At 54.5% G+C, this 115,343-nt stretch carries 108 protein-coding genes and 3 pseudogenes (2 of these 111 cut by a window edge); 50 read left to right on the forward strand and 61 right to left on the reverse strand.

Going from position 1 to position 115,343, the window contains the following annotated elements; all coding sequences use genetic code 11:
- Both BFV65_RS10480 and BFV65_RS10485 read right to left on the reverse strand, forming a co-directional pair.
- A protein-coding gene (locus BFV65_RS10480) for a diguanylate phosphodiesterase (protein WP_069596584.1) crosses the window boundary here: on the reverse strand, nt 1-63 show its 5' portion. It extends 1,149 nt beyond the left edge of the window; the window shows 63 of its 1,212 coding nt (coding positions 1-63); it begins with the start codon at nt 61-63; the stop codon falls past the left edge of the window.
- A gap of 66 nt (nt 64-129) precedes the next feature.
- Nucleotides 130-1,626: an alpha/beta hydrolase gene (locus BFV65_RS10485; protein WP_069596585.1), complete on the reverse strand. Its 1,497-nt coding sequence runs from the start codon at nt 1,624-1,626 to the stop codon at nt 130-132.
- 267 nt (nt 1,627-1,893) lie between these two features.
- Here BFV65_RS10485 and BFV65_RS10490 point away from each other — a divergent pair, with 267 nt between their 5' ends.
- Genes BFV65_RS10490 through BFV65_RS10520 form a run of 7 tightly spaced genes read left to right on the forward strand, consistent with a single transcriptional unit; the run spans nt 1,894 to nt 8,722 of the window.
- Nucleotides 1,894-2,748: a MurR/RpiR family transcriptional regulator gene (locus BFV65_RS10490; RefSeq protein WP_023300159.1), complete on the forward strand. Its 855-nt coding sequence runs from the start codon at nt 1,894-1,896 to the stop codon at nt 2,746-2,748.
- Between the two features lie 12 nt (nt 2,749-2,760).
- Nucleotides 2,761-3,333, forward strand: coding sequence for a D-alanyl-D-alanine dipeptidase (gene ddpX, locus BFV65_RS10495; protein ID WP_069596586.1), 573 nt, complete (start codon nt 2,761-2,763; stop codon nt 3,331-3,333).
- 15 nt (nt 3,334-3,348) lie between these two features.
- Nucleotides 3,349-4,881, forward strand: coding sequence for an ABC transporter substrate-binding protein (locus tag BFV65_RS10500; RefSeq protein WP_069596587.1), 1,533 nt, complete (start codon nt 3,349-3,351; stop codon nt 4,879-4,881).
- Nucleotides 4,882-4,904: 23 nt separating this feature from the next.
- On the forward strand, nt 4,905-5,927 hold the full coding sequence (locus BFV65_RS10505; protein WP_069596588.1) for an ABC transporter permease: 1,023 nt from the start codon (nt 4,905-4,907) through the stop codon (nt 5,925-5,927).
- The gene (ddpC, locus tag BFV65_RS10510) at nt 5,924-6,820 is read left to right on the forward strand and encodes a D,D-dipeptide ABC transporter permease (RefSeq protein ID WP_022648185.1); all 897 of its coding nucleotides are present in this window, start codon (nt 5,924-5,926) and stop codon (nt 6,818-6,820) included. Before BFV65_RS10505 ends, ddpC begins: the two co-directional genes overlap by 4 nt.
- Complete coding sequence (locus tag BFV65_RS10515; RefSeq protein WP_023300162.1) at nt 6,817-7,803, forward strand: ABC transporter ATP-binding protein; 987 nt, start codon at nt 6,817-6,819, stop codon at nt 7,801-7,803. The genes ddpC and BFV65_RS10515 overlap by 4 nt, the downstream gene beginning before the upstream one ends.
- Complete coding sequence (locus tag BFV65_RS10520) at nt 7,796-8,722, forward strand: oligopeptide/dipeptide ABC transporter ATP-binding protein (protein ID WP_023306245.1); 927 nt, start codon at nt 7,796-7,798, stop codon at nt 8,720-8,722. The genes BFV65_RS10515 and BFV65_RS10520 overlap by 8 nt, the downstream gene beginning before the upstream one ends.
- Nucleotides 8,723-8,752: 30 nt before the next feature.
- On the opposite strand, the gene BFV65_RS10525 is transcribed toward BFV65_RS10520, so the two are convergent.
- On the reverse strand, nt 8,753-9,181 hold the full coding sequence (locus tag BFV65_RS10525; RefSeq protein ID WP_003857069.1) for an OsmC family protein: 429 nt from the start codon (nt 9,179-9,181) through the stop codon (nt 8,753-8,755).
- 69 nt (nt 9,182-9,250) lie between these two features.
- On the reverse strand, nt 9,251-10,138 hold the full coding sequence (locus BFV65_RS10530) for a LysR family transcriptional regulator (RefSeq protein WP_072202552.1): 888 nt from the start codon (nt 10,136-10,138) through the stop codon (nt 9,251-9,253).
- 111 nt (nt 10,139-10,249) lie between these two features.
- On the opposite strand from BFV65_RS10530, the gene BFV65_RS10535 reads away from it, so the two are divergent.
- The 9 genes from BFV65_RS10535 to adhP all read left to right on the forward strand — a co-directional run bounded on the left by BFV65_RS10535 (nt 10,250) and on the right by adhP (nt 18,876).
- Nucleotides 10,250-11,101 carry a Vmh family MBL fold metallo-hydrolase gene (locus tag BFV65_RS10535; RefSeq protein ID WP_063163113.1) on the forward strand — a complete coding sequence of 284 codons (852 nt, stop codon included), beginning with the start codon at nt 10,250-10,252 and terminating at the stop codon, nt 11,099-11,101.
- Between the two features lie 51 nt (nt 11,102-11,152).
- Nucleotides 11,153-11,674: a VOC family protein gene (locus tag BFV65_RS10540; RefSeq protein ID WP_063163023.1), complete on the forward strand. Its 522-nt coding sequence runs from the start codon at nt 11,153-11,155 to the stop codon at nt 11,672-11,674.
- A gap of 141 nt (nt 11,675-11,815) precedes the next feature.
- Nucleotides 11,816-12,031: a biofilm-dependent modulation protein gene (gene bdm / locus BFV65_RS10545; protein ID WP_022648192.1), complete on the forward strand. Its 216-nt coding sequence runs from the start codon at nt 11,816-11,818 to the stop codon at nt 12,029-12,031.
- 95 nt (nt 12,032-12,126) lie between these two features.
- A complete protein-coding gene (gene sra, locus BFV65_RS10550; RefSeq protein WP_023300167.1) occupies nt 12,127-12,264 on the forward strand; it encodes a stationary-phase-induced ribosome-associated protein in 138 nt (45 codons plus the stop codon).
- Nucleotides 12,265-12,440: 176 nt separating this feature from the next.
- A complete protein-coding gene (locus BFV65_RS10555; protein ID WP_022648194.1) occupies nt 12,441-14,138 on the forward strand; it encodes an NAD-dependent malic enzyme in 1,698 nt (565 codons plus the stop codon).
- Between the two features lie 300 nt (nt 14,139-14,438).
- A complete protein-coding gene (tssD, locus tag BFV65_RS10560) occupies nt 14,439-14,885 on the forward strand; it encodes a type VI secretion system tube protein TssD (RefSeq protein ID WP_069596589.1) in 447 nt (148 codons plus the stop codon).
- A complete protein-coding gene (locus BFV65_RS10565; protein WP_069596590.1) occupies nt 14,882-15,364 on the forward strand; it encodes a DUF2778 domain-containing protein in 483 nt (160 codons plus the stop codon). The genes tssD and BFV65_RS10565 overlap by 4 nt, the downstream gene beginning before the upstream one ends.
- 586 nt (nt 15,365-15,950) lie before the next feature.
- Complete coding sequence (locus BFV65_RS10575) at nt 15,951-17,660, forward strand: ABC-F family ATP-binding cassette domain-containing protein (RefSeq protein WP_069596591.1); 1,710 nt, start codon at nt 15,951-15,953, stop codon at nt 17,658-17,660.
- A gap of 205 nt (nt 17,661-17,865) precedes the next feature.
- A complete protein-coding gene (gene adhP / locus BFV65_RS10580; protein ID WP_022648199.1) occupies nt 17,866-18,876 on the forward strand; it encodes an alcohol dehydrogenase AdhP in 1,011 nt (336 codons plus the stop codon).
- Nucleotides 18,877-18,915: 39 nt separating this feature from the next.
- Here adhP and BFV65_RS10585 read toward each other — a convergent pair whose 3' ends face one another.
- On the reverse strand, nt 18,916-19,425 hold the full coding sequence (locus BFV65_RS10585; protein WP_069596592.1) for an RrF2 family transcriptional regulator: 510 nt from the start codon (nt 19,423-19,425) through the stop codon (nt 18,916-18,918).
- Nucleotides 19,426-19,555: 130 nt separating this feature from the next.
- On the opposite strand from BFV65_RS10585, the gene BFV65_RS10590 reads away from it, so the two are divergent.
- Nucleotides 19,556-20,758: an NAD(P)/FAD-dependent oxidoreductase gene (locus BFV65_RS10590; protein ID WP_069596593.1), complete on the forward strand. Its 1,203-nt coding sequence runs from the start codon at nt 19,556-19,558 to the stop codon at nt 20,756-20,758.
- Between the two features lie 39 nt (nt 20,759-20,797).
- On the opposite strand, the gene araJ is transcribed toward BFV65_RS10590, so the two are convergent.
- Nucleotides 20,798-21,973 (reverse strand): MFS transporter AraJ, encoded by a 1,176-nt coding sequence (gene araJ / locus BFV65_RS10595; protein ID WP_063200179.1) that lies wholly within the window; start codon nt 21,971-21,973, stop codon nt 20,798-20,800.
- Nucleotides 21,974-22,134: 161 nt separating this feature from the next.
- On the opposite strand from araJ, the gene ppk2 reads away from it, so the two are divergent.
- Nucleotides 22,135-22,953 (forward strand): polyphosphate kinase 2, encoded by an 819-nt coding sequence (ppk2, locus tag BFV65_RS10600; protein ID WP_022648203.1) that lies wholly within the window; start codon nt 22,135-22,137, stop codon nt 22,951-22,953.
- 59 nt (nt 22,954-23,012) lie between these two features.
- Here ppk2 and fdnI read toward each other — a convergent pair whose 3' ends face one another.
- From fdnI to fdnG, 3 genes are read right to left on the reverse strand one after another with little or no spacing between them, the layout of a single operon-like run.
- Complete coding sequence (gene fdnI / locus BFV65_RS10605; RefSeq protein WP_023300174.1) at nt 23,013-23,669, reverse strand: formate dehydrogenase-N subunit gamma; 657 nt, start codon at nt 23,667-23,669, stop codon at nt 23,013-23,015.
- On the reverse strand, nt 23,662-24,546 hold the full coding sequence (fdxH, locus tag BFV65_RS10610; protein WP_003857048.1) for a formate dehydrogenase subunit beta: 885 nt from the start codon (nt 24,544-24,546) through the stop codon (nt 23,662-23,664). Before fdxH ends, fdnI begins: the two co-directional genes overlap by 8 nt.
- A gap of 11 nt (nt 24,547-24,557) precedes the next feature.
- The gene (gene fdnG, locus BFV65_RS10615) at nt 24,558-27,605 is read right to left on the reverse strand and encodes a formate dehydrogenase-N subunit alpha (protein ID WP_153063392.1); all 3,048 of its coding nucleotides are present in this window, start codon (nt 27,603-27,605) and stop codon (nt 24,558-24,560) included.
- A 220-nt stretch (nt 27,606-27,825) separates the two neighbouring features.
- Between fdnG and yddG the strand changes: the two genes are divergently transcribed.
- Together yddG and ompC (BFV65_RS10630) are read left to right on the forward strand one after the other, a co-directional pair.
- On the forward strand, nt 27,826-28,704 hold the full coding sequence (gene yddG / locus BFV65_RS10625) for an aromatic amino acid DMT transporter YddG (protein WP_023306259.1): 879 nt from the start codon (nt 27,826-27,828) through the stop codon (nt 28,702-28,704).
- A gap of 624 nt (nt 28,705-29,328) precedes the next feature.
- The gene (gene ompC, locus BFV65_RS10630; protein ID WP_069596595.1) at nt 29,329-30,402 is read left to right on the forward strand and encodes a porin OmpC; all 1,074 of its coding nucleotides are present in this window, start codon (nt 29,329-29,331) and stop codon (nt 30,400-30,402) included.
- 44 nt (nt 30,403-30,446) lie between these two features.
- On the opposite strand, the gene BFV65_RS10635 is transcribed toward ompC (BFV65_RS10630), so the two are convergent.
- On the reverse strand, nt 30,447-31,937 hold the full coding sequence (locus BFV65_RS10635; RefSeq protein ID WP_069596596.1) for an MFS transporter: 1,491 nt from the start codon (nt 31,935-31,937) through the stop codon (nt 30,447-30,449).
- 116 nt (nt 31,938-32,053) lie between these two features.
- Between BFV65_RS10635 and BFV65_RS10640 the strand changes: the two genes are divergently transcribed.
- From BFV65_RS10640 to narI, 6 genes are all read left to right on the forward strand, one after another.
- Nucleotides 32,054-32,629, forward strand: a complete 576-nt coding sequence (locus tag BFV65_RS10640) for a TetR family transcriptional regulator (RefSeq protein WP_015570471.1) — start codon at nt 32,054-32,056, stop codon at nt 32,627-32,629.
- Nucleotides 32,630-32,839: 210 nt separating this feature from the next.
- Nucleotides 32,840-34,225 carry a NarK family nitrate/nitrite MFS transporter gene (locus BFV65_RS10645; RefSeq protein ID WP_058646716.1) on the forward strand — a complete coding sequence of 462 codons (1,386 nt, stop codon included), beginning with the start codon at nt 32,840-32,842 and terminating at the stop codon, nt 34,223-34,225.
- A 67-nt stretch (nt 34,226-34,292) separates the two neighbouring features.
- Nucleotides 34,293-38,033, forward strand: coding sequence for a nitrate reductase subunit alpha (locus tag BFV65_RS10650; protein ID WP_063147284.1), 3,741 nt, complete (start codon nt 34,293-34,295; stop codon nt 38,031-38,033).
- Nucleotides 38,030-39,574, forward strand: coding sequence for a nitrate reductase subunit beta (gene narH, locus BFV65_RS10655; protein WP_022648212.1), 1,545 nt, complete (start codon nt 38,030-38,032; stop codon nt 39,572-39,574). The genes BFV65_RS10650 and narH overlap by 4 nt, the downstream gene beginning before the upstream one ends.
- Nucleotides 39,574-40,269 carry a nitrate reductase molybdenum cofactor assembly chaperone gene (gene narW, locus BFV65_RS10660; protein ID WP_022648213.1) on the forward strand — a complete coding sequence of 232 codons (696 nt, stop codon included), beginning with the start codon at nt 39,574-39,576 and terminating at the stop codon, nt 40,267-40,269. The genes narH and narW overlap by 1 nt, the downstream gene beginning before the upstream one ends.
- Nucleotides 40,266-40,946 (forward strand): respiratory nitrate reductase subunit gamma, encoded by a 681-nt coding sequence (gene narI / locus BFV65_RS10665; protein WP_022648214.1) that lies wholly within the window; start codon nt 40,266-40,268, stop codon nt 40,944-40,946. Before narW ends, narI begins: the two co-directional genes overlap by 4 nt.
- 76 nt (nt 40,947-41,022) lie before the next feature.
- Here narI and nhoA read toward each other — a convergent pair whose 3' ends face one another.
- Nucleotides 41,023-41,868, reverse strand: a complete 846-nt coding sequence (gene nhoA / locus BFV65_RS10670) for an N-hydroxyarylamine O-acetyltransferase (RefSeq protein ID WP_069596597.1) — start codon at nt 41,866-41,868, stop codon at nt 41,023-41,025.
- A 105-nt stretch (nt 41,869-41,973) separates the two neighbouring features.
- On the opposite strand from nhoA, the gene BFV65_RS10675 reads away from it, so the two are divergent.
- From BFV65_RS10675 to BFV65_RS10680, 3 genes are all read left to right on the forward strand, one after another.
- Nucleotides 41,974-42,546: a flavin reductase family protein gene (locus BFV65_RS10675; RefSeq protein ID WP_069596598.1), complete on the forward strand. Its 573-nt coding sequence runs from the start codon at nt 41,974-41,976 to the stop codon at nt 42,544-42,546.
- 125 nt (nt 42,547-42,671) lie between these two features.
- On the forward strand, nt 42,672-42,869 hold the full coding sequence (locus BFV65_RS22415) for a hypothetical protein (protein ID WP_228338681.1): 198 nt from the start codon (nt 42,672-42,674) through the stop codon (nt 42,867-42,869).
- 18 nt (nt 42,870-42,887) lie between these two features.
- Nucleotides 42,888-43,313, forward strand: coding sequence for a DUF3828 domain-containing protein (locus BFV65_RS10680; RefSeq protein WP_069596599.1), 426 nt, complete (start codon nt 42,888-42,890; stop codon nt 43,311-43,313).
- A gap of 67 nt (nt 43,314-43,380) precedes the next feature.
- Here the strand turns inward: BFV65_RS10680 and fusA are convergent, their stop codons facing one another.
- Nucleotides 43,381-45,483: an elongation factor G gene (gene fusA, locus BFV65_RS10685; protein ID WP_023300184.1), complete on the reverse strand. Its 2,103-nt coding sequence runs from the start codon at nt 45,481-45,483 to the stop codon at nt 43,381-43,383.
- Nucleotides 45,484-45,644: 161 nt separating this feature from the next.
- On the opposite strand from fusA, the gene BFV65_RS10690 reads away from it, so the two are divergent.
- The gene (locus tag BFV65_RS10690; protein ID WP_022648218.1) at nt 45,645-45,947 is read left to right on the forward strand and encodes an ArsR/SmtB family transcription factor; all 303 of its coding nucleotides are present in this window, start codon (nt 45,645-45,647) and stop codon (nt 45,945-45,947) included.
- Here BFV65_RS10690 and BFV65_RS10695 read toward each other — a convergent pair.
- Entirely contained in the window at nt 45,942-46,877 is a 936-nt protein-coding gene (locus BFV65_RS10695; protein ID WP_046621430.1) for a LysR family transcriptional regulator, read from the reverse strand. The genes BFV65_RS10690 and BFV65_RS10695 overlap by 6 nt on opposite strands.
- A gap of 85 nt (nt 46,878-46,962) precedes the next feature.
- Here BFV65_RS10695 and BFV65_RS10700 point away from each other — a divergent pair, with 85 nt between their 5' ends.
- Nucleotides 46,963-47,439 (forward strand): GNAT family N-acetyltransferase, encoded by a 477-nt coding sequence (locus tag BFV65_RS10700; protein WP_022648220.1) that lies wholly within the window; start codon nt 46,963-46,965, stop codon nt 47,437-47,439.
- 140 nt (nt 47,440-47,579) lie between these two features.
- Here BFV65_RS10700 and BFV65_RS10705 read toward each other — a convergent pair whose 3' ends face one another.
- From BFV65_RS10705 to BFV65_RS10765, 12 genes and pseudogenes are all read right to left on the reverse strand, one after another.
- Nucleotides 47,580-48,215: an ECs1377 family protein gene (locus BFV65_RS10705; protein WP_022648221.1), complete on the reverse strand. Its 636-nt coding sequence runs from the start codon at nt 48,213-48,215 to the stop codon at nt 47,580-47,582.
- A 90-nt stretch (nt 48,216-48,305) separates the two neighbouring features.
- Nucleotides 48,306-49,307 (reverse strand): Kdo(2)-lipid IV(A) acyltransferase, encoded by a 1,002-nt coding sequence (locus BFV65_RS10710; RefSeq protein ID WP_069596600.1) that lies wholly within the window; start codon nt 49,305-49,307, stop codon nt 48,306-48,308.
- Nucleotides 49,308-49,492: 185 nt separating this feature from the next.
- Nucleotides 49,493-49,723: a tautomerase PptA gene (pptA, locus tag BFV65_RS10715; protein ID WP_022648223.1), complete on the reverse strand. Its 231-nt coding sequence runs from the start codon at nt 49,721-49,723 to the stop codon at nt 49,493-49,495.
- 37 nt (nt 49,724-49,760) lie between these two features.
- Nucleotides 49,761-50,378 carry a glutathione S-transferase family protein gene (locus BFV65_RS10720; protein ID WP_022648224.1) on the reverse strand — a complete coding sequence of 206 codons (618 nt, stop codon included), beginning with the start codon at nt 50,376-50,378 and terminating at the stop codon, nt 49,761-49,763.
- Between the two features lie 166 nt (nt 50,379-50,544).
- Nucleotides 50,545-51,432, reverse strand: coding sequence for a transporter substrate-binding domain-containing protein (locus BFV65_RS10725; protein ID WP_022648225.1), 888 nt, complete (start codon nt 51,430-51,432; stop codon nt 50,545-50,547).
- A gap of 9 nt (nt 51,433-51,441) precedes the next feature.
- Nucleotides 51,442-52,215, reverse strand: coding sequence for an amino acid ABC transporter ATP-binding protein (locus BFV65_RS10730; protein ID WP_022648226.1), 774 nt, complete (start codon nt 52,213-52,215; stop codon nt 51,442-51,444).
- Nucleotides 52,199-53,125: an amino acid ABC transporter permease gene (locus BFV65_RS10735; protein ID WP_045308163.1), complete on the reverse strand. Its 927-nt coding sequence runs from the start codon at nt 53,123-53,125 to the stop codon at nt 52,199-52,201. The genes BFV65_RS10730 and BFV65_RS10735 overlap by 17 nt, the downstream gene beginning before the upstream one ends.
- Nucleotides 53,126-53,134: 9 nt before the next feature.
- The gene (locus BFV65_RS10740; RefSeq protein WP_069596601.1) at nt 53,135-53,644 is read right to left on the reverse strand and encodes a GNAT family N-acetyltransferase; all 510 of its coding nucleotides are present in this window, start codon (nt 53,642-53,644) and stop codon (nt 53,135-53,137) included.
- 9 nt (nt 53,645-53,653) lie between these two features.
- Nucleotides 53,654-55,917 (reverse strand): annotated as a pseudogene (locus BFV65_RS23380) (NtaA/DmoA family FMN-dependent monooxygenase).
- Between the two features lie 16 nt (nt 55,918-55,933).
- Nucleotides 55,934-57,055, reverse strand: coding sequence for an amidohydrolase (locus tag BFV65_RS10755; RefSeq protein ID WP_017382285.1), 1,122 nt, complete (start codon nt 57,053-57,055; stop codon nt 55,934-55,936).
- Nucleotides 57,052-58,053, reverse strand: a complete 1,002-nt coding sequence (locus BFV65_RS10760; RefSeq protein WP_023306275.1) for an MsnO8 family LLM class oxidoreductase — start codon at nt 58,051-58,053, stop codon at nt 57,052-57,054. The genes BFV65_RS10755 and BFV65_RS10760 overlap by 4 nt, the downstream gene beginning before the upstream one ends.
- A 108-nt stretch (nt 58,054-58,161) precedes the next feature.
- Nucleotides 58,162-58,560 (reverse strand): (R)-mandelonitrile lyase, encoded by a 399-nt coding sequence (locus BFV65_RS10765; protein WP_032624190.1) that lies wholly within the window; start codon nt 58,558-58,560, stop codon nt 58,162-58,164.
- A 112-nt stretch (nt 58,561-58,672) separates the two neighbouring features.
- On the opposite strand from BFV65_RS10765, the gene BFV65_RS10770 reads away from it, so the two are divergent.
- Both BFV65_RS10770 and ansP read left to right on the forward strand, forming a co-directional pair.
- Entirely contained in the window at nt 58,673-59,563 is an 891-nt protein-coding gene (locus BFV65_RS10770; RefSeq protein WP_022648234.1) for a LysR family transcriptional regulator, read from the forward strand.
- Between the two features lie 327 nt (nt 59,564-59,890).
- Nucleotides 59,891-61,387: an L-asparagine permease gene (gene ansP / locus BFV65_RS10775; protein WP_022648235.1), complete on the forward strand. Its 1,497-nt coding sequence runs from the start codon at nt 59,891-59,893 to the stop codon at nt 61,385-61,387.
- A gap of 92 nt (nt 61,388-61,479) precedes the next feature.
- Here ansP and yncE read toward each other — a convergent pair whose 3' ends face one another.
- Nucleotides 61,480-62,541, reverse strand: a complete 1,062-nt coding sequence (gene yncE / locus BFV65_RS10780; protein WP_022648236.1) for a 7-bladed beta-propeller protein YncE — start codon at nt 62,539-62,541, stop codon at nt 61,480-61,482.
- A gap of 247 nt (nt 62,542-62,788) precedes the next feature.
- Here yncE and pqqU point away from each other — a divergent pair, with 247 nt between their 5' ends.
- Complete coding sequence (gene pqqU / locus BFV65_RS10785; protein WP_069596602.1) at nt 62,789-64,906, forward strand: TonB-dependent receptor PqqU; 2,118 nt, start codon at nt 62,789-62,791, stop codon at nt 64,904-64,906.
- 132 nt (nt 64,907-65,038) lie between these two features.
- Here the strand turns inward: pqqU and BFV65_RS10790 are convergent, their stop codons facing one another.
- The 3 genes from BFV65_RS10790 to BFV65_RS10800 form a co-directional block, all read right to left on the reverse strand.
- Nucleotides 65,039-65,707, reverse strand: coding sequence for a GntR family transcriptional regulator (locus BFV65_RS10790; RefSeq protein WP_022648238.1), 669 nt, complete (start codon nt 65,705-65,707; stop codon nt 65,039-65,041).
- A gap of 256 nt (nt 65,708-65,963) precedes the next feature.
- Complete coding sequence (locus BFV65_RS10795; RefSeq protein ID WP_069596603.1) at nt 65,964-66,998, reverse strand: NADPH-dependent curcumin/dihydrocurcumin reductase; 1,035 nt, start codon at nt 66,996-66,998, stop codon at nt 65,964-65,966.
- A gap of 66 nt (nt 66,999-67,064) precedes the next feature.
- Nucleotides 67,065-67,640, reverse strand: coding sequence for a helix-turn-helix domain-containing protein (locus tag BFV65_RS10800; protein ID WP_017382277.1), 576 nt, complete (start codon nt 67,638-67,640; stop codon nt 67,065-67,067).
- Between the two features lie 148 nt (nt 67,641-67,788).
- Here BFV65_RS10800 and BFV65_RS10805 point away from each other — a divergent pair, with 148 nt between their 5' ends.
- The gene (locus BFV65_RS10805) at nt 67,789-68,307 is read left to right on the forward strand and encodes a GNAT family N-acetyltransferase (protein ID WP_069596604.1); all 519 of its coding nucleotides are present in this window, start codon (nt 67,789-67,791) and stop codon (nt 68,305-68,307) included.
- Nucleotides 68,304-68,753, forward strand: coding sequence for a DMT family transporter (locus BFV65_RS10810; RefSeq protein ID WP_022648242.1), 450 nt, complete (start codon nt 68,304-68,306; stop codon nt 68,751-68,753). The genes BFV65_RS10805 and BFV65_RS10810 overlap by 4 nt, the downstream gene beginning before the upstream one ends.
- Before the next feature lie 3 nt (nt 68,754-68,756).
- On the opposite strand, the gene BFV65_RS10815 is transcribed toward BFV65_RS10810, so the two are convergent.
- Complete coding sequence (locus BFV65_RS10815) at nt 68,757-68,990, reverse strand: YdcY family protein (protein WP_022648243.1); 234 nt, start codon at nt 68,988-68,990, stop codon at nt 68,757-68,759.
- A gap of 100 nt (nt 68,991-69,090) precedes the next feature.
- On the reverse strand, nt 69,091-70,689 hold the full coding sequence (locus BFV65_RS10820) for an ABC transporter substrate-binding protein (RefSeq protein WP_069596605.1): 1,599 nt from the start codon (nt 70,687-70,689) through the stop codon (nt 69,091-69,093).
- Between the two features lie 282 nt (nt 70,690-70,971).
- Between BFV65_RS10820 and BFV65_RS10825 the strand changes: the two genes are divergently transcribed.
- From BFV65_RS10825 to BFV65_RS10835, 3 genes are read left to right on the forward strand one after another with little or no spacing between them, the layout of a single operon-like run.
- Nucleotides 70,972-72,309 (forward strand): SrfA family protein, encoded by a 1,338-nt coding sequence (locus BFV65_RS10825; RefSeq protein WP_069596606.1) that lies wholly within the window; start codon nt 70,972-70,974, stop codon nt 72,307-72,309.
- Nucleotides 72,310-72,313: 4 nt separating this feature from the next.
- Nucleotides 72,314-75,295: a virulence factor SrfB gene (locus BFV65_RS10830; protein ID WP_069596607.1), complete on the forward strand. Its 2,982-nt coding sequence runs from the start codon at nt 72,314-72,316 to the stop codon at nt 75,293-75,295.
- A complete protein-coding gene (locus BFV65_RS10835; protein WP_069596608.1) occupies nt 75,292-77,466 on the forward strand; it encodes a virulence factor SrfC family protein in 2,175 nt (724 codons plus the stop codon). Before BFV65_RS10830 ends, BFV65_RS10835 begins: the two co-directional genes overlap by 4 nt.
- A gap of 33 nt (nt 77,467-77,499) precedes the next feature.
- Here BFV65_RS10835 and BFV65_RS10840 read toward each other — a convergent pair whose 3' ends face one another.
- Both BFV65_RS10840 and BFV65_RS10845 read right to left on the reverse strand, forming a co-directional pair.
- Nucleotides 77,500-78,258 (reverse strand): alpha/beta fold hydrolase, encoded by a 759-nt coding sequence (locus tag BFV65_RS10840; protein ID WP_039270671.1) that lies wholly within the window; start codon nt 78,256-78,258, stop codon nt 77,500-77,502.
- A gap of 86 nt (nt 78,259-78,344) precedes the next feature.
- Entirely contained in the window at nt 78,345-78,518 is a 174-nt protein-coding gene (locus BFV65_RS10845) for a GhoT/OrtT family toxin (protein ID WP_003856960.1), read from the reverse strand.
- A gap of 243 nt (nt 78,519-78,761) precedes the next feature.
- Here BFV65_RS10845 and BFV65_RS10850 point away from each other — a divergent pair, with 243 nt between their 5' ends.
- The 3 genes from BFV65_RS10850 to BFV65_RS10860 are packed head-to-tail and all read left to right on the forward strand — an operon-like array spanning nt 78,762 to nt 79,655.
- On the forward strand, nt 78,762-79,088 hold the full coding sequence (locus BFV65_RS10850; RefSeq protein WP_022648249.1) for a TehB family protein: 327 nt from the start codon (nt 78,762-78,764) through the stop codon (nt 79,086-79,088).
- 27 nt (nt 79,089-79,115) lie between these two features.
- A complete protein-coding gene (locus BFV65_RS10855) occupies nt 79,116-79,469 on the forward strand; it encodes a TehB family protein (RefSeq protein WP_022648250.1) in 354 nt (117 codons plus the stop codon).
- A 3-nt stretch (nt 79,470-79,472) separates the two neighbouring features.
- A complete protein-coding gene (locus BFV65_RS10860; RefSeq protein WP_069596609.1) occupies nt 79,473-79,655 on the forward strand; it encodes a DUF1869 domain-containing protein in 183 nt (60 codons plus the stop codon).
- A 35-nt stretch (nt 79,656-79,690) separates the two neighbouring features.
- Here the strand turns inward: BFV65_RS10860 and patD are convergent, their stop codons facing one another.
- The 3 genes from patD to ymcF form a co-directional block, all read right to left on the reverse strand.
- Nucleotides 79,691-81,115, reverse strand: coding sequence for an aminobutyraldehyde dehydrogenase (gene patD, locus BFV65_RS10865; RefSeq protein WP_069596610.1), 1,425 nt, complete (start codon nt 81,113-81,115; stop codon nt 79,691-79,693).
- Nucleotides 81,116-81,254: 139 nt separating this feature from the next.
- Entirely contained in the window at nt 81,255-82,679 is a 1,425-nt protein-coding gene (locus tag BFV65_RS10870) for an aminotransferase-like domain-containing protein (RefSeq protein ID WP_069596611.1), read from the reverse strand.
- An 82-nt stretch (nt 82,680-82,761) separates the two neighbouring features.
- The gene (gene ymcF, locus BFV65_RS10875) at nt 82,762-82,950 is read right to left on the reverse strand and encodes a cold shock small protein YmcF (RefSeq protein ID WP_017693360.1); all 189 of its coding nucleotides are present in this window, start codon (nt 82,948-82,950) and stop codon (nt 82,762-82,764) included.
- Nucleotides 82,951-83,343: 393 nt separating this feature from the next.
- Here ymcF and BFV65_RS10880 point away from each other — a divergent pair, with 393 nt between their 5' ends.
- From BFV65_RS10880 to hslJ, 4 genes are all read left to right on the forward strand, one after another.
- On the forward strand, nt 83,344-84,738 hold the full coding sequence (locus BFV65_RS10880) for a cytochrome ubiquinol oxidase subunit I (protein WP_069596612.1): 1,395 nt from the start codon (nt 83,344-83,346) through the stop codon (nt 84,736-84,738).
- 5 nt (nt 84,739-84,743) lie between these two features.
- Nucleotides 84,744-85,754 (forward strand): cytochrome d ubiquinol oxidase subunit II, encoded by a 1,011-nt coding sequence (gene cydB, locus BFV65_RS10885; RefSeq protein ID WP_069596613.1) that lies wholly within the window; start codon nt 84,744-84,746, stop codon nt 85,752-85,754.
- Nucleotides 85,754-85,882, forward strand: a complete 129-nt coding sequence (locus tag BFV65_RS10890) for a DUF2474 domain-containing protein (RefSeq protein WP_017693358.1) — start codon at nt 85,754-85,756, stop codon at nt 85,880-85,882. Before cydB ends, BFV65_RS10890 begins: the two co-directional genes overlap by 1 nt.
- A 124-nt stretch (nt 85,883-86,006) precedes the next feature.
- Nucleotides 86,007-86,444 carry a heat shock protein HslJ gene (gene hslJ, locus BFV65_RS10895; protein WP_069596614.1) on the forward strand — a complete coding sequence of 146 codons (438 nt, stop codon included), beginning with the start codon at nt 86,007-86,009 and terminating at the stop codon, nt 86,442-86,444.
- Between the two features lies 1 nt (nt 86,445).
- Here the strand turns inward: hslJ and BFV65_RS10900 are convergent, their stop codons facing one another.
- On the reverse strand, nt 86,446-86,712 hold the full coding sequence (locus tag BFV65_RS10900; protein WP_003856935.1) for a putative hemolysin: 267 nt from the start codon (nt 86,710-86,712) through the stop codon (nt 86,446-86,448).
- A 271-nt stretch (nt 86,713-86,983) separates the two neighbouring features.
- Between BFV65_RS10900 and nifJ the strand changes: the two genes are divergently transcribed.
- Together nifJ and ompC (BFV65_RS10910) are read left to right on the forward strand one after the other, a co-directional pair.
- Nucleotides 86,984-90,508 carry a pyruvate:ferredoxin (flavodoxin) oxidoreductase gene (nifJ, locus tag BFV65_RS10905; RefSeq protein ID WP_069596615.1) on the forward strand — a complete coding sequence of 1,175 codons (3,525 nt, stop codon included), beginning with the start codon at nt 86,984-86,986 and terminating at the stop codon, nt 90,506-90,508.
- 386 nt (nt 90,509-90,894) lie between these two features.
- Nucleotides 90,895-92,022 carry a porin OmpC gene (gene ompC / locus BFV65_RS10910; RefSeq protein WP_022648258.1) on the forward strand — a complete coding sequence of 376 codons (1,128 nt, stop codon included), beginning with the start codon at nt 90,895-90,897 and terminating at the stop codon, nt 92,020-92,022.
- A gap of 35 nt (nt 92,023-92,057) precedes the next feature.
- Here ompC (BFV65_RS10910) and BFV65_RS10915 read toward each other — a convergent pair whose 3' ends face one another.
- The 3 genes from BFV65_RS10915 to BFV65_RS23490 all read right to left on the reverse strand — a co-directional run bounded on the left by BFV65_RS10915 (nt 92,058) and on the right by BFV65_RS23490 (nt 93,017).
- Nucleotides 92,058-92,480: a GFA family protein gene (locus tag BFV65_RS10915; RefSeq protein WP_045308183.1), complete on the reverse strand. Its 423-nt coding sequence runs from the start codon at nt 92,478-92,480 to the stop codon at nt 92,058-92,060.
- A gap of 3 nt (nt 92,481-92,483) precedes the next feature.
- A complete protein-coding gene (locus tag BFV65_RS10920) occupies nt 92,484-92,681 on the reverse strand; it encodes a hypothetical protein (protein ID WP_022648260.1) in 198 nt (65 codons plus the stop codon).
- A gap of 204 nt (nt 92,682-92,885) precedes the next feature.
- Nucleotides 92,886-93,017, reverse strand: coding sequence for a hypothetical protein (locus BFV65_RS23490; RefSeq protein WP_255409922.1), 132 nt, complete (start codon nt 93,015-93,017; stop codon nt 92,886-92,888).
- 81 nt (nt 93,018-93,098) lie between these two features.
- On the opposite strand from BFV65_RS23490, the pseudogene BFV65_RS23385 reads away from it, so the two are divergent.
- Nucleotides 93,099-93,284, forward strand: a pseudogene (locus BFV65_RS23385) (site-specific integrase); the annotation flags it as partial.
- A gap of 48 nt (nt 93,285-93,332) precedes the next feature.
- On the forward strand, nt 93,333-94,268 hold the full coding sequence (gene ttcA / locus BFV65_RS10925) for a tRNA 2-thiocytidine(32) synthetase TtcA (protein ID WP_001186974.1): 936 nt from the start codon (nt 93,333-93,335) through the stop codon (nt 94,266-94,268).
- A gap of 43 nt (nt 94,269-94,311) precedes the next feature.
- Here the strand turns inward: ttcA and dbpA are convergent, their stop codons facing one another.
- The 21 genes and pseudogenes from dbpA to BFV65_RS22435 form a co-directional block, all read right to left on the reverse strand.
- Nucleotides 94,312-95,685, reverse strand: a complete 1,374-nt coding sequence (gene dbpA, locus BFV65_RS10930) for an ATP-dependent RNA helicase DbpA (protein ID WP_069596616.1) — start codon at nt 95,683-95,685, stop codon at nt 94,312-94,314.
- Nucleotides 95,686-95,742: 57 nt separating this feature from the next.
- Nucleotides 95,743-95,895, reverse strand: a complete 153-nt coding sequence (ynaL, locus tag BFV65_RS23105) for a proline-rich small protein YnaL (protein ID WP_154815129.1) — start codon at nt 95,893-95,895, stop codon at nt 95,743-95,745.
- A gap of 275 nt (nt 95,896-96,170) precedes the next feature.
- Nucleotides 96,171-97,154, reverse strand: a complete 984-nt coding sequence (gene zntB, locus BFV65_RS10935; protein WP_032624170.1) for a zinc transporter ZntB — start codon at nt 97,152-97,154, stop codon at nt 96,171-96,173.
- A 90-nt stretch (nt 97,155-97,244) separates the two neighbouring features.
- On the reverse strand, nt 97,245-98,375 hold the full coding sequence (locus BFV65_RS10940; RefSeq protein WP_022648264.1) for a methyl-accepting chemotaxis protein: 1,131 nt from the start codon (nt 98,373-98,375) through the stop codon (nt 97,245-97,247).
- A gap of 312 nt (nt 98,376-98,687) precedes the next feature.
- Complete coding sequence (locus BFV65_RS10945) at nt 98,688-99,176, reverse strand: hypothetical protein (protein WP_045308187.1); 489 nt, start codon at nt 99,174-99,176, stop codon at nt 98,688-98,690.
- A gap of 25 nt (nt 99,177-99,201) precedes the next feature.
- A complete protein-coding gene (locus BFV65_RS10950; protein ID WP_069596617.1) occupies nt 99,202-100,533 on the reverse strand; it encodes a VasL domain-containing protein in 1,332 nt (443 codons plus the stop codon).
- 23 nt (nt 100,534-100,556) lie between these two features.
- Nucleotides 100,557-101,012: a type VI secretion system baseplate subunit TssE gene (gene tssE / locus BFV65_RS10955; RefSeq protein WP_069596618.1), complete on the reverse strand. Its 456-nt coding sequence runs from the start codon at nt 101,010-101,012 to the stop codon at nt 100,557-100,559.
- Nucleotides 101,012-101,557 (reverse strand): type VI secretion system lipoprotein TssJ, encoded by a 546-nt coding sequence (gene tssJ / locus BFV65_RS10960; RefSeq protein WP_032624166.1) that lies wholly within the window; start codon nt 101,555-101,557, stop codon nt 101,012-101,014. Before tssJ ends, tssE begins: the two co-directional genes overlap by 1 nt.
- The gene (tssG, locus tag BFV65_RS10965; protein ID WP_058646473.1) at nt 101,535-102,620 is read right to left on the reverse strand and encodes a type VI secretion system baseplate subunit TssG; all 1,086 of its coding nucleotides are present in this window, start codon (nt 102,618-102,620) and stop codon (nt 101,535-101,537) included. Before tssG ends, tssJ begins: the two co-directional genes overlap by 23 nt.
- Nucleotides 102,584-104,338: a type VI secretion system baseplate subunit TssF gene (gene tssF / locus BFV65_RS10970; protein ID WP_069596619.1), complete on the reverse strand. Its 1,755-nt coding sequence runs from the start codon at nt 104,336-104,338 to the stop codon at nt 102,584-102,586. The genes tssG and tssF overlap by 37 nt, the downstream gene beginning before the upstream one ends.
- Nucleotides 104,339-104,423: 85 nt before the next feature.
- Nucleotides 104,424-104,675, reverse strand: a complete 252-nt coding sequence (locus BFV65_RS10975; RefSeq protein ID WP_157886688.1) for a hypothetical protein — start codon at nt 104,673-104,675, stop codon at nt 104,424-104,426.
- 85 nt (nt 104,676-104,760) lie between these two features.
- On the reverse strand, nt 104,761-105,234 hold the full coding sequence (locus tag BFV65_RS10980) for a hypothetical protein (protein ID WP_069596621.1): 474 nt from the start codon (nt 105,232-105,234) through the stop codon (nt 104,761-104,763).
- Nucleotides 105,235-105,488: 254 nt separating this feature from the next.
- Complete coding sequence (locus BFV65_RS23495; RefSeq protein ID WP_081330542.1) at nt 105,489-105,608, reverse strand: polymorphic toxin type 44 domain-containing protein; 120 nt, start codon at nt 105,606-105,608, stop codon at nt 105,489-105,491.
- A 107-nt stretch (nt 105,609-105,715) separates the two neighbouring features.
- A pseudogene (locus tag BFV65_RS23560) lies at nt 105,716-105,784 on the reverse strand (hypothetical protein); the annotation flags it as partial.
- Between the two features lie 85 nt (nt 105,785-105,869).
- Entirely contained in the window at nt 105,870-106,340 is a 471-nt protein-coding gene (locus tag BFV65_RS10985; protein WP_069596622.1) for an immunity protein TsiR, read from the reverse strand.
- A 2-nt stretch (nt 106,341-106,342) separates the two neighbouring features.
- Nucleotides 106,343-107,437, reverse strand: coding sequence for a polymorphic toxin type 44 domain-containing protein (locus BFV65_RS10990; protein WP_069596623.1), 1,095 nt, complete (start codon nt 107,435-107,437; stop codon nt 106,343-106,345).
- 32 nt (nt 107,438-107,469) lie between these two features.
- The gene (gene tssA / locus BFV65_RS10995) at nt 107,470-109,071 is read right to left on the reverse strand and encodes a type VI secretion system protein TssA (RefSeq protein WP_069596624.1); all 1,602 of its coding nucleotides are present in this window, start codon (nt 109,069-109,071) and stop codon (nt 107,470-107,472) included.
- On the reverse strand, nt 109,071-112,538 hold the full coding sequence (locus tag BFV65_RS11000) for an ImcF-related family protein (RefSeq protein ID WP_069596625.1): 3,468 nt from the start codon (nt 112,536-112,538) through the stop codon (nt 109,071-109,073). Before BFV65_RS11000 ends, tssA begins: the two co-directional genes overlap by 1 nt.
- Nucleotides 112,535-113,743: a KPHS_23130 family T6SS system protein gene (locus BFV65_RS11005; protein WP_069596626.1), complete on the reverse strand. Its 1,209-nt coding sequence runs from the start codon at nt 113,741-113,743 to the stop codon at nt 112,535-112,537. Before BFV65_RS11005 ends, BFV65_RS11000 begins: the two co-directional genes overlap by 4 nt.
- A gap of 654 nt (nt 113,744-114,397) precedes the next feature.
- A complete protein-coding gene (locus BFV65_RS11010; RefSeq protein ID WP_069596627.1) occupies nt 114,398-114,940 on the reverse strand; it encodes a M949_RS01915 family surface polysaccharide biosynthesis protein in 543 nt (180 codons plus the stop codon).
- Nucleotides 114,937-115,343 carry the end of a C40 family peptidase gene (locus BFV65_RS22435; RefSeq protein WP_071892843.1) on the reverse strand. 544 nt of this gene lie beyond the right edge of the window, so only the last 407 of its 951 coding nucleotides appear in the window; its start codon lies off the right edge, out of view; it ends in the stop codon at nt 114,937-114,939. Before BFV65_RS22435 ends, BFV65_RS11010 begins: the two co-directional genes overlap by 4 nt.

The raw sequence follows: 115,343 nt of genomic DNA on the forward strand, positions 1-115,343 counted from the left end.
GCTTAACGCTGCGGAGGTGCAGGTTAAGCTCAGCTGGCTTCGATAAATGAGAGTTGTCAGCACAGAAACGGGGTCCGGTATGGGGTATACGCCTGAACGGTACTGTTTAACATAGTTCCCTGGGGTGGCCTAGTCTATTCCACTTCGGGGTTGATTCTCCCCGAGACGGCTGTCGATCCGCGTCTGCATATAGTCGTAGAAAGGATTCGACGTTACGCGCATTAACGCATCTTTACCGACGCTCAGAACTGAGGTTTCTCCCCACAGGGCTATCGTCCCGAGACTGATTCCATAGCGGTTTTTCACCTCAGGATGGCGGCCATACAGATCGTCTTCAGGCGGGAACGGAATGGCAATATGCGACAGGGAATAAACTTCCTGCGGATACGAGACCGACAGCGGCGTCACCGTTTCCCGGGTGCTGCCCGCTGGCGTTGTCTTTGCCACCATATCAAACCTGTCGGGGCTGGCATTGGTCACGATTGTGACACTGTAACGTCTTTTCGCCTCGGGCAGCAGGTCAGCCACCGCCGTCCAGGATGATGGCCTGAACAGTGGACGGAAACTCCCGGCCTGATTGATGTCAAATACCACCAGTTCGCTGCCATTTGCCGGAAGCTGGTCAAACAGCCCGCTGACTACGGCGCGGGTACTGACCGTTGAATCCATGACCGACTGAAACGCCAGTACCGGCGGGAGCTGCGCCAGTTTGTGATCATGAACATCGCGGTGTATCTGCTCATGCAGCGCCCGGGTAAGCAGCCAGGACTGACGTGCCGCATTCACCGGGAACGAATTGTATTTATAAGGATTATATTCCGGCGAAATGTTGAGCCACGCGGCTTTGGCAAACGCCGGTAACATAGCCGGTAGCCCGGCGAATCCGGCAAAGCGCGCAAACGCCGTGACGCCAATCATCGGTGAGAGCAACACGATCTGCTGAGGTTTACGCAGTTCAGGCGCATCAAGGGCGTCGAGGGCGTATTTCATCGCCAGCGCACCGCCGTTGGAATAGCCCACCAGGTGCAGGGTGAGATCGTTCCCCGTCAGGCGTGTTGCTTCACGAACCGCAAGGCGCGTAGCTGCCAGCCACGCCTCCCAGTCAACGTCTGTCAACGCGCCCGGCGCCGTGCCGTGTCCGGGCAAACGAGGCACTACGGCCACAAAGCCGTGCTTTTGATAATTCACGGCCAGACGCCTGACGCTGTAGGGCGAATCCGTCAGACCGTGCAACAACACTACCGCCCCGCGCGGCTTTCCGGCAGGCATCAGCACAAACGACCGGTTTGCATCCGGAGTAAAGTGTCCTGGCCACACCAGGCTCTGACGGTAATAGCGGTTCAGCGGCGTGCGCTCTGCGGGGGTGACTTTCGCCGTCACCTCAGCATCAAGAGCGGTGAAGATGGCGTTTTCCCGCGCGACATAGGCTGCGAAGGTCGCGTTATCCATCTCCTGCACGGACATTTCGTCAGCCCGCCAGGTATGCCAGTGATGCAGAGCCGGCCCCTGCTGCGAAAGATAAACCCGCACCGCCAGCAGAACGAGCACAATGATCCCGATGACCATCGCTATTTTTTTTGCGAGAGCCATCAGGCGCACGCTGACCCGCCAGGGCAAATTCGCCATGTAAGGCTCCCTCTCTTATCCACAGAGCTTTCATCATACCAAAAAATGTGAAGAGGCTGTCGTATTCACCAAATAGATATCGCTCAGGCCGGACACTGCACCAAAAGTGAACTACGCTGCACAAATGTTGAGCATCTGTTAAACAAATATTGCATTAACTGTGCTGCACAGCGCGTTTTCGCCGCAATGTGAACATGGCACGCGTCCTGCATTGTTAATCCGATAACAGAAACCCGGCCTTTGACAGCCAGTTAACAGCGAGGCGGTATGACGACCAAACCTGAGGTGTTGAGCCGTATCGAAGCGACCTTCAGCCAGCTCACCCCGAGCGAAAAGCGGGTGGCAAGCTGGATGCTGGCGCACGTCGGGCAGATCCCCTTTGAAACGGCTGAGAGCGTGGCGCTGGCCACGGCCACCAGCGGGATCACCGTCGGACGCTTTCTGCGCAAGCTGGGCTATCGCAACCTTGATGACGCCAAAAAAAGCCTGCGCGATCCCCATCAGCCCTGGGGCATAAACGAGCGTCTGGACTCCTGGAAACAGCAACAGCCGCTGTCGGATCGCCTTCAGCACTCCCTGTCACTGGAGGTGGACGCCATTGCCCATGTCTACCAGCTGGCGCAAAGCGAAACGTTCAGGCAGGTGGTCCAGCAACTTTCCCATGCCGACGCCGTCTTCGTGCTGGGGATCCAGTCCACGCGCGGGATCGCCAATGCGTTCTTCAGCCATCTGGAGTATCTGCGCCCGCGGGTAAGCTATTCCGAAGGGCTCTCCGGTAGCTGGGTGGAGTCGCTTAACTCCGGCTTTGCTAACCCGTATATCGTGCTGACCGATACCCGCGCCTACTCCGCCATTGCCCGCCAGTACTGCCGCGTGGCGAGCGAAAAAGGCCTGGCGATGGCGCTGATCACCGATATCTGGTGCCCGTGGGCGCGGGATTACCCGATTGATTTACTCCAGGTGAAGACCGATACCGGCCATTTCTGGGACTCGCTGGCGCCGGTGAGCTGTCTGTTCAACCTGCTGCTGTCGGGCGTCGTGGAGGCGCTGGGGGAAGCGCTGCCGGAACGTCTGGCAATCAACCGACAACTACAACAAGAATTTGGTCAATTTGAACGCTAAAGGAGCGGAGCTATGCCTGAAGAGAGTCAACTGATTGATGTGGCGAAAACTTTTCCTACGCTGCATATCGATCTGAAATACTCGACCGCCGATAACATTACCGGCCGCCCGATCTATCAGCACGCCGCGTGCCTGCTGCACACTGATGCCGCCACCGCGCTGGCGAAAGCGATCAGTATCGCCGCGCTGGCCGGTCTGAAGCTGGTGGTCTACGACGCCTATCGCCCGCAGCAGGCACAGGCGCAACTCTGGGATGCCTGCCCCAATCCGGAATACGTGGTGGATGTCGCGATTGGCTCGAACCACAGCCGGGGCACTGCCATTGACGTCACGCTGATGGATGAACACGACAACGTGCTGGATATGGGCGCCGGGTTTGACGAAATGCACGACCGTTCTCATGCCTGGCACCCTTCCGTTTCGCCCGAGGCGCAGCGAAATCGTCTGCTCCTGAACGCCGTTATGTACGGCGGCGGTTTTGTGGGCATCAGCAGCGAGTGGTGGCATTTCGAGCTGCCGAACGCCGCCAGCTATCCGCTGTTAGATGACCAGTTCGCCTGTTATCCGACCACACACTCACTGTAATTCTGGAGCCCGGCCATGAAAACAACGCTGCTTACTACCCTGATTGCCGCTACGCTCGCCCTGAGCACCCTTCCCGCGCTGGCGGCGGTGCCAAAAGATATGCTGGTGATAGGGAAAGCTGCCGATCCGCAAACGCTGGATCCGGCGGTCACTATCGATAACAACGACTGGACGGTGACCTACCCCTCGTACCAGCGTCTGGTGAAATACAAGCCTGGCACCACGGAGGTGGAAGGCGATCTGTCGACGGGCTGGAAGGCGTCAGACGACCAGAAAGCGTGGACGTTCACCCTGGCAGATAATGCAAAATTCTCCGACGGCACGCCGGTGACCGCCGAAGCGGTCAAGCTGTCGTTTGAACGTCTGCTTAAAATCAACCAGGGACCTTCCGAAGCGTTCCCGAAAGATTTGAAAGTGGACGTGGTGGATGAGCATACGGTGAAATTCACCCTCAGCCAGCCGTTTGCCCCGTTCCTCTACACGCTGGCCAATGACGGCGCGTCGATCGTCAACCCGGCGGTGCTGAAGGCCAATGCCGCCGACGACGCACGCGGTTTCCTGGCGCAAAACACCGCGGGTTCCGGACCGTTTATGCTGAAAAGCTGGCGGAAAGGTCAACAGCTGGTGATGGTGCCCAACCCACACTGGCCAGGTGAAAAGCCGCACTTTAAGCGCGTCTCGGTGAAGATTATCGGTGAAAGCGCCTCGCGTCGCCTGCAACTTTCCCGTGGCGATCTGGATATCGCCGACGCCCTGCCGGTGGATCAGCTTGCTGCTCTGAAGCAGGAAGGCAAAGTGGCCGTGGCGGAATACCCGTCCCTGCGGGTGACCTACCTCTATCTGAACAACAGTAAGCCTCCGATGAATCAGGTGGATTTGCGCCGCGCGGTCTCCTGGGCGACCGATTACCAGGGGATGGTGGAAGGCATTCTCAGCGGGAACGGCAAGCAGATGCGCGGCCCGATCCCGGAGGGCATGTGGGGCTTCGATACGAACGCCATGCAGTACAGCTTTGACGAGGCCAAAGCCAAAGCGGCGCTGGAGAAAGTCAAAGATAAACCTGCCAGCCTGACTTTCCTCTATTCCGATAACGACCCGAACTGGGAGCCTATCGCCCTCTCCACGCAGGCGAGCCTGGGCAAGCTGGGGATTAACGTCAAGCTCGAGAAACTGGCGAACGCCACCATGCGCGACCGCGTCGGCAAAGGTGATTATGACATTGCGATTGGTAACTGGAGCCCGGACTTCGCTGACCCGTACATGTTCATGAACTACTGGTTCGAATCGGACAAAAAAGGGCTGCCGGGGAACCGCTCATTCTATGAGAACAAAGAGGTCGATGCGCTGTTGCAGGCGGCACTGAAAACCACCGATCAGGCGGAACGCACCAAAGATTACCAGCAGGCGCAGAAAGTGGTGATTGACGAGGCGGCTTACGTTTATCTGTTCCAGAAGAACTACCAGCTGGCGATGAACAAAGAGGTCAAAGGCTTCACCTTTAATCCGATGCTTGAGCAGGTCTTTAACATCGCCACCATGAGTAAGTAACGGCCCACGCCGGGGGGAAGTGTATGACGTTCTGGAGCATTGTGCGCCAGCGCTGCTGGGGATTAATCCTGGTGGTAGCCGGTGTCTGTATTATTACTTTTATTATTTCACACCTGATCCCCGGCGATCCGGCCCGCCTGCTGGCCGGTGATCGCGCCAGCGATGAAATCGTGCAGGGCATCCGCCAGCAACTGGGGCTGGATCAACCACTCTATATTCAGTTTGGCCGCTACGTTGAGGCGCTGGCACATGGCGATCTGGGCACGTCTATTCGCACCGGTCGCCCCGTTGCGGAAGATTTGAAAGCTTTTTTCCCCGCCACGCTGGAGCTTGCCTTTTGCTCCCTGCTGCTGGCGCTGGTGATTGGCGTGCCGCTGGGCATTTTATCGGCGGTGTACCGTAACCGCTGGCTGGATCACCTGGTGCGACTGATGGCGATGACGGGCATCTCGACGCCTGCCTTCTGGCTGGGACTGGGAGTTATCGTTCTGTTCTACGGGCAACTGCAAATTCTGCCCGGCGGCGGCAGGCTGGACGACTGGCTCGATCCGCCCGCCCACGTTACCGGTTTTTATCTGCTGGACGCTCTGCTGGAAGGCAACGGCGAGGTGTTTTTCAACGCCCTGCAGCACCTGATTTTACCCTCCCTGACCCTGGCCTTTGTGCATCTGGGTATTGTGGCGCGTCAGGTACGTTCCGCGATGCTTGAGCAACTGAGCGAGGATTATATTCGTACCGCCCGCGCGAGCGGGTTGCCGGGCTGGTACATCGTCCTGCGCTACGCCTTACCCAACGCCATGATCCCCTCCATTACCGTGCTCGGGCTGGCGCTGGGCGATCTGCTGTACGGGGCCGTCCTTACCGAAACCGTGTTTGCCTGGCCGGGAATGGGAGCCTGGGTGGTGACCTCCATTCAGGCGCTGGATTTCCCTGCCGTCATGGGCTTCGCGGTCGTGGTATCGCTGGCCTATGTCTTAGTTAATCTGGTGGTGGATCTGCTGTATCTGTGGATCGACCCGCGAATTGGGCGCGGAGGTGCCGAATGATGTTAACTCAGGAAACGCCCGTCCCTGTCAGCACCGCTAAACAGCGCATCAACTGGGCAAAGCTGTTCTGGATGTTACGCAAAAGCCCGCTCACGCTGATCGGCGGGGTCATTATGATCGTGATGCTGCTGATGATGGTGGTCTCGCCGTGGATAGTCCCGCACGATCCGAACGCGCTGGATCTGACCGCGCGCTTGCAGGCACCGTCAGCCCAGCACTGGTTTGGCACCGATGAGGTGGGCCGGGATCTGTTCAGCCGCGTGCTGGTGGGCAGCCAGCAGTCCATCACAGCGGGGCTGGCGGTGGTGGTGATTGCGGGCGGCATCGGTTCGCTGCTCGGCTGTTTGTCCGGCGTACTTGGCGGGCGCGGCGACGCCATCATTATGCGCATCATGGACATTATGCTCTCCATCCCCTCGCTGGTGCTGACGATGGCCCTGGCCGCCGCGCTCGGCCCAAGCCTGTTTAACGCGATGCTGGCGATTGCGATTGTACGCATTCCGTTTTACGTGCGGCTGGCACGCGGGCAAACGCTGGTGGTGCGCCAGTTCACCTACGTGCTGGCCGCCCGCACCTTTGGCGCATCGCGCTGGCACCTGATCAGCTGGCATATCCTGCGTAACGCCCTGCCGCCGCTGATCGTACAAGCGTCGCTGGATATCGGCAGCGCCATTCTGATGGCCGCCACGCTGGGCTTTATTGGATTAGGCGCGCAGCAGCCGACCGCCGAATGGGGGGCAATGGTGGCCGTGGGGCGTAACTACGTGCTTGACCAGTGGTGGTACTGCGCGTTTCCGGGGGCGGCAATTTTGATCACGGCGGTTGGCTTTAATCTGTTTGGCGATGGTCTTCGCGACCTGCTGGATCCCAAATCAGGAGGGAAGCAGTCATGAGTGATTCCGTATTATCGATTGAAGATTTGCACCTGAGCTTCCCCATTTTTCGCGGTGACGTCCACGCGCTCAACCACGTCTCGCTGGAGATTGGCCGGGGTGAAATTGTCGGCGTGGTGGGCGAATCCGGCTCGGGAAAATCGGTCACCGCGATGCTGGCGATGCGCCTGCTGCCGGAAGGCAGCTACCATGTTCACCATGGCCGGGTCACGCTGCTCGGGGAAGATGTGCTGAACGCGTCGGAAAAACAGCTTCGTCAGTGGCGCGGCGCCAGGGTGGCGATGATTTTTCAGGAGCCGATGACGGCGCTTAACCCCACGCGCCGGATTGGCAGGCAGATGGTGGAGGTGATCCGCCAGCATCAGTCGCTTTCCCGCCGCGACGCGCAGCAGAAGGCGATCTCCCTGCTGGGTGAGATGCAAATCCCGGATGCGGCGCAGGTAATGGATCGCTATCCGTTTGAGCTTTCCGGCGGTATGCGCCAGCGGGTAATGATCGCCCTTGCCTTCTCCTGCGAGCCGGAGCTGATCATCGCTGATGAACCCACTACCGCGCTGGATGTGACCGTCCAGCTTCAGGTGCTGCGTCTGCTGAAACATAAAGCGCGCGCCAGCGGAACGTCGGTGCTGTTTATCAGTCACGATATGGCGGTGGTGTCGCAGCTTTGTGACCGGATGTACGTTATGTACGCGGGCAGCGTGATCGAAAGCGGCAGCACGCAGACCTTGATCCACCATCCTGTGCACCCCTATTCGATTGGCCTGCTGCGGTGTGCCCCGGAAAATGGTAAACCGCGCGAGATCCTCCCGGCCATTCCCGGCACGGTACCTAACCTCAGCCACCTCCCGCGCGGATGTGCTTTTCGCGAACGCTGTTTTGCTGCCGGGGCGAAATGCAGCGAAACGCCGCGCTTAATTTCCACGGGCGCAGAAGGCCAGCAGGCTGCCTGCTGGTACCCACAACAGGAGAGACGCCATGTCTGAGGTACTGCTGGAACTGGATAGCGTGCATGTGAATTTTCCTGCGCGCAAAAACTGGCTGGGGCGCGTGACGGAACAGGTACACGCCCTTAACGGCATGGATCTCCGGATCCATCGCGGCGAAACGCTGGGCGTTGTGGGGGAATCCGGCTGTGGAAAGAGCACGCTGGCGCAGCTGCTGATGGGCATGCTCAAACCGAGTACCGGGGCCTGTCAGCGCGCGAATGCGGCGGGTGGTATGCAGATGGTATTTCAGGACCCGCTCTCGTCCCTTGATCCACGTTTACCCGTCTGGCGCACCATCACCGAGCCGGTGTGGATACAGCAACGTCGCAGCGAACGGGAGCGTCGTCAGTTGGCTGAAACGCTGGCGCAGCAGGTTGGGATTCGAGCGGAATATCTTGACCGCCTGCCGCATGCGTTTTCGGGCGGACAGCGCCAGCGAATCGCTATTGCCCGGGCGCTCTCTTCGGATCCGGACATCATCGTGCTGGATGAACCCACCAGCGCGCTGGATATTTCCGTCCAGGCACAGATCCTCAATTTGCTGGTTGCCCTGCAACAGCAGCGAAATCTGACCTACGTGCTGATCTCGCACAACGTCTCGGTGGTCCGGCACATGAGCGACCGGGTGGCGGTAATGTATCTGGGGCAAATCGTGGAACTGGGTCCGGCGAACCAGGTGCTGGGTCAGCCGCGCCATCCTTATACGCAGCTGCTACTTGACTCCGTTCCCCGGACCGGAGAACCGCTGGATGAGGATCTGGCGTTGCGAAAAACCGATCTTCCGGGTAATCGCCACCTGCCCGTTGGGTGCTATTTCCGCGACCGCTGTTCGCTGGCGACGCAGGGATGTGAACAGCCGCAACAGCTCCAGCCCTCTTCCGCAAGCCGAAGCGTGCGCTGCTGGCGTAACCGTTAAAAATGAGCCGGGCATGCGCCCGGCCCGATATCAGTTCAGTTTGTAATCCAGCGTGATTTCCGCTTTCAACAGCTGCGAGACCGGGCAACCGGCCTTGGCTTTCTGGATAATGCCGTCGAACTGCTGCGGATCGATACCCGGTACCGTCACCTTGCTTTGCAGCGCGACTTTGCTGATGGCAAAACCGCTGTCGGTTTTATCCAGCGAGACATCCGCCGTGGTATCGATGGAATCGGCGGTATAACCCGCTTCGCCCAGCATTAGCGACAGGGCCATAGAGAAACAGGCCGCGTGCGCTGCGCCAATCAGCTCTTCCGGGTTAGTCCCTTTCTCGCCCTCGAAGCGGGTGTTAAAGCCGTAAGGTTGCTGGTTAAGGACGCCACTTTCGGTCGATACCGTCCCTTTGCCGCGCTTGATGTCGCCAGACCAGTGTGCTGAACCGTGCTTATGAATCGTCATTCTTGCTCTCCTTTTGGCTTACAAAGGGATAAGTATAGGACGCATAATCTATTTTGCAGGGAAGACAGACTAGTCCGATCGCGTGGCAAGGTGGTTTGCCAGCGCGTCGAGGAACACACGCTGCGCCGCAGGCTGATAGTCTCGCGACTGATAAATACCAAAAATGCCGATCGGTTTTGGCGTATAGGCGCTGAGCACCGGCACCAGGCTTCCCTGCCGTAGCGCCGCGTCGGCCTCGCGCTCGGGCAGCATGGCAATACCACAGTGATTTATCGCCGCCTCCATCAGCAGAGATGAGATGCTGGCGCTGAGATTGCCGCTGACCGCCGTCGTGACCGGCTCCCCTGCCGGCGTTAAAAAACGCCACGACTGACCGGCAAAAAAGCTGTAATGCAGGCAGTTGTGCCGGGCTAAGTCTTCCAGCTCCTCTGGAACGCTCCGGCTTGCAAGGTAGTGCGGCGAGGCGCAAAGCACGGACCGACACTCTCCCAATCGGCGAGCGATCATACCCGGTTCGGGGTTATCGGTGATGCGGATCGCCACGTCAATTCGCTCGCCCACCAGGCTCACCGGATGGTTGTTAACATCCAGCTCAATGCGCAGTTGAGGGTAACGCTGCAACAGTTCGGGCAGCACCGGAGCGATAATCTGCATCGCGGTAAAATGCGCGCAGGCGACGCGAAGCGTGCCTGAGGGTAAATCCTTCACTGACTGATCTTCAATTTCCTGAGAAATTTGCGATAGCGTGCGCGTCTTTTGCAGGACCTTCTCCCCCGCTGCCGTCAGCGTCAGCTTGCGGGTGGAGCGGTTAACCAGCCGCGCCCCAGCCCACTTCTCCATCTGCTCCAGATAACGGCTCACCATCGGACGGGAGATCCCCAGCGCCCGAGCCGCCGCGCTTAAACTCCCCAGCTCACAGATGCGGTTGTACACCTGGGCGGCAATAACGCGATCCATTTTGACCTCCATTTGCTCGATCTATGAAACTAAGCATCTCCTGTTTCAGGAATTCTGGCAAATGCAGAGATCCGTACAATAGAGACTTTCCTGAAGAACAGAGATATGACCATGACTATCGCCCGCCTTGCTTTGTTGACAACCCTTTTCACTCCGGCCGTCTTTGCCGCTCCGTTGACCGTTGATACGTATAACCCGCAGGAAAAAGGCATTTTTGCCGTTTCTTCCACGCTGGTATCTGGTCCGAAAGAGGCGGTACTGTTTGACGCCCAGTTCAGCGTGAAAGATGGCGAAGCGCTGGTCGAAAAAATTCGCCACAGCGGTAAAACGCTGAACAAAATCGTGATTACTTCCGGCGATCCGGATTTCTATTTCGGCCTGCAACCGCTGATGAAAGCCTTCCCTAATGCCAAAGTTGTCGCCACGCAACAGGTGGTGGACCATATCAGGGCCACAAAAGACGCGAAGCTCGCCTTCTGGGGGCCACAGATGAAAGATGGCGCGCCGACGCAGCTCTACGTGCCGCAAGTGCTTGCCTCAACCACCTTTATGATTGACGGTGAGAGAGTAAGCATTGAAGAGCCTGAAAGCTATGCGGCGTACGTCTGGATCCCATCCGCCAAAACCATCCTCGGCGGCACGGGCGTCTCATGGGGCATTCACGTCTGGACGGCGGATACCCAAACGCCGGAAAGCCGTAAACAGTGGCAGCAGACGCTGGATAGCATGGCTGCCCTTAAGCCCGAACGCGTTATTCCGGGCCACTACCTTGGGACACCGCCAGCGGGTACCGGCGCTATCGACTTTACCCGTCGCTATCTACAGCAGTTTGAACAGGCCCTCACGACACATAAAGCGTCTACCGACGTCATCATCGCGATGAAAAAACAGTGGCCGAACCTGGCGGAAGCCAGTTCGCTGGAACTGAGTGCCAAAGTGAATACCGGCGAAATGAAGTGGTAATAAGCTGATTATCTCCTGCTATATTTAAATTTTTTATAGCAGGAGTTTACTATGACATCATCAGTAAGGGGTATTGACCATATCGGTATTACGGTGCCCGACATTGAAAAAGCCACCCTATTTTTTGAACGCGCTTTCGGCGCACAGGTTTTATATCATTCTGTCGATGCAGAAACCGATAATATCGATCAGCCCGCCCAGCAGCAAACCTTAAAATTATTTCCCGGCACTAAAATTCATGCCATTCGCATGCTTGTTATGCCGCACGGACCCGGCATAGAACTTTTCGAAATGCATGGCCCTGAACAGGGAATGCCCGCTCGCGCCAGCGACTTTGGACTTCAGCATTTTGCTGTTTATGTTGATGATTTTGATAGTGCCATCGCGGCTTTCACCGCCGCCGGCGGCGAGATGTTCACCGCGCCGAAGCCGCTTAGCTTTCCGGATGAGCAAGGTGAAGGCAATGCTTTCTGCTATGGTCAAACCCCCTGGGGCAGCATTGTGGAATTGATCTCCTGGCCGACGCCCATGCCTTATGAAAAAACCACGAATTTACGCCGCTGGAAACCCTGAGTTTTATTTCTGTGCTACGGGAGATGTTATTTTTAATTCCAGGACGAATCTGAACCACAACGGCAAAAATATTTGCCAATCTGAATGTGAATTACGATTTTGCACGCCGTAACATTAAACAGACAACGACACGGAGGCAGCATGTTTACTTATTACCCGGCACATACCACAGCAGCACAACCGGAACTTGTTAACGCGATCGCACAAGGTCTTCACGCCGAGCACGGTGTTGTTACTGAAGATGACATTTTGATGGAACTGACCAAGTGGGTGGAAGCCACGGACAATGACATCCTCAGTGACATCTACCAGCAAACCATCAACTATGTGGTTAGTGGGCGAAACGCACCTCTGTAAAAACCTGCTAAGCTGGATCTGCAACCTAAGGGATTACATTTCGTTTGCGTAAGCAAGCTTGTCCTTAAAACTATCAACAGGATTGAGGAGTTAACATGAAATCGAACCGTCAGGCACGCCATATTCTGGGACTGAACTACAAGCTTTCTAACCAGCGTAAAGTGGTTATTGAGGAGGGTAGCGAAACGCAAGTTACCCACGCCACCGGCAGGAAACGCCCTTCCGGCAAGTAAGTTCCGGCACGAAATTCACAACACCATCGGTAATCCCGATGGTGTTTTTGTTTATGTGTTGCGGTAATTAATATTCAGCTCCTTTATAATACCAACCGACCGCACCCCGTAGCACAGGCCAGAAAGATGACAAACAGCAGTGTCAGGGACGGATCTTCTTAAAAAGAGTGAGTGACATGGACAACAAACTGAAAAAACATCGTTCCCTTTATATTCCTTACGCCGGTCCGGTTTTACTGGAGTTCCCCCTTCTGAACAAAGGCAGCGCCTTTAGCATGGAAGAGCGCAGCAGCTTTAACCTGCTGGGCCTGCTGCCTGAAGTGGTTGAAACCATTGAAGAACAGGCAGAACGTGCCTGGATCCAGTATCAGGGCTTTAAAACCGAAATCGATAAACACATCTACCTGCGTAATATTCAGGACACCAACGAAACCCTCTTCTACCGCCTCGTGCAGAACCATCTTGAAGAGATGATGCCCGTCATTTACACCCCCACCGTCGGCGCGGCGTGTGAACGCTTCTCAGAGATCTACCGTCGTTCCCGCGGTGTGTTCATCTCTTATCAGAACCGTCACAACATGGATGACATTCTGCAAAACGTGCCTAACCACAACATCAAGGTGATCGTGGTGACCGATGGCGAACGTATTCTGGGCCTCGGTGACCAGGGCATTGGCGGGATGGGGATCCCCATCGGTAAGCTCTCGCTGTATACCGCCTGCGGCGGGATCAGCCCGGCCTACACCCTGCCGGTGGTACTTGACGTGGGGACCAATAACCAGCAACTGTTGAACGATCCGCTGTACATGGGCTGGCGTCACCCGCGCATTACCGACGACGAGTACTATCAGTTTGTGGATGATTTCATCCAGGCCGTGAAGCACCGCTGGCCTGACGTGCTGTTGCAGTTCGAAGACTTCGCACAGAAAAACGCCATGCCGCTGCTGAACCGCTACCGCGATGAGATCTGCTCGTTCAACGATGACATTCAGGGCACTGCGGCAGTGACCGTCGGTACGCTGATTGCTGCGAGCCGTGCGGCAGGCAGCCAGCTCAGCTATCAGAAAATTGTCTTCCTGGGTGCAGGCTCCGCGGGCTGCGGCATCGCCGAGCAAATTATTGCCCAGACCCAGCGCGAAGGCTTAAGCGAAGAGCTGGCCCGCTCCCGCGTCTTTATGGTGGACCGTTTTGGCCTGCTGACCGACGGCATGCCAAACCTGCTCCCGTTCCAGACCAAACTGGTGCAGAAGCGCGAAAACCTGAAAAACTGGGATACAGATAACGAAGTGCTCTCGCTTCTTGACGTGGTGCGCAACGTGAAGCCGGACATTCTGATCGGCGTGTCCGGGCAGACCGGCCTCTTCACGGAGGAGATTATTCGCGAGATGCACAAGCACTGTGAACGCCCTATCGTGATGCCGCTGTCTAACCCGACTTCACGCGTGGAGGCAACGCCGCAGGACATCATCGCCTGGACCGAAGGTAAGGCACTGGTCGCAACCGGCAGTCCGTTTGATCCGGTGGTGTGGAAGGACAAACTCTACCCCATCGCGCAGTGCAATAACTCCTATATCTTCCCGGGTATTGGTCTGGGAGTTATCGCCTCCGGCGCGTCCCGCATCACCGACGAAATGCTGATGTCCGCGAGCGAAACGCTGGCAGGTCACTCTCCGCTGGTGAATAACGGTGAAGGCCTGGTACTGCCGGAGCTGAAAGACATTCACAAAGTGTCCCGCGCAATTGCCTTCGCGGTAGGCAAAATGGCGCAGCAGCAAGGCGTCGCGGTGAAAACCTCTGCCGATGCGTTGCAGCAGGCGATTGATGATAACTTCTGGATGCCGGAATACCGTAGCTATCGTCGTACTTCGATTTAAATCGGAGTTTTGAACGTTCCCTCTCTTCACAAGGGAGAGGGAACGTGAAGTCCCTTCTCCCTTTTTCCTCTAATTCCCTTAATCCTGCCTATAAATGCTTTGTTGAAAGTCACTCATGATAATTTGGCTTTAAAATGCAGCAGGATCGATCATTTGAAAAATGCATACCTAATCAAAAATCTATATTCTTTTAAAATATATAAATTTCACATAACACTTCTTGCCTAACAAATAGTTTTTCTTAAGAGTTTAGTAACGTTTTGCATCACTAAATTCATTTATTGAAAAAGGAGTTTTGAAATGGCAATCCCTGCATATCTATGGCTGAAAGATGACGGCGGCGCAGATATCAAAGGCGCGGTTGATGTGCAATATCGCGAGGGCAGTATTGAAGTATTAGGATTCGGTCATGGACTGCATCTACCGACAGATAATATGACAGGAAAAATCACGGGTACGCGCATGCATAGCGCTCTGGTTTTTGAAAAGGAGTTCGACAGTTCCAGCCCTTACTTATACAAGGCTGTAGCAAAAGGCCAAACGCTAAAAAGTGCCGAGTTTAAGTGGTACAAAATCAATGATGCTGGTCAAGAGGTCTCAATATGCCCGGTGATGCATGACGTAAAAAATCCAGCAATGGAAAAACATAATCATTTAGAAAATATTTCCCTCCGTTACGAGAAGATTACATGGCGACACTGTGACGGTAATATCATCTTTGCTGATTCCTGGAATGACAGATCATGAATCTCCTACAGTGCTTTTTCCACCTCAACGGAGGTACGTACGCTACTTTGTCTGTGCCCGGAGTTGGCTTTTTTCCTGCATTTTCAGGGAATGGTGACGCGACGAACCGTGCAGAAAGCGCAAATATACCTGATATCGGCCCACTCCCACCTGGTCGCTATTACATACTTTTACGTGGATTAGGGGGTTGGTATACTCAAACTAAGGATAGTGTTAACGCATTTTTCACCGGTTCGAATCGGAACGAATGGTTTGCATTATATCGCGATGACGGATTGATAAATGATGAGACTTTTGTGAAAGGCGTAAGGCGAGGTGAATTCCGGTTACACCCTATCGGGCCATCTGGCATAAGTAAGGGTTGTATTACACTTTATAGTCAGAGCGATTTTAAGATTCTGGCATCAGCCTTACTTCGAACTGGAGGGCAGCAATTGGGAAACTGCATGATTGCACATGGCGTTGTGCAGGTCTATTAATGAAGGCGGCATTCCTTGTGTTGTTGTGGTGTATAGCCGTGTTTCTATCAATGTTCACACTCTACAAGATTGTTCCACCAGAAACGCAGTACGATTTTGTGGAGCTTTTTGGAATATATGGCGACGAAAGGATAATGGATTTTGTTTTGTATGTTTTCTTCGGCATGGCCATATTCATTGCGTCTGTAATCACGCTATCCCTGTATTTGCTTATACGAAAAAGATGATTCTGGGCAGCGACGCTGCCCTTCCTTTTATCACATCACGCGCTTAGTTCTGTATCCGCAACCGAAGATATCGCTTTTTGCCGCAGTAGTATGTCCATTCTATGAAAATGTTGTATAGTGATGGTTACTAATAATCACTTAACTTATAAGGAGGCCAATTATGCTGTACTGTGAAATTTTCAATGTTTCACATACATTTGGTGATCGCACCAGCTCAAGCGTTATCGGTATCGTGCTGCGATAACTTCCGCTTGAGCGAAGACACCAACCCCTGAAATCCCTTCTCTCGGGCTTACTGAGTTATCGTCAGCGATGTTTGACGAGGCATAAACATGCCTGTAACTCTTGGGTAAGCAACAATGAGCACTTTACTCACTGCACAATCTTTACGTGTTGATACGGCGTTTGGCACGCTGTTCGACTCCCTCTCCTTTACGCTGAAAAAAGGCGACCGTATTGGCCTGCTGGGCGACAACGGCTGCGGCAAAAGTACGTTGCTGAAGGTGTTGGACGGCACAGACTCCCCTGCTGCCGGAACCGTCGCATTGGCCGGATACTGTCTGATGGCGCGCGTTGAGCAACACCTGCCAGAAGCCATTTATCCCCTGACCATGCTGGATGCCGTGCTGGCGCAACTGCCCGCGACTGAACGCGAGAGTCTGCACTGGAAAGCTGAAACGCTGCTGGCGGGTATGGGCTTTACACCGCAGGACATGGCCTTAACGTCGGCAACGCTGAGCGGCGGGCAGCACACGCGTCTCCTGCTGGCGCGCGCGCTGATCGGCGATCCAGATCTGTTACTGCTGGACGAACCGAGTAACCACCTCGATTTGCCGACCCTGCTCTGGCTGGAACAGTTTTTACAGAACTGGTCCGGCAGCTTTGTGCTGGTCTCACACGACAGGCAACTATTGGATGCCGTCACCAACGGCAGCTGGATCCTGCGCGATAAGATGTTGCACTACTTCGCCCTTCCCTGCACCGCCGCGCGTCAGGCGCTGGTAGCCAAAGACGAAAGTGATGCGCTGCGGCATAAGGCGGAGCAAAAGGAGATTGACCGCGTAACCGCCAGTGCCAGACGGCTGGCCACCTGGGGCAAGGTCTACGATAACGAAGATCTGGCCCGCAAAGCCAAACAGATGGAAAAGCAGGTCGAACGGCTTAAGGAGAGTCAGACAGAGCTCACCGCAGGCAGTCCGTGGACATTAACCCTGCGCGGTGACGCCCTGCGGGCAGACCGGCTACTGGAGATGGAAAACCTAAGCGTAGCGCCTGAGCCTGGCCTGTCTGAGCTGTTTCACGTCGACATTGCGCGGCTTAGAAGTGGCGATCGCGTGGCTATCGTCGGGCGTAATGGCTGCGGCAAATCATCACTGATGAAGCTTATCTGGCGGCATTTCACAGGTGAACCTTCAGAGACTGGCCTGAAACTTCATCCTCGCGTGTCGCCAGGCTATTACGATCAGACGCTGAATCAGCTTTCGGAGGAGGCAACAATCTTTGACGCGCTGGAGCCTTTCGCGCCAGATCCGCAGACCCGTAAAATGGCCCTCATCAGTGCCGGGTTCCCGTGGGCGCGTCACGGGCAAAAAGTCAGTACGCTGAGCGGTGGGGAACGTTCGCGCCTGCTGTTCATCGGCCTGACGCTTGCTCGCTATAGCCTTCTGATGCTGGATGAGCCAACCAACCACCTGGACATGGAAGGCAAAGAGGCGCTGGCGGAAACACTGCAACAGTTTGAAGGCGGAGTGCTGCTGGTGAGCCACGATCGTCAGTTAATTAGCCAGAGTTGTAACCGCTACTGGCTGATTGAGGACGGCAGGCTTAGCGAATGGCACGATGCGGAGGCGGTGTTTGAGCGCCTGCGTGCGAGCACCGGTCCGGTGGTGCCTGAGGCGTCGAAGACTGCATCGAAGGCACCACCTTCAGCGTCTGACGATCTGCTCGAACGCCTGGTTGCCCTGGAAATGCTGCTGGAAGAGGATTTGGCGCGCAAGCCAAAACACCAAAAACCGCAGTTGCAGGCGCAATGGCGAAGAGAGATTGAGGAGATAGAAGCCCAACTATAAATCTGTACCCGGCGGTCGTTACGCCGGGTTTTTTACGTTAGCGTTTTCCCCTACTGATTATTAGAGGATCACCGTATTCTTAATCTGAAACTGAATTAATTGATGACATTATGTTGCGGTTGCCTTGCATTACAGCGCCAAAGTATTAATCCTTAATGGGTATTACACCTGCTATGCAGATACTCATTAGTAAAAGGAGAAACACATGAAGGCTGCTGTTGTCACTCAGGATCATCAGGTTAACGTTACAGAGAAAACCTTACGCGCGCTCAAACATGGTGAAGCGCTGCTGAAGATGGAGTGCTGTGGCGTTTGCCATACCGATCTCCATGTTAAAAATGGCGATTTTGGCGACAAGACCGGGGTGATCCTCGGCCATGAAGGGATTGGTATTGTCAAAGAGATTGGTCCGGGCGTCACGTCACTGAAAGTTGGCGATCGTGCAAGCGTGGCGTGGTTCTTCGAAGGCTGTGGCCACTGTGAATATTGTAATACCGGCAACGAAACTCTGTGCCGTGACGTAAAAAACGCGGGTTACTCCGTCGACGGCGGCATGGCGGAAGAGTGCATCGTGACCGCGGATTACGCGGTTAAAGTCCCGGAGGGGCTGGACTCTGCGGCGGCCAGCAGCATCACCTGCGCCGGTGTCACCACCTACAAAGCGGTAAAAGTCTCTGAGATCAAACCCGGCCAGTGGATTGCGATCTATGGCCTGGGCGGTCTGGGCAACCTCGCACTGCAATACGCCAAAAATGTCTTTAATGCGAAAGTTATCGCCATTGACGTGAATGACGAGCAGTTGAAACTCGCTGCCAGCATGGGCGCAGACTTAACCGTGAACTCCCGCAGTGAAGATGCGGCAAAAGTGATTCAGGAGAAAACCGGCGGCGCACATGCGGCAGTGGTGACGGCGGTAGCGAAAGCGGCCTTCAACTCTGCCGTTGACGCGGTTCGCGCCGGAGGCCGCGTGGTGGCTGTTGGCCTGCCGCCGGAAGCGATGAGCCTGGATATTCCACGTCTGGTCCTGGATGGGATTCAGGTGGTGGGCTCTCTGGTGGGTACTCGTCAGGATCTGCTCGAAGCCTTCCAGTTTGCGGCTGAAGGTAAGGTGGTTCCGAAAGTCACGCTGCGCCCACTGGAAGATATCAACGCCATCTTTAAAGAGATGGAACAGGGCCAGATCCGTGGCCGTATGGTGATTGATTTACGTTCTTAACCGCGGTGGCCGGGTAGCGGGTTTGCCCTGCCCGGCCTGTCACGTAGACGAACGGCGATCGGAAATCCACTCCTGAACCTCGATCTGGAACGTGTCCGGCGCTTTTCGATACATCTTCCGCGCCAGATCCAGGATGGTATGGCGTCCTAACTCCTCTTCCATCCGCTGCTGCGCGCTGTCCATAACCGATCGCACCCCGCACGGTCCGTCACAGACCCAGGTCGGTGGCGTTTCATCAAATACCGCCAGGCGCTGACGCACTTCCCGACATTCGAACATATTCTTATCGCCGTCGATGGCGTGTGCCACGTCCAGCACGCTGATCAGCTCTGCCGGACGCGCCAGCCGGAATCCTCCCCCCTTGCCTTCGGTGCTGATAACCAGCCCCGCGCGTGACAAACGAGTGAAAATCTTCCCAAGATAGTCGTACGGTACGCCCTGCAAGGCCGCCATCTCCCGGACGCTCATCTCACGCTCATTGCCTTTTGCATCCACCATACACATCAGGCTATGAATGCCATATTCCACACCAGAACTGTAAAACGCCATGGCTCACTCCGGGTTATTGTTCGCTGCATTATAACGAATTTTAACTCAGAAAGAAGTTGTCGTAGTTAACTCCGACAAGTATAGTGGCAGTTATGTCAGACACACAGCCTGACGAACAAAAGGATCGAGTATGAAAAAGCAGATTTTAATTGTGGGTAGTGGGTTTTCCGGTATGTGGGCTGCGGTCAGCGCCGCGCGTCTTTCTGCTCTGGAAGGTAATAATAGCCTCAGCATTGCCGTGCTGGCCCCGGTGCCGGAACTGCGCGTTCGTCCACGTTTTTATGAAGAGAACGTGTCGACGATGGTCGCGCCACTGACCGAACTGTTTGCTGAGCTGGGTATTGCCTTTATTTCGGGCGAAGCACAACATATTGATACCTCATCTAAAACCGTTTTGTATCGCGATTCAAACGGCGCCATTGCCGAAGTCAACTGGGAACGTCTGATCCTCGCAACCGGTAGCCAGACTAAACGTCCGCCGATTGCCGGTCTGACTGAATACGCATTTGATATCGACCAACTCGACTCCGCCAGGCTGTTCGAGCAACATCTTGATTTGCTGGTTTCGCGCCCCTCCACCCCAGAACGCAATACCGTGGTCGTGTGTGGCGGCGGTTTTACCGGCATTGAGCTGGCAACGGAACTCCCTGCTCGTCTTCGCACCCGCTTCGGCGCCGATACAAAGACTAAAATAATCGTAGTTGAAAGAGGTGCAACCATTGGCGGGCGTTACAGCGAGGCGCTGCGTAACACCATTGAAGAAGCAAGCAACGCGCTGGATGTTGAATGGCGTTTAAACAGTGAAATTGAAGCTATTGATGCCAGCGGCGTGACGCTGAAAAACGGAGAGCGCATTGCCAGCGCGACTGTAGTGTGGACGGCAGGGGTAGAAGCTAACCCCCTAAGCCTGCAAATTGACGGGGAACGCGACACTCAGGGACGCCTTATCGTCACCGACACGTTGCAGGTCCCTGCGCATCCGGAGGTTTACGCGACGGGTGATATGGCGCACGCCAAAACGGACGATGCGGGCAACACGGCACTGATGACCTGCCAGCACGCGATCCAGCTGGGGAAATTCGCCGGACATAACGCAGCTGCCAGCCTGTTAAATCTGGAGCCGTATCCTTACCGTCAGGTGAATTACGTCACCTGTCTGGATCTGGGTGGCTGGGGCGCGGTGTACACCGAGGGCTGGGAACAGCGTGTTAAATCCGTGCGCGAGGAAGGCAAAAAGATCAAAGTCGCCATCACCAACGAACTGATTTACCCGCCAGCAGCAGACAAAGCAGTCGCATTTGCCGCCGCTGACCCACTGGCGAAATTCGTGTAGTCCCCTCCTGTGCCCGCGACCAGCGGGCAAAGCGTGAAATCAGGCCAGCGCTCCTGCGTTGGCCTGACGCTTTTTGGCACATAAAAAACCGTACATCAACAGAGAGGTCATTGCTGAGAAGGATAAGATCGCTGCCGGAAGCGTGACATAGCTCCAGCTAAAGCCGAGCGTAATCATCATTCCACCGAAATACGCGCCTATTGCGCTGCCGAGGTTAAACGCCATTTGCCCGCCTGCGGCGCCCAGCATCTCGCCGCCTTTCGCATTTTGCAGCAGCAGTATTTGCAGCGGCGCAGAGAGCGCAAACAGCCCGGCGCAGCAAACAAATCCCATTACCAGTGAAGCTGTTTTAAGCTCGCCAAACGCGAACAGTAACAGCAGCGAAGCCACAATCACCATGTCGGTGGTGGCAGCAATGCGCAGCGGGCTAAAGCGCGACGACAGCTTGCCGCTGAAGACATTACCCAGCACCATGCCCAGCCCCATCAGCATCATGATCGCGGTCATGACGCCCTCGGAAAAGCCTGACACGTTGACCATATACGGCTTCACGAAGCTAAACCAGGCAAACACCCCGGCATTGCCAAACATCGTTGCGGCAAAAATTAGCCACGGTTCCGGTTTTTTCAGGAAGTGGAATTGTTCTGTCAGCCGGGTGGTTGTCGTGTCGTGAATGTCTGGCACCCACAGCAGAACAGAGAGGATCACCAGCGCATCAAAGACGGCAATCAAAAAGAAGGTGTAACGCCAGTTAAATTCATGTCCCAGCCAGGTCCCGAGCGGGACGCCAAGCAAATTGGCAACGGTCATCCCGGCAATCATCCCTGCTACAGCAACCGTCACCTTACCCGGTGGCGCAATTTTTGACAGGATTATCGCCCCCACACCGAAAATCGCGCCATGCGGGAAACCAGAGATTAAGCGCCCCGCCGCCAGCCCCATGTAGGTGTCAGAGAAGGTAAAGAGCGCGTTACCGACGACGCACATCGCCACCAGAAACAGCAGCGTTGTTTTCAGCGAAAATTTACTGGAGAACAGCGCCACAATCGGCGCGCCGATCACTACGCCAAAAGCGTAAAACGAAATCATATTTCCGGCGGAGGGAATCGAAATGCCCGTATCATGAGCCAGTTCTGTCAGCACGCCCATGATGCCAAATTCAGCCATCCCCAGGCCAAAGGTAGCCAGTGCTAACGAAAAAATTGTTTTTTTCATACCGCGACCACTGTTAAAAAATACGCAGCGTGCATTATTGATTAAACTTGTATGGTGAACCAGTTCAAATCAGCTTTCTGACACATTAATCCATTCATTCAGGCCGATTACACGCTTAGTACGGCCTCGATCCCGCGACCGGACCCATAGGGAGACCCGCCATGGTCAGTAAGAAGAAAACCCGTGTTGTTGATGATGTCGTTAAAAACGCGCCGCTCAAAACCAAAGCGTACGAGCAAGAGCTTCGCCGCCTCCATGTTGAACTGGTTAAGCTCCAGCAATGGGTGGTCGCCAAAGGGTTAAAGGTCTGTATTGTTTTTGAAGGGCGAGACGGCGCGGGTAAAGGCGGCGCCATCAAAGCCATCACCGAACGCGTCAGCCCCCGGGTGTTTCGCGTTGTTGCGTTACCGGCCCCCACCGATAAAGAGAAAAGTCAGCTCTATTTTCAGCGTTACGTTCCCCATCTGCCCTCTGCCGGTGAAATCGTTATTTTTGACCGGAGCTGGTACAACCGCGCAGGCGTGGAAAGAGTAATGGGTTTCTGTACCGAAGAGCAGGCCGACAAATTTCTTGATGGAACGCCGGTGATGGAAAAAGCGATGGTCGATGCCGGTATCATATTGTTGAAATACTGGCTTGAAGTAACGCCAAAAGAGCAGGAACGCCGCCTGCGCGATCGCATTAATGATGGTCGCAAGATCTGGAAGCTGTCTCCAATGGACATAAAATCTTTCAATCTGTGGGATGAATATACCCTCGCCCGTGATGCGATGTTTAAAGCGACCGACACCGCCTGGGCGCCGTGGTTTGTGGCGCGCTCAGAAGATAAAAAACGGGTTCGGTTGAATATTATTTCGCATCTGCTTTCACAGATCCCCTATAAAGAAATTCACGTTGACAAGGTGGATTTACCGAAACGCAAGATCGGCAAAGTGAAGCCAACAAAATATCCCTTCCGGTATATTGCAGAGCGGTTTTGATACAGGGAAGCAGACCAGCACAAGCGCAGCGCCGCCGGACAATGCCGACGGCGCGAGGTTTACTTCAACCCTTCCGAACTCTCTTTTTGCGCTTCAAGACGCTCAATGTCGCGGTACCAGCGCGGATGGTGCTTCTGCGCCCAGCGGCGGCTCACCTTCCCTTCAATCATGCCTTTAATCGATCCTTTCACCCAGAATGCCATATACATATGGATCAGAATGGCGTGGATCAGAATAATGGCCGAGGTCGCGTGGATCAGCAGCGCATAACGCACTACCTGAATCGGGAAATAGTGCGCAAAATACGGACGCCAGATGATCACCCCGGTCACCAGCAGCACAAAAATCATGCTCATGATGGTCCAGAACATCATCTTCTGCCCGGCGTTATATTTGCCCACCTTCGCGACTTTATGCTCGTTGCCTTTCAGAACCTCAACAATCCCTTTTAGCCACGGAATATCCTGCTTGTCAGGGATGTTGTGATGAACGAAACGTACAAACATAAACATCAGCACCACGAAAATCAGTACGCCGAAGAACGGATGCAGTATGCGCCCCATCTGCGGTGTCCCGAAGGTTTCCGTTAGCCACTGTAGCGTCGGGAAGAAGAACGAAATGCCGGATACCGCCACCAGGAAGAAGCAGATGACCACCGTCCAGTGACAGGCGCGATCGACAAATTTTGTGCGCACTATCATTTTCGACTTACTCATGATGCTCCTCCTCGTCGTCATCCACCTCTTTATTCGGCCCGATACCGATGTAGTGATAAATCAGCCCGGCAAAGGTGGCGATAAAGCCCGCCGCTGAGAGCGGCTTAAGCGCCCCTTTCCAGAGGTTGATTGAGGTATCGATCGCCGGATCTTTCGGCAGATTGTGATACAGCTCCGGCTGGTCATTGTGGTGCAGAACATACATGACGTGCGTACCGCCCACGCCCTGCGGGTTATAAATCCCGGCCTTGTCATAGCCGCGCGCTTTGAGCTTATCCACCCGCTGCTGTGCCACTTCCAGCATCTCTTTTTTGGTGCCGAAGTGGATAGCCCCGGTAGGACAGGTCTTCACGCAGGCAGGCTCCTGTCCGACGCTGACGCGATCGACACACAGCGTGCATTTATAGACCCGGTTATCTTCTTTATTGAGGCGCGGGATATTAAACGGACAGCCTGCGATGCAGTAGCCGCAGCCGATACAGTTATCCTGCTGGAAGTCGACGATCCCGTTGGCGTACTGAATAATTGCACCCGCAGACGGGCATGCCTTCAGGCAGCCCGGATCTTCACAGTGCATACAGCCGTCTTTACGGATTAGCCACTCCAGCTTGCCGTTCTGGTCGGTTTCGCTAAAGCGCATCACCGTCCAGGACTTGGCGCTCAGATCAGCCGGGTTATCGTAAACGCCAACGCAGTGCCCCACCTCGTCGCGGATATCGTTCCACTCCGAGCAGGCCACCTGGCAGGCCTTACAGCCCACGCAGGAGGAGACATCGATCAGCTTGGCGACTTCTGCCTTGTAGTCCCGCGCGCGAGGCGCGGGCGTTATCGGGTTGGTCGCGGAGCGTTTAATAATGTCTTGTGTTTCCATCGCCATTTAATCGCTCCTTACGCTTTCTCGATGTTGACCAGAAACGCTTTATACTCCGGCGTTTGCGAGTTGGAATCGCCGACGTTTGGCGTCAGGGTATTGGCGATGTAGCCTTTCTGCGCCACCCCTTCAAAGCCCCAGTGCAGCGGGATGCCGACGGTTTCTACCTGCTGGCCGTGTACGTTCAGACTTTGCAGACGACGGGTGACCACCGCTACCGCGCGAATAAAGCCGCGCTTGCTGCTCACCGTCACGCGATCGCCATTGGCAATGCCTTTCGCCTTCGCCAGCGTTTCGCTTATCTCCACAAACTGTTCCGGCTGCGCGATGGCGTTAAGCCGCGCATGTTTGGTCCAGGTATGGAAATGCTCAGTCAGGCGGTAGGTAGTTCCGACATACGGGAACTTGTCCTTTTTACCTAAACGCAGCACGTCATCTTCATAGATACGCACTACCGGGCTGGAAACTACGTTCGGGTGCAGCGGGTTAGTGCCGAGCGGCGTTTCCATCGGCTCGTAATGTTCCGGGAACGGCCCTTCCGCCAGCTTGTCGATGGCAAACAGACGTCCCAGCCCTTCCGGCTGCATGATAAACGGCCCGGTGTTGCTGCCCGGTGCGGCGGTGTTGAAGTCCGGGATATCGTTCCCCGTCCACTTCGTGCCGTTCCACTCGATCAGCATGCGTTTCGGATCCCACGGCTTACCGTTCACGTCTGCGGAGGCACGGTTGTACAGTACGCGGCGGTTCAACGGCCACGCCCATGCCCAGCCCAGCGTGTTGCCCAGGCCTGACGGATCGGCGTTATCACGGTTGGCCATCTGGTTACCCTGCTCCGTCCAGCTGCCGGTGTAGATCCAGCAGGACGAGGCCGTGGTGCCGTCGTCACGCAACAGCGCGAAGCTATTGAGCAACTGGCCTTTCTTCGCCACCAGATTGCCGTTGGCATCGTACAGATCGGCCAGCGCCACGCCGTTGTTCTCTTTTGCCACCTCTTCAGACTCAGGATGATCCGGCTGCTTGTAGTTCCAGCTCATCTTCAGCAGCGGCTCAGCGCCTTTGCCGCCTTCGGTGCGGTACATTTCGCGCAGGCGATGGTAAATCCCGGCCAGAATTTCGCCGTCATTACGCGCTTCACCCGGCGCATCCTGACCTTTCCAGTGCCACTGTAGCCAGCGGCCAGAGTTGGCAATAGAACCGTCCTCTTCCGCAAAGCAGGTCGATGGCAGGCGGAACACCTCGGTCTGAATGGATGCCGGATCGACATCGTTAGACTCGCCGTGGTTCTGCCAGAACGTAGACGTTTCGGTGACCAGCGGATCGATAACCACCATGTACTTCAGCTTGCTCAGGCTGCGAACGACTTTGTTTTTATCCGGGAATGATGCCACCGGGTTAAAGCCCTGGCAGATATACCCCGTGACGTCGCCCTGATCCATCATGTTGAAATACTTGATGACATCGTAAGCCTGATCCCATTTCGGCAACCACTCAAAGCCCCAGTCATTCTCTTTCTGCGCCGCATCGCCGTAGAACGATTTCATCAGACTGACGGCAAACTTCGGATAGTTACTCCAGTAGTTCACCTGGTCCGGACGCGTCGCTTTTGGCGTGTTGGCGTCAAGCCAGCTTTGCCAGTCGGTCTGCTTCTCCGACGGCAGGGTCAGGTAACCCGGCAGGCTGGTCGACAGCAGGCCGAGATCGGTTAAGCCCTGAATGTTGGAGTGTCCGCGCAGGGCGTTCACGCCACCACCGGCCATCCCCATGTTGCCGAGCAGCAGCTGGATCATCGCCATGGTACGGATGTTCTGCGCGCCCACGGTATGCTGCGTCCAGCCCAGCGCGTACAGGAAGGTGGTTGTTCTGTCGGCGGCACTGGTGGAGGCCAGCACTTCACATACTTTCAGGAAGTCTGCTTTCGGCGTACCGCAGATGTTTTCCACCACGTCTGGCGTATAACGGGAAACATGCTGTTTCAGCAAGTTCCACACGCAGCGCGGATCGGTCAGGGTCTCATCGCGTTTCGCGTAGCCGTTTTCGTCGAATTGATAGTTCCAGGACGATTTATCGTACTGACGTTTCTCTGCGTCATAGCCGCTGAACAGGCCATCTTCGAAGGCGAAATCTTCCCGCACCAGCAGGGCGGCATTGGTGTAATGCTTAACGTATTCCGCGTTAATCTTATTGTTTTCGATCAGGTACAACAGCACGCCGGAAAGGAACGTAATATCCGTACCGGAGCGGATCGGCGCATAAATATCAGCCACCGATGCCGTACGCGTAAAGCGTGGATCGACGACAATCAGCGTCGCATCGTTGTTGTTTTTTGCTTCCATCGCCCAGCGGAATCCCACCGGATGGGCTTCAGCGGCGTTACCGCCCATCACCACCACGACGTTTGCGTTTTTGATATCAACCCAGTGGTTGGTCATCGCACCGCGACCAAACGTTGGAGCAAGACTTGCTACCGTTGGTCCGTGTCAGACGCGCGCCTGGTTATCAACCGCCAGCATGCCGAGGGAGCGCACAAATTTTTGCGTCAGCATGCCGGTCTCATTACTTGCCGCAGATGCACACAGCATCCCGGTGGAGGTCCAGCGGTTTACCGTAACGCCCTGCTCGTTCTTTTCAATAAAGTTGGCGTCGCGATCCGCTTTCATCAGTTTTGCAATACGTGAGAAGGCCTCGTCCCAGGAGATGCGCTGCCATTTATCAGAGCCCGGCGCACGATATTCCGGATAGCGCAGACGGTTTTCACTGTGGACGTAGTCCAGCAGCCCCGCCCCTTTCGGGCAAAGCGCCCCGCGGCTCACCGGATGGTCCGGGTCCCCTTCAATATGATAAATCGCTTCTTTGGCGTTCTTCGCGCCATCACCCAGGCTATACATTAATAGCCCACAACCCACGGAGCAGTATGTGCAGGTGTTACGGATCTCTTTCGCGCGCAGCAGTTTATAGTTGCGTGCCTGAGCCAGCGCCATTTTGGGAGCGAATCCCAGCATTGCGGCTGTTGTTCCGGCCATACCGCCCGCGCAGATTTTAAAAAATTGTCTGCGGCTGACGTCCATTGCTGTCCTCGTTATCTGATAAGACTTCGCGCCGCAAACTAACAGCAAAGCCCCTGTTTTTTTTGCGTCAAATCAAGGTCGCCGAACTTCGCCCCCTTAATAGTCACCGCCGGTATGATTTATTACTCCTTTCGGGTTAACCGCGAAACAGAAAATTCGCCTGGTGAATGGGTTAGATGCTATAAGTTTACCCTTTGATTTTTATCAGACTGGCAGGGTAATGGACAGAAAAAGAGCAACGCTGATTGGCCTGGTGGCCATACTGCTGTGGAGCACCATGGTGGGTCTCATCCGCAGCGTCAGTGAGGGACTTGGCCCGGTGGGGGGCGCAGCGATGATCTACACCGTCAGCGGATTATTGTGTCTGGCGACGGTAGGTTTCCCTGATATTAAACGGTTTTCGAAAGGCTATCTCACTGCGGGCAGCGTCCTGTTTGTCAGCTATGAAATGTGCCTTGCCCTGTCGCTTGGCTTTGCCGCGACGCGCTCGCAGGCAATTGAGGTGGGCATGGTCAATTATCTCTGGCCAAGCCTGACGATTGTGTTCGCCATTTTGTTCAACGGTCAAAAATCCACCCTGTGGGTGATCCCCGGCTTAGCGATCTCCCTGCTGGGCGTGGGCTGGGTCTTAGGCGGCGAAAACGGGCTGCACGTTCACGACATCATGCTAAACATCGTTTCCAGCCCGCTGAGCTACGGGCTGGCATTTACCGGTGCCTTTATCTGGGCCGCCTACTGCACCGTCACCAGCAGGTATGCCAGAGGGCAAAATGGCATTACTCTTTTCGTCCTGCTGACCGCCCTGAGCCTGTGGGTCAAATATGCCGTCAGCGATCAGCCCGAAATGGTATTCAGCGTGCCGGTAGTCGTGAAGCTGTTGATGTGTGGTGTTGCCCTTGGCTTTGGCTACGCCGCCTGGAACATTGGGATCCTCCACGGTAACGTCACGGTGCTTGCGGCCGTCTCCTACTTCACCCCGGTACTCTCTGCCGCGCTGGCGGCTATTATGCTGAGCTCTCCGCTTTCATTCTCATTCTGGCAAGGTGCATTAATGGTTTGCGCCGGATCATTACTTTGCTGGTATGCCACCCGCAAATAGCATTTTAATTTTACCGGGCACGAATCATGCCCGGTAAAAATTAACATTATTTTAATATGTGATCACAATAAAGAATATTATTTATAACATTCGTATGTATTTCTATTTCTGTATAGAGTACTCATAGAAAGTCAGATCCGTTGTGGAAATTGACATAAACTGACAACGCGTGTAATTAATTCAACCCCAATATTCCCGCGCTATATAGCACATAGTGCAATAGTTTATTTCTGGATGTTTCTTTTAAAAAGCAGTTGCTGGCTTCCGGATAAATCCACAAACCACTGTTTTATAAGTCAATAACGCGCCCCATTCCTTGACATTATCTGCCAAGCCCTTTTATCTCCCTCTAAAAACAAAAACGCATGGCAACTATTTCCAGCCTTATTATCGTGTTTTGTTAATAATCAATTTATGTATATAAATTAACCTTATTGAGCGATTTAAGGGAAATTTATCGGATCAGGATCACACTAATTGAAATTATCTTTAATATTTTGAAACTTATTATTGAAAGCAGTCTACGGAATTTTAAAAATAGTCTGCCATTGACGATAAGCCTCGTTTAAAAATCGCTCAGGTGGCTTAGGAAATACCTAAATAAAATTATAAGGGTTAGTTAAGATGAAACTTAAATTAGTTGCAGTGGCAGTGACTTCCATGTTGGCGGCTGGCGTTGTTAACGCGGCTGAAGTTTTTAACAAAGACGGTAACAAACTGGATCTGTACGGCAAAGTTACTGGTCTGCACTATTTTTCTGATGATGCTGGTAGCGACGGCGACAAAACGTACGTTCGTCTGGGCTTCAAAGGTGAAACTCAGATCAACGATCAGCTGACCGGATACGGCCAGTGGGAATATGAGTTCAAGGGCAACCGCTCTGAAGCTCAGGGTTCCGACGGCAACAAAACCCGTCTGGCCTTCGCTGGTCTGAAATTCGATGAATTCGGTTCCTTCGACTACGGTCGTAACTACGGTGTTGCTTATGACATCGGCGCATGGACTGACGTTCTGCCAGAGTTCGGTGGCGATACCTGGACGCAGACTGACGGCTTCATGACCGGTCGTACCACTGGCGTTGCCACCTACCGTAACACCGACTTCTTTGGTCTGGTTGACGGCCTGAACGTGGCTGCCCAGTACCAGGGTAAAAACGACCGTACAGAGATCACCGAATCCAACGGTGACGGCTGGGGTATGTCTTCTACCTATGAATTCGACGGCTTCGGTGTGGGTGCGACCTACGCGAAATCTGACCGTACTGACCGTCAGGTTCGTGCTGCAAGCAACCTGAACGCCGGTGGCGAAAACGCAGAAGTCTGGGCTGCTGGCCTGAAGTACGATGCGAACAACATCTACCTGGCAACCACCTACTCTGAAACCCGCAACATGACGGCGTTCGGTAGCGGTCACGTTGCCAACAAAGCACAGAACTTCGAAGTTGTGGCTCAGTACCAGTTTGACTTCGGTCTGCGTCCATCCATCGCTTACCTGAAATCCAAAGGTAAAGACATCGGTTCTTATGGCGACCAGGACCTGGTTGAATACGTTGACGTTGGCGCGAGCTACTACTTCAACAAAAACATGTCCACCTACGTTGATTACAAAATCAACCTCGTGGATGACAGCCAGTTCACCAAAGATGCCAAAGTGGCTACCGACAACATCGTGGCTGTAGGTCTGACCTACCAGTTCTAAGATGTGTTAGTTCAAAAGGCCAGCCCTCGCGGCTGGCCTTTTTTTTACTGCTGCCCTCCGACCTTCGCCAGACTAAACCAGATCCCGATCGCCAGAATCATCAGCATGGCTCCCGCACTGCCCAGGGCCACGCTGTGCGAGGTGATGAACGCGGTTTTCGCCGCCGTCATCACCGGCTCGGCCAGTGACGGCGTCAGCTCCTGCGCGACCTTCATCGCTTCACCGATGGACGACGAGGCTTTATTGGTCAGCGACGCGCTCAGCCCCTGCGGCAGTACAATTGACGCCGAAAAGCTGCGGGTTAACAGCAGACCGAAAATGGCGATCCCGAGACCAGCGCCCAGCTCGTAGGACATGGTTTCGATCGCGCCTGCCGCGGCCGCTTTCTCTTTCGGCGCGGCAGCCATGATCGCTGACGTCGATGCCAGCAGTGCGCTGGCGGCACTGAAGCCCAGCAGCACCATCAGGCTCCACGCCTGCCACTGTTGGGTGCTGAAATCGAGCGTCGACAGGCCGATAAAACTGATCGCGCTTAGCCCCATGCCTCCGGCCGCGACAATGCGCAGCCCCAGACGCCCGACCAGCACACCCGCGATCGGCCCGCTAAATCCGCTCGCCACCATTACCGGCAGCATAAATATCCCTGCTTCAAACGGCGTAAAACCATGCACGAACTGCAACTCCTGCGCCATCAGCAGTTCAAAGCCCACCAGCGCAATCATGGCGGTCAATGCCATGACCACGCCGCTTAAAATAATGCGATGGCAAAACAGACGCATGTCGATCATTGGCACGCGCGCGCGCAGCTGGATACGGACGAAGATAAACAGCATCATCGCCCCGGTAAGCAGCGTAGAGGCCACCATCCACGGCGACAGCACCCCTTTCAGGGCGGTTTTGGCGCTGTAGACCAGCAGTAAAATGGCGACAATCAGCATAATGGCATGGCTGATATTGAGCGGCTGCTCGGGCCGACCCTGCTGAGCAGGCACAAAGCGCGCAGCAAGCGAAACCACGATCAGCACGATCGGCACGTTAATCAGGAAGACCGAACCCCAGTAAAAGTGCTCCAGCAGCATGCCGCCAATCAGCGGGCCAAACGCCGCGCCGCCCGACCCAACGGCAGCCCAGACGCCAAGGGCGATGTTACGGTGCCGCACGTTAATAAACAGCGTGCGGATCCCTGCAAGCGTAGCCGGAATGATCATCGCCGCGCCAATCGCCAGCGACGCGCGGGCGGCAATCAGCCAGCCCGCGGACGGCGCAAAAGCCGCCGCTAACGATGACAGGCCAAACAGCACGCTGCCGATCATCAGCAGGCGCTTAAAACCTATGCGATCGCCCAGCGCGCCCATCGGCAGCACCATCCCCGCCATCACCAGCGAGTAAATATCAATAATCCACAGCAATTCGTTGCCGCTGGCACCCAGCGTCATGCTCAATGTTGGCGCCGCCACGTGCAGCACCGTCGCGTCAATCGCCACCGGGATATACACCAGCACGATAATCACTAACGCTAACCACTGACGAAACATAAATTTCCTTTTCAGTTAAAAACTGGACACATGTCCAGATTGCGATCCTACGTAAAGTTGAACACTTGTCCAGCTCTTTGTTACACTCGTTTCGTTGCCATTGAGAGTGAGAAATTATGCGTTATCTGAGCAAGGACGAGCGGCGGGAAGAGATCCTACAGGCCGCAATGCGCGTGGCGCTGACCGAAGGATTCGCTGCGATGACCGTGCGCCGAATCGCTACCGAAGCGGGCGTCGCCACCGGGCAGGTGCATCACCACTTTGCGTCGGCGGGCGAGCTTAAATCGCTGGCGTTTGTCAGGCTGATCCGCGATTTGCTGGATGCTGAAATCGTTGGCGAAAACGCAGGCTGGCGCGAGCGCCTGCATGCCATGCTCGGCAGCGATGACGGCGGGTTTGAGCCCTACATTCGACTGTGGCGGGAGGCGCAAATTCTCGCCAGCCGGGATAGCGATATCAAAGGCGCCTACGTTTTGACCATGGAGATGTGGCACCAGGAAACGGTCGCAATTATCCGCGCCGGTGCGGAGGCCAACGCCTTTACGCTTGCTGATCAGCCGGAAAATATCGCCTGGCGTTTAATTGGTCTGGTATGTGGCCTGGATGGCATATACGTCTTAAATATGCCTGAAATGGACGACGCGGCATTTAATAAGCATCTGGATAAACTTATCTCCCTCGAATTGTTTTAATACTCCCATCGGAGTATTAATTTCCGCAAATAGTTACAATTAGTAACACATAAAGCGAACCCTGATTCCCATTCCAAACTCAGGGATTCGCTTTTTTATCTATCCTTTCAGATGTATCCCATAACATCCTATAAATTTCATACGCCACTGACAGGTATCTTTCTGTTTTTCCTTCTTTTTTCTCTCCACTTCGGTAAGCAAGAGGGTGATATGTCACATCAAAGCGAGAAGAGTAATCAGCATCTGTTGAGTAACTGGAAACCGGAAAACGCGCAATTTTGGGAGAATAAAGGAAAACATATCGCACGAAGAAACCTGTGGATTTCCGTGGCGTGTTTGCTGCTCGCATTTTGTGTCTGGATGTTGTTTAGCGCTATTGCGGTAAATCTTAATAAGGTCGGATTTAATTTCAGCACCGATCAGCTTTTTATGCTAACGGCATTACCTTCTCTCTCCGGCGCGATATTGCGTGTCCCCTACTCTTTTATGGTACCGATATTTGGCGGACGTTACTGGACCGTGTTAAGCACCGTTATCCTGGTCGTACCCTGTGTCTGGCTTGGGATCGCCATCCAGAATACCGCCACGCCCTATTGGATCTTCATCATCATCGCGCTGCTGTGCGGTTTTGCCGGTGCCAACTTCGCTTCCAGCATGGGAAACATCAGCTTCTTCTTCCCGAAAGCCAGACAGGGCAGCGCACTGGGCATTAACGGCGGGCTGGGTAACCTGGGCGTGAGTGTGATGCAGCTGGTTGCGCCGCTGGTGATTTTCCTGCCGATGTTTACCTTCCTCGGCGTGCACGGCGTACCGCAGGAGGATGGCTCGACGATGTGGCTGGCGAACGCGGCGTGGATCTGGGCGCCGCTGCTGATTCTGGCCACCATTGCGGCGTTTTTTGGCATGAACGACATCGCCAGCTCGAAAGCGTCCATTGCCAGCCAGCTTCCGGTGCTTAAGCGCTTTCATCTCTGGCTGCTGAGCCTGCTTTATCTGGCAACCTTCGGCTCGTTTATCGGTTTCTCGGCAGGCTTTGCCATGCTGTCGAAAACCCAGTTTCCGGACGTTAATATCCTCCACCTCGCCTTCTTTGGCCCACTGATCGGCGCCCTGGCGCGTTCGGCTGGCGGAATGATTTCGGACAGACTGGGCGGCGTAAGGGTGACGCTGATCAACTTCGTCTTTATGGCCATCTTTAGCGCCCTGATTTTCCTGACGCTCCCCGGGTCTGGTTCAGGCAGCTTTATCGCCTTCTATCTGGTCTTTATGGGCCTGTTTCTGACCGCAGGCCTGGGTAGCGGCTCGACCTTCCAGATGATCGCGATTATCTTTCGCCAAATCACCCTCGACCGCGTGAAAAAACAGGGCGGGAGCGATGAACAGGCACAGCATGAAGCGGTGACCGAAACGGCTGCGGCGCTGGGCTTTATCTCTGCCATCGGTGCGGTGGGCGGGTTCTTTATTCCCAAAGCCTTTGGCACCTCCCTGGCGATGACCGGTTCCCCGGTGGGCGCCATGAAAGTCTTCCTCGTGTTTTACATCGTCTGCGTGCTCGTCACCTGGCTGGTGTACGGCCGCAAATCCTCACAAAAATAATAACTACCTCTTCGCCGGAGCGTGATGCCTCACCCTCCGGCCATGTTATCGAAGCAGGAGAAATGTCATGAGCAAACTGTTGGACCGCTTCCGTTACTTCAAAACAAAAGGCGACAGTTTCGCCGATGGGCACGGCCAGGTGTACCACACCAACCGCGACTGGGAGGACAGCTACCGTCAGCGCTGGCAGTTCGACAAGATTGTGCGATCCACCCACGGCGTTAACTGCACCGGCTCCTGTAGCTGGAAGATTTATGTCAAAAATGGCCTGGTGACATGGGAAACCCAGCAGACCGACTACCCGCGTACCCGCCCCGACCTGCCTAACCACGAACCGCGCGGCTGCCCGCGTGGCGCAAGCTACTCCTGGTATCTCTACAGCGCCAACCGTCTCAAGTACCCGCTGGTACGCCGCAGGCTGATCGAGCTCTGGCGCGAGGCGCTGGCGCAGCATACCGATCCGGTGCTGGCCTGGGATGCCATTCAGAACGATCCGCAAAAAGCGCAAAGCTACAGAAAGGCGAGGGGTAAAGGCGGGTTTATCCGCTCAAACTGGAAAGAGCTTAACCAGCTGATTGCTGCCGCCAACGTCTGGACCATCAAAAACTACGGCCCGGATCGGGTAGCCGGTTTTTCCCCCATCCCGGCCATGTCGATGGTCTCTTATGCCGCCGGTACGCGCTATCTCTCCCTGCTCGGCGGCACCTGCCTGAGCTTCTATGACTGGTACTGCGATCTGCCTCCGGCATCGCCGATGACCTGGGGCGAGCAGACCGACGTGCCGGAATCGGCGGACTGGTACAACTCCAGCTATATCATTGCCTGGGGCTCGAACGTGCCGCAGACGCGTACCCCGGACGCCCACTTCTTTACCGAAGTGCGTTACAAAGGCACCAAGACCGTCGCCATTACGCCGGACTTCTCGGAGGTGGCGAAGCTCAGCGACCAGTGGCTGGCCCCCAAACAGGGTACCGACAGCGCCCTCGCCATGGCGATGGGGCATGTGATCCTCAAAGAGTTCCACCTTGATAACCCGAGCGATTACTTCCTCAACTATTGCCGCCGCTACACCGACATGCCGATGCTGGTCCTGCTGGATGAACAGGCTGATGGTCGCGTGGTGCCGGGCCGCATGCTGCGCGCGTCGGATCTGGCCGACGGGCTGGGTGAAACCAATAATCCGGAGTGGAAAACCATCGCCTTTGACGTCGCCGGAAATCTGGTGGCGCCGAACGGCTCTATCGGTTTCCGCTGGGGCGAAAAAGGCAAATGGAACCTGGAGTCGCTGGCCGCGGGACAGGAGACCGAGCTGACGCTTTCCCTGCTCATCACCCACGACAGTGTGGCAGACGTGGCCTTCCCTTACTTCGGGGGCAACGAGAACCCGCATTTCCGCAGCGTGAAGCAGGAGCCGGTGCTGACGCGCCGCGTACCGAGTAAAACCCTGACGCTGGCCGACGGCAGCCCGAGACGCGTGGTCAGCGTGTACGATCTGGTGCTCGCAAACTACGGCCTCGATCGCGGTCTGGAAGACAGTAACGCGGCGGCAAACTACGCCGAGATCAAAGCCTACACCCCGGCCTGGGGCGAACAAATTACCGGCGTACCCGCTTACCTGATAGAAAAAATCGCCCGTGAATTTGCCGACACGGCGCACAAAACCCATGGTCGTTCGATGATCATCCTCGGGGCCGGTGTGAACCACTGGTACCACATGGACATGAACTACCGCGGGATGATCAACATGCTGGTCTTCTGCGGCTGCGTCGGGCAAAGCGGCGGCGGCTGGTCGCACTATGTCGGCCAGGAGAAACTGCGCCCGCAAACCGGCTGGCTGCCGCTGGCCTTCGCACTGGACTGGAACCGTCCGCCGCGCCAGATGAACAGCACCTCTTACTTCTACAACCACGCCAGCCAGTGGCGCTATGAGAAGCTCACCGCACAGGAGCTGCTTTCTCCTCTTGCAGACGCGTCGAAATTCACCGGTCACCTGATTGATTTCAACGTCCGCGCCGAGCGCATGGGCTGGCTCCCTTCCGCGCCGCAGCTCAACCTCAACCCGCTGCACGTTAAGGCCCGCGCCGACGCCGCCGGGATGTCGCCGCAGGATTACACCGTGCAGGCGTTAAAATCGGGCGATATTCGCTTTGCCTGCGAACAGCCGGACAACGGCAAGAACCACCCGCGCAACCTGTTTGTCTGGCGTTCTAACCTGCTTGGCTCGTCCGGAAAAGGCCATGAGTACATGCTCAAATACCTGCTTGGCACCGAGAGCGGGATCCAGGGCGAGGATTTAGGCTCAACGGATGATGTCAAACCTGAAGAGGTGGAATGGCAAACCGCCGCCATTGAGGGCAAGCTGGATCTGCTGGTGACGCTCGATTTCCGTATGTCCAGCACCTGCCTGTTCTCCGATATCGTCCTGCCGACCGCCACATGGTATGAAAAAGACGATATGAATACCTCGGACATGCATCCGTTTATTCACCCGCTCTCTGCCGCCGTTGACCCGGCGTGGGAGTCCCGCAGCGACTGGGAGATCTACAAAGGCATCGCCAAAGTCTTCTCTGAAGTGTGCGTCGGGCATCTCGGCACCGAAACTGACGTGGTGCTACAGCCGCTACAGCATGACTCCCCGGGGGAACTGTCGCAGCCTTTTGATATTCTGGACTGGCGCAAAGGCGAGTGCGATCTCATCCCCGGTAAAACCGCGCCAAACATTGCGGTCGTCGAGCGCAACTATCCGGAAACCTACGAGCGCTTCACTTCTCTCGGTCCGCTACTGGACAAGCTCGGCAACGGCGGAAAAGGCATATCGTGGAACACGCAAAACGAAGTCGATTTCCTCGGCAAGCTCAATTACGTCAAGCTCGACGGACCGGCCAAAGGCCGACCACGCATTGAAACCGCCATTGATGCTTCAGAGGTGATCCTCGCTCTTGCGCCGGAAACCAACGGTCAGGTCGCGGTCAAAGCCTGGGAAGCCCTCGGCGAACTGACCGGGCGCGATCACACCCATCTGGCGCTGAACAAAGAAGACGAGAAAATCCGCTTCCGCGATATTCAGGCGCAGCCGCGCAAAATTATCTCCAGCCCAACGTGGTCCGGCCTTGAGAGCGAGCACGTGTCGTATAACGCAGGCTATACCAACGTTCACGAGCTGATCCCGTGGCGCACGATTTCCGGCCGCCAGCAGCTGTATCAGGATCACACCTGGATGCGCGCCTTCGGTGAAAGTCTGGTGGCCTATCGTCCACCGATTGATACCCGCAGCGTCACCCATATGCGCGAGATCCCGCCGAACGGCTTCCCGGAAAAAGCGCTTAACTTCCTGACGCCGCACCAGAAATGGGGCATTCACTCCACCTACAGCGAAAACCTGCTGATGCAGACCCTGTCACGCGGGGGGCCAATCGTCTGGATCAGCGAAACCGACGCGCGCGAGCTGGGGATTGAGGACAACGACTGGATCGAAGCCTTCAACGCCAACGGCGCCCTCACCGCTCGCGCGGTGGTCAGCCAGCGCGTGCCGCCGGGCATGACCATGATGTACCACGCTCAGGAGCGCATTCTGAACATTCCGGGGTCAGAAGTGACCGGACGGCGCGGCGGGATCCACAACTCGGTCACCCGCGTCTGTCCGAAACCGACCCACATGATTGGCGGCTACGCGCAGCTGGCGTACAGCTTTAACTATTACGGCACCGTCGGCTCGAACCGCGACGAGTTTATTATGATCCGCAAAATGAAAAACATTAACTGGCTGGACGGCGAAGGTCGGGATCAGGTTCAGGAGGCGAAAAAATGAAAATACGCTCACAGGTTGGCATGGTACTGAATCTCGATAAATGCATTGGCTGCCACACCTGCTCGGTCACCTGTAAGAACGTCTGGACCGGGCGCGAAGGGATGGAGTATGCGTGGTTTAATAACGTCGAAACCAAACCGGGTATCGGCTATCCGAAAAACTGGGAAGATCAGGATGAGTGGCAAGGCGGATGGATCCGCAGTATTCACGGCAAGCTGACCCCGCGCCTCGGCGGAAAAATGGGCGTCCTGTCGAAAATTTTCGCCAACCCCGTGTTGCCGCAGATTGACGATTACTATGAACCTTTCACCTTCGATTACCAGGATCTGCACCGCGCCCCGGAGGGGGATCACCTCCCTACCGCCCGCCCCCGCTCGCTGATTGACGGTAAGCGGATGGATAAGATCGTCTGGGGACCAAACTGGGAGGAGCTGCTGGGCGGCGAGTTCGAAAAACGCGCCCGCGACCGAAACTTTCAGAAGATCCAGAAAGAGATGTACGGTCAGTTCGAAAACACCTTCATGATGTACCTGCCGCGCCTGTGCGAGCATTGCCTCAACCCGAGCTGCGTCGCCACCTGCCCGAGCGGTGCGATTTACAAACGCGAAGAGGACGGCATTGTGCTGATCGACCAGGACAAATGCCGCGGCTGGCGTCTGTGTATTAGCGGCTGTCCGTACAAGAAAATCTACTTCAACTGGAAAAGCGGCAAGTCAGAGAAGTGCATCTTCTGCTATCCGCGCATCGAGTCCGGCCAGCCGACCGTCTGCTCAGAAACCTGCGTTGGACGCATCCGCTACCTTGGCGTGCTGTTGTATGACGCGGACCGTATTGAAGAGGCGGCCAGCACCGAGCATGAAACCGATCTGTATGAGCGCCAGTGCGACGTGTTCCTTAACCCGAACGATCCGGCGGTGATTGAAGAAGCCCTGAAGCAGGGCATCCCGCAGAACGTCATCGACGCAGCGCAGCGTTCCCCGGTTTACAAAATGGCGATGGACTGGAAGCTCGCCCTGCCGCTGCATCCGGAATACCGCACCCTGCCGATGGTCTGGTATGTGCCGCCGCTGTCACCGATTCAGTCCTACGCGGACGCGGGTGGCCTGCCGCAGAGCGACGGCGTACTGCCTGCGGTCGAAAGCCTGCGCATCCCGGTGCAATACCTGGCAAATATGCTCAGCGCGGGCGATACCGGCCCGGTGCTGCGCGCTCTGAAGCGCATGATGGCGATGCGCCACTACAAACGCTCCCAGACCGTGGAAGGCGTGACCGATACCCGCGCCATTGAGGAAGTGGGCCTGACCGAAGCGCAGGTTGAGGAGATGTACCGATATCTGGCCATCGCTAACTACGAAGACCGCTTCGTGATCCCGACCAGCCACCGCGAAATGGCGCGCGACGCCTTCCCGGAGAAAAACGGCTGCGGCTTCACCTTCGGTGACGGCTGTCACGGCTCCGACACCAAGTTCAACCTCTTCAACAGCAGCCGCATCGACGCGATCAACATTACCGAGGTGCGCGATCACGGGGAGGGAGAATAATGCAGATCCTTAAAATCATCGCGCTACTGATTGAGTATCCCGATGAGCTGCTTTGGGATAACCGTGAAGAAGCGCTTTCCCTGGTGGAACAGGATGCGCCCATGCTACTGCCGTTTGCGCAGCAGCACCTGAGCGCCCCGCTGCTGGATAAGCAGGCCGAATGGTGTGAAGTTTTCGAGCGGGGGCGCGCGACTTCACTACTGCTGTTCGAGCACGTTCACGCCGAGTCCCGCGATCGCGGTCAGGCGATGGTCGACCTGATGAGCCAGTATGAGAAAGCCGGGCTGGAGCTGGATTGCCGCGAGCTGCCGGACTATCTGCCGCTCTATCTGGAATATCTCAGTATCGTCAGCGACGACGAGGCGCGTGAAGGGCTGCAAAACGTCGCGCCTATACTGGCGCTGATTGGAGGCCGCCTGAAACAGCGCGAGGTAGCGCATTACCAGCTGTTTGACGCCCTGCTGTCGCTGGCGGAAACACGGCTTTCCAGCGACAGCGTGGCGAAACAGGTATCCGGTGAAAAACGGGATGATACCCGTCAGGCGCTGGACGCCGTGTGGGAAGAGGAACAGGTCAAGTTTATCGAAGACAACGCCACATCGTGCGACAGTTCGCCGATGCAGCAATATCAACGACGCTTTAGCCAGGACGTCGCGCCGCAGTACGTGGACGTCAGCGCCGGAGGCCCAAAATGACTCATTACCTGAACGTGTTTTTCTATGACATTTATCCGTACATCTGCGCCACCGTCTTCTTCCTCGGCAGTTGGTTGCGCTACGACTATGGGCAGTACACCTGGCGGGCGTCATCAAGCCAGATGCTCAGCAAGCGCGGGATGAACTGGGCTTCGAACCTGTTTCATATTGGGATTCTGGGGATCTTCTTCGGGCACCTGTTCGGCATGTTAACCCCGCACTGGATGTACGCCTGGTTTTTACCCGTCGCGGTTAAACAGCAGTTAGCCATGATTGCAGGAGGTATTTGCGGGGTGCTGACGCTGATCGGTGGGTCGATGCTTTTGATCCGACGCCTGTTCAACCAGCGGGTGCGCGCCACGTCCACCACGCCGGATATTATCATCATGAGTATCCTGCTGCTTCAGTGCATCCTTGGGCTGTCGACCATTCCTTTCTCCGCTCAGTACCCTGACGGAAGCGAGATGATGAAGCTGGTCGGCTGGGCGCAGGGTATCGTCACGTTTAAGGGCGGCTCGTCGGAAATGCTGAGCGGCGTCGCGCCGATCTTCCGCGTGCATCTGGTGCTGGGGATGACGATCTTCCTCATCTTCCCGTTCACCCGCCTGGTGCACGTGTGGAGCGCGCCGTTTGAGTACTTCACGCGTCGGTATCAGGTGGTAAGATCGCGCCGTTGATTTGTCGGGTGGCGGCTACGCCTTACCCGACCTACGTATACTCCCGTAGGCCCGGTAAGGCGTAGCCGCCACCGGGCTATTTCCCTGCCTGCGGATGCGTATCAAACCCTGCCATTACTGCCGTCAGCTCTGCCAGTGTAAAGCCGTGCTTCGGGTCATCAACGCCCAGGCCAAACCGCTCCTGCATCAGCTTATATAGCGCCTCCGCATCCGGCAAATGGATCTGCTCCTCCACATGACCGTTCTGCCAGTGGGTAAAATTAAAGTTGGTCAGCGTCAGCTTGCCCCCGTCCGGCAGGTGGCGACACATCAGCAGGTGATGACGAAAATGGGACTGAGGCCAGTGTGCCGACCAGAAGTTACCCATCACGTAATCGTTGAAGTACTGCGTCCCCAGGTCAAATTGGTACATCGACTGCCAGTGCTCGTGATGGCGGAATTGCAGTACCCAGTCGTTACCCTCGCTCAGCAAACGATAACTCCCGTGCGGGGTTTCCTGCTCCTCGTAAGCGATCAAACGAATCGGCGCCGTCAGCGTTTGTCCGCCAAATCCTACATCAGCGATCCAGCGCTCGCCGTTCAGCTCAACCAGCAGCAACCGGTGCGTGCGCGGCGGCATCTGCGACGGATTCGCCAGCACAACCCGCCCCAGCACGCTGCGTACCATAAACCCAACTTCGCGCAACACCCGTTCAAACAGGCCATTTTGCTCGAAGCAATATCCCCCCCGACGCGCGGTGACCAGTTTATCCACCAGACACCCGTCGTCCAGATGGATTTCCCGCGGCAAAACGACGTCAATATTTTCAAAAGGGATCGCGCAGTTATGGTGTAAATGGAGCCCCCGCAGGGTATCGATATTAACCTGTACGGGCTGCTGCCAGCCCGTGCGGGCAAAATAAGCACTCAGAAATGGGGACATGATTTGCTCCATGATGTGATATCCCCTGTTTATAAACTATTTTCCCTTATGCATATGCGCAAAAGTGCTTTTTCGGCATACTCATCGTGTACATGAGGAGATCCTATGAGCCACTTTCGTCCTGTTGAATTACGTCATGCCAGCCGTCTTCTGAATCACGGTCCAACCGTGCTCATCACCAGCCGGGATGAGACCATCGATCGTCGCAACGTCATGGCCGCCGCATGGTCTATGCCGGTGGAATTTGAACCCCCGCGTATCGCGATTGTGGTAGACAAAAGCGCGTGGTCACGGGAGTTGATCGAACGCAGCGGGAAATTCGGCATTGTGATCCCCGGCGTGGCGGCAGCCAACTGGACCTGGGCGGTCGGCAGCGTCAGCGGGCGCGACGAGGATAAATTTAACTGCTACGGGATCCCGGTTATTCATGGCCCTGAGCTTGGTCTGCCGATTATAGAAGAGAAATGTCTGGCGTGGATGGAGTGTCGGTTATTACCTGTCACTTCTGCGGCCGAGAAATATGACACCCTGTTTGGCGAAGTGGTTTCCGCCGCGGCAGATGAACGCGCATTTGTCGCCGGACGCTGGCAGTTTGACGGGGATAAGCTGAATACGCTGCATCATCTGGGGGCCGGGACGTTTGTGACGAGTGGGAAGATGGTGAAGGCGCTGGATTGATTTTTTAATTATACCCATCTGAATTATATAAAATTTCTATGGCATTTTATGTTTATCATAACGATGTTAAACGGAGGATATTTCAGAAGCTGTTGCATAAACAATCTTTCGTAAAGGAACTATCCATGTCATGGAACAAAGATGGCGCAATATCATATGCGAAATCACACGCGCAACCTAGCAGCACGGGTTATTGTGCTCGTTACGTAACAGAAGCGATCAGAGCGGGTGGTCGATTAAAAATCCCCAACACGCGTCTGGCAAAAGATATGGGGCGCACATTAGTCAATGCAGGCTTACCGCAACATACAACCTCATTATGAACTGTTCAGGCATGATTAATGAAACCACTCTACTTTTTAGTTTTCGCCCTTTCTCCGCTCGCGGCCGCAGAAAACATTTATGCACCGGGTCAGGCGGCGCTTAAATTCAATCAATGGTATATAGCGCAGTTAGATCAGAACAAACCGCCCGTACTCAATCCAGACATTATGAACGAGTACGTAGCCTCAGGGACCATTGCAGCAATTAAAGAAATGTACTCTGGCGACAATAACGACAAAGATATGCCCGATGCGGATATGTTTATCAAAGCGCAGGACTGGGATGATGACTGGAATCAGATAACCGTCTTACATTCTGATTTTGACGCCGTTTGCACAAACGTCTATGTCGCATTTGGTAAGAAGCAAGATCATGTTATTGCAGATTGTCTCGTTGAAGAGCAAGGAAAATGGAAAGTGCGCTCGGCGACGCTAATTAAGTAACAGGCATAAACTCCCTGTCGTAATAATAAAGGCACATGGTAGCCAAATGACTACCATGTGCAATTAATTAACTCTTCACGCGCTTCGCAATAATCTCATCCGCCACATTCCGCGGAGCTTCCGCAAAATGATGGAACTCCATCGTATACGTCGCGCGCCCCTGGGACATCGAGCGCAGCGTGGTGGCGTAGCCAAACATTTCAGCCAGCGGGACGTCAGCGCGAATAATCTGGCTGCCGTACTGCTCTGCCATCCCCTGCACCATGCCGCGGCGGGAGGAGAGATCGCCCATAATGTTCCCGGCATACTCTTCCGGCGTTTCCACCTCAACGTGCATCACCGGCTCAAGAATAACCGGATCCGCCCGCCGCGCGCCCTCTTTGAAGCCGAGGATCGCCGCCATGCGGAAGGCCATCTCCGAGGAGTCAACGTCATGGTAGGAACCAAACGTCAGGGTCGCTTTCACATCGACAACCGGATAGCCCGCCAGCACCCCCGTATTCATGGCTTCTCTCAAGCCTTTTTCCACCGACGGGATGTACTCCCGTGGAACTACCCCGCCTTTGGTGGCATCTTCAAACACAAAACCACTTCCGGCTGCTAACGGCTCCAGACTCAGGACCACATGACCGTACTGCCCTTTCCCGCCGGACTGTCGGACAAATTTACCTTCAATATCCTTCACCGCTTTACGCAGGGTTTCACGGTAGGTGACCTGCGGACGACCAATGTTTGCCTCAACGCCAAACTCACGCTTCATGCGGTCAACGATGATTTCGAGATGCAGTTCGCCCATCCCGGAGATAATGGTCTGACCGGACTCTTCGTCCGTGTGCAGACGGAAAGACGGATCCTCCGCCGCCAGGCGCTGTAGGGCGATCCCCATTTTCTCCTGATCGGCCTTGGTTTTCGGCTCAATCGCCAGCGAAATAACCGGGTCCGGGAACTCCATCCGTTCAAGGGTGATCACCGCATTCGGGTCGGTCAGCGTGTCACCGGTGGTGACGTCTTTCAGCCCGACACAGGCTGCGATATCCCCTGTGCGCAGCTCGTCCACCTCATGGCGGTCGTTGGCATGCATCAGCACGATGCGCCCGATTCGCTCTTTTTTGCCCTTCACCGGGTTATACACCGCGTCGCCTTTGCGCAGTATGCCGGAATAGACGCGAATAAAGGTCAACTGTCCGACGTACGGATCGCTCATCAGCTTGAAGGCCAGCGCAGAGAATGGTTCATCATCGCTTGGGTGGCGCTCGGCGTGCTGTCCATCTTCGTCTACCCCATCAATAGCGGGCACGTCCAGTGGAGACGGCATCAATTCAATCACCGCGTCGAGCATGCGCTGCACACCCTTGTTCTTGAAAGCGCTGCCGCACAGCATGGGCTGTATTTCACCGGAGATCGTTCGGATCCGTAACCCTTTGATGATTTCCGCTTCATCCAGTTCACCCGTCTCAAGGTACTTATCCATAAGCTCATCGCTGGCTTCTGCCGCAGACGAGACCATTTTTTCTCGCCACGTCTGCGCGGTGCTCAGCAGATCGTCGGGCACCGGCGCGTAGGTGAACGCCATGCCCTGGGTCGCATCATCCCAAAGAATGGTGCGCATCTTGATGAGATCAACCACGCCGGTGAAGTGTTCCTCTGCGCCCACGGGGATCACAATCGGGACCGGATTAGCTTTCAGCCGCTCCTGCATCATCCGCACCACGCGGAAGAAATCCGCACCCGGGCGGTCCATTTTGTTGACGAATGCCAGACGCGGGACGTGATATTTATTCGCCTGACGCCAGACGGTTTCCGACTGCGGCTGCACGCCGCCGACGGAGTCATAAACCATCACCGCGCCGTCGAGCACACGCATGGAACGTTCCACCTCAATGGTGAAATCCACATGCCCGGGGGTGTCGATAATATTGATGCGGTGCGGTTCAAAGCCTCTGTCCATGCCGGGCCAAAAACAGCTCACCGCCGCCGACGTAATGGTGATCCCGCGCTCCTGCTCCTGCGCCATCCAGTCGGTGGTTGCCGCGCCATCGTGTACTTCACCCAGCTTGTGGCTCATCCCGGTGTAAAACAGGATACGCTCAGTGGTGGTTGTTTTGCCGGCATCGATATGCGCGGAGATACCGATGTTGCGATAACGTTCGAGTGGAATGGGTCGGGGCATGATATTTCCTTACGTCTTCATGACGGGTTTGTGACGACCAGGATAGTCGCGTGTTTGTTCGTTTGTTATAATAGTCCTATTGTACGAGTATTATCGAACTATTTTTTAACGGTTGACCTATTGTTGATATAGCTCAATCTCACGCGAGACGCAGGAAAACGATGATCCCAAACCACCCGGAACCTGAACAAATACTGCTGGAAAATGTGCTGTTCGCCCTCGGCAATCCGCTGCGGCTGGCGATTATTCGACGGCTGGCCGACGGCAGTGAGCTGAGCTGCAACGCGCTGCGCCCGGACGAGGTGGTGAAATCAACCATGACTCACCACTGGCGTGTACTGCGCGACAGCGGCGTGATCTGGCAGCGCCCGCAGGGGCGCGAGAATATGATTTCACTGAGAAGAGAAGATCTGGACGCCCGCTTTCCGGGGCTGATGGCAATCCTGTTACAGTCGAAATCATAAGCGCTCTGACTGTTGCCCTTCGGCCAGCGCGCGCAGCGTAGCTTTGAGCCAGTTCGTGACGCCTCGTTTCCCGCTGCGCTTGTGCGAATAAATTTTTACTTCAAACGGACTGATGTGGAACGGTAAATCAAAAATTTTAATACGGGTAGCTGGCAGCAGCTTTTCAGCGGCGAATCGAGGTAACGCCATCAGCAGATCGCTTTCTGCAATAACAAACGGGGCGCTGAGCATAGACGGGGTTTTGATTGCAATGTGTCGGGTATAACCCATGCGTTCCAGCTGCAAATCCAGCACCCCCTGCTTCTCATTCCACGGCGTAACCACAAGATGCCGGGCGGCGAGATAATCCTCCAGCGTGAGCGCGCTCCGGCTCGCATTGCTAATCACCACATATTCATCTTCGAACCAGCTGATCTCTTCCAGCTCCGGGTACCGGCGATCCTCAATGGTGCTGAATCCCAGGGCCAAATCCACCTCGCCTGCCAGTAATTCCGTCAACGCCGGGCTGTGCGGCAAATATCGTAATTCCAGACGCAAGCCAGGCGCCGCATGTTGAAGCGTATTCATGAGCGCAGGGAATATGCAGAACGCGGTAAAGTCCGTTATCGCGATCTGCAAACACGCTGTACTGACAGCAGGATCAAATTCCGGCTGCGGCGACAGCTCCTGGTCGAGATATTTCAGGGCCGATGCAATAACTGGCGCAAGCTGGGTGGCATAGACGCTGGGACACATTCGATGTCCTTCCCGGTAGAACAGCGGGTCGTTGAGCGAAACACGCAGCCGTGACAGGGCATGGCTGAGCGCCGAGGTGCTCATCGCCAGCTCATCTGCCGCAAGTCGAACGGAACTGTGGCGATAAATCGCGTCAAAAACCGGCAGAAGGTTTAAATCAAGGCACCTTAAGGCTGGATGCATAATATTCATCATTTATTGATTTCATTGCACTTAATTCTTCTGACATTAGCCTTTATGCTTATCCCCATCAACTACAAACAAAGATAAAGGGAAAGGAATGAGCATTACGATTCGTCAGGCGCGACCTGAAGATGCAGCGGCAATATACGATATGATTTACGAACTCGCAGTCTATGAAAAAGCGCCAGAAGAAGTGGTCACCACGCCGGACGAAATCCGTAAAACGCTGTTTGGTGCAGACAGTAAAACCGAAGCGCTGGTTGCCGAATATGCAGGCCATGCTGTGGGGTATGCCGTTTTTTTCACCAGCTATTCCACCTGGCTTGGCCGCAACGGCATCTATATGGAAGATTTGTATGTCTCCCCGGAATACCGCAGCAAGGGTGCGGGAAAAGCACTGCTTAAAAATATCGCGCAATGCGCAGTGGAACGTCACTGCGGCCGGCTGGAATGGAGCGTGCTTGACTGGAACCAGTCTGCAATTGATTTTTATCTGAGCATCGGCGCGGTACCGCAGTCCGAATGGGTACGCTATCGTCTTGATGGCGAGGCATTGCGGGCATTTGCTGAGTAGCAATGCCATCGCGTGAAACGCCCCTCTTTCTAAGGGGCATAATGTCAATGAAAGCGTTGCTGAAGCACGGTATATCTGAGAAAGAGCTTACCGTCTTTTTTTGTTTTCTCTGAGACGCTCGACGATTCAGCGACCGAGGCTCATTCCGGCTGCGTCAGGCTGTAGACAGGGATCCGCCGGGTTGTCATCGTTAGCGTATCAAACACCTCAGTCTCTGACGTCACAATCCTCGTGCCCGTTTTTCTTAGCCTCTGCACATCGGCCGCGATACGCTGAATGCCAAACCAGAAAAGCCCGTCGAGCGCCGTTACAGATAGTCCATTTTCGAGTGCCAGTTTGAGTCGTTCCCTGGGCGCTTTCACCTGCTGTGCAATTTGCCGGTAAGGTACTTCACTTCCGCCAGTGCTGTCGCTTCGCTGGATCCGCGTTTTCAGGTGATAGGTAAATTCGTCAGGAACGCCTTCCAGGTCCTGTTTAAGGCTGTAAACGCAGCCAAACCGCTTGCCGTTGAACAGGACATTTTTTTGACTGAGCTGGAACTCATTTCTGATCCCATCAATCAACTGCGGGGCGCGGGTGAGGAGTAACCGGAAGGGAAGCTCAAAGCTGGTCACATAATCCACATTCAGCAGCGCGAGACGCAAACGCTCTTCCGCACCGGATTTTTGCTCGCGACACTCGCGCATCACTTCTGCCCACTGGCGGGTCAGACGTTCTGGCTCGGCGACTTCGGTGAGGAGATATTTTTCAAGGTGATAGTCGACTCTTCCGGTCATATTTTGCATCCCGACAAGGTGGATGCGGTAATTCTATCCAGCGGCGCAGATTTTATAAAGGGCGGAGCGCAACGGCATCCGCCCCCTGTGTTACTGCTGGATACTCGACCGATCCGACATATCGCTGGCAGAGAAAGTTCTGACTGAGGACTGGACCTGTTTTTTTCGCGCATACCGGTCCGGTTGCCCTTCAGGACGCGTTTTGAAGCGACGATGCAGCCACATATATTGCTCGGGTGCCATCATCACCGCACGCTCAATCGCCCTGTTCATCTGCGTAGCCACGGCCACTTTATCGCCTCCCTGCAAGGTATCGCTAATATCGTCCAGGATAATCAGCTCATACCCTGTGCCGTCTGCTTTTCTGCGTGGTACAAACGGGATCACGGCCGGTCTGGCACTTTTCACCAGCATATAGCTCCCGGCAGTTGTCGCGGCGTCCGGGACGGCAAAAAACGGCACAAACACGCTATTCGTTTTTCCATAGTCGTGATCCGGGGCATACCACAGGATCTCGTTTTGCTTAAGCGCGCGGATCATGCCCTTCAAATCGTAGCGGTCGAGCATGGTTTTATTGGAACGCAGACGACCGCGCGTCTGTAGCCAGTCGAGCAACGCATTGTTGTTGGGACGATAGACGCCAATACCCGCGTTGAGCATGCCAAAGATGCGTGCGCCTAATTCCAGCGTGAGAAAATGCATGCCAATGAGCACCACGCCCCTTCCTTGCGCCCTTGCCTGTTCCATATGTTCGTAGCCGGTCACGCTGAAGTGTTTGCGCACGCGCCAGTCAGGCCAGAACCACGCGATGCCCGTTTCGATGACGCCCATTCCAACCGATTCAAAATTACGCTCAAGCAAACGCTCGCGCTCACCCTCTTTCATCTCCGGAAAGCAAAGCTCAAGATTTAGTCTGGCGATTTCCACGCGGCGTGGAAGCAGACGCATGGCCAGACGCCCGAGTCCGTGCCCTGCTTTTAACAGAAGCGAATATGGGAGCTGGACCGTACACCAGAGTGCGGCGATGCCTGCCCAACTGAGCCAGTAACGAGGATGAATAAAGGCGAGTGACAACCGAGGTAATTTTGTCATGAAAAAATTATCCTTTTACTATCTGTACTTAATCTGGTGCAGTTGTAGTGCTTACCTGCTGATTTAACGAATATTGTTCGGAGGAGTGAATTGTAGCGGAAACGTTGTGCTGTTTATTATCGATTTTTGCGAAAGGAATGAAAGGCGGGGATCGCCGGGTGATACTGCACCACCCGGCAGGCGAGTTACATCGAATAGCCGGGCTTCTTAATCAGTTCATCCAGTTTAGGTCCAATCTCGGTATCCCAGACCTGCGCCTTCCAGTCAGCTTCCTGGACTTCGTGAAGCGCCACGGAGATTGAGCGATCTTTGCTGTTCAGATGACGGACTATCGTTTCGGCGATATCCGCCGCCAGGGCCGTTTTTTGTTCGTCAGTCAGATCGCGTGGGAAACATTTGATATCAACGTGAGGCATGGGCAGGGCTCCTTTTATAGGTTAGCGTTCCACGTTATCAGATTATGTCGTTAGCTTTTAGCACCTTGTGCAGTTCTGGCAACGCGCAGACGGCATCCGCGATGGCGGTGATATTAGGTGCGTTGGTGGTAAACCACTCATGACCTGGCCCCCAGGTACGCACGACGGCAATATAGACGTCAAGCAGCGTTAGCTGTTGGCCAAAGGCATAAGGCGAGGCGCTGAGCTGGCTGTCAAACCACAGATAGAGGGATTTCCGGTACTCAATACAGTTTTTCTTCAGCTGTTCCGGGGCATCAGGCACCCAGCGTTCCGGGTAATCTGCATACGTAAAGGTGGGATAGACGTTCGCCACAAACCAGATGAGCAGGCGCTGAAACTGCTGGCGCTCGGCCTGCCCAACGGGCGGCGCGAGGTCGGGTCGTCTGTCGAGCACCATCAGGGCGATCGCCGCGGTTTCCGTCACGATCGCCCCATTTTCCAGCTCCAGCGTCGGCACCTGGCACAGCGGGTTCAGTTTCAACAGCAATTCGCGCTGCGGGCCGGGCTGGTCAAACCCATCCACGTTGACGAACTGATACGGGATGTCTGCCAGAGTCAGCATCACCTCACTGATTGCCGATCCCCAGCCGGGTACGCCATAGAGTTTGATCATGTTGCCTCCTCAGGGATGAAAACCCTAAGTGTATACCCGTCATACTTCAAGTTGCAGGTGCGTTGGCTGCATTCACTCACCCCAGTCACGTACTTATGTACGCTCCCGGGGATTCGTTCCCTTGCCGCCTTCCTGCAACTCGAATTATTTAGGGTATAGAGCACCATTAGTAGGTTATCCCGGGCGGATTAACGTCTGAAGACGTCACCGCTTCGCCCGCTTCCCCCCAGCGCGCCAGCACCTTTTGATAATCCCCGCGCTTAATCGCACCGTCCAGCGCAGCCTGCAACGCATACACCAGCCCATTGCCTTTTTTGGTTGTGGTGGCGACATAGGCTTTCTTCGGGCCTAATCCCACGACGCGGGTTTTGCCGGTTAACGCGGCTTTGTAGGCCGAAACGGACTGCGGTCCAAAGAAGACATCCGCCCTGCCGGACTGAATATAGAGATTGCCTGAGGCGTCGTCGGTCAGATAAACCGGCAACGCAGGCTCGCGCCCGGCCTTTTTATTCTCTTCGTTCCAGCCCAGCAGAATACGTTCCTGATTGGTGCCTGACCCGACAATCACCTTTTTACCGGCCAGATCTTTCGCACTGGTGATCGACTGTACGTTGCTGGTGGATTTCACCGAGAAGGCCAGGGAATCGACGCGATAGGTTGCAAAATCGAACTTCTCCTTACGTTGCTCGGTGACGGCGATATTCACCAACGCCACGTCATAGCGCCCGGAAGTGATCCCCAGCGGCCAGTCTTCCCACGCCGTTGGCACCAGCTTCAGCTTCAGCCCCAGACTGCCCGCCAGCAACCGGGCGATATCCGGGTCGCTGCCAATACGGGTGCGGTTATCACTGGCCAGCAGCGCCAGCGGCGGAGAATTCAGGGCTGAAATCGCCACCGTGAGGGTACCCGGCTCAACAAATTTATAGTTCGCCGGGATTTTCGCCACTGCCTGTTGATCAACCGTCACCGGCAGCGGCTGTTCGTTGGCCTTTAAATCAATGCTGGCGTGGCTCGCTGTCGTGAAGACCAGCCCCGCCAGGAGTCCATATTTCATCTGCGCTCCTTACAGCACTTTTGAGAGGAACTGGCGCGTTCGCGGATGCGACGGTCGGTTTAACACGTCGTCGCTGCTGCCCTGCTCCACAATTTTACCGTCGACCATAAATACCACCTGGTCCGCCACTTCCCGGGCAAAGCCGATCTCATGGGTGACCACCACCAGCGTAGTGCCGGAGCGGGCGAGCTTTTTAATCACGTCCAGCACTTCGCCAACCAGTTCCGGATCCAGCGCCGAAGTTGGCTCATCAAACAGCATCACGCGCGGGCGCAGCGCCAGCGCGCGGGCAATGGCAATGCGCTGCTGTTGGCCGCCGGAGAGGTGACGCGACCAGGCATCGGCTTTATCGCGCAGACCTACCACATCCAGAAGGCTGTAGGCGTTTTCAATAGCCTCTTTTTTACTGAACTTTTTATGCGCGATGGGTGCTTCAACCAGGTTTTCCAGCACCGTAAGATGCGGAAAAAGATTGAAGTTCTGAAACACGTACCCAACGTTGACGCGCTGTTTGAGGATCTCTTTCTCTTTGAGCTCGTAGAGTTTGTCACCCTGACGGCGATAGCCGATGTAATCCCCGTCAATCTGGATAAAGCCTTCGTCTACGCGCTCCAGATGGTTAATAGTGCGCAGCAGCGTCGATTTTCCCGATCCAGAGGGTCCGAGGATCACCGTCACGGAGCCCGGTGGGATCTCAAGCGTGACGTTATCGAGCGCTTTATGTCGGCCAAAAAACTTACTGACGCCGGTTATGGAAATGTGTCCTTCAGGAGAGGCTTGCATGAACGGGCTCCTGTGCTGACGAAGTGGTGACGGAACGCGCGCGGCTGGTCGCCCGGCTCTGGTTTACGGCGGAGCGGCGCTCGCTGCGGGCGAGTCCACGCTCAATAACATGCTGGATGGCAGACAGTACGGTGGTGATCACCAGATACCAGACGGCCCCCACCATCAACAGCGGGATCACCTCCTGGGTGCGGTTGTAGATCATCTGGATCGTGTAGAACAGTTCCGGCATCGCCAGCACGTAAACCATCGCCGTCCCTTTGGCGAGGCTGATGATTTCGTTAAACCCGGACGGCAGGATGGTACGCAGCGCCTGGGGGAGAATTATGCGCACGGTGCGACGCCACGCCGGCAGACCCAGCGCAGCGGCCGCCTCATACTGACCGTGGTCGACCCCAAGGAAGCCCCCGCGAATGATCTCCGCCGTATAGGCGCTCTGCACCAGCGTCAGCCCCATGATGGCGGTAGAAAACTGCCCGAGAACGTTGATGGTTTCAAAGCTGCCCCAGGTAATGCCGGTAAAAGGCACGCCGAGAGAGAGCGTGTCGTAGAGATAGGAGAAGTTATAGAGGATAATCAGTACCACGATCAGCGGCAGCGATCGGAACAGCCAGATGTAACCCCACGCCAGGCTGCTCAACAGCCATGATGACGAGAGCCGCGCCAGAGCCAGCATGCCGCCAATCACCACGCTCAGTACGGTGCTTATCAACGTCAGCAGCAGCGTCTGTCCGACGCCTTCGAGGATCACCGGGTCAAAGAACCAGCGGGCAAATACCGCCCATTCCCAGCGCGGATTAAAGGCCACGGACTGGATCACGACCGCCAGCACAAACAGCGCCACCACGGCGCCAGCAGCGCGCAGCGGATAACGTGCCGGGACCACTTTTATGGTTTCAACGTTGCTCATCGTCGCTCCTTATGCGGTTTTGCTGAGCGCTTCGCGGATCAGCGTCTTGGTGAAACGCAGCCGACCGTCGAACGGCGGCTGGCTATACTCTTCCGGGTCGCGGTTGAGATCGAACTGCGGCTGATACCCCTGACTGAGATAGAGCCGCACCGCCTCCGGCTGACGAAACCCCGTAGTCAGGTAGATGTGGCTGTAGCCCGCCAGCACCGCCCGGCGCTCCAGCTCCTGTACCACGCGCGCGGCCAGTCCCTGCTGGCGCAGCGTTTTATTCGTCCAGATACGTTTGATCTCTGCGGTATGTTCGTCGAAGGGCTTGTACGCCCCGGTGGCGATGATCTCACCCTCGCGCTCCAGGACGATAAACAGCCCCTGCGGCGCCAGGTACCACTCTGTCAGCTCGACTTCCGCATCCTTTGAAAAGTAGTCGCCGTAACGAGCGGCGTACTCACCGAAAAGCCCCGCGATAATGGGCTGAAGATCGGCATCTTCCGGCGAAACGTCACGAAATTGTTCATGCATAGCGCCTCCTTAATCGCCCAGACCCGCCGGGTTAACTTCGGAACTGGAGATACGCTCCACGCCTTCCCCCCAGCGGTTTAGCACCTTGTCGTAATCTCCGTTCTTGATCGCGCCGTTCAGCGCGGTTTGAACCGGTTCGACCAGGCCGCTGCCTTTTTTCAGCGTCACCGCGATATGCGCCGCCTTCGGCCAGCCGCCGTCGACGCTGCCGACAAGTTTGGTTTTACCGTTGAGCGCCGCTTTCCAGGCGCCGATCACGTTCGGGCCAAAGTAGGCGTCCGCGCGTCCCGACTGAAGTGCCAGCGTTTGGGCCGCGTCGTCTTTGGTGTAGATCGGCGTAAAGGGTTTCAGCCCTTTTTTGAGGTTCTCTTCGTTCCATGCCAGCAGAATGGCTTCCTGGTTGGTGCCGGAACCCACGATGATGCGCAGCCCGGCGATATCCTCTGCCTTCACAAGCGAGTTGATGGGACTGGTGGATTTCACGTAGAAGCCAAGTGAATCCTTGCGATAGGTGGCGAAGTCGAACTTCTCTTTGCGCGCTTTGGTGACGGTGATGTTGCTGATAGCCGCATCGTATTTCCCGGAGGCCACCCCCAGCGGCCAGTCCTCCCAGGAGGTGGGAACCACGTTCAGCTCCAGCCCAAGGCTGTCCGCCACCAGACGCGCAATGTCGACCTCACTTCCCAGCAGGGTCTTGTTGTCGTCGGAAAAGACCGTCAGCGGCGGTTGATTCAGTCCCGCCACCGCCACGGTAAATTTCCCCGGCACGGCAAAGCGATAGTCTTTCGGCAGTTGCGCGATCGCATCGCTGTTTTTGGCGGTATTGATCGGCGTTTTATTGGCCTCAATGCTCACGCCGGTGCCGTTAATATTGACGTTCTCTGCCCAGACGGCAGGGGTAAAAGCCAGCGCAAGCGCCAGAATAAGCGATGATTTCTGCATAGCGTTTTTCTCTTTTATTGTTGTGTGAACTGATTTTTGGGCTCGTCTAAGCCCAGACTTTCGCGCAGCGTGGTGCCGGGATAGTCGGTGCGGAACAGGCCGCGCGCCTGTAAAAGGGGGACCACCTGGTCGACAAAGCGCGGGAAGGTGTCCGGCGTACCGCCCTGAATGATGAAGCCATCCGCCGCCTTCTCTTCGAACCAGGCCTGTAAACCATCGGCCACCTGCTCCGGTGTGCCGGAAAAACGCGGGCGCGGCGATGCGGCTTCCAGCGCGACCTGACGAAGAGTTAAGTTGCGCTCACGGGCGTTACGCTTGATTTCATCGGTGGTGCTGCGGAAGCTGTTTTTGCCCAAATCGCCAATATCCGGGAACGGCGCGTCGAGGGAATACTGGCTGAAGTCGTGATGCTCGAAATAACGTCCAAGGTAATTCAGCGCATCATTAATGGAGACCAGTGCCGCCGTGGTTTGATACTGGTTTTCTACGTCATCGGCGTCGTTTCCAACAATCACGCTGACGCCCTGGAATATATGTAAATCCCCTGCGCGGCGGCCGTGACTTTCCAGCTGCTGTTTAACATCTCGGTAAAAAGCCTGGGCTTCTTCCAGCGTGTCATGGTGGGTAAAAATCGCGTCAGCATGTTTTGCCGCCAGCTTTTTACCGTCGTCGGACGCACCAGCCTGAAAGACAATCGGACGTCCCTGCGGGGTGCGGCCAATATTCAGCGGGCCAGAAACCCGGAAGAAATCACCGTGGTGATCCAGAGTATGCAGTTTCGACGCATCAAAGAACTGTCCGCTCTCTTTATTCCGGATAAAGGCATCCCCTTCCCAGGAGTCCCACAGCCCTTTCACCACGTCGAGATACTCATCGGCAATGCGGTAGCGCAGCGCATGCTCCGGGTGTTTTTCGCGGGAGAAGTTCTTCGCTGACCCTTCCAGCGGCGACGTCACCACGTTCCAGCCTGCGCGTCCGTTGCTCAGGTGATCGAGGCTGGCGAACTGGCGTGCAGCGGTGAAAGGCTCGCTGTACGAGGTGGATAACGTGCCGACCAGCCCCAGGCGCGAGGTGATACTCGCCAGCGCGGACAACACCGTCAGCGGCTCAAAGCGGTTTAAAAAATGCGGAATGGATTTCTCGTTAATATAAAGACCGTCGGCCACAAATATAAAGTCGAGCTTGCCCTCTTCTGCTTTTAAAGCCGTTTCTTTGACGAAATCAAAATTAATGCTGGCATCCGCGACCGCCGCCGGGTGGCGCCAGGCAGACATATTTCCGGATGCACCATGCAAAATGGTCCCCAGCCGCAATTGACGATGTGCAGACATATTCACCTCAAATTAATTAAACGTGTTGCAGGGCTTTTTCCGCGAGCTGAGCAAAATAGCGGGCAGCGGGTTCGATTAATGCTTCGTCCGGGTTAAATGCCGGGTGATGTAACCCAAACGGACTGTTGCTGCCAATGCTGACAAACGCGCCGGGTATGTTTTGCAGATAGACCGCGAAATCCTCCCCGCCCATGTGCAGTTCCGCATGCCGGGTTTCATATCCCGCTTCGCGCGCAACCGAGGTGGCAAACCCGGCCCAGTGCTCATCGTTCACCAGCGCGGTGGGTCCGGCGTACCAGGTGATGTTGATCTGCGCGCTAAAGGCGCTGGCAAATCCGGCGGCGATTTCACCGACGCGCGCTTTCACGTTCTGCTGCACTTCCGTGCGGTGCGTGCGCAGCGTGCCCTCCAGCTCAACGCTTTCCGGCAGCACGTTCCAGGTATTCCCCCCGGCGATGCGCGTCACGCTCAGAACGACCGAATCCAGCGTGTTAACGTTACGGCTGGCTACGCTTTGCAGCGCGGTCACCAGCTGGCTTGCCAGCACGATGGCGTCGTTGCCTTCATGGGGACGTGCGGCATGCGCGCCTTTGCCGGTAACATGAATAACGAAGCGATCGACGTTCGCATAGAATGGGCCGCCGCGCGTAGCAAACTCGCCGACCGGCAGTGAAGGCTCGTTATGCATTCCGAAAATCGCGCGTACGTCACGTAACGCCCCGGCCCGCACCATACTTTTTGCTCCGCCGAAATTCTCTTCCGCAGGCTGGAACAGGATCCGCACGCGACCGTTGAGCGAGGCTTCCCGCTCCTTTAGCTTTAACGCAGCGCCGAGGATCACGCTGGTGTGGATGTCATGGCCACAGGCATGCATCACCCCCGCACGCCGGGAGCTAAACGGTACCCCACTGCGCTCGTCGATGGGTAACGCGTCGATATCGGCGCGCAGCGCAACCAGTGCGTTGCCCGTGCCGATCTCCGCAACCAGCCCGGTCTGGAGATCGTAAGGCAGCGGTGCAATCCCGGCCGCCGTCAGCCACTCGCGCAGACGCGCCGTTGTTTCGACCTCCTGACCGGAGAGTTCAGGGTTCTGGTGCAGCTCACGGCGCCAGGCAATCAGTTGTTCGCTAAAGCTCATACGGTCACCTCCCTGTTAAATCGCGCCTCGGCCAGCAGTCGCAGTGACTGCACGCGCGTTGCGCCATCAGCGACCGGCGTGTCGATGATAAATTCGTCAATTCCCCACTGCTGATGCAGCGCGTTGAGCTGTTCAAGCACCGAATCCGCCGTTCCGGCCAGCAGAGACTGCGCCCGACGCGCGATGCGCACCGGGTCACTCCCCGCCTGCCGCGCAAAGGCGTAGGCCTGTTCTTCGCTGGCCACGGTGACGCGCTGTCCGTTTACCAGCTCCACGCCCCACACTTCAACCTTCTGCGCCAGCGCATCGGCCTCAGCCTGGGTTGGGGCAACAATGACCTGCACGGCCACAATCACCTCCCGGACGCTGTGTTGACGCCACGCTGTGACGACCTCGCGCAGCAGCTCAGGATCACCGTTCAGATGGGCGGCAAAGACAAAATGCCAGTCGAGGGAGGCCGCCAGTAGCGCGCTTTCGGTACTGGCGCCCAGCAGAAATCCTCGGGCAGGCACCGGCGGCAGCGGCGTGGCGCGAACGTCCTCCTCCGCTGACTGATTTTCAGGGCGGATCCAGCGATCAAGCTGCGTCAGTTGTTCAGTAAAGCTGCCTTTTTCCTGCGGATTTAGGCCGTACTGCAAGGCGCGGGTAGAAAGCGGCAGACCGCCGGGCGCTTTGCCAACGCCCAGATCAACCCGGCCCGGCGCAATGGCGGCCAGTACGTTAAAATTTTCGGCGACTTTATAGGGGCTGTAATGTTGCAGCATGACGCCGCCTGAGCCCACGCGAATACGTTTTGTTTGCCCGAGGATCCAGGCAATCAGCAGCTCCGGCGAGGGGCTGGCAAGCTGCGGGGTATTGTGGTGTTCGGCAATCCAGAAGCGGTGATAACCCAGCGTTTCTGCCTGTTGCGCCAGTGCTAAGGTTCGCGCCAGCGCATCGGCGGCTGTTTCGTGTTCTGCGACGGGGCTTTTATCCAGAATGCTGATTCGCCATGACATGTTGCGTTCTCGTTTGACTTAACATGTCGTCATTATTAAAGGCGGATTTCACCTCTGAGAAACAATTAATTTACATTTGGATTGCCGGAAATCAGCTATAGCTTACCGCTACTCGTTCGGATACTGCTCGTCGGTGACCTTCTCCAGCCATGCCACCGGGCTCCCGTCGACAGCTTCTGCGATGGCGATATGGGTCATGGCCGTCTGCACGCTTGCACCGTGCCAGTGCTTCACGCCGGGTGGGATCCAGGCGATATCACCCTGATTCAGCGGTTCCGCCTCTTTCCCCCACTCCTGTAACCAGCCGCGCCCCTGCGTCACGATCAGCGTTTGTCCAAGAGGATGCGTATGCCAGGCGGTACGTGCGCCGGGTTCAAAGGTGACGGTCGCGCCGCCGACTTTTGCCGGTTCAGTCGCCTGGAAAGGTGCGTCAATGCGCACGCTGCCGGTAAACCAGGCCTCTGGCCCATGAACGGAAGGTAGCGAACCGCTACGGATAATTTTCATGATCTACTCCTCGTTTGCTATTGCGTTAACAGTAGCGTAAAGCCATGGGGAGCATTAGAGTGCATAATCAGAAAGGAACTATGAGTTCAATTCATAAATAGGATAAGCCGCCATGTTAAAAGACAACTTCAACGATCTGCTCTCCTTTATGGTTGTCGCCCGGGAGCGCAGCTTTACCCGCGCCGCGGCGCAGCTTGGGGTATCTCAGTCGGCGCTCAGTCACGCGATGCGCAATCTGGAAGCGAGGCTGGAAGTCCGTCTGTTAACCCGCACCACCCGCAGCGTGGCCCCTACCGAGGCCGGCGAGCAACTCTTCATGCGCTTAAGCCCCCATCTGCTGGAGATCGAGCAGGAACTTACCGCGCTGCGTGATACCCGCGACAGACCTGCCGGGAATATTCGCCTAACCGCCGGGGAGCACGCCATGTCTGCCGTGCTGTGGCCTGTGCTTAAACCCTTTATGGCGCAGTATCCTGACATCAACGTTGAAGTCACGGTGGACGATGGGCTGACAGATATTGTCGATGGCCGCTTTGACGCGGGGGTGCGTCTGGGTGAGCAGGTGGCGAAAGATATGATTGCGATACGTATTGCCCCGGACATGCGCATGGCGGTCGTCGGGTCGGCAGACTATTTGCATCGTTTCGGGGTACCGGAAACACCGGAGCAGCTTGATCAGCACCGCTGCATTAATATGCGCCTGCCCACACGCGGCGGATTATATGCCTGGGAATTTGAACGGGACGGACGTGAGCTGCGCGTGCGGGTTGACGGCCAATTGATCCTCAACAGCCTGCCGCAACGCATTGATGCCGCCGAAAACGGTCTGGGGCTGGCGTACGTCCCGGAAGATGCGGTTCAGGACGCCCTTGCTGAGGGCCGGTTAGTGCGTGTGCTTGAAGCCTGGTGTCCGGCTTTTGCCGGTTATCATCTCTATTATCCGAGCCGCCGCCAGCACACTTCCGCGTTTTCATTACTTATCGCAGCTCTGCGGCATCCATAAGCTCTACCTATAGGTAACTATTAAGTAAACCTGATGATTAAATCAGCATTCGCCGACCTTTTTGCCTAAAAAAACGTCACGATTCAGCGCGTTGTGATCGCAGTCTGCTCTGACCACACGATTTCCTTCGACGAGCATCACTTTCGGCACGGTTATATTTTGCGTCGCTTATCAATTGCGGGTAGGATGCCTCGCCATGTTTTGCCTTATCCATACACAGAATGACTGGAAAGGCAGCATGTGTCTGCGCAGAAGCAATCGTTTGTTTCGGCTTCTTCCAGGCAGGACTATCACGTTAATGGTTCAGACAGGCAAACAGGTAACTCAATGAAAACAAGCAATAAAAGCGCAGCCGATCATCATGCTGCTAAACGTCGCTGGTTGAACTCTCATGAAGAGGGCTATCACAAGGCGATGGGCAACCGTCAGGTTCAGATGATCGCCATCGGCGGCGCTATCGGTACAGGTCTTTTTTTAGGTGCAGGCGCACGTCTGCAAATGGCTGGCCCCGCTCTCGCCCTGGTCTATCTGGTGTGCGGGATCTTCTCTTTCTTCATTCTTCGCGCCCTCGGCGAGCTGGTGCTCCACCGCCCTTCCAGCGGTAGCTTTGTCTCTTACGCCCGTGAATTTCTCGGTGAAAAGGCCGCGTATGTCGCGGGCTGGATGTACTTCGTTAACTGGGCAATGACCGGTATCGTCGATATCACCGCCGTTGCGCTGTACATGCACTACTGGGGCGCGTTTGGCGATGTGCCGCAGTGGGTGTTCGCCCTCGGGGCGCTGGCAATCGTCGGGACCATGAACATGATCGGCGTGAAATGGTTCGCCGAGATGGAGTTCTGGTTCGCGCTGGTGAAGGTGCTGGCCATTGTGATCTTCCTGGTGGTCGGGACCGTATTCCTCGGCACCGGTAAACCGCTGGACGGCAACGCCACCGGCTTCCACCTGATTACCGATAACGGTGGTTTCTTCCCGCACGGCCTGCTGCCAGCGCTGGTTCTGGTCCAGGGCGTGGTATTCGCCTTTGCCTCCATCGAACTGGTCGGTACGGCGGCAGGTGAATGTAAAGATCCGCAGACGATGGTGCCTAAAGCCATCAACAGCGTGATCTGGCGTATCGGTCTGTTCTATGTGGGCTCCGTGGTATTGCTGGTACTGCTGCTGCCGTGGAATGCATACCAGGCGGGGCAAAGCCCGTTTGTGACCTTCTTCTCTAAGCTGGGCGTGCCGTACGTGGGCAGCATCATGAACATCGTGGTACTGACTGCCGCGCTCTCCAGCCTGAACTCCGGGCTCTATTCGACGGGCCGTATCCTGCGCTCCATGTCGATGGGGGGCTCTGCGCCGAAGTTTATGTCGAAGATGAGCAAGCAGCAGGTGCCTTACGCGGGTATTCTGGCTACGCTGGTGGTGTATATCTTTGGCGTGTTCCTGAACTATCTCGTGCCGTCTCAGGTGTTTGAGATCGTGCTGAACGTCGCTGCGCTGGGCATCATCGCCTCCTGGGCCTTTATCGTGGTGTGTCAGATGCGTCTGCGCAAAGCAATTAAAGAAGGGAAAGCGGCTGACGTCAGCTTCAAGCTGCCGGGCGCGCCGGTAACATCCTGGCTTACCCTGCTATTCCTGTTGAGCGTGCTGGTGCTGATGGCCTTCGACTACCCTAACGGCACCTACACCATCGCTACAATCCCGCTGCTGGCGGTGCTGTTGATTGCCGGCTGGTTTGGCGTGCGTAAACGCGTGAATGAAATCCACAGTACCGCCCCGGTTCATCCTGGAGATGACAAACAGGATGGTCCGCTGGTGGAAGAGACGTCGCGTTAATAAAAAAGCCGGGTGGCGGCTACGCCTTACCCGGCCTGCATTTCATTGTTTTCCAGGCCCGGTAAGCGCAGCGCCACCGGGCAATTCCCACCTTAAAGCGCGATACGAATCACATCGTCAGGCTGAGTGGCTTCCTGCTGACGGGTAGACTTCTGTTTCACCGTCACGTACAGCGTTTTACCGTCCGCAGACAGCGCCAGGCTGTTCGGGTAAACCGGCGTATCGAAGGTTTTGGTCACTTTGTAAGTTTTGGCATCAATCACGCTCACCTTGCCCGCCTCGCGGTGCGTCACATAGGCTTCGTTACGCGCCGGGTTAAACAGTACGGCCAGCGATTCTGGCGCGGCGATTTTCTGCATTACGCTGCCATCTTTCAAATTCACCACCAGCACTTCAGGCTGTTTTGAATCCGTCACAAACGCACGCTGGCCGGCAGTGTCCAGGCTCAGGTTCAGGTAGAAGTGCTCTTTTCCGTCTTCCTGTACTTTCTTACGGCTGAGGATTTTGTTGGTCGCGGTATCAATGGTCACCAGCTCACCGTCCGCATTGGTGGTATACAGGCGTTTTGCCTTCGCATCCAGCGCCAGTCCGGTGCTGAACGTGCCGGTGTTCGTGATGGTGTCCTTCAGCTTCAGCGTTGCGCCATCAACAACCCAGATCACGCTCTCCTTGCCGATGCCGGTAATGTATACCGTATTGGTCGTGTCATCGGCCACCAGCTGGCGCGGCTGAAGCGGCTTCACCGTGTCGCTACGTTTGCGATCGTCCAGCACCAGGCGCCCTTTCACCTCGCTCGTTTTGGCGTCAATCGCCGTCACGGCGCTGTTGACGGTGTTACCGAACCACAGCGTCTGGGTGGCGTTATCGATCGTGGCGCCAAACGGCTTGAGATCGTTATGAATCGCCTGCGTCACTTCCAGCGTGACCGGATCCAGACGATAGACCACGCCGCCCTTATCGGTTTTGCGGCTTTGTGACGTCGCAACCCACAGCGCGTTTTCCTGCTGGCTGACGGCCATTTCATACGCGCCCTTGCCGACCGCTTTGCGCAGCATCTCTTCAGCGGCATGAACCTGGAACGTACCGGCAAACAGTAAAGAGCCCAACAGCAGAGACCCACGCAGGCGCGGCGAGCACAGATGACGTAAAGACATAACAATTCCTTTTTAAATGAGGAGATTTACCGCTGACATCGCTTCCGGCGGGCAAAGTCATCGCTTTGCCGTTATTTTAATGAGAATAGTAATCATTAATGAGTTGAATGTGGAGTATTTCTTTCCTGCAAAACCTTACATTCACGAAATGTGCGGTTATAGTTTTCATAACATTTACAAAGGATTTAACATATATACACAGGTTCCAGTTGATTTGGTTCGAATTTTTTCTTAACCGGCTTACTCCATGAAAATTATTACTGCCCATAAGGCCTCACTACCCCTGTTGTTCGTTCCCGTCATTTTTGGCCCGCTGAGTGCGATGGCCGCGGATGAACAGACCATGATCGTCAGCGCCACGCCGCAAACCGTCTCCGAACTGGACACCCCGGCCGCAGTCAGCGTGGTGAGCGGCGAGGATATGCGACATGCCACACCGCGCATCAACCTTTCTGAATCCCTTGGGAGCGTACCTGGCCTGCAAATCCAGAACCGCCAGAACTATGCTCAGGATCTGCAACTTTCCGTTCGCGGATTCGGCGCGCGCTCAACCTTCGGCGTACGCGGGATCCGCATGTACGTGGACGGCATTCCGGCAACCATGCCCGATGGCCAGGGGCAGACATCAAACATTGACCTCAACAGCATAGAGAGCGTCGACGTGCTGCGCGGCCCCTTCTCTGCCCTGTACGGTAATGCCTCCGGCGGCGTGATCAACATCAACACCCAGACCGGACAACAGCCAGCCACCATTGAAGCCAGCAGCTATTACGGCAGCTACGGCACCTGGCGTTACGGTATGAAGGCCACCGGGGCGGTGGGTGATGGTACTCAGGCGGGCGATGTGGATTACGCCGTATCCACTACCCGTTTTACCACCCATGGCTATCGCGACCACAGCGGCGCGCGCAAAAACCTCGCCAACGCGAAACTGGGCGTGCGTATTGATGATGTCAGCAAGCTGACGCTGATTTTTAACAGCGTGGACATGAAAGCCAACGATCCGGGCGGACTGAGTTATCAGGAGTGGCAGAATAACCCGCGCCAGTCACCACGTGGCGATCAGTACAACACGCGTAAGACCATTAAGCAGACCCAGGCCGGGATCCGCTACGACCGTCAGCTGAGCGAACAGGACGACCTCAGCGTGATGATGTATGCCGGTGAGCGTGAAATGACTCAGTACCAGTCCATTCCGGCGTCCACTCAGCGCGAGAATCCTGCGCATTCGGGCGGTGTGATTGATATGCAGCGTCACTATCAGGGTATTGATACGCGCTGGACCCACCGCGGCGAACTGCTGGTTCCGGTGACATTTACCACCGGGTTGAACTACGAAAACATGAGCGAAAATCGTCGCGGGTATGAGAACTTCGTGATGGGCAACGGCGTGCCAGATTATGGCGTGAAGGGTAATAAACGCCGTGACGAACGCAATCTGATGTGGAACCTGGATCCCTACCTGCAAACCCAGTGGCAGCTAACGCAAAAACTGTCCTTAGAGGCGGGCGTACGTTATAGCTCCGTCTGGTTTGACTCCAACGATCGTTACATTACCCCGCAAAACGGTGATGACAGCGGCGACGCCAGCTACCACAAATGGCTCCCGGCAGGTGCGGTGAAATACGCCGTGACCGACGCATGGAACCTGTATGCCGCGGCAGGACGGGGATTTGAGACGCCGACCATCAACGAACTTTCCTACCGTTCTGATGGCAAAGGTGGCCTCAATATGAACCTGCAACCGTCCACCAACAACACCTATGAGATTGGCAGCAAAACCCGCATCGGCAATGGCATCCTGACGGCGGCGCTGTTCCGCACGGATACCGACAATGAGATCGTGGTGGACGAAAGCAAGGATGGTCGCACGACTTATAAAAACGCGGGAAAAACGCGCCGTCAGGGTGTGGAAATTGCGCTCGACCAGCAGTTTGCCGAGAACTGGAAGCTGAAGATGGCGTGGACCTATCTTGATGCCACCTACCGCACCAACGTCTGTAGCAATACAGACTGTAGCGGCAACCGGATGCCGGGGATCGCCCGTAACATGGGATATGCGTCGTTTGGCTGGGAGCCTGAGGAAGGCTGGTACGCGGGGGCAGATGCCCGCTACATGAGCGATGTCATGGCCAACGATACCAACACCGCTAAAGCGCCCTCTTATACCGTTGTGGGCCTGAATACCGGCTATAAACTCAACTACGGCAAATGGGGAATGGACGTCTTTGGTCGCGTCGATAACCTGTTCGATAAAGAGTACGCCGGTTCAGAGATTGTTAACGCTGGCTACAACCGCTATTACGAACCTGCCCCTGGTCGTAACTATGGCGTGGGCCTGTCGGTCTCTTATCGTTTTGAGTAAACCATTCTCCGGCAGCGCACGTTGCCGGTAAAAAAATAAGCAAAATAACATCATTCCCGGTTGCCTGATGCGCCGGGAATATAATCAAGGACGTTTGATACAAATAAACAAATAAGTGCGCCAGAGGGATCCTTAACTGTAGTATTGCCGTTGCAGAAGAATATTGGCTTCATCAATGGCTTTGTCGATCGCTTCCCGGCTGGCCGTCACATCCCTTTGCTCAAGCGCAGAAAGCAGATCGTCATAATGATAGGTCGCTGCGGGAACCTCGCTTAACTCTTCATGCAGATAGTGAATGCACGGACCAATCCGTACCCAGAGCTGCTCAATCAGCGAGTGAAGGGTCGGCATCTCGGCATACTGATAGAGCGTGAACCGGAACACGCGGTTGGCATGGATCGCTTTCTGTACATCGCCCTGATGCATGGCGGCACTGAAGTTATCTGACAGCGCGCGTAACGCATCCAGTTTGGTCTCGGTCATATTCTGGCACGCCGCCGCAACGGCCATCGGTTCAAGCTGCTTTCTGATGGCGTTAATTTCGTTATAGCGTTCCAGCGTCACTTCTGGCACCAAAAACGCCTGCGCTGGCGTGGCCTGTAATGCCCCCGCCGACACCAGGCGCAGCAGGGCTTCGCGCACCGGTGTGATACTGGTGCCCAATTTATCCGCAATCTCTTTTGTAACGAGTCGAGCCCCAGGTTTTAATGAGCCCGTAATTAATGCTCCCTTTAAACTGTTCTCTACTTGCAAAGTCAGACTGATTCTTTGTGCTTTTTCCATATGTTCCAAATCAAGCATGTTTAATTCCCGTAGCCAAACAAAATGCCATTTTCAGCGTCTGTTTAAAAAAACATCGCCGGTTAGATATATCCTGTATCGTCATGCCTGGTATGAGGGGCGCGCGTAATATTAAAATCGTTCAAATAATATTGCATTTTTTACTTCTGGCTCAGCTGGGCCGAGGCGCGCAAAGCTTATGGATTAATTAAAGACAATATATCGTATCTTCACAAATAATTATGGCGGACACTGCCCGCCATAACCGATGCTCTGTTTAGTCGGCCGCCACGCGGATCACAACCTTGCCGAAGTTTTTCCCCTCAAGCAGGCCAATCAGGGAGTCCGGCGCCGCGTCCAGCCCTTCCGTAACCTGCTCGCGATAGTGAATTTTGCCTTCCTGCACCCAGCGGCCCATTTCCTGCTGGAACTCGTCAATACGATGACCATAGTCCTGCGCGATAATAAAACCCTGCATACGGATGCGTTTTTTCAGGATGGTCCCCATCAGTAGCGGTAAGCGGTCCGGACCCTCCGGCAGGTTGGTCGCATTGTAGCCGCTGACCAGTCCGCAAACCGGCACGCGCGCGGAGGTATTCAAGAGCGGCAGCACGGCGTCAAAGACTTTACCGCCGACGTTTTCGTAATACACATCAATGCCCTGCGGGCAGGCTTTAGCCAGTTGTTCGTCAAAATCATCCGCATGGTGATCCAGACAGGCATCGAAACCGAGCACGTCGACCGCATGATGGCATTTCTCCTCCCCGCCAGCCACGCCGATGACCCGGCATCCTTTGATTTTACCGATCTGCCCCACCGTTGCGCCGACCGGCCCCGTGGCCGCCGCCACGACAAGGGTTTCCCCTGCCTGAGGCTGGCCGATATCGAGCAGCCCCATATACGCGGTGAAGCCCGGCATCCCTAGCACGCCGAGTGCCCATGAAGGATGCGACGGGTTTTCACCCAACTTCACCAGCCCCTGCCCGTCGGATAGTTCATACTCCTGCCAGCCGCTGTAACCCAGAACCCATTCACCCTCTTTATAATCCGGATGACGGGAGGTCTCGACGCGGCTTACCGTGCCGCCCACCATCACCGCGCCAATCTCGACCGGAGGTGAATAGGATGGCGCATCGCTCATACGGCCTCGCATGTACGGATCAAGCGAGAGCCATACGGTGCGTAATAACACCTGCCCCTCTGCGGGCGCGGGGATCGGCTGCTCTTCCAGGCGGAAATTATCGGCAACCGGCGCGCCGTGTGGACGGGAAGCCAGTACCCAGCGTCGGTTTTGCGTAGTAGATTGACTCATTCATCGCTCCTTACTGCTGAAAATGTCATTCAAGTCTGGCACGTTATCCTGCGGATCGCCTGTGCATTATGAGCCGGACTGATTAAGCCGCACGACCAGATAAAGGCACGATTCATCCGTTTCGTTGATAAACCGGCAGTCGTTCGGCGGCCCGAGTTCCAGACAATCTCCGGCCTTCATTTCATGGCGAGTATCCCCCTCCAGAAAGACCAGTTCACCTGCCTGCAACCAAATCAGCTGTCGTGCCAGCGCATAAGAGGAGGCGGGCATCGGCACATCGCTACCTGCGGGTAGCTCCACCTGGACGAGGTCGATAGGCATATCGCTGCGCGGCGACACATGGCGACGCAAATAGTGGGTTTGCGGATCGCGCCAGACGGGCTGGTTCGCCAGACGTAACAGTTTGCCCTCCTGCATTTCCGCGCGCGCAATAAGCGTAGACATGCTAATACCGAAGGCACCGGATAACCGCGCAAGCAGCGTCGCCGTTGGGCTACTGTCACCCCGTTCAATCTTATGGATCATGGCGCGTGAGATACCTGCCCGTTCGGCCAGTTCGCTTAATGACCAGCCCCGCGACTCGCGTTCAAGGCGTATGCGGGCGCTAATGCGTTGATTCATATTGTCTGTCATTGTATTCATGACGTCATACTATAGTGTACGGATGGTTTTTCGGGGCAGTTTTGTGACAAAAAAATAGGGATTTTGTCGTAGCGATGCAATATAAGAACTGTGTAATATTGTGAGTAAATCGTACTACTATAGTGAACAACACAGCCAGAGGTTACCCATGATTGTTCGTCATGCCTGCAAAGAAGATTGTGCCGCTATCGGTGAAATTTATAACCATGCGGTGCTGCACACCGCCGCCATCTGGAATGATAAAACTGTCGACACCGATAACCGTATCGCATGGTTTGAGGCGCGTACTCTGTCGGGTTATCCAGTGCTGGTCAGTGAAGAAGACGGAATGGTGACGGGATACGCCTCATTTGGCGACTGGAGAGCGTTCGACGGATTTCGCCACACGGTAGAGCACTCGGTGTACGTTCATCCCGAACATCAGGGCAAAGGCATTGGCCGGCTGCTGATGAAGGAGTTAATCAAGGAAGCCGGCCAGATCGGCAAACACATGATGGTTGCCGGTATTGAGGCGCAGAACCAGGCGTCAATTCATCTGCACGAAACCCTTGGCTTTATTACCACCGGCAATATGCCGCAGGTGGGAACCAAATTCGGTCGCTGGCTGGACTTAACCTTTATGCAGCTCCAGCTTGATGAGCGCAGCGATCCGGATGCTCTGCCATGAATCAATCGTTGACGTTAGCATTTCTGGTAGCCGCCGGGATTGGGCTGGTGGTGCAAAACACCCTGATGGTGCGCATTACGCAATCTTCCTCCACCATTCTTATCGCCATGCTGCTGAACTCGCTGGTGGGGATTGTGCTGTTTGTCAGCATTTTGCTGGTGAAAAATGGCCTGGCGGGGTTTAACGAACTGGCGTCAACGGTGCGCTGGTGGACGTTGATCCCCGGCCTGCTGGGGTCTTTTTTTGTCTTTGCCAGTATTAGCGGCTATCAGAATGTGGGCGCGGCAACGACCATTGCCGTGCTGGTAGCAAGCCAGCTGATTGGCGGCCTGGTGATGGACATCCTCAAGAGCAACGGTGTCCCCCTGCGCGCGCTGGTTGGCCCGGTCTGCGGCGCAGTGATGCTGGTGGTCGGCGCCTGGCTGGTGGCACGGCGCCAGTTTTAACCCTTACAGAATAGTCCCGCCCTGCGTAAGGTGGGCATGGCGCGCCTCCGCCTCTTCTTTATGCTGCTTACCATGATGCGCAATCGCGGTGCGCAGGCGCTGCTGCTGGGTATAGCGATCTTCACGGCTGAGCTCTGCATCATCGCTTAATTCGATCAGCAGTTCGTTCATGTGAGTAATTACGCTCTCTTCGATGGTGGCATCGACGCGGGCGATAACATCATTTAAATGTGACATTGTCACTCCTTTTCACGTGCCCGGTGGCGCTACGCTTACCGGGCCTACATTTGACACCCGTAGGCCGGGTAAGGCATAGCCGCCACCCGGCAAAATACGATCAGTTCAGCTTCGCTTTCGAGAAATCGCTGCCCATCAGGCTTACGCTGTACCCGGTCACATTGCTGCGGGTCGCGTAGAACGTTTTACCGTTAGCTAACGCAATCCACGGTGCCTGCTGGTAGAAAATCTCCTGTGCCTGGCCATACAGCTTCGCACGTTCGTCCGGGTTGCTGGTGAGTTTGGCCTTTTGCACCAGCTCATCATACCCCTTATCACACCAGCGCGCGGCGTTAGATCCGGTTTTGATGCTGTTACAACCCAGCAGCACATCGGCGAAGTTGTCCGGATCGCCGTTATCAGACATCCAGCCGAACAGCGCGGAATCATGCTCGCCTTTGCGCATGCCCGAGAGATATTCCCCCCACTCATATGAGACGATTCTCGCCTTCACGCCCACCTTCGCCCAGTCAGCCTGGATCATCTCTGCAATGCGTCGGGAGTTCGGGTTGTACGGACGCTGAACCGGCATGGACCAGAGGGTCACTTCCGCGCCTTTCTCCAGACCCGCCTGCTTCAGCAGCGCTTTTGCTTTTTCCGGATCGTAGCCGTAATCCTTCAGATCTTTGTTAAAGCCGAGCATGTTCGGCGGGATCGGCGATTTAGCGACCGTACCAGACCCCATAAAGACCGCGTTCACAATGGCCTTTTTGTCCGTCGCGTAATTCAGAGCCTGGCGCACCAGCACGTTATCAAACGGTTTTTTCTCTGTGTTGAACGCCAGGTACCCCACGTTCAGCGCATCCACCGAGTGCAGCGTCAGGTCTTTGTTTTTCTTGATCGCTTCAAACTGCACCGGCGACGGCGCAGGAATGATCTGACACTCGTTCGTTTGCAGCTTCGCCAGACGCGTCTCAACGTTTGGCGTGATGGAGAAGATCAGGTGTTTGGTCGGCACCTCTCCCTCCCAGTAGTTCGGGTTGGCGACGTAGCGGATAAGCGAATCCACCTTGTACTGCTGAAGCACATACGGCCCGGTGCCGATTGGCCAGGTGTCCACATTTTCAGGCGTGCCCTTTTTCAGCATCGCGTCCGCGTACTCGGCAGAGAGGATCGAGGCGAAGTCCATTCCCCAGTCGGCCAGGAAAGCCGCGTTGGGTTCGCTAAGCGTGAACTGAACGTGATAATCGTCGATCTTTTTCACATCCTGAATGAGCTTGTCGAGGCCCACGTCATTAAAGTATTCGTAATTACCCTGGGAAACATTGTGATAGGGATGCTTAGGGTCTTTCTGACGCATAACGGAGAAAATAACGTCATCAGCGTTAAAATCACGGGTCGGTTTGAAGTATTTATTGCTGTTGAATTTCACCCCTTTACGCAGGGTAAACGTGTATGTTTTGCCGTCTGGCGAAATGGTCCACGACTCCGCAAGAGAAGGCACCGGCGTGTTTTTTACCGGGTCGAAGTTAATCAGACGGTTATACAGCGTTTGCGAGCTGGCGACAAACGAGGGGCCAGAGCTGGCGATCTGCGGGTTAAACGACTCCGGCGACGCCTCGGAGCAGTAGATAATGGTGTCTTTGTTTGCCGCCCATGCGGCGCTTGCCGGTAGCAGCGCGCTCAGCGCGAGGGCGAGCACGGTTTTCCCTGTAAACATGGTTATGACCCTTTCGGTTTTATTATAGTGAACAGTAATAACAGCACAGACGTTTTGGCCTGACAAATAACGAATCACTATCAGGTTATTCTAAAGCCGTACATTTCGCTGGTTTTAACATCAGCCCGCAGAAACCGATTTGCCTTAAGGTCCATTATTCGTCAAGCACAACCGTCACGATCAATGCCGCAAGAAATCGTCCCTTTTGTCGTCTCCTCCGCCGTTTGCTTGCTTACCTGATTCGCTAAAGTAATGGCGTGAAGAAGTCTACAGGACCAAATCGTGGCAAAAACACTTTTACGCAGCGGTAATCTGGATGATTTTCAGGCCGTTGGCGGCGGCGGACAGGCCGTTTTTGAATCAGCGCTGCAAATCCGCGAAGCGCTTCGGTTGCGCAAACAGCAGGCTATCGTCGATTGCCTGGCCATTCCTCAGGTCAATGACGGCGGCGATCGCGTTGACTGGTACTCCCCGGCTGAGGGAACCGTCTCCAGCTGGAAGGCGGCGGATGAAGACGATCGTTTTCGCGCCCTGCGCTATCTGGAAAACACGCTCGCCAGCATGGAGTCGCTGAGTAAAAAATGCCTTCAGTCACCGAAAACGGCGCAGCAACTGTTTGGATCTCTGCTCTCTAAAGCGTTCCAGTTTCCCGGTGAAAACTTTGTTTTCCTGGTGGATGGCAAACCGGTGATCTGCTTCTGGGGTTTCGTCAGTCTTAACGAAAACGCGCGCGACGACGTGCTGGACTGCCTGCGCGAATCGTTGGTCCCTGAACCTGAACCCGTGATGATTAACGAACCTGAACCTGAACCTGAGCCAGAACCGGCCCCGGTGGTGACCTTCGAGCAGGCCGACGCGCCGCTTATCACGCCTGTGGCTACCGTGCGTATCACCGAAAATGAGCTGTATACGCCAGAGCCGGTGCGCATGAACACCGTGCCGTCAGAGCCCGCACCAGCGGTGGTGCAGAAAAAACGTCGCTCCCCCCTGTGGTTGCTGCCGGTTGCCGCCGTCATTATTGCAGCCATTGCCACGCCGCTGCTCTGGCCAAAACAGGCCCCGACCGCAGCGCCAGTTACCTCACCAGCGCCAGCACCTGTCGCCATTGCTCCGGCCCCCGTGGAGACGGTTGAGCCGCTTGAGCTGAAACTCCCACTGCATCAGGCAGAAGTGGTAGAGCCGAAGGTGAAGACGCCTGCCCCGGCAGCCGAACCGGTGGTCATTACCGCGATACCGAAAGATGCCATGGTAATGGAAGCAAACCAGGTCAAAGCGGGGTTAACGCGCTTCCTGAACGGCACCTGGCGCGCGTTTCTCGATGTGCAGGATCCGCTCACCGGCAAACCGCCGTCTCTGCGCTACCAGATCCAGAACAATAAAGGTTTCGCCCGGGTCGTGCATGGCGACAACATTGTCTGCCGGGTAGACGTCTTTTCCGGATTACACAGCAACGGCGAGCTGTTGATCAAAACGCGCGGAAACGCTCGTTGCACCGACGGTTCACGCTATCCGATGCCGGAAGTGACCTGTAAGGCAGGTGCCAGCGACGTGGCGGAATGCACCGCACGTTACGATGCCCACACCGTCGTTCCTCTGACGTTCAAGAAAGCAGGTGTCTGATCCTATGCTGGTTAATCTTTGCGACTATAAACAGAGCGTGACGCTGATTGCTAACAGCGGCGTACAGTTTCTCGATTTTGGCCTGACTCCGCAGGACACCGCCAGCAACGGGCGTTTCGTGCGTAAAACGGCAAATGGCCCGCTGCTGCGCCTGGATTTTGACCTGGTCAACGGCCGGTACACGCTGCCTGCCACCGATGGCGGGAAGCCGGAAGTGGTCAAGCCTGAAAGCACCATTCCACTGCATGACTCCCTGACCGTGCTGGACGGTGTCTGGCTGCCGCTCCCTTTCCTGCGCTTTAACCCGCCGCGGACGTTTGTTGATGGCCCGGATAACTGGGCGCGCGTCCAGGTACGGAAGCTGTCCACGCCCGACGCGGCAGGCAATACGCACCGGGTCACCGTCGCGCTCGACAGCCAGATTGCGGAGCATGCGACGTCTGCCCTGTCGCCGGTTGAAAACGACATTCTTAACGGCACGCGTTTCGCCCTCGCCTGGCGCGACAGTGAGGTTGAGAGTTTCCTCGACCAGACCTGGATTGACGGCTGGCTGCGTGAAGCCTTCACACAATATGCTGACGGGGTTGAAAAACGCGCCGAGCGCGAGCTGCATCAGGCCATGCGCAGCTTTGAATATCAGGCGCACTGGCTCAACCTGCTCTCCATGCTCGGTGAACAACTCACCGTGCCGGAAGTGAAGTTTGTCACCCATACCCTGAGCACCCCTGCTATTCCTGTCGATCTGATCCTTGACGTAGGCAACACCCACACCTGCGGCGTGATTATTGAAGATCATGGTGATGCCAACGACGGCCTGCGCCAGACAGCTGAACTCCAGGTGCGTTCCCTGAGTGAGCCGCAGTTTCTGAATGAGCCGCTTTTTACCAGCCGTCTTGAATTTTCCGAAGCGCGTTTTGGCAAGCAGCACTTCTCGGTGGAAAGCGGCCGGGAGGATGCGTTCGTCTGGCCATCCATTGTCCGCGTGGGTGATGAAGCGCGTAAGCTGGCGATGCAGCGTCTGGGCACGGAAGGCAACAGCGGTATCTCCAGCCCGCGTCGCTATCTGTGGGACGAGACGCCGGTGGTGCAGGACTGGCGCTTTAGCCAGATGAACAGCAAAACTCAGCGCGAACCGCTGGCAACTGCGTTTCCGCTGATGAACCTGATGAACGACGACGGGGAACCGCTCTTTACGCTGCCGCAGGATGAGCGCCTGCCGGTGTTCTCGCCGCAGTACAGCCGCAGCACCCTGATGACGCACATGCTCTGCGAGCTGCTGGCTCAGGCGCTTGGCCAGATTAACAGCGTGGCCACCCGCCTGCGGCTCGGCTTCCCGGCCTCTCCCCGCCAGCTGCGGACGCTGATCCTCACCCTGCCTTCGGCAATGCCGAAACAGGAGCGCGAGATTTTCCGTCGCCGCATGTTCGAAGCCATCGCCATCGTCTGGAAAGCGATGGGCTGGCACCCGCAGGATGAAGATTTTGCCAGCCGCAAGCAGCAGGAAAAAAGCGTGGTGCCGGTCCCTGAGATCCAGATGGAGTGGGACGAGGCCAGCTGCGGCCAGCTGGTGTGGCTGTATAACGAAGCCATTTCCCATTTTGGTGGCCAGACCGAGGCCTTTTTCGCCTCCCTCGCCCGTCCGGATCGCGCGCCTGAGCCTGGCGTCCAGCCGGGGCGTGCGCTGCGCGTGGCCTCGATTGATATCGGCGGCGGCACGACGGATATGGCCATCACGCACTATCAGTTAGATGATGGTTCCGGGAATAACGTCAAAATCACCCCGCAGCTGCTGTTCCGCGAAGGGTTCAAGGTCGCTGGCGACGACACGCTGCTGGACGTGATCCAGCGCTACGTTCTGCCCGCCCTGCAAACCCAGCTTCAGAAATCCGGCATAGCCGATGCCTCCCAGCTGATGGCATCCCTGTTCGGTGACTCCGGGCGGATCGATACCCAGGCGGTCCTGCGCCAGCAGACGGCGCTTCAGCTCTTTATGCCGATCGGTCACGCGATCCTGGCGGCGTGGGAATCGAGCGATGTTGACGATCCGCTGGCCGGGCTGCATGCCACCTTTGGCGATCTGCTTGCGCAAAAACCGACGCGCAACGTGATGAATTATCTCCAGCAGGCGATCGACCATGCGTTGCCTGCCGGCTCAGAACACTTTGATCTGTTCAGCGTCCCGCTGCACGTCAGCTTCCGGGAGATGCGGGACGCCATGCTGGCGGGTCAGTTCACGCTTGCCGCCCCGCTTCATGCGGTATGTGAGGCGATCTCTCATTACAGCTGCGATATCCTGCTTATCACGGGACGGCCGGGCTGTCTGCCGGGCGTTCAGGCCTTGATTCGCCACCTGCAACCGGTGCCCGTCAACCGCATCGTCTGGCTGGATAAATACCAGGTTCATGAATGGTATCCGTTCAGCCAGCAGGGACGGATCGGCAACCCGAAATCCACCGCTGCGGTGGGAGCGATGCTCTGTAGCCTGGCGCTGGATCTTCGTCTGCCGCGCTTTAACTTTAAAGCAGCGGATATCGGCGCGTACTCTACGGTGCGCTATCTGGGCGTGCTGGATAACACCATCAATACCCTGCGGGACGAGAACGTCTGGTATCACGATATAGACCTCGATAAACCCGGCGCGAAACTGGACGCCCGTCTGCACTTCCCGCTGCGCGGCAACGTTACGCTCGGCTTCCGGCAACTGGCCAATGCCCGCTGGCCCGCGACGCCGCTCTATACCCTGAGCATCAACTCAGCCGAGCTGGCGAAAGCTATTGCGGGCGACGGTGTACTGAACGTGCGCCTGAAGCTGCGTGGCGGCACTAAGCAGGAAGGCCCGGAATCTTTCGAGCTGAGTGATGCCTGGCTACAGGACGGCACGCCCGTGCCGCCGGATGCCCTGACATTTAAACTGAATACTCTGGCCGATCGCCGACACAGCGGCAGCCACTACTGGATCGACAGCGGGAGCGTATACCTCAAATGACTGCGACGACTGCCACCACTCAGGCCTTAATCGGGTGGATAAACGAGACGCGACAGCACGCCCCGATGCTGGATAACGAAGCCGACGCCCTGCTTGCCCGTCTTAACGCAGTAAGCGCGCGTGAAGAGGCGCTCGATGCTGCCCTTGTCAGCCAGGGCAGCATCGGCTTATACGGCCACTCGCAGGCCGCAAAAGCGCACCTGCTGGCTGCTCTTTGCGGCAGCGGGGACGAACGGCTGAACGTTACGCCGGGTCAACGCACGTTTGATTACTTCTCGCATATTAACCCCGGGCATGCACCGACCAACATGGCCGTGCGTTTCAGCAGAGCGTCCCGCGAGGTCGCAGACGACGCGTTTCCCTTACGCCTGCGCCTGGTAACGGAGGCCGAGCTGGTACAGCTGTTTATCGCCCGCACCACGTTGGATCCGCAGATCCGCGCGGTGGATAAATCGGTGATTGAAGCCCGGCTTGAGAAGTGGCGTACGCTGCGTCAGCCGCACAGCGTGCCGGGAATAACGGCGCAGGAAGTCGCGACCGTTGCCCGGTTCTGGCAAACCGTAGTACCCGGCGCTAAGCAGCATATTGATGATGCCCTGTGGCACCAGTTTGCCCTGCTGGTTCCGTCGCTTGATCTCAGCACCCGCGCCAGCGTCTGGTCTCTGCTGTGGGGTGAGCAGCAGGAGTTAACCCAGCAGTGGCTTAAACTCGCCCAGGTGCTGCATCAAACCAGCCATGCCAGCGCGCTTGCGGCGCCGTTGAGTCTGCTGGTGGACAGTTTTGGTCTGCCGTGTGAAGGTTTCCTTACTCACGGGGCCTTTACCGTGCCGGAAGCGCAGGAAACATTGCTTCATCCGGTAAATAACGGCGAGTTGCTTAATGCCATTAGCCTGCCCGTCGATGTGCTGGCCTGCCTGACCCGCGAAGTGGTGCTGCCCGTTGAAAACTGCGTTCTGGATAACGTAGATATTATTGATATTCCGGCCATTTCTGAGGAAAACACGCCGCTGATGACGCAGGCAAAATGCCTGTGGTTGCTGGAGCATTATCGTCAGCACATACAGCCTGATGTCCTGGTTATCTGCAATGCGACGGCCCACCACCAGCAGACGGCAAAAACGGCCAGACTCCTGCAAAACTGGGTCAAAGAGACGCAGCCGGTGGAAGAGTCCGCGTTGCCGGGCCTGGTCTGGGCCATTACCCCTCACGATGCGCGGTTTACCACAAAGCAGAATCTGGACGAAGCGGTGCAACAGTTGCTGGGCCAGCCGGGTCTGCGCTGGGGCACGCTCCAGGCGCTCGATACCCACAGCATGCAGCGGGTAATTGAATGGCTGTCGCAGGCTACCCTTCCAGCACAGCGCCAGAAGCGTCTCCACGCGCTGAAAAGGCTGTTGCAACAGTCTCTTTCGACGCTGATGCGCGCATACGTCGCCCCACTCACTCAGGAGCCAGGCGCAGGGCGGGCAGAGGCCGAAAAAATGGTCCGAACGCTGCAAGGCAGCGCCGCTCGTCATGGTGAACTGCTTGAGGGGCTTCTGCCGCCGTTAAACGCGTTTGAGACGCTGCTGACGGTTCACCAGCCCCGTGAGGAACAGGTCAACGGCCTGTTTAACGACGTTATCGATCTGTTTGCGGAAGAGACGCCGGAATATCCAGGCACGTTGCAGACCAAAGACAAGGCGCGACTGGCCCATAACGTGTGGGTTAACCATCTTCGTCAGTGGAGTCGAAACGACGCGGCCGCCGCCCGTCTGGGCCTGGACCCAGAGGTATTGCAGCAAATTGCGGATGTGCTGATCGTTACCAGCTACCGGCTGGATCTGCCGCTGCAACTGCAACGCATTGCAGAAACAGATAAAAGCAGTGCTGCGCAGCTGCATGCCGCGACAGGCAATTTCGTTAGCTGGCTTGGCTATGAACTGACGCCCGTTTCTGAACGGCCTGCAAGCCGGATCCGCAAAGGTCAGCCAATTTTTGTGACGCCAGTTGTGAGCTGCGCTTCACCCCGGCTTACCCGACTTGGCGAGCAGCCTGTTCACGCGGCGACAGCCTATGTTTATGACTGGCTGGTTGCGCTCTACACCCGCGCGATTGAGAATGTGGATTATCAGTGCCCGTATGACATTAAGCCTGCTGCGCGGAAAGCCTTGTCTGCCTTGCTGTCTTAATCATTGCAGCCCGCAGCAATGCGGGCTACCCATTCATGAGCCGTTTATGAAGCCAGACAAAGCCTGAGCCAACGCTGACGGGTTTTCCCAGGACATTGAATGGCCCGCATCAGGGATAATTTTTACAGCAACGCCGTTTTGTTGCAGGCGATTAAAATCGTCATCAGGCAGGGATCGCTCACCAAAAACTAACATTACCGGGCAGCTCAATGACAAGAACAGGTGTGCCCAGTCAGGTTTAACGCCCTCGACCAGGCTTGTTGCGCCGCGCCAGACGGCCCAGGGGGCATTGCTTTGAAGGCTTCCAGCCCACGGCGACGTTTCCGCCCGCAGCATGTCATCATAGCCCTGTTCCAGAAAATGTTGTTCCGTTTGGGCCGCAATTGCTCGGCTGAACATCCCGCCACCCGCATGAAAATTGGGTTCAGATACTATCAGGCCCTTAACGCGCGACGTTAACAGTGCTGCCGTTTCGATCGCGATACTCCCCCCCATGCTATGACCATACAGCCAGAGACTATCCAGGGCGAGATGGTTTAACAGTTCAACCACCACCTGCGCCTGTTCGCTCGTGCGATAACGGTAGTTGTCAGGTTTGTCACTGTAACCGCTACCGGGGAGATCGATCAGAATGGCTCTGCGCCCCCCAAAACGGGTATCACAGACAATACGAGGATATTCATACGACGATGCACAGCCCAACCCGTGGATAAACACAACCGGGTCACCGAAACCGGGAAGATCCTGCCAGCGCACCGTGCAGCCTGCTTGCTGTGAATAGAAACTGTTCATAAGCACTCCATGTATGACGGACTGTATATTTATACAGCCTCAATGTATGAAGTGCTATGTCTGGATGCCGATTCTTGAAGCGTGCTTCAGAAAAGAGAGATTAACAGGGCAACAGGAAAGCTCATCGGCCAGGTAGATCCCACCAGGAATGCGCTCAACAGGCGAATACGTTTACGATCTTTAGACAGGAACCAGGTAATTAATGCGCAGATGGAGGCCATGATTGCGTAGAAAACCAACATCTTTTGATACAACGTCATTCTGTTTACCTGAGCCGAAAAATAACCGCACGCAATATGCGTCATATGTTGACACAGATCAAGTTTTTTCGTTACACAATAACCACTTAATTATTAATGATAATAACAACTGAGTACCTTGTGTAACAACGCCGGGTAAAGCAAAACGGTTATTATTGATAAGATGCATATAAAATGCACTTTTTGGTAAATCCATCCCTGCAGAAAGCAGTCTAATAAAAGCAGGCTTTTAAGGGAGGAAACATGCTACGCATTCCGCAGAGTTGCATTCACACCCGTTCCACGCCTTTCTGGAACAAAGAAACGGCCCCCGCCGGCATTTTTAAACGTCACCTTGATACGGGCACGCAGCCGGGCGTTTACCCTCGCCTGTCGGTGATGCGCGGCGCGGTGCGTTATCTGGGCTATGCTGATGAATTTACACCTGAGCCTGACAGCGAGCTCGTCATTGAAGCGGGTCGTTTTGGCGTTTTCCCGCCAGAGAGATGGCACCACATTGAGGTGATGACCGACGATACCTTGTTCAATATTGAATTCTTTGTTGAACCTGAGGTGCTTAAGTCCCTTTAAGCGTCCGACAACATGAAGGAAACTATTATGTTACGTATTCCTGAAAACTTTGTTCATACCCGCTCGACGCCGTTCTGGAATAAAGAGAGCGCCCCAAAAGCGCTTTTTACCCATCACAACACCAAAGCCGGCGTGTACGGTCGGTTGTCCGTCATGCAGGGTGCGGTGCGTTACTTTGGCTTTGCCGATGGCGATGCCACCGAACCCGATCTGGAAGTGATCATTGAGGCCGGTTCTTTTGGCATCTCGCCACCGCAAAAATGGCACCGCATTGAGCTACTGACTGACGACACGTATTTTAATATCGACTTTTTCGCGGATCCTGCCGTCACGCTCAGCGGTGCGGGTATCGGTAAAGTGGTCAACACGCATAAGGAGTAAATAATGGGTAAGGCTACCTATACCGTGAGCGTCACCAACAACAGCAACGGCGTGTCGGTGGATTATGAAACAGAAGCGCCAATGGAGCTGCTGATCCCGGACGTCGCGGCAGATGTCGTGAAGGATCTGGTGAATACCGTTCGCGCCTACGATACGGAAAATGAACACGAGGTATGTGGCTGGTAAGCTGAATCGCCCGGCACTGCGCCGGGCATGAGGGTTTAGTGTTTGATCATCACATGTCGGACTACCGTGTAATCCTCAAGTCCGTAGACCGACATATCTTTGCCGTAACCGGATAATTTCATTCCGCCGTGCGGCATTTCGCTCACCAGCATAAAATGGGTATTGACCCAGGTGCAGCCATACTGCAACCGTGCGCTGAGTCGATGGGCGCGTCCGACGTCTTTTGTCCAGACGGACGAGGCCAGGCCGTATTGCGAATCGTTAGCCCAGCTCAGCACCTGCGCTTCATCCTCAAATTCTGTCACGCTGACCACCGGGCCAAACACTTCTCGCTGGACGATCGCATCTTCCTGCTTCGCCCCGGCCAGCAGCGTTGGCTGGAAGTAATATCCTGCCCCCTCTTTTTTACTGCCACCGGTGACGACGCGGATATGTCCGAGGGCTTTGGCTTCATCCACGGCAGCACTAACGCGGGAAAGATGCGCTGCGGAGCTGAGCGGTCCCAGCTCCGTTGACGCATCGTCCGGCGCGCCCATTTTCAGGCTGGCAACGGCTGCGCCCAGCTTTTCGACCAGCGCGGGGTAAATCCCCTTCTGGGCATAGATACGACAGGCTGCGGTGCAATCCTGACCGGCATTGTAGAAACCAAACGTGCGCACGCCTTCAACCACGGCATCCAAATCTGCATCGTCAAAGACAATGACCGGGGCTTTTCCGCCCAATTCCATATGGGTACGTTTCACTGAAGATGCGGTATGCCCGATAATATGTTCTCCGGTGGCAATAGAGCCAGTGAGAGAAACCATACGGACTTTTTCGTGACCGGTCAGCGGATCTCCTACGGTTTTGCCGCGACCAAACAGCACGTTCAGCACGCCTGGCGGGAAGATATCTTTCGCCAGTTCCGCCAGCTTCAGCGCCGTCAACGGGGTAGTTTCAGATGGCTTGATGACGACACAGTTTCCCGCCGCCAGCGCGGGCGCCAGCTTCCACGCCGCCATCATCAGAGGATAGTTCCAGGGGGCAATAGAGGCGACAACGCCAACCGGGTCGCGGCGGATCATCGAGGTATGTCCTTCGAGATATTCTCCGGCAGCCAGCCCGTTCAGGCAGCGAGCGGCTCCTGCAAAGAAGCGAAACACATCGACCACGGCCGGGATCTCATCCCCCTGGACGCAGTGCAGCGGTTTCCCGCAGTTAAGGGACTCCAGTTTTGCGAACGCGTCAGCGTTGGCTTCTATCACATCAGCCAGTTTCAACAGACATTCGGCGCGCGTTTTCGGCGTCGTTTGTCCCCACTCTGTGAACGCGCGATCGGCAGCCTGGACGGCAGCGTCCACCTGTGCTGCCGACGCTTCAGCCATCTCCAGCAGCACTTCACCCGTGGCAGGATTATAAACCGCCTGCTTCTCACCTTCGCCGGTCACCAGTTCACCATTAATCAGCAATTGATTTTGCATAGCATCGTCCTGTTGAAATCGACATTGTTTTCGCTGTCAGCACACGTTCTGGCGGGCCGATACGTGACAACGTCACGTTACCAATCCGCACTCCCTTACTAAAGGTAGACCGCGCATCATGTCGCTTCAGGAATTTTCATCAAGGTGTGACTGGGTGCAGCATCATTTCGCGGATTAACCCCGCCAGCTGGACGACCGCCTGCTCCTCCCGCTCGCCCCAGCCCCATGAGGTATTGAAACGGAAAAACGGTGTCCAGATATTGGAGGTGGAAAACATCTTACCGGGCGCAATGCTGATTTGATGGGTTAATGCCTTCTCACTCAACCGCCCCGCATCCAGCTGTTCAGGCAGTTCCAGCCATAAAAAATAGCCGCTGTCGTTGTGATGGATTTTGACACCAGCAGGCATATGGCGCAAAAGCGATTGCCAGGCCTGCTGTTTGCGTTCAGCAAGCGTGCGTCGCAGGCGACGAAGGTGGGCGTCGTAACGTTTGGTCGCCAGGTAATCCACCAGCGCCAGCTGCATGGGAGAGCTGGTGGATAACGTACTCATCAGCTGCAACTGCTGAATACGGCGCGCATGTTTTCCCGCCGCCACCCAGCCAATACGGAAACCGGCCACCAGACACTTGGAGAATGAGGAGCAGTGCAACGTCATATCCTGCTTATCCCAGGCCTTTGCCGGAAGCGGCTTTTCGCGGCCAAAGTAGAGTTCGCTGTAAACATCGTCTTCAATCAGCGTGACGTTATGCCGGGTGAGTAAGGCCACCAGCTGAGCTTTCTTCTCTGCACTCAGCGTGAAGCCGAGCGGGTTCTGACTGTTGGTCATCAGCCAGCAGGCTTTCACCGGATAATCTTTTAACGCCTGCTCAAGGGCACTGAGATCGATGCCCTCACGCACGTCAGTGGCAACCGACAGCGCTTTCAGTTTCAGACGTTCAAGCGCCTGGAGTGCGCCATAAAAACAGGGATTTTCAACGATAACCCAGTCCCCTGGTTCAGTCACAGCCTGCAAACTGAGGTTGAGCGCCTCAAGCGCGCCCGCGGTGATCACAATTTCATCCGGGGAGATATTCATCCCCTGCTGAGCGTAGCGACGGGCAATGGCATGACGTAAGTCGACGTTACCCGGCGGCAGGTTTTCAATCACGCTCATGGCCGTGGCCGTTTTACTGACATTAGCCAGCGAGCGGTTGAGTTGCTGAAGCGGGAATAGGCGCGGATCGGGAAATGCCGAGGCAAAAGGGACAACGGAGGGGTCGCGGCTGGCCTGTAGCACGTCGAAGATATAGGTGTTGATGTCAACTACTTCATCGCGCATCACCTGCGCGGGCGGTGCTGGCTGGTGTGTGGTCGGACGGGCGGCAACGTAATAGCCTGACTGCGGTCTGGCAACAATGCGCCCCTGACTTTCCAGCATCTGATACGCGTGGCCCACGGTCATGAAACTCATGCCGCTGCTTGCCGCCTGCTCTCGCAGAGAAGGCAGCTTATCGCCCGGCAACCATACGCCAAGCTCAATCTGCGAGATAATTTGTTGCGCCAGACGCTGGTATTTTTTCATCAGATTCTCCTTATTGCTGACAGTGTATATCAGCAGGAGAAAAAGAGAAGAATTTGCTAACTGTTATGGGAAACGCGGCAGATTACTTGCGATACTCAGTAATGTGATTCTGAGCAGAACGCGCTGCGGCCAGGTGGTCGAGCGTGATCATCGACGATTTGCAGAAAATGCATTTTGCGCCGAACGGATTTTTGTCAGACACATCAAAAGCTGAGGTGCGGTACTGCGAGCCATGACAGCATGGGCAGCGGAAATGGATATAAGAAGTCATAGGATTCTCCTGTAAACGTAAAAACGTAAATTACTCATGAGCCGATCAGGCAAAAGTTGGTTCGATACAAAACTAATCGGAATGTAGATAAAGACCCAAGAGAGGCTGCGGAGAGGCACAACGTGATGAGAACTGCTTTATAAAACTACGTCAGATATTTATTTGGATTCAAAACCAGAAATCCATTAACGCATGTTGCTGGCGACAAAGCAAGCTGTTTAATGCGTAAAAATCATAAAAAGAAATTTTTTATTCTTCCTTGTTAGCTATATCAGCCAGATAAAGTTCACCTTTTCCCACAACTGTTATAGATAAATTATCAATTTCTGCTTCTGATATCTCATTTTCCCCCTCTTTATCATAACAGCACACCGTTTAACATTGAGGCAGTGCATGTTTGGTCCAGATGCGTTTCATCTTGCGCGAATACAGTTCGCCTTTACCGTATCCTTTCATATTATTTTTCCGGCGATAACCATTGGCCTGGCGAGCTATCTCGCCGTGCTGGAAGGGCTGTGGCTGAAAACAAAAAACCCCGTCTGGCGTTCGCTGTACCATTTCTGGTCGAAGATCTTCGCCGTCAACTTTGGGATGGGCGTGGTCTCCGGCCTGGTGATGGCTTATCAGTTTGGCACCAACTGGAGCGGGTTTTCGCAGTTTGCGGGCAGCATTACCGGCCCTCTGCTGACCTATGAAGTGCTCACCGCGTTCTTCCTTGAGGCGGGGTTCCTCGGGGTAATGTTGTTTGGCTGGAATAAGGTCGGGCCGGGGCTGCACTTCTTTTCGACCTGCATGGTGGCACTGGGGACCCTCATGTCTACGTTCTGGATCCTCTCGTCAAACAGCTGGATGCAGACACCGCAAGGGTATGAAATCATCAACGGTCAGGTCGTTCCGGTGGACTGGTTTGCCGTGGTGTTTAACCCCTCCTTCCCTTACCGCCTGCTGCACATGTCGATAGCGGCATTTCTCAGCAGTGCACTGTTTGTCGGAGCCTCCGCGGCCTGGCATTTGCTGCGCGGAAACAACACCCCTGCCATTCGCACCATGTTCTCCATGGCGTTGTGGATGACGTTGATCGTAGCCCCTGTTCAGGCACTGGTGGGTGATATGCACGGGCTTAATACCTTAAAACACCAGCCCGCGAAAATAGCCGCCATTGAAGGCCACTGGGAGAATTCGCCGGGTGAGCCTACTCCACTGCTGCTGTTTGGCTGGCCGGATATGGATCAGGAACGGACCCGTTTTAGCCTTGAAATTCCCGCTCTCGGCAGCCTTATCCTGACCCACAGTTTCGATAAACAGGTTCCGGCATTGAAGGAGTTCCCAAAAGACGATCGCCCGAACGCCACCATTGTCTTTTGGTCTTTCCGCATCATGGCCGGTTTAGGGATGTTGATGCTCTTCCTGGGCATGGTGGCGGTCTGGCTGCGTTACAAACAGCGCCTCTACACCTCACGTTCCTTCCTGTGGTTTGCCCTGCTGATGGGGCCGTCCGGGCTGATCGCGATCCTCGCCGGATGGGTAACAACGGAGGTCGGCCGCCAGCCCTGGGTCGTCTATGGGCTACAGCGTACGAAGGATGCGGTTTCCGCACATGGCGATCTGCACATGAGCATCAGCTTGCTGGCCTTCTTCGTGGTTTATACCGCGGTGTTCGGCGTGGGTTACAGCTATATGGTGCGTCTGATTAAAAAAGGGCCGCAGCCTTATGAATCCTTCGCGACTGAATCCGATGGCCGCCCTGCTCGTCCGCTTTCTGCCGTCACCACTGAATTTAAGGAGTAACCGTAATGGGTATCGATCTTTCCATTATCTGGTTCGTGATTATCGTTTTCGCCACGTTGATGTATATCGTGATGGACGGTTTTGATCTGGGGATAGGCATACTGTTTCCGATAACGCCGAATGCGGACGATCGCGACGTAATGGTCAACAGCGTGGCTCCCGTCTGGGACGGCAACGAAACCTGGCTGGTGCTTGGCGGTGCGGCCCTGTTTGGCGCCTTTCCTCTCGCCTATGCGGTGATCATCGACGCGCTAACCAGTCCACTTACAATAATGCTGATCGGGCTTATATTTCGTGGCGTCGCCTTCGAATTTCGCTTCAAAGCGACTCCGGCGCACCGTCCGTTCTGGGATAAGGCCTTTATTGGCGGGTCAATTGTGGCGGCCTTCAGCCAGGGCATCACCGTCGGCGCGGTCATCCACGGGTTCAGCGTCACCGGTCGCGCTTACAGCGGTGGTCCGTTTGACTGGTTTACCGCGTTCAATCTTTTCTGCGGTGCGGGTCTTGTGGTGGCTTACGCGCTGTTAGGATCAACGTGGCTGGTAATGAAAAGTGAAAATGCCCTGCAACAGCGGATGCGTCAGGTATCGAAAGTGCTTCTGCTCCTGCTTCTGGTATTCATTGCGGTAATCAGTATATGGACCCCTCTCGCCCAACCAGCCATTGCTGCGCGCTGGTTTACGCTGCCGAATCTGTTTTATCTGCTGCCCGTTCCTGCGCTGGTTGCGATCCTGAGTCTGTGCCAGTGGCGCTGCCTGAACGATCCTGCGAGCCATACTCTGCCGTTTATCATGACGTTAGGGCTGGTTTTTCTTGGCTTTAGCGGGCTTGGGATCAGCATCTGGCCGCATATCATCCCGCCGGACATTACCCTCTGGCAGGCCGCTGCGCCAGCCCAAAGCCAGGGCTTCATGATGGTGGGCGCACTGTTGATCATTCCTGTGATTCTGGTCTACACCTTCTGGAGTTATTACGTTTTTCGCGGAAAAGTACAGCATGGGGAGGGTTATCACTGATGCAACAACCTGTATGGAAACGTTTGATGTGGCTTGCCATCATCTGGGGCGGCAGCGTCCTGGCACTGGCCTGCGTAAGTATGCTCTTTAAAATGCTGATGGCCGCAGCCGGATTTAAATCGCACTAATTCATTCACCGGGTGCGTTGCCGCCCGGTCCTTATCTCGCACTTTCAGATAAACCCCATTAACACCCTGGAGGGTATGGTTACACTGAAAAAATATTTACAGCATTGATAGTTTGAGAAGAAAAATGAAAAAGCTCGCGGCAGTAAGTTTAATCAGCCTCGCACTGGCGGGATGCGTTAATCCCGGTAAAGCCTCCGTTCAGACCGATCAGTTAGAGAATCACCGTTTCGTGCTGGAAAACGTTGATGGCAAAGCGGTTAAGGGCCTGAAAACGCAGCCTGAAATTCGGTTCAGCGCGCAGCCCAGTATCAGCCTGATTAACAACATTGCCGTCTCCGGCACAATGTGCAACGGCTTCAACGGCCAGGGAAAATTGTCCGAAGGAGAGTTGACGGTCAAAACGCTGGCAATGACGCGGAAACTCTGCATCGAGCCGCAGCTTAATGAACTGGATCAGACCCTCGCCGATATGCTACGCACAGGCGCTCAGGTAGACCTGACCGAAGACCAGTTAACGCTGGCGACAGCCAATAAGTCTTTAATGTTTAAGCGAGTTGAATAACTCAGTAACTCCCGCACGATCCTACGGCAAGCGACTGCTCACTACAGCGTTTGCCGTTTGGCAACGCGCACATGCCGATAGCGGAGCCGTCGAGCTGACGGGCAACGGAGAGTGACCCTCCGATCATTGCGCAGTTGGCCTGGCCTGAACTGGACATAGCCGCTCGCATACCTGGCGTAACGTGTGCCGCTGTCGCCTGCTGTACAGGTTCATTGCTGCATGCCGACAACAGTAACGCGGCACATCCGACCCAAAATGCAGAACGCATACCTTCCTCCCCATAGTTAAAGCGAAACCTATGCATAATAGGCATCACGCGCCGCATCGTCGAGAGCGGATGTGCGTATTTATGCGCTCTGGTAACAATTTCTCGCAATTTTTTATCGCGAATAGCCATCCAGTCATTGATACAGCGCATCCCAAGGACACAAAAGCGAAAATCGTAAAACCTGAGCTTTGCTAAAATACACAGATAATATTCAGGGTCTGTCGTCGTTTTACAGGCCCTTCATTTTTGCGCAATGTAAGGGTGTTGTCCTATGCAAACTATTGACGGCAATGGTGCAGTCGCGTCTGTTGCGTTTCGCACCAGCGAAGTTATCGCCATCTACCCCATCACCCCAAGCTCCACGATGGCTGAACAGGCTGACGCCTGGGCTGGTAATGGGGTAAAAAACGTCTGGGGCGATGTCCCGCGGGTTGTTGAGATGCAGTCCGAAGCCGGCGCCATTGCCACCGTGCATGGTGCGTTGCAGACCGGTGCCCTGTCGACCTCGTTCACCTCGTCTCAGGGGCTGCTGTTGATGATCCCCACGCTTTACAAGCTGGCAGGACAATTAACGCCGTTTGTCCTGCACGTCGCCGCACGTACTGTAGCCACACACGCGCTCTCTATTTTTGGCGACCACTCAGACGTGATGGCCGTGCGTCAGACCGGCTGCGCTATGCTCTGCGCCAGCAGCGTGCAGGAAGCACAGGATTTCGCGCTGATTTCGCATATCGCCACGCTGAAAAGCCGTGTGCCATTTATTCATTTCTTCGATGGTTTCCGTACGTCCCACGAGATCAATAAAATCGTTCCACTGCCGGATGACACCATACTGAACCTGCTGCCGCAGGCGGACATCGATGCGCATCGCGCTCGCGCGCTCAATCCGGAACATCCGGTGATCCGGGGTACCTCTGCGAACCCGGATACCTATTTCCAGTCCCGCGAGGCGACGAACCCGTGGTACAACGCGGTGTATGCGCACGTTGAACAGGCGATGGACGATTTTGCCGCTGCGACGGGCCGCGAATATAAGCCGTTTGAATATTACGGTCATCCGCAGGCCGAGCGCGTGATCGTCCTGATGGGCTCTGCCATCGGCACCTGTGAAGAGGTGGTTGATGAGCTATTGACGCGTGGAGAGAAAGTTGGCGTGCTCAAAGTTCGCCTCTACCGTCCATTCTCTGCGAAACATCTGCTCGCAGCCCTGCCGGAAAGCGCGCGTGCCGTGGCGGTACTTGACCGCACCAAAGAGCCTGGCGCGCAGGCTGAACCCCTTTACCTTGATGTAATGACCGCTCTGGCTGAGGCATTTAATCACGGTGAGCGCGAAACGCTGCCGCGCGTCATTGGCGGGCGGTATGGTTTGTCTTCCAAAGAGTTCGGGCCGGAGTGCGTCCTGGCCGTATTTGCTGAACTGCGCGAGACAAAACCGAAGCCGCGCTTTACGGTCGGCATTTATGATGACGTGACTAACCTTTCTCTCCCCTTGCCGGAAAACACCCTGCCCTCGAATGCGAAACTGGAAGCGCTGTTCTACGGTCTGGGCAGCGACGGCAGCGTCTCGGCGACCAAGAACAACATTAAAATTATCGGCAACTCTACGCCGTGGTATGCGCAAGGATATTTCGTCTACGACTCCAAAAAAGCGGGCGGACTGACCGTTTCCCACCTGCGCGTCAGCGAACACCCGATCCGCTCGGCATACCTGATTTCTCAGGCGGATTTTGTTGGCTGTCACCAGCTCCAGTTCATTGATAAATATCAGATGGCCGAGCGCCTGAAGCCCGGCGGTATTTTCCTGATCAACACCCCTTACAGCGCCGATGAGGTCTGGGCACGCCTGCCTCAGGAAGTGCAGGCAGTGCTTAACCAAAAACAGGCGCGCCTGTATGTCATTAACGCCGCGAAGATCGCCCGCGAATGCGGCCTGGCGGCGCGCATCAATACGGTTATGCAGATGGCGTTCTTCCACCTGACCAATATTCTGCCGGGCGACAGCGCGCTGATGGAGCTACAGGGGGCGATAGCCAAAAGCTACAGCAGCAAAGGTCAGGAGCTGGTTGAGCGCAACTGGCAGGCGCTGGCGCTGGCCCGCGAGTCGCTGTTCGAGGTGCCGTTGCAGCCAGTCAATACCAGCAGCCCGAACCGGCCGCCAGTGGTGTCTGACGCTGCCCCGGATTTCGTCAAAACCGTTACGGCGGCGATGCTTGCCGGGTTGGGCGACACTCTTCCCGTCTCTGCGCTTCCGCCTGATGGCACCTGGCCGATGGGCACGACCCGCTGGGAAAAACGCAACATTGCCGAAGCGATCCCTATCTGGAAAGAAGAGCTGTGCACCCAGTGCAACCACTGCGTGGCGGCCTGCCCGCACTCGGCCATTCGCGCCAAAGTGGTGTCGCCAGAAGCGATGGCGGACGCACCGGAAAGTCTGCACTCGCTGGATGTAAAATCCCGTGATATGCGTGGCCAGAAATATGTTCTTCAGGTGGCACCAGAGGACTGTACCGGCTGTAACCTGTGCGTCGAGGTGTGCCCGGCGAAAGATCGTCAGGATCCCTCAATCAAAGCCATTAATATGATGTCGCGTCTGGAACATGTTGAAGAAGAGAAAGTGAATTATGACTTCTTCCTCGACCTGCCCGAAATCGATCGCAACAAGCTGGAACGTATTGACATTCGTACCTCGCAGCTCATCACCCCCCTCTTCGAGTACTCCGGGGCGTGTTCCGGATGCGGTGAAACGCCGTACATCAAACTGCTTACCCAGCTTTACGGCGACCGGATGCTGATTGCCAACGCGACGGGCTGCTCGTCAATCTATGGGGGGAACTTGCCGTCCACGCCTTATACCACCGACGCGTATGGCCGCGGCCCGGCTTGGGCAAACTCGTTATTTGAGGATAACGCAGAATTTGGTCTGGGATTCCGCCTGACGGTCGATCAGCACCGCGCCCGCGTAATGCGTCTGCTGGAACAGTTTGCCGATAAAATCCCGGCAGAGCTGAATGACGCCCTGCATGCGGAGGCCACGCCTGACGTTCGTCGCGCACAGGTTGCTGAACTGCGCCACGCGCTTCAGGGTGTTGAAGGGGCTGAACAACTGCTGACCGATGCTGACGCGCTGGTTGAAAAATCTATCTGGCTGATCGGTGGCGACGGATGGGCCTACGATATTGGTTTCGGTGGTCTTGATCACGTCCTGAGCCTCACCGAAAACGTTAACATTCTGGTGCTTGATACTCAGTGTTATTCCAACACCGGCGGACAGGCCTCGAAAGCAACGCCACTGGGTGCGGTCACGAAATTTGGTGAGCATGGCAAACGAAAGGCGCGTAAAGATTTGGGCGTCAGCATGATGATGTATGGACACGTCTACGTCGCGCAGATTTCGCTGGGCGCGCAGCTTAACCAGACGGTGAAAGCCATTCAGGAAGCGGAAGCGTATCCTGGCCCGTCGCTGATCATCGCCTATAGCCCGTGTGAGGAGCATGGCTACGATCTGGCGCTTAGCCACGACCAGATGCGTCAGCTTACCGCAACCGGCTTCTGGCCGCTGTACCGCTTTGACCCGCGCCGTGCCGATGAAGGAAAATTACCGCTGGCGCTGGATTCACGTCCGCCTTCAGACGCCCTTGCCGAAACCTTACTTCAGGAGCAGCGTTTCCGCAGGCTGAACGCCCAACAACCAGAAGTAGCAGAGCAGCTATGGAGGGACGCGGCAGCGGATCTTCAGAAGCGTTATGACTTCCTTGCTCAGCTGGCGGGGAAAGCAGAAAAATCAACCAGCGAATAACCATTATGCCCGGCTTGTCCGGGCATTTTTTTGCCATAAAAAAGCCCGATGCACGTGCACCGGGCTAATCCAGAAGTTCGGTGAAAATTGCCTCAATGTTCTGAACAATATTCACGTGAATTATGGATGAAAAAATCTTAAAGGCATATAACGCCATGGAGAATACCTGCTTTACCACTTAATTAATAATTTTTATTTTGTATCGATTATAACGATTAATTCACGGCATCAATTGTTATTTCAAACGCATCATTTGCTTTAGATTTTACTCAACCCGTAACAATTATATTTTATTCATCAGCCCTCAGTGTGATTTAGCATGGGACAGCTTTCCAGCCCGGAAAGTTCACTAAGCAATAAAAAATAACTGCAAAGGAATAATCAAAATGCAAAGAAAAGTACTGGCACTGATGATCCCCGCTTTGTTAATGGCTGGAGCCGCTCACGCAGCTGAAATTTATAATAAAGACGGCAATAAACTGGATCTGTATGGCAAAGTAGATGGTCTGCATTATTTCTCTGACGACGCGTCAAAAGATGGCGACCAAACCTATATGCGTCTGGGTTTCAAAGGTGAAACCCAAATCAACGACATGATGACCGGTTACGCGCAGTGGGAATACAACATTCAGGCAAACAACACCGAAGGCTCTGACAATCAGTCCTGGACGCGTCTGGCCTTCGCGGGTGTGAAGGTAGGCGACTACGGATCCTTCGATTACGGCCGTAACTATGGCGTCCTGTACGACGTAGAAGGCTGGACCGATATGCTGCCAGAATTTGGTGGCGACTCTTATACTTATGCCGATAACTTTATGACCGGTCGTGCAAACGGCGTGGCGACCTACCGTAACACCGACTTCTTTGGTCTGGTGCAGGGTCTGAACTTCGCGGTGCAGTATCAGGGTAATAATGAAGGTAATAACTGCGATGAGAATTTCTGCTCTACTAATGAAGGGACCAACAACGGTCGTGATACACGTCATGAAAATGGTGACGGTTACGGTATCTCCGCAACCTACGATTTCGGCATGGGCTTCAGCGCAGGCGCGGCATATGCTTCATCTGACCGTACTAACGATCAGGTAAATTACACTACTGCGGGCGGCGATACTGCGGATGCATGGACCGCAGGCCTCAAATACGATGCCAACAACATTTACCTGGCTGCAATGTATTCCGAAACCCGTAATATGACGCCGTACGGCGACAATGCAGATGCGGTTGCAAATAAAACCCAGAACTTTGAAGTGACCGCACAATATCAGTTCGATTTCGGTCTGCGCCCGGCTGTTTCCTATTTACAGTCCAAAGGTAAAGATCTGGGCAATGGTCAGGACGATAAAGACCTGGTGAAATACGCTGACGTCGGTGCTACCTACTATTTCAACAAAAACATGTCCACCTATGTTGATTATAAAATCAACCTGCTGGATGAAGATGATTCATTCTACAAAAACAATGGCATCGGTACGGATGACATCGTAGCGTTAGGTCTGGTTTACCAGTTCTAATCCCGTTAGCCCGCAGCGATCTGCGGGCTAATTTTTTATCTCTGTTTCGCCTGCTCTTTACGAAAAGAGAGATAGCCAATTACCCCGCTGTCGCCATCCATTGGGTGATTTACTCCATCCATTACCGCCACTTCCGGGAAGTCGAATGGCGTAACATTCTCCAGACAGGCGACATTCACACCATATTCATTGGGATTGGAACGTCGTTGATGGAACGTATAAATACCGCAAACCGAGCAGAAGAAATGGCGCGCCGTGCCGGTGTTGAAACGGTACTCTGTGAGCGTGTCCGCGCCCTGCGTCACCTTAATACCCGTCAACGGCGCGGAAACCACTACTGCCCCGCGCATCCTGCAAAACGAGCAGCTACATCGCCGTGCGGTATTCAGGCCGTCCGTCAGCTCAACAGTAAATTTCACCGCCCCACAATGACACTGTGCATGACGAATTTCAGCCATCGCTTATACCCCTTTTCTCACTAACTCAGCCGCTTTTAAAAAGACCTCATCTTCGACACCATCCCCCTTCTGCCTGCCGAGCCTCACCAGCTCATCGACAATACTTTCACGGTTGATGATCTTCTGCGCTGAAACCAGCCCGATAACGGCGGCACCAATCGCCAGCCCAACTAATCCTGTCTGTTCGTCTTTATTTTTCATAAAAGCGCTCCCTTGTCCCCCTCAAAAGCGTAGCAGGAGAACTGTAAAACGTGCTGGAACGCGGGGAAGAGGTCGGTGCTTTATCTCACCTTCTCGTCCGGCAAAACAGGGGGTTCTGAGCGGGTATCGGAATATCGTGAATAGCGTTGCGCATAGCGAGGCCGTAATGGGTTTTAAAACCGCCTTCGTAAAGGCGGCTGGTCATTACTCTGGATCTTTATCGCCTGATTCAGGCGCTGAGCCAGGATCATCTTTCGGTTTTCTTCCATCCTTTTCCGGGTTATCCGGGCTGGGATTATAATCAGGATGGTCACCATTAACGGGTCGGTCAGTCATTTTCACCTCCGTTTTTACTGCGTAAGCTGTAAGTGTAGACAACCCGTTAGTCTTAACCAAACTTCTTTGAGGGGCTCATTTGTAAATCGTGCTGGCATTCGGCGCTGCAATCCGTACCATACACGACACACTTTCGCATGCTGGTTTTTACCGGTAGCCGCAAACCCGTCTTTTATCGCTAACCAGATGGGGCACATAAATGCGCAGATGGTGTATGAAATCTATGCTACATGGATAGAAGAGATGAACACGAAGCTGACGCTTTGAAATCGTTTTCTCACCCTGTGCCCCATTTGAGATCTGAGTAACGAATAGATGCAACAAAATCAAGAGATTAACAAGAAAGAACAGTACAACCTGAATAAACTGCAAAAGCGACTGCGCCGTAACGTGGGCGAAGCCATTGCAGACTTCAACATGATTGAAGAAGGCGATCGCATCATGGTCTGCCTGTCGGGCGGTAAAGACAGCTACACCATGCTGGAGATCCTGCGCAATCTACAGCAAAGCGCACCGGTGAACTTTTCCCTGGTCGCGGTTAACCTCGATCAAAAACAGCCAGGATTCCCGGAGCATATCCTGCCGGAGTACCTTGAGAACCTGGGCGTTGAGTACAAAATCGTAGAAGAGAATACCTACGGCATTGTAAAAGAGAAGATCCCGGAGGGCAAAACGACCTGCTCGCTTTGCTCACGTTTGCGTCGCGGCATTCTGTACCGCACCGCAACCGAACTGGGCGCCACCAAGATTGCGCTTGGTCATCACCGGGACGACATTCTGCAAACGCTGTTTTTGAATATGTTTTACGGCGGCAAAATGAAGGGAATGCCACCGAAGCTGATGAGTGACGACGGCAAACACATCGTGATCCGCCCACTCGCCTACTGCCGCGAGAAAGACATTGAGCGTTTCTCTCAGGCCAAAGCCTTCCCTATCATTCCGTGCAATCTGTGCGGTTCACAGCCGAACCTGCAACGTCAGGTCATTGGCGACATGCTGCGTGACTGGGATAAACGCTATCCGGGTCGCATTGAAACCATGTTCAGCGCCATGCAGAACGTGGTGCCTTCGCACCTCGCCGATGTTGAACTGTTCGATTTCAAAGGGATTAACCACGGTTCAGAGGTGGTGAACGGCGGGGATCTGGCGTTTGACCGCGAAGAGATCCCGATGCAGCCTGCTGGCTGGCAGCCAGAGGAAGAGGATGCGCAATTCGATGAACTGCGCCTGAACGTGGTGGAAGTGAAATAACCTGACTGCGTCTCAGACAGTGCTTCTGAGACGCTTTTTTCCCTTACTTCAGCAGCCGAACGCGGCAGGTTTTCCCTTTAATCTTCCCGCCCTGCAACTGTTTCCAGGCCTTATGCGCAACCGACTGGCGAACCGCTACATAGACATGTGCAGGATGGACCGTGATCTTGCCAATTTCTGCCCCGTCGAGACCGATATCCCCTGTTAACGCCCCCAGAACGTCACCGGGACGCATTTTGGCTTTTTTTCCGCCGTCGATGCACAGGGTGGCCATTTCCGCCGCCAGCGGAGCGATGCTGATATTACCGGGGGCATTCACCCAGTTGAGTTTCAGTTGCAGCATTTCCGCAAGAATATTAGCGCGCTGCGCCTCTTCAGGCGCGCAGAAGCTGATCGCGAGACCGCTGTTACCCGCACGCGCGGTACGCCCGATGCGGTGGACATGCACTTCCGGATCCCATGCCAGTTCGAAATTCACCACCAGTTCAAGCGATTTAATATCCAGGCCACGAGCCGCTACATCCGTTGCAACCAGCACGCGAGCGCTGCCGTTAGCGAAACGCACCAGCGTCTGATCGCGATCGCGCTGCTCCAGATCGCCATGCAGCGATAATGCGCTCTGTCCGGCATCATTCAGGGCATCGCACACCGCCTGACAATCTTTTTTGGTATTACAGAACACCACGCAGGACGCTGGCTGGTGTTGGCTAAGCAATTTTTGCAGCAGTGGAATTTTGCCCTGCTGCGACGTCTCGAAGAACTGCTGCTCAATCGCTGGCAATGCATCGACAGTATCGATTTCAATGGTCAGCGGGTTCTTCTGCACGCGCCCGCTGATCGCCGCAATCGCCTCTGGCCAGGTGGCAGAAAAAAGCAGCGTCTGACGCGTGGCTGGCGCAAAGCGAATCACTTCGTCAATCGCATCGCTGAAGCCCATATCCAGCATGCGGTCAGCTTCATCCATCACCAGCGTTTGCAGTGCATCGAGTGAAACGGTGCCTTTTTGCAGGTGATCGAGCAGACGGCCCGGCGTTGCCACAATGATATGCGGCGCGTGTTGAAGGGAATCGCGCTGCGCACCGAACGGTTGTCCGCCGCAGAGCGTTAAAATTTTAGTGTTAGGCAAAAAACGCGCCAGACGACGCAGCTCACCCGCGACCTGGTCGGCCAGCTCGCGCGTCGGGCAGAGTATCAGGGACTGGGTCTGAAACAGGGTTGCATCAATATGCTGCAACAGGCCGAGTCCAAATGCAGCCGTTTTTCCACTACCGGTTTTCGCCTGCACGCGCACGTCCCGGCCTTCAAGGATAGCTGGCAGCGCGGCGGCCTGGACAGGGGTCATAGTGAGGTAACCCAATTCATTCAGGTTAGTCAGTTGGGCTTCAGGCAGAACGTTGAGCGTGGAAAAAGCGGTCACAATATACTCTCATGGTAATGATTGCAGTCAGATGGCGCGTATCCTCGCAGATCTCCGCTAACGATGCGACAATTTAATCGGTTCTTCGTCCGGTGGCGGATCCGGCATCGGCTGCGGACGCGGGATGGGATCGGGAATTGGGGTCGGATCGGTGGGCACCGGATCGGACTGCCATGTGTTCAGGCGTTGCAGGGCAAGTAGCATACTCATCTTTTCCTCCAGATTTGGGTGCTTACCCCTAAAGGGTAGACGCAGATAAAAAGGAGGCAAAAAAAAGCCGACTATGAAGTCGGCGTCGTACGAATCAATTGTGCTATGCAGTAATTCAAAAAAAGGAAGTAAGACAATATGGAGCGCAACGCCCATCGCTTGACGTTGCATTCACCTGCGGGAGTAATATTGCACCTAACATGGTGTAAGTTTATTGACTTCGCTCAATTAAAATGTCGTTTTGAAGCAGTCGCAGCATTAGAAAATGCGTAAATTTACAGCCATTTACTACGATGCAACCACCATGCAACACCCCCAATCAAAACCACTAACATGACGCAAAACGTGGTGAAGCCATAGTGATATTCACCGCCGGGGATCCCCCCAAGATTGACGCCAAACAACCCGGTTAAGAACGTACTCGGTAAAAAGACCATCGCCATCAGCGACATGGTATAGGTTCTCCTGGCTAATGACTCCTGCATTACCTGTGCTATCTCATCCGCCATGACCGCCGTTCTGGCGATACACGAATCAATTTCGTCCAGACCACGTCCCAGCCGGTCAGCAATATCCTGCATTCTGCGACGCTGATCGTCATTCATCCAGCTCATGCGTTCGCTGGCCAGTCTCGCATAGACGTCGCGCTGCGGGGTCATATAGCGGCGCATAACAATAAGCTGTTTTCGCAACAACGCCAGAAAACCACGTGGGGGAATTTGCTGATCGAGCAGGTTGTCTTCCAGATCGATGATTTTATCGTGGAGTTCTTCAATAAACTCGCTGGCATGATCGGTCAGCGCATCACATACATCCACCAGCCAGCTTCCGCAATCCGTAGGCCCCGTGCCCTCTTTCAGATCGTTAATGACGTCATCCAGCGCCAGCACTTTTCGCTGACGGGTGGAAACAATCAATCGTTCATTCATATAGACACGCATTGCCACCAGCTGATCCGGACGCTCATCCGTACTGCCGTTTATGCAACGCAGTGTTATTAACGTCCCCTCACCCATCCGGCTGACGCGAGGTCTGAGACTTTCTCCCGCCAGCGCATCCCGAACGTTGTTGGGCAATAGCGGCGTGGACGCGAGCCACTCGGCGCTGTCCGGGTGCGTGTAGTTGAGGTGCAGCCAGCATGGGTGTTCGTTGTCGATGTGATCCTGATCTTCAAGCGGCCTTGCGCCCCCGCGCCCATCAAGTACCCATGCAAAAACCGCGTCAGGTACGTTAACTTCAGACCCTTTAATGCTCTCCACAGCGCCTCCACCGATTTATCTCTTTCGGTGTCAGTCTAGCTTTCGTCGAGGGTTAAGCAATAATTATGTGAGGCATCATCCTGAATATGCTCAGGAATTCACCACCCATTCGCGGCTTATTAACGCATTATCAGCCTGGTACTCGTTCTTCAGACGGAAATTACGTGTTCGTGTCTGAAGTTCAATCACCTGATTGCGCAACACATCTGACGAACCGTTCAGTTCTTCAACCATCGACACATTGCTCTGTGTTACGCGTTCCAGCTCTGACAATGCCAGCGTGATTTGTGAAATCCCTTTTTCTTGTTCCGATGTTGAGGCGGAAATTTCATCCATCAGTCGGCTCACGTTGCCCGAGCCGGTAACGATGTCGTGCATGTTTTTTTCAGCTTCAGAGACTACGTTAACGCCCTGCGTCACGTTATGGCTGGTGACTTCAATCAATGACTTAATATTTTTTGCCGCTTCGGCGCTACGATGCGCCAGGCTTCTGACCTCACCAGCGACCACTGAAAATCCTTTTCCATGGTCGCCCGCTCTTGCCGCTTCAACGGCGGCGTTAAGCGCCAGAATATTGGTCTGAAAAGCGATACCGTCAATCAGCGAGATAATCTCTGTCATTTGCTGGGCGCAGTCGGTAATTGATTGCATATTGTTCGCGACCTGCCCCATTAACTCTCCGCCTTTACGCGCCTGCAACGTCGCGATATTCGCCTGTTCGCTGGCTAAACGGGTATTGTCGGCATTATTTTTTGTACTTGCAGCCATCTCTTCCATGCTGGCTGCCGTTTGCACCAGCGAAGCTGACTGCTGTTCTGTTTTAACGGAAAGCTGCGCGCTGCGTGAAGAAAGCTGATCTGACAGGGTCATCGCGGTTTGCGAGGAGGCGCGGATCTCACGGACCAGCGTTGCAATGTTGCTGGAGAGACTATTAATGCCCGGGATCAGTCGTCCCGCACAGTTGTTGCCGAATTCAGGGATCGACACGCCGAGATTGCCTGACGTCACTTCTTCAATACTTTTTTTCACAGTATTGATCGGCGTCACAAGATATTTTGTCATATACGCCCAGAGTAAAATTAAGGCGATACATTGTACGATAATGACTGCAATAAAAAGCGAAAAACTCCCTGAAAATAGCGCTATAACTCCATCACTTACCAAAAACACACATAAAAGGAAATAGACAATGAAGGTTCTGACACTAATATTTCTTAGCATAGTTTTTCCTACGACTTTATATTTTTGTGGGCTCTAAGGTTTATAGCATTGCCACAGTATTTTGTCCTCACGTTCGTCGTTAGTTTGTTGTTTTGCAGTTTGATTTGAGCAGTTTCGCTTAAGGCAGATAAAAAGCATGATATACGGTAAATATCCAGCTTGTAGTTTGGTTACCGCCCCCCTTAAATATTAGCGCTTACCTATTTAAGAAGGAGTACCGTAGGGCAACATTGTTTAGTCATGCTTAATAAGTTAACGTAGTTAATATATATCAACTACGTTACCGTGACCTCCCACCAGGCTGGCTTACGTTCAGGCCAGACAGTCGACTGACTGGAAAAAATAGTCCTCCGTCATGAGAACATTCTCTTTCACACTTTGATGTCCGCGACGAATATACCAGCCTGTTTCAGGCGCCATGCTTAAATGGTATATCCTCTCCCCCGATATACTGCCGGGGGCATTAATGCACATTGTCATACACCCCTTCTCTGATCCCCTGATGATCTGTTCTGGCATAATGCTGACGCTGCGATCTCCATTTCGCAGAATGACAGTCGTGATGACATAACGACATATACTGCTACTGAGGCTGTAGCCGACCGTACTCAAATCGGTGATATGCTTTTGGGATAACAGGACTTCAATACCAGAACCCTCAAACCAAACAATAATTTGCTGTGCAAGATCATCCATCCGCTGACAAAAAGCCCTGACTTCGGCTTCAGCCGTATTAATATGAATCGGTTTATTTACGTTATTCTGCTGCACTTTCTTAAAAAAACGCTCTCTTACTGACATGTTAACTCCGTGTTTTTCGCCAGTCTTATTGTTCTTTTTTGTGCTTCAGCAGGGCGTAGCTAACAATCAACTGCTGAAGATGTAGTTCGACCTTGTTTTGCTGCGCTGCTGACCGGGGTTGCCCGGCAGGTAGAGTGGAAAGCAGACGAAGCTGCTCCTCAAGCGGTATGGTTTGGCTAAATGACTGCGACATGGCAAACACGTCTGATTTCAGTTCACTCACCGTCATGTACTTCCCCTTCTGTTCATCCAGTGCGTTCAGCTTGTTCGTCAACTGCTGCAACTGCGCCATACCCTGATGCCAGCCATTCAGATCTAAATCTGCTAGCGCAGCGATACTCATCTGTTTCTGCCAATGTTGCGCCAGGGGTTTGGCCTCTTCCGGCCACAGCGTCAGCGCCTGCTGCACCAGACGGTCGCCGAAGCTCACTGCCCAGTCTGGTTTCAACTGTAAAAGCTGCGCTAACAGCTGTTGTGTCTTGCCAATCCCCGGTTCCGGTGACGGTGACGTTTGTTGCAGCGCCTCTAATTGCCCTGTAGATAGCCCTTGAGGTAGAGGAGCCAGAGCCGCGGCTAGCTGCGCTTGTGCCGAATCTGGCGCATGCAACATCTGCCATCCTCCTGCGACGACACTGGCTGCCACCAGCATGGTCAACATACCTGCAGCAAATGGCTTCCAGGGTTTCATCGACACCGGAGGTTCTTTAACCACCCCAACGTTCAGCACCGGCTCGGGCTCAACCACATAAACCCATTTACTACGCTCAGTCGGTTCGACGAGGTGAATTTCCGTAGCACCCAATGCGTCACCGTGCAGACTCATGTCCGTATTTTCGCTGTTTTCCAGACGCACTGCTGCGTTCTGCATCATCGTGCGCAGAGCATCAAGCTGAGTAGCATGCTTGAGTTCCATACGCTGCAAGACGTCCCCCAAAGCGCTCAGATGCTCTTCAGACTGATACAGCTGCCCTAAGTCAGCGTACGTCAGCGATAGCGTTCGTACTACCTGTTGCAGGCGCTTGCTGAGTGCACTGAGGATTTCGATTCGCGCATGGACAGGCTGTGGCCAGAGGTTTCCCCACTGGCGGGCTACCAGTGCAGCAAGTACCGCAAGCCCCTCATTCATACCGTACAATCCGGCCAGATGCGTACGGGCGAGCGTATACCAGGCAGCCGTTTGTAGCTCCACACCGTTATGCCCGAACAGTGACAGACAGAGCGTTTCCGCGTGTTGCCAGTTCACATCCGGGCGTGCCGGATGGGTGAGCTTGTTCATTTCTTCGCGCAAGGCAGCGTAATCCGCAAGCGTGCGCGGATCCCCGCCGGTTTTAAGTTGGCGTTCAGAATTTATTGTCATAACTGTTTTAACCTGAGTAATAACTAGATGGCGGCTCGTGCATCGAGGTATTGCTGTTGTTTCAGATGACGGATTAATACCCTGCCCTCGGGCATAAATTCCGTGCCGTAGCGCACCAGCCCCACCCCCTTCAGCTCCGCATCAATGGCGTAGCGAAGCTCACCGGCCTGAATCTGTTCCTGCATCACCACGTTAATTCGATTCAGGCGCGGCTCATATTTCAGCAACACGGCCGACAGTGTGGTGATCAGCTGATGGGCGGTTCCGGGCATCCCCTGGAGGATTTTTGTCATATCCGGCAGGCCGTAGTCTGGCAGGTGAGCCAGCGTACCAGCGCGGCAGTTGAGGATGCGCTGCATGTTATCGAGTGCTGATAAAATCACCTGATTCTGTTCGCTGACCTGGTTGAGGTTCAGGCCACCTGAGAAATTGCCGCTCAGCATTTCATACAGCGATGGCGTATTATGTCCCTTTGGCATCAGTCATCCTTCAATGGCTGTAACGTCAGGTGGTTATTCCCGGCCTCCAGAATGCGCGGCTTATCCGGATCGAGATCTTCACGTTTTAGAACCTGCTTCCAGGTATTGTTGTCCAGGTCCGGGTGACGAAACAGGCCGACTACCGCGACAAACTGCGTTTCTTCTTCCATTGGCATATCAAGATTTGTATCACCACCCGGTTTTACGACCACATCTCGGGTCGCCAGCAGGTCGGCTTTCAGGATGGTTTCGCCATCTTTCAGGAGTTGCTGGTAAACCGTTTTATCGAAGATTTTACGGTCTTTCAGTTGATAGACGCGGACTACCACCGGCTCGGAGAGTGAGTTATTTTCGCGGGAATCGGTGTTTAACGCTTCACGCGCCGTGAAATCCAGGTGCAGCATCTTAATTTTTTTGTAGAACACGGAGTTAAATGCCGATTTGGTGCCATCAGTGATGCCCTGCGTCACCCCGCACCCCGTCAGGCTGAATGCCAGCAGAGCAGGCAGCAAGCTCGCGTGTTTAATTGAACTTGTACGTAACACGTCGGTTTCCTTGTTGTGATATTGCCGGCTTCAGGCCGGTGTAATAGCCCAGTTCCGTCGTAAAGGTCGGTGGGATATCGTCTGTAAACTCCCCCTCATCAGCCCCCAGCACGCCGTTCATCCCGAGCCAGAAAGGGCCTTCACCAAGCGGCGGAACGGCAAGAAGTCGGGTCCGGGTGGTCAGGGTGAGTTTTGCCTTAAAACGCCAACCGAGCCAGACACGAATCATCACCATAAAGTCCTGATACAGCAGACCGTCCGGCTTCCAGCCCTGTGCCTCCTGTTCATTATCCGTCCTAAGCGCAACCAGCAGTTGGCTACCCGCATCCATCGCTTCGTCACCCAGTGGTGTGTTGCCGTCCAACAGAAAATCGTCATCACCGTAAAAGCCCAGTGGCTGACCAATTTCCACCGGCCGCAGGCAGTACGGGCTAACCTTAACGGTGGTTTCCGGGGCCAGCAAAGTCACCAGCGCCTGCATCCCCTCCTGCGTTTTGCCCGGTTGCTGTAGGACACCCAGCAAAGCCAGAAAACGGGATACCGGTGTGGCAATGTGGTCTGCTGTGCCGGGAATACCCAACCCCACCAGGCCCAGCAGTGACTGCGAGATGCTGTCCGTACCACCGGGTTCAAAGGTGGCCGGATAAGAGTATTTACGCCAGATACGGTAAAACTGCGTCAGAATGCGATGACTGAAGATATCCAGAAAACCCTGTAGTGCATCATGCCCTTCCCGACGCTGAGCGATGTCATCGAGATACGCCGTCGGCAAGGGTGAGTCGACACCGTACATTCCCATAAAGGTCGTGCGGATGAGTGGTGGCCGGCTGTCATCCTCCTCATCATATTCCACGGCTTTCATCTCACTGGCCGGAAATCCCATCCCCGGATGTGGGGCAAAGCGTACCGGATCATCCCCCGGGTGACTGGTCGAGCCCATCAACGGCCTGCCCGGGTTACGCTTCTCCAGTAACTGGCATAAACGGTAAAAGTTCATACGATGCAGGTCGGCTTCCAGCCGTGGGCTCAGCCGGGAATACGGCGATTGTGCTTCTCTTCCCATTCCAGGCGCTCTCCGGTAGGTTGCAGGATGATAATCAGTCGGTTAAACAGATAAATGTCGGTGTAGAGCGCAAAGAAACGACTCAGCATCTCGCCAAACAGGCAGATGTCACCGCGCCCGGCAAAGCCATGGCTGTCCAGGGTCACCTCAATCTGCACGCCGCGCACCAGATAGCCCTGCTCAAAGCGTTCGGTTTCACTGTGCTTCACGTCAATGATGGCTTCCAGGCGGCGACGGTTCATCTCGCTGTCGGTCCATTCATACAGCGCCAGGGTACCGCGCAGCACGTCGGCATTATCCATCATCGACAGAAATCCGCTGCCAAGGTGACTCAGCACGCGCCAGTGGAAACGGTCCTGCGCCGGTGGGTAACAAGGTAGCGTCGGCGCGCACAGGTTGCGCACGGCAATGCTGACCGAAGTGGTTTTCATCACCGTATCAAGCACGGTGCTTTGCAGCGCACGTCGTGGCAGTTGACCGTTTGTGCCGGTGAGCGTCAGCGACAGGCTTTCGTCTTCCGGGACGGTATGATTATCAAATGCTTCGCCGCCAAGAATGAGCCAGGTGTTATGCAGGCCGGACGGACCGCGGCGCACGCGGGTGTGGTAGTAATATTCCGGTGCTTCATGACGCATCATTCCTCCCTTATGACGGAAGCTCGAAAACGGCACGTAGGTATGCTGACTCGACGACATCACCGAATCCACGGTATATATCTCGGTATGGCCATCCTGCACGCGCATCGGGCGCAGCATGTATTCGGTTTGCAGAGAATTGAGCGTCAGCGGATCGGATTCCAGCGGGAACAGGTTAATGACCGGCACGCAATTCAGGCGCAGGTGCTTTTCGGTAAAGCTGAAGTCATGCTCCCAGCGTTCCGCCAGCACCACGTCGATTTCAAACCAAGAAAGCTCAGAAGGAAAGATCACGGCGTCCAGCCCGCGCAGCCCCATGAACATAAATTTCTCGCGGAAGGTGAAGTACTCCAGCAGCAACTGGTAACCGCTGAAACTGCTGTCCCCCTTCGGCCACAGCCTGTCATCATCACCAAACCCCAGTGCGGTGAAATACCCGTCCATCGGCCTTCTGTCTACTTCACCTGGCATGCGCAGCCACAGGCACGCAGTATTCATGGTAAAGGCTTCATGCATGGCGCAGGCCAGCGGCGCGTCAGCGTTGAAATAGAACGGGATCTGGCTGAGATCGACACGGCTCCAGTCAGCAAGATGGCTACAACTGAAGCGCAGGCTGATGACAGAGCGCCCGTCAGGATCAGTCGACAGGCGGGCATGATCCAACGCCAGTGGCTGAAGGGTTATCTCTTTAGTTGTGGTGTAGCGACAACGCGTGCCTTTTTCACCGATCGGCCGCGAATTGACCTCGAAACCTCTGGCGATACGCATCGGTTCTTTCATCTCACGCCAGACAGGAGTGAACTCCACCACCGACATCGAGGGAATGGTGCGCAGGTAATGCGGCCACAACAGGCTGACCAGCCCTTCGGTCAGTTCCGGCAGGTCGTCGTCAAGCTTCTCGCGCAGGCGGCCCATCAGGAAGGCAAAGCCCTCGAACAGGCGCTCCACGTACGGGTCGCGCGCGCCCGCTTTATCGAGATTGAGCATTGCTGCCTGCTCGGGGTGAGCACGGGCAAATTCTTCGCCGGCTTCCAGCAGATAGCGCATTTCAGCGTCGTAGTAACGTAGGGTTAAATCATCCATAGATAACCAATATGATTGAGTGTTTGATTGTATTCAGGGATAAAGCGAAGCCATGACAATCTGCAACTTATTGAGAGGGCACCAACTAATTTTTCCTGCTTAATCGCTTAAAAACCAGAAGAAAGACGGTATAAATAACAACAAAAGTAATATTCAATGCACCATAGAATAACCAGGCAATGGAGTAGGTTTCGTCAACCAGATAATCCAGCCGCGTTCCGATTAACGCGGGTTCATACGTATATTTGATATCCATAAATGAAAGGGAGAGAATTGCTGTACTGACCAGTAAAAATAAAGCTACAGGTGCACAAACAAGCAACAGACGCTTAATCATTCTCAACTCCACGGGGTTGGCTTTCAGGATTATCAGTGATTCAGTACTATATTTCGTGATTTCAAACGTAATCTCATACAACCTGTTATTCCCTTGCCTCTTTGCCAATTAATGATTTATTTTTTGGCGATATATTTATTTTATTAAAACATAGAATGCTCTTCAGTGGCTTAATCGTTTCCCTCGCTAGTCCAATGTACACATTGTATGAATAATAACCAACATTTTTGGTAATATCAAAAATCGCCCCGCCGCTCACATTAGTTAATGAATCCGTCTGGCTACTGGTCTTCCACCCAAGATATAACTGACCATTGTTTAAATTAACATCCTGCCATGAAAGGATGATTTTCTCATGTTCATCGTTATTTATCACAATAGGCCTCATGGAACTCTCAGCCTGTTCAATATCAGGTTCAATATTTTTCACTCCTGTGCTTTTATATAAATAAATAACGCCGCCTGATTTATTATATATACTTACGGAAGGTTTTAGATGATAAGTGAACATCCAAAATAAACTCAACACAAAAAGAATAATAACAGTATTTTTTATCATTGAAACTCCGCAGGCATATTTATGTGCTTGAGATTCTTTTCATTCCAGCACCAATGGTCGGTTCTGGATTCGGAAAAACCTTTCGTTGATGTATTTACGAGCGCATCAAGAATATGCTGAGAAGTAAGCTTTTAGGCATACTTACCAAAACGATGGTATAACTCAAAACCAATCTTCATACTTGTAATATCATCCAGGGTATCATCACCCATTGCACCCGGGGTCATATTTTACTTCCATATAGAGCCTTTCAATTATAGCTCCTCAGAAAACCCAACACTTAGCCCAATATATCCATAATGGATATTTGACCAGACATCAAGGTAAAAATCATACTCTTTATATTTATAATAATAACTTTCTGACATTTGCATTATTTAAATCAAGATCATGCCATGAAAGGATGATTTGCTCATGCTCATCGTTACTTATCACAACAGGTCTCATTGAAATGTCAGCCTGCTCACGTTGAGCGAGGGAAAAAATCTTCGCCAGCTTCCAGCAGGTAGCGCATTTCAATATCGTAATAACGCAGAGTTAGATTATCTATATATTTATACAGATTTTTTAATATTTATTAAACCCTGGACATTTTGACTTTCCATATTCATTTCCAATGAAAAATAGATTGTGGGTCAATATTTGTACTTGAATGCTTTTATTTTTTTAAAACACAAATTTCCAGGATCATCCTCTAGAATCTCATTATTAAATCCATCGTTTATTTTAATCGACACAGAACACGCACCTGCTGTTGAGGAAAGAATGAAATTCTGACCTCCACCACCAACTGAATTATATTCGTATTGGCCACCGATCCTCCAACCAATATCGATTGCTGCATCTCTTCTAATCAGAGATATAAATGAAGCAGTAAATTCGCTTTTCTCTCCTGGAGCTATGACGTCAGGTTTTGACCTTACAATTCGCTCAACTTCTTCAGGCTCGGGGTCGACGCCGTAGATGCTCTCACCAGCATATATGAAAAGAGGTTTGTTAGTATTATTTGTAATAGTAACGAAAGGTCGCACCGGGAATATGTGAACAATTAGCACCAACAGTCCCGAAAAGAATACAATGTAACCCAGAATTATTTTCTTTTTCATAATCATTCCTCAATCTTATCTGGATTATCTGTATTCCAGCACCAGTGTTTTTCTTTTGAGTGTGGTAGTAGCACATTAGGTGTTTGCTCAAGCGCGTCAAGTATATTAATCACAGCCAAACTGTCTGCATATTTCCCGTGTTGATGGAATAGAGCAAAACCGATCTTCATGCTCGTAACGTCGTCCACCGTATCGTCACCAATCGCTCCAGGTGTCATGTTTTGTTCCCAGGTAGAACCCTTTAAGAGCAATGATTCTGAAAAACCGACACTAAGGCCAACGTAGCCATAATGTATGTTTGACCAAACATCATAAAAGTAATCATGCTGTTTGAACTTGTGGTAATAAGACCTTGACGGTTTCCCTTTTCTGGGTAATGGTCGCGCAACTGCAACCGACGAAAATCTATCGCGAATCTTCGGTTTGTGATCCCAAGTAGAACCCGTTTTCACGGTCTGATACCAGACAGCCATTGCAGCAGGCAAATCCGGTTTTGGAAATGTGCGCAACTTTGCATAAAAAGGGAGTTTATTCCACTCGGCACGCCTTTGTTTTAAAGTATCCTCGTCGATTAAATATCTGATTGTTTCTGCAGTCTGGCTTCTGACATTTGTCTTAATTTCTTTGAGTATGTAGTCTGCAACCTTTATCGCGCCATCAGTATGCTGACAATGCGGTTGATTCTTAAGATCCGACGACTGCCCGGCAGTCGTTACTGGTGGAGTAGTTGCCGGTGAAGTAGCTGTAGATGTGGCTGTAGGTGTGGCTGTAGGTGTGGCTGCCGTTGCCCCCCCTGCAGAATTAGCACTCCCTCCACTCTTCTCGTACGTATCCTCCAGCATCGACGGAATAAACTTTGCCCTGCAGGGACATGAGCTGAAGCTGTCGAGAGTCCCGGCCATTCGCCTGCCATGAATGATATCGTTGTCGATGCCTCCGGCTACCTTGTAAATCCCCGGAAATTTACCGCAGGTCACGCCGTCCTGTTCCCGGGCAACCGGTTTACCAAACAGAGTGTGATCTTCTGCGCCCGTGATAATTCTTCCGCCGCAGGTCGTTTTGTCGCCCTGCACCAGATAAAAGCCTTTTGCTGACATACATTTTTCCTTTTCGCTGAATTCAGTCCTGGTTATCCGCAAAGCACCGCACTGCCTGCCGGGTCAAGCGCAATCAGACCTGCCAGAAGCTGGTCCATCTCTGGCTGAAGCCGTGACTTATCGGTTTCACTGCGGGCGGCTTTCATGCGCAGCAGCCTGAGGCGGCGCGATTTCACTTCAAACATCAATGCTGGCGTCCATTGCGTGAGGGTGATGGCCTGTGCTGCACCGTCAAGCTCACCCAGCAGATGAAGAGCCAGCTCATTCTTACCCTTCTGCTCCGCCACGCGGGCCATTAGCAGACGCACCAACCATTTGTCTTTTGTGGTGTCGGTGCCCGGGCGCGTTTGCAGCCAGTGGAGTGTGGCATCCAGACCATCCGTGTCAGCTTTCTCCAAAGCTTCCGGTTCAAGGGCCAGAATATCGTTGCCAGTTTCACTCAAGGCATTGACAGGCTCATCCCGCCAGTTGGACATCTCGTCCTGTACGCTCTGGTTTATCCAGTTCAGCGTGACCTCATCAGCAAAGGGTGTGCCGTCATTGAAGGCCAGCGTTTCAAGTCCGGGAAGGCGCCGCAGCAGCCCTTTCAGGTCAGCGATAATGATATCGGCCAGCACATCCTGGCCTGATTTAATCAGGGCCTGATGGATGTACCACTGCAAATCTAGCCAGAGATGATTGGCGCCACGCGAGAAAGTGCTGTCCGCTTGTTCCAGTATCTCCAGCCAGCTCTGTTGCAAATACAGCCGTTTGAGCATTGCCCGCTGGTCAGCCCTCGGCGGTTCGATGCGCGTTTTCCCTTCGGCATCCGGAGCCGGGATCGCTCTCAGCGTGTCGTGACGCAGACTTTTCATCAGTCGGTGCGCGGCAAGCCAGCCATCAGGTTGCTCACGCAGATATCCCGTCAAGGTTCGGGCCTGAGCCAGCAAATCCTGACCTGACGTGATGTGGCTCAGCGCTGGCGCGTCCTGTTCTGCCGCGTGAGATGCCCACTGCGCGCGTGTTTTACTGCTGGCGTTCTGGGGTATTACCGCATCCACGCCACCGGCTTTCATCAGGCGGGAACCCAGCGCGCTGTACAGGGCACTTAGATCTGGACGTGACGCTTCAGGCTCAGTTTCAAGACTGTCTCGGATGAGAAGCAACGCACCGGTCGTACGCTGGGCATCGTCGCGTACCACTTCTGGCCAGAGTAACAGGCTGTCAAGCAGACGAGAGCCTGCGAGCCACTCCAGTGCTGGTTTACGGCTTCGCTCTCGCTGCGGGTGAAGCTGCTTTCCATAGCGCGTTAGTAATCCCGCAAGTAGCTCAAGCCCTTCAGCAAACCCGGTTTCACCGTCCTGGTGCAAGCGCGCCCAACAATAGTAAGTAGCAACCCGGACATCTTTGGCCACAGTGTTCAACACCTTTTCAGCCAGCTGGCAAATCAGCCCGGTATCAATACTGGAAAGTTTATTGACCTCCTCCCGGATACGCTGGAAATCATCGTCATAACCCGGGTCTTCTCCTGTAGGACTGTTCTCACTGATCGGGGTAAGCCAGCGCTGCCAGCTTTCGGAATGTGACTGCGCCTGCTGTCGCAGCAGGGTTTCATCTGCCTGGCAGGCAACAACCAGATTCTGCAAAGCGTCCATTATTCGACTCCGTCCATGTCACTGTTTTCTGTATTGGTCATCAGCGCCTGCGCCATAGCCGCGCTATCTACGCTAAATATTTGATCTGGCAGCGTGAAGCCCCGTAGTGCCAGTAATGCCAGCGGCCCACTGCCCAGTTGTGAACGCAGTACCCACTGTAGGGTACGACCATCCGGCGCGGTAAAACTCATCATCCACTGACTGCGGTCAAGCTGCTCTCGTTTACTCTCATCCAGCCAGCGAATAAAGCCCCAGGTTCCGCTGTAATCACCAAACAGACGTGCACCCGCATTGACGGTGGTCCATGTCAGCATGGTTCCGGGCTTGTAGGTGTCACCAGGCCAGCGGAAGCTCTGCCAGTCTGCCATCTGGTTGAAGTAGTGCAGCTTTTGTCCATCAATAGTCAGTTGCGTTTCTACCACCTGCGGTACCGGACGCGCCTGTAGTTCAAAGCTGATGCCCTGACTGCCGTCGGTAAACAAGATATCCGATAGCTGGCTGAGCTGATTAATCGCCCGCAGGAAGGCTGGGTTAAAGTTCAGTCCCTGGCTGTTGACCTTATCCGGTACCCACTGGCTGCCCTCCTTATGCAGCACACCGCCGAGTTCCGTGGTCAGGAAGCGCTCAATACGTCCGCTATCCTTACGCACAAACTCAGCCAGCATTGGCAGAGAGGAATCACTCTTGTTGACAGCAAATGGGAAACGTCCGTCAAATGCCGTATGCCAGTTCGCCACCACGGAACGACTCCATTTGTCATTCAGGCTCGCTGCCGATGGCTGAAGCACAGTTTCCCAGGCCTGGGTCAGCGGCTGCACAAACATGGTGCTGCCAAAACCACTCCACTCTTCGCCCAGGCTTGCAGCAATCAGGCTGCCGTACTGCTGGGTGTCGGTCAGGTCCACGCTTTTGCCCTGGAATACGGTCTGCGCCAGGCTCTGCATCATTTCCTGAGGGTCAGAGGCGCTGGCGACCTGTTGCAGACGCAGACGCACACGGGTGATACGGGTAAGATACGTTTGCAGGCTCAGTGAATTGTCAGCCGACATAACGTTGCTGCCGTTGTTTTTACCCATAAGTGTTAGCAACGGTCCAAAGGTTTCATCCAGTGGGCCCTGCGGGCCTGAGGCTGACTGGTCAATTACCGGTTTGTCCTTCCCGCCTACCAGGTCTTTAGCCGATTTGATGATGGAGTCCGACAGGCCTTCACTCTTCTGGCCGGCCTGCCCCTGCCAGGCGAGGGTGTTCATCAGGGCAATCAGCGGTGACTGGCGAACATCACTCATCAGCGTCAGCTGGTCAGTGACGTCTGCAATATTGTTTGCCGGATTAAGTTGCAGGCTGTTGAGGAAGCTCAGCCAGCTACCGGCAAAGTCGGTGAAGTAGCGTTCCGTCAGACGTGCTTTCAGTGCTTCCGGCGACAGGTCTGAGGAAACGGTTTTCCGGCTGTCGCTCAGTACCCAGTCGATTTCATCGCGGCGGGAGTTTGCCGCTTTCTCAATGGCCTGCTGAATCCCTCCCTCCCAGGCCTGACGGGTGAACATGCCCGGCACCACCTCATCGGTGGTAAACAGGCGACGGGCATCGGTACCGCCAGTTATGTCCTCCAGAGACACATCGGCAAAGTTACGACGTACGGATTTGAGCATGTTCTCGTACAGCGTACTTTCCGCGTTGCGCCGTCCTATCTGCTGCAACAACACCTGGCGGCTCTGGCTGACCAGCTGCGCATCCGGCGTGATTTTCCACTGTGGCTGCTTAGGCAGTTCGGTGATGTAGAAAGCCCACAAATCCGGTGACAGGCTTTGCCACAGGCCAGCTGAGATACCTAAACGCGTCGGCTGCACGGTTTTCATGGTTTGCGCGTAGAATGCACCATCAGCTTTATCCGGACGGGACATCATTAGCCAGGCTTTCAGCTGGTCATAACCCGGTTTCGCCAGCTGTGTCCGCTGGTCGCTGTTGGGTGCCGAATTGACCAGCGCAATGAGCTTCTGCTTAAGCGCTTCATTTGCCGGATCACGTATCAGACGGTTGTTCGCCACCCCGTACCAGGGCAGCATTGCGTCAAGCAACTGCTGATCATGGTTAAGACCAAAGCGCTGATACCATGGCGCGCCGTCCAGAATATGGTGCAGCAGGCGACCGGCATCATTACGCAAAGCATGCAGGGCCGTCAGCTGGTAATCCGATACAGAAGGGTGCTCCACCAGAGCATGAGCCTGCTGTGCAACAGAAACTATTTGTGACCGGTTGACCGCAAACGACAGCAGCATCCCTCCCCCACAGACACTGATGATGGCCATCAGTGCCCAGGCCAGCGCTCGTTCCCACGGCATACCGACACGACGGCCACGTACGCGGGTGCAGTCGTCAACAATACCCTGCCAGGTTGCTGGCAGAGTCAGGGCATGACGCTGTGATCCATAATTCTCAGCATCGGCTGTCCCCGCTGACATTCCGGCAGGTTTCTTCTCCGACAGGCTGAACATCAGACCACGCAGCGGGACGCGCTGCTGAGAAACAAAGAACCATGGCTGCAACTGCTGAGCCCAGCGGGCAATAGCACCGTCGTTCAGGTGCTGGCTCAGGCGCAGCAGGAAGTCGTGGCTGCTGTTTTCCGCGACCTGACTCATCCCCTGCGCCCGCAGGGCCGGCAGCATCAGTTCCAGCTGGCGGATTACATCGTCTTCTTTTGCGCGTGGTGGAAAGCTTGCACCTACCGCCTGCTCAGGACGCGTACCCTGCGACCAGTGACTGCTGCACAGTTGCCACAGCCAGACCGGAGCGGAATAACGCAGCAGTTCGCTGATTTTTTCCAGGCCGCGTAAATCGCTGTCGCTGATATGTGGAGTAAGATTAAGCGACTCGGGCAGTACACGGATAATCCCGTCCAGCGGGCGCCCGCGGCGTAGTTTACGCAGCGCGGTGTATTTTTCGCGGTCAGGCTCCGATGCCAGGCTGCCGCCATAAATCAGCACGGTGCGGTTGCCTTCGAGCCACTGCTGCTGTTGTAGGCCGGGTACCAGTTGCTCAATCGCGGCTTCATCGCCGGTGATTAACAGCAGACGTGTTTTGCTACGCCAGTAAAAACTAATACGGGAGCGGAGATGCGCCCGAATCCTGTCACACATGACCACCGCAGGGTGAACAGGGGCGTTATCATTTTCCCGCTTCCTTTTTTCATCATCACCACTGGTATCGTCGACAAGCGCATTAAACTCCTGCTTACCGGCATTACGAACTGCCGCCAGGAGCAACATGGATAGGATAAGGGTGCAGCCTGAAATACATCCGCCAGCGATAAGCCAGTAAATTTGCTGCTGACTACCGTCTTGAATCCCGGCAATATCCGGATGCTTCCAGAGCATGAACGTCATAACGGCTAACAACAAAAAGAAAAGCAATGCGACAGCAAGATAGCGGCCTTCCGTAGTCTTTGGTGCAATAGCAAAAGGTAGCTTCACGGATCCATCTCCTGTCGGGAAGCAATCGGGGTAATGTGCGTGCTCCACAGCACATTCTTTGTGGTATCGCCACAGATAATCATCTGTGGTGACTGTGTTTGTTGGGCGATTTCAGTGGCGGCAGCGATGGCAAGCCAGGGGGCTGCGGCACCGGCACGTCCCATAGACCTGTCGAGTGAAATGACGGAGTCGTCCGCTACAGACTGCGCAGGATGTGCATTCTGACATGTGATCACTTCTGCGTGCTGCTCACCCGTCAGTCCGGCAAGCCATAAATTTTTAACGATATGTCCTTTGAGCGGGACGTTCCAGGCGGCCATGTTCATCCCCTCGCTCAATTCACCAGGAGAGGAAGCATCTGGCCGGTGCAGCAGCGCGAGAGGTTCGAGTGCCTCCTGTGTCAGGCGATTGCCGAGAAGCAGTGCAACAGCGGCTTCTGCGGTATTGTTTGAGTCAACCGGGTCAATCTGGAGGCCAACGATCAATAACATCGTTTCATCTTTAATGCGATAATCCAGCCAGTGGCTAACTACTCCCGGCCCATTGCTGTCCACATACTCAACCGCGCAGGTTATTCCACTTTCCTTCCAGGCTTCCTGCCAAATTTCCTGAACCGCAGGGAATGACAAAGTTGACGAGATATCAAGGATGACAGCCAGTGAGGCATTTTCCGGGAACTGGCCAACTGGCAGACCCGCAATGAGTTCAGAAAACAGACGCGTGACAACCAGCTCAGGAGTCTCTCCCGGCTCTGTCGTAATACGGCTCAGCCTCTTGCCTTTTTCGCCTTTCCAGTCCGACTGAGAAATAATAATGCTGTGATTCTTGAGCATCTCAACAGCGACAGAACCCTGTTTGTCTTCCTTATGGGCAGTTATAAATGTCATATTCAGTATCTGAAGCGCGCGGCGTGCTTTACGGGTCTCACTTAAGATCCAGCGTTCCCGATGCCGGTCAAAACTATTCGCTTTACTGTCCTGTAATGACCAGTGCCACATACGAAAACCGAAACTTATAATCCAAACAACAACGGGCGTACCAATAGCGACCAACCAGAAGTGGTTGTTATCGATGTATCGCCCGAATATCCGCATGAGGATCACACTGATGACCAGCATTGCCGCCAGGACAGCAAACCAGCGGGATGTTTTTGGCGGAACTGGTCGTGGATAACATTCAGGAAGATGTTTAAGGGAATACCGCATTCACACACTCATGATTCAAAATTTCTAAGCATTAGCTAAAAGGGAAAAATGTTTGGCTCTCTCGGGATATCTGTCAAAGATCATTTCATATTTTTTATGGCCTCTGTTTTTAATTTCAATTAGCGTTACCTCCCCGTTTGAATCATATGAAATGCGCTTACCCTCCTCAATATAATTACCTTGTATGTCAATGTAATTTGTTTCTATTCTGAGGCGGCCAATTTCAGGGCCTGATGTATAATAGCCACGGCAATGCATTGTTTTTTTGAGTACATACTTCGGAATTCACATAAAGTGGCCCATGTTTTTCGAAGATATAAAATATAGTCATTTCATTATGAAAAAAGAAAAACCTGTTCTCTCTGTTGGGTATGTAGTTGTAAGCAAGATACGCTTTATTATCTTTATCTGCATTCAATTTACCTGGTCTTTTTCCGTAAGCATAATCGGAAGCATATACATTACCGATTTTTTATGTCTCTAGCTACTACCTTTGTAGTTGAATGAAACATTATTGATATATTGGATTTTATTATCATCCCCACGATAAGAAATGCAAGAACATGAGTGGGATTTTGTCATTAATTTTTTACCTTTCCCATTCAAAAATAATTCTGGTACACTGAATTTATTTAATGTCTAATCAAAATATGTTTACTCCAGAACAACTGTTGATGCTTTACACCAATTGTTGAGCATGTATTTATGCAAAAGAATATTATTTTTTAAATTAGTATCTGGTAATGGTCTAATATTATTATCAATTACCCCATCAGGCGTAATCATCCGTTCTTCTCCTCGAAGAGAATGCTTAATACCATTTTCATAAGCAAAATATTTTACAGCAACTGGATCAAGGCCGCCCACATAACCTATGGTATAAGCAAACAATACTGTATCTAATGAGTCATTAATTTTCTTAACCTCGAATGAGCCCTTAATCAAGGCCATATTTATATCAAGCGGACATTTATTTACAAAATCGACAAGACTCCATATTTTTTTGTTTTTCACATACTCCGAAGCGGTTATTGTTGAATTTTTAACATCCCCAAGATTTTCTTCTTGAATATCAATCCTCACCTTATGGACACCATCAATCCTAACAAACTCCTTAGTAAAAGAAGATGCAAAACTACTCATAACAGGCAAAGTCACCAGAAATAATGCTAGTTTTATCTTGTTTGTTAGAATCATCTTGTGCTCTCGTGTCCAGTTGTTTTAGAATGAATACCAATCATTTCATTCAGTTCATTTACATCAAAGATGTCTAATTCTTTTTGTGCATTTGACTCATAGTATCCTTTATATGCCACTGGTAAAAAAAATCTAAAATCTTTAAAAAGTGAAAATTTTATTGTGTCACCCTGATTACCGCCCAAACAAATTAATTCTCCCGACTTCGATTGACCATATACAAAGGTTGCATGCTTTCCTGATGATGCGGCACATCCATAGATAGGTTTTTTGATTTCAAAAAAGTTATTGCTATCTTTAAAAAACGAAATAGCACGATATGGATCTGGCACTGTTTTATGATATCCACTTTCTTGAAAACAATAATTTACAAAAGACGAACACCAAGCATTTGATGTCCCAA

The organism is Enterobacter hormaechei subsp. hoffmannii (assembly GCF_001729745.1).
GTDB classification, from domain to species: domain Bacteria; phylum Pseudomonadota; class Gammaproteobacteria; order Enterobacterales; family Enterobacteriaceae; genus Enterobacter; species Enterobacter intestinihominis.

Bases quoted from the DNA above. Each gene is read 5' to 3' on its own strand.
- BFV65_RS10525 (WP_003857069.1), bottom strand. From the start codon at position 9,181: ATGACGATTCATAAGCACGGTTCAGCACACTGGTCTGGCGACATCAAG.
- ompC (WP_069596595.1), top strand. From the start codon at position 29,329: ATGAAACTTAAATTAGTTGCAGTGGCAGTGACTTCCATGTTGGCGGCT.
- fdxH (WP_003857048.1), bottom strand. From the start codon at position 24,546: ATGGCGATGGAAACACAAGACATTATTAAACGCTCCGCGACCAACCCG.
- BFV65_RS22415 (WP_228338681.1), top strand. From the start codon at position 42,672: ATGTCATGGAACAAAGATGGCGCAATATCATATGCGAAATCACACGCG.
- BFV65_RS10975 (WP_157886688.1), bottom strand. From the start codon at position 104,675: ATGATTAAGCGTCTGTTGCTTGTTTGTGCACCTGTAGCTTTATTTTTA.
- BFV65_RS10840 (WP_039270671.1), bottom strand. From the start codon at position 78,258: ATGAACAGTTTCTATTCACAGCAAGCAGGCTGCACGGTGCGCTGGCAG.
- BFV65_RS10990 (WP_069596623.1), bottom strand. From the start codon at position 107,437: ATGTCAGCAAAAGGCTTTTATCTGGTGCAGGGCGACAAAACGACCTGC.
- nhoA (WP_069596597.1), bottom strand. From the start codon at position 41,868: ATGTCCCCATTTCTGAGTGCTTATTTTGCCCGCACGGGCTGGCAGCAG.
- pqqU (WP_069596602.1), top strand. From the start codon at position 62,789: ATGAAAATTATTACTGCCCATAAGGCCTCACTACCCCTGTTGTTCGTT.
- BFV65_RS10590 (WP_069596593.1), top strand. From the start codon at position 19,556: ATGAAAAAGCAGATTTTAATTGTGGGTAGTGGGTTTTCCGGTATGTGG.
- cydB (WP_069596613.1), top strand. From the start codon at position 84,744: ATGGGTATCGATCTTTCCATTATCTGGTTCGTGATTATCGTTTTCGCC.
- BFV65_RS10765 (WP_032624190.1), bottom strand. From the start codon at position 58,560: ATGAAAATTATCCGTAGCGGTTCGCTACCTTCCGTTCATGGGCCAGAG.
- BFV65_RS10835 (WP_069596608.1), top strand. From the start codon at position 75,292: ATGACTGCGACGACTGCCACCACTCAGGCCTTAATCGGGTGGATAAAC.
- narI (WP_022648214.1), top strand. From the start codon at position 40,266: ATGACTCATTACCTGAACGTGTTTTTCTATGACATTTATCCGTACATC.
- BFV65_RS10725 (WP_022648225.1), bottom strand. From the start codon at position 51,432: ATGAAATATGGACTCCTGGCGGGGCTGGTCTTCACGACAGCGAGCCAC.
- BFV65_RS10870 (WP_069596611.1), bottom strand. From the start codon at position 82,679: ATGAAAAAATACCAGCGTCTGGCGCAACAAATTATCTCGCAGATTGAG.
- narH (WP_022648212.1), top strand. From the start codon at position 38,030: ATGAAAATACGCTCACAGGTTGGCATGGTACTGAATCTCGATAAATGC.
- BFV65_RS23490 (WP_255409922.1), bottom strand. From the start codon at position 93,017: ATGACTGACCGACCCGTTAATGGTGACCATCCTGATTATAATCCCAGC.
- BFV65_RS10915 (WP_045308183.1), bottom strand. From the start codon at position 92,480: ATGGCTGAAATTCGTCATGCACAGTGTCATTGTGGGGCGGTGAAATTT.
- BFV65_RS10950 (WP_069596617.1), bottom strand. From the start codon at position 100,533: ATGACAATAAATTCTGAACGCCAACTTAAAACCGGCGGGGATCCGCGC.
- narW (WP_022648213.1), top strand. From the start codon at position 39,574: ATGCAGATCCTTAAAATCATCGCGCTACTGATTGAGTATCCCGATGAG.
- BFV65_RS10535 (WP_063163113.1), top strand. From the start codon at position 10,250: ATGACTATCGCCCGCCTTGCTTTGTTGACAACCCTTTTCACTCCGGCC.
- BFV65_RS10705 (WP_022648221.1), bottom strand. From the start codon at position 48,215: ATGACCGGAAGAGTCGACTATCACCTTGAAAAATATCTCCTCACCGAA.
- BFV65_RS10805 (WP_069596604.1), top strand. From the start codon at position 67,789: ATGATTGTTCGTCATGCCTGCAAAGAAGATTGTGCCGCTATCGGTGAA.
- BFV65_RS10520 (WP_023306245.1), top strand. From the start codon at position 7,796: ATGTCTGAGGTACTGCTGGAACTGGATAGCGTGCATGTGAATTTTCCT.
- patD (WP_069596610.1), bottom strand. From the start codon at position 81,115: ATGCAAAATCAATTGCTGATTAATGGTGAACTGGTGACCGGCGAAGGT.
- BFV65_RS11005 (WP_069596626.1), bottom strand. From the start codon at position 113,743: ATGCGGTATTCCCTTAAACATCTTCCTGAATGTTATCCACGACCAGTT.
- fdnI (WP_023300174.1), bottom strand. From the start codon at position 23,669: ATGAGTAAGTCGAAAATGATAGTGCGCACAAAATTTGTCGATCGCGCC.
- ddpC (WP_022648185.1), top strand. From the start codon at position 5,924: ATGATGTTAACTCAGGAAACGCCCGTCCCTGTCAGCACCGCTAAACAG.
- BFV65_RS10645 (WP_058646716.1), top strand. From the start codon at position 32,840: ATGTCACATCAAAGCGAGAAGAGTAATCAGCATCTGTTGAGTAACTGG.
- BFV65_RS10755 (WP_017382285.1), bottom strand. From the start codon at position 57,055: ATGAGCTTTAGCGAACAACTGATTGCCTGGCGCCGTGAGCTGCACCAG.
- yddG (WP_023306259.1), top strand. From the start codon at position 27,826: ATGGACAGAAAAAGAGCAACGCTGATTGGCCTGGTGGCCATACTGCTG.
- BFV65_RS23495 (WP_081330542.1), bottom strand. From the start codon at position 105,608: ATGCAAATGTCAGAAAGTTATTATTATAAATATAAAGAGTATGATTTT.
- BFV65_RS10490 (WP_023300159.1), top strand. From the start codon at position 1,894: ATGACGACCAAACCTGAGGTGTTGAGCCGTATCGAAGCGACCTTCAGC.
- ymcF (WP_017693360.1), bottom strand. From the start codon at position 82,950: ATGACTTCTTATATCCATTTCCGCTGCCCATGCTGTCATGGCTCGCAG.
- yncE (WP_022648236.1), bottom strand. From the start codon at position 62,541: ATGTCTTTACGTCATCTGTGCTCGCCGCGCCTGCGTGGGTCTCTGCTG.
- tssA (WP_069596624.1), bottom strand. From the start codon at position 109,071: ATGGACGCTTTGCAGAATCTGGTTGTTGCCTGCCAGGCAGATGAAACC.
- bdm (WP_022648192.1), top strand. From the start codon at position 11,816: ATGTTTACTTATTACCCGGCACATACCACAGCAGCACAACCGGAACTT.
- BFV65_RS10515 (WP_023300162.1), top strand. From the start codon at position 6,817: ATGAGTGATTCCGTATTATCGATTGAAGATTTGCACCTGAGCTTCCCC.
- BFV65_RS10540 (WP_063163023.1), top strand. From the start codon at position 11,153: ATGACATCATCAGTAAGGGGTATTGACCATATCGGTATTACGGTGCCC.
- ansP (WP_022648235.1), top strand. From the start codon at position 59,891: ATGAAAACAAGCAATAAAAGCGCAGCCGATCATCATGCTGCTAAACGT.
- BFV65_RS10500 (WP_069596587.1), top strand. From the start codon at position 3,349: ATGAAAACAACGCTGCTTACTACCCTGATTGCCGCTACGCTCGCCCTG.
- pptA (WP_022648223.1), bottom strand. From the start codon at position 49,723: ATGCCTCACGTTGATATCAAATGTTTCCCACGCGATCTGACTGACGAA.
- hslJ (WP_069596614.1), top strand. From the start codon at position 86,007: ATGAAAAAGCTCGCGGCAGTAAGTTTAATCAGCCTCGCACTGGCGGGA.
- BFV65_RS10920 (WP_022648260.1), bottom strand. From the start codon at position 92,681: ATGAAAAATAAAGACGAACAGACAGGATTAGTTGGGCTGGCGATTGGT.
- BFV65_RS10565 (WP_069596590.1), top strand. From the start codon at position 14,882: ATGAATCTCCTACAGTGCTTTTTCCACCTCAACGGAGGTACGTACGCT.
- BFV65_RS10790 (WP_022648238.1), bottom strand. From the start codon at position 65,707: ATGCTTGATTTGGAACATATGGAAAAAGCACAAAGAATCAGTCTGACT.
- ompC (WP_022648258.1), top strand. From the start codon at position 90,895: ATGCAAAGAAAAGTACTGGCACTGATGATCCCCGCTTTGTTAATGGCT.
- BFV65_RS10810 (WP_022648242.1), top strand. From the start codon at position 68,304: ATGAATCAATCGTTGACGTTAGCATTTCTGGTAGCCGCCGGGATTGGG.
- BFV65_RS10845 (WP_003856960.1), bottom strand. From the start codon at position 78,518: ATGACGTTGTATCAAAAGATGTTGGTTTTCTACGCAATCATGGCCTCC.
- BFV65_RS10830 (WP_069596607.1), top strand. From the start codon at position 72,314: ATGCTGGTTAATCTTTGCGACTATAAACAGAGCGTGACGCTGATTGCT.
- BFV65_RS10675 (WP_069596598.1), top strand. From the start codon at position 41,974: ATGAGCCACTTTCGTCCTGTTGAATTACGTCATGCCAGCCGTCTTCTG.
- BFV65_RS10760 (WP_023306275.1), bottom strand. From the start codon at position 58,053: ATGTCATGGCGAATCAGCATTCTGGATAAAAGCCCCGTCGCAGAACAC.
- BFV65_RS10555 (WP_022648194.1), top strand. From the start codon at position 12,441: ATGGACAACAAACTGAAAAAACATCGTTCCCTTTATATTCCTTACGCC.
- BFV65_RS10730 (WP_022648226.1), bottom strand. From the start codon at position 52,215: ATGCAAGCCTCTCCTGAAGGACACATTTCCATAACCGGCGTCAGTAAG.
- BFV65_RS10770 (WP_022648234.1), top strand. From the start codon at position 58,673: ATGTTAAAAGACAACTTCAACGATCTGCTCTCCTTTATGGTTGTCGCC.
- BFV65_RS10690 (WP_022648218.1), top strand. From the start codon at position 45,645: ATGATCCCAAACCACCCGGAACCTGAACAAATACTGCTGGAAAATGTG.
- fusA (WP_023300184.1), bottom strand. From the start codon at position 45,483: ATGCCCCGACCCATTCCACTCGAACGTTATCGCAACATCGGTATCTCC.
- BFV65_RS10940 (WP_022648264.1), bottom strand. From the start codon at position 98,375: ATGCTAAGAAATATTAGTGTCAGAACCTTCATTGTCTATTTCCTTTTA.
- BFV65_RS10710 (WP_069596600.1), bottom strand. From the start codon at position 49,307: ATGACAAAATTACCTCGGTTGTCACTCGCCTTTATTCATCCTCGTTAC.
- BFV65_RS10900 (WP_003856935.1), bottom strand. From the start codon at position 86,712: ATGCGTTCTGCATTTTGGGTCGGATGTGCCGCGTTACTGTTGTCGGCA.
- BFV65_RS10860 (WP_069596609.1), top strand. From the start codon at position 79,473: ATGGGTAAGGCTACCTATACCGTGAGCGTCACCAACAACAGCAACGGC.
- BFV65_RS10850 (WP_022648249.1), top strand. From the start codon at position 78,762: ATGCTACGCATTCCGCAGAGTTGCATTCACACCCGTTCCACGCCTTTC.
- ynaL (WP_154815129.1), bottom strand. From the start codon at position 95,895: ATGAGTATGCTACTTGCCCTGCAACGCCTGAACACATGGCAGTCCGAT.
- BFV65_RS11010 (WP_069596627.1), bottom strand. From the start codon at position 114,940: ATGATTCTAACAAACAAGATAAAACTAGCATTATTTCTGGTGACTTTG.
- BFV65_RS10640 (WP_015570471.1), top strand. From the start codon at position 32,054: ATGCGTTATCTGAGCAAGGACGAGCGGCGGGAAGAGATCCTACAGGCC.
- tssG (WP_058646473.1), bottom strand. From the start codon at position 102,620: ATGGGAAGAGAAGCACAATCGCCGTATTCCCGGCTGAGCCCACGGCTG.
- BFV65_RS10695 (WP_046621430.1), bottom strand. From the start codon at position 46,877: ATGATGAATATTATGCATCCAGCCTTAAGGTGCCTTGATTTAAACCTT.
- ppk2 (WP_022648203.1), top strand. From the start codon at position 22,135: ATGGTCAGTAAGAAGAAAACCCGTGTTGTTGATGATGTCGTTAAAAAC.
- BFV65_RS10720 (WP_022648224.1), bottom strand. From the start codon at position 50,378: ATGATCAAACTCTATGGCGTACCCGGCTGGGGATCGGCAATCAGTGAG.
- BFV65_RS10530 (WP_072202552.1), bottom strand. From the start codon at position 10,138: ATGGATCGCGTTATTGCCGCCCAGGTGTACAACCGCATCTGTGAGCTG.
- BFV65_RS10820 (WP_069596605.1), bottom strand. From the start codon at position 70,689: ATGTTTACAGGGAAAACCGTGCTCGCCCTCGCGCTGAGCGCGCTGCTA.
- BFV65_RS10740 (WP_069596601.1), bottom strand. From the start codon at position 53,644: ATGCATGAACAATTTCGTGACGTTTCGCCGGAAGATGCCGATCTTCAG.
- tssE (WP_069596618.1), bottom strand. From the start codon at position 101,012: ATGCCAAAGGGACATAATACGCCATCGCTGTATGAAATGCTGAGCGGC.
- BFV65_RS10680 (WP_069596599.1), top strand. From the start codon at position 42,888: ATGAAACCACTCTACTTTTTAGTTTTCGCCCTTTCTCCGCTCGCGGCC.
- BFV65_RS10985 (WP_069596622.1), bottom strand. From the start codon at position 106,340: ATGAAAAAGAAAATAATTCTGGGTTACATTGTATTCTTTTCGGGACTG.
- BFV65_RS10575 (WP_069596591.1), top strand. From the start codon at position 15,951: ATGAGCACTTTACTCACTGCACAATCTTTACGTGTTGATACGGCGTTT.
- adhP (WP_022648199.1), top strand. From the start codon at position 17,866: ATGAAGGCTGCTGTTGTCACTCAGGATCATCAGGTTAACGTTACAGAG.
- tssD (WP_069596589.1), top strand. From the start codon at position 14,439: ATGGCAATCCCTGCATATCTATGGCTGAAAGATGACGGCGGCGCAGAT.
- ddpX (WP_069596586.1), top strand. From the start codon at position 2,761: ATGCCTGAAGAGAGTCAACTGATTGATGTGGCGAAAACTTTTCCTACG.
- ttcA (WP_001186974.1), top strand. From the start codon at position 93,333: ATGCAACAAAATCAAGAGATTAACAAGAAAGAACAGTACAACCTGAAT.
- BFV65_RS10945 (WP_045308187.1), bottom strand. From the start codon at position 99,176: ATGTCAGTAAGAGAGCGTTTTTTTAAGAAAGTGCAGCAGAATAACGTA.
- BFV65_RS10585 (WP_069596592.1), bottom strand. From the start codon at position 19,425: ATGGCGTTTTACAGTTCTGGTGTGGAATATGGCATTCATAGCCTGATG.
- BFV65_RS10505 (WP_069596588.1), top strand. From the start codon at position 4,905: ATGACGTTCTGGAGCATTGTGCGCCAGCGCTGCTGGGGATTAATCCTG.
- BFV65_RS10815 (WP_022648243.1), bottom strand. From the start codon at position 68,990: ATGTCACATTTAAATGATGTTATCGCCCGCGTCGATGCCACCATCGAA.
- araJ (WP_063200179.1), bottom strand. From the start codon at position 21,973: ATGAAAAAAACAATTTTTTCGTTAGCACTGGCTACCTTTGGCCTGGGG.
- BFV65_RS10735 (WP_045308163.1), bottom strand. From the start codon at position 53,125: ATGAGCAACGTTGAAACCATAAAAGTGGTCCCGGCACGTTATCCGCTG.
- BFV65_RS10800 (WP_017382277.1), bottom strand. From the start codon at position 67,640: ATGAATACAATGACAGACAATATGAATCAACGCATTAGCGCCCGCATA.
- tssF (WP_069596619.1), bottom strand. From the start codon at position 104,338: ATGGATGATTTAACCCTACGTTACTACGACGCTGAAATGCGCTATCTG.
- BFV65_RS10795 (WP_069596603.1), bottom strand. From the start codon at position 66,998: ATGAGTCAATCTACTACGCAAAACCGACGCTGGGTACTGGCTTCCCGT.
- BFV65_RS10980 (WP_069596621.1), bottom strand. From the start codon at position 105,234: ATGATAAAAAATACTGTTATTATTCTTTTTGTGTTGAGTTTATTTTGG.
- BFV65_RS10650 (WP_063147284.1), top strand. From the start codon at position 34,293: ATGAGCAAACTGTTGGACCGCTTCCGTTACTTCAAAACAAAAGGCGAC.
- BFV65_RS10880 (WP_069596612.1), top strand. From the start codon at position 83,344: ATGTTTGGTCCAGATGCGTTTCATCTTGCGCGAATACAGTTCGCCTTT.
- BFV65_RS10635 (WP_069596596.1), bottom strand. From the start codon at position 31,937: ATGTTTCGTCAGTGGTTAGCGTTAGTGATTATCGTGCTGGTGTATATC.
- nifJ (WP_069596615.1), top strand. From the start codon at position 86,984: ATGCAAACTATTGACGGCAATGGTGCAGTCGCGTCTGTTGCGTTTCGC.
- BFV65_RS10700 (WP_022648220.1), top strand. From the start codon at position 46,963: ATGAGCATTACGATTCGTCAGGCGCGACCTGAAGATGCAGCGGCAATA.
- sra (WP_023300167.1), top strand. From the start codon at position 12,127: ATGAAATCGAACCGTCAGGCACGCCATATTCTGGGACTGAACTACAAG.
- BFV65_RS10890 (WP_017693358.1), top strand. From the start codon at position 85,754: ATGCAACAACCTGTATGGAAACGTTTGATGTGGCTTGCCATCATCTGG.
- BFV65_RS10855 (WP_022648250.1), top strand. From the start codon at position 79,116: ATGTTACGTATTCCTGAAAACTTTGTTCATACCCGCTCGACGCCGTTC.
- BFV65_RS10485 (WP_069596585.1), bottom strand. From the start codon at position 1,626: ATGGCGAATTTGCCCTGGCGGGTCAGCGTGCGCCTGATGGCTCTCGCA.